We start from the raw sequence: 113713 nt of genomic DNA on the forward strand, positions 1-113713 counted from the left end.
TCCACCGCTCAGCAGGACGACGCGCAGATAGGCCTGGGCGCCGCAGCGGTCGCATCGGTCAGCGGCCGTCAGCGGGGTCGCGGGGGTCAGAACAGTAGTCACGTCGCCTCTTCTCTAGCTCGACGAGCTGTCGTACCAGGGTCAACATCCAACCAGGCCGAAAACGTTCCCGCTCGCGGCTTTTCCTCGAAAAAATCTTTCCAGGCCGGCTGTCTGTTGCCGGTTGGCGGCGAATGAGCCGTAGTGCGTGTCTTCGTGTCGTACGGGTTCGCGCTGTCTGTCGGTGGTTCTGGCGGTTGCTCTCTTGGTTGTACGGTCCTCCCGGCTGGGTTGCCGGTTGTTCATGAGGACGTGCCCGGAGCCTAAATGGTTCATGCCTCGAAGGGAACGTGATATGTACTTCACCCCATCGAGGGATCGAACACGCATGCGAGCCTGGACTACCCTGAGTTTCCAGCGAGGGTGGCGTTACAACGGCTCTACCAGGGCTCGGTACCCTCGGACCGGCAACCGAGCCGGGCCCCTTACCCAAAAGGGCCTCACCTGAAATTCAGCGAGGAGCGAACCGCGTGACCGCCGAGACGTCCGTGCCGTCCACAGCGCTGCTGACCGGAGCAGACCGGGACGGTTCCAACTACACCGCGCGGCACCTGCTCGTCCTCGAGGGGCTCGAGGCCGTGCGGAAGCGCCCCGGAATGTACATCGGCTCGACCGACAGTCGAGGTCTGATGCACTGCCTCTGGGAGATCATCGACAACTCCGTGGACGAGGCCCTCGGAGGCTATTGCGACCACATCGAGGTGATCCTCCACGACGACGCCTCCGTGGAGGTCCGGGACAACGGCCGCGGCATCCCCGTGGACGTCGAGCCCAAGACCGGCCTGTCCGGCGTCGAGGTCGTCATGACCAAGCTGCACGCCGGCGGCAAGTTCGGCGGTGGCTCCTACGCGGCCTCCGGCGGTCTGCACGGCGTGGGCGCCTCCGTGGTGAACGCGCTCTCCGCCCGTCTGGACGTCGAGGTGGACCGCAACGGCGGCACCCACGCCATCAGCTTCCGGCGCGGTGTGCCCGGCGCCTTCGCGGGCAACGGCCCTGACGCGAAGTTCGAGGCCGCGGGCGGGCTGCGCAAGACCAAGCGGATCCCCAAGACGCGCACCGGCACGCGCGTGCGCTACTGGGCCGATCGCCAGATCTTCCTCAAGGACGCCAAGCTCTCGCTGGAGAACCTCCACCAGCGCGCCCGCCAGACCGCGTTCCTGGTGCCCGGCCTGACCATCGTCGTCCGTGACGAGTACGGGCTCGGCGAGGGCGGGAGCAAGGGTGAGGAGTCCTTCCGCTTCGACGGCGGCATCAGCGAGTTCTGCGAGTACCTGGCCACTGACAAGGCCGTCTGCGACATCCTCCGCTTCACCGGTGAGGGCACCTTCAGGGAGACCGTCCCCGTGCTGGACGAGCACGGCCAGATGACCCCCACCCAGGTCACCCGGGAACTCGGCGTCGATGTCGCGCTGCGCTGGGGCACCGGCTACGACTCGACCCTCAAGTCGTTCGTGAACATCATCGCCACCCCCAAGGGCGGCACCCATGTCGCCGGCTTCGAGCAGGCCGTGGCGAGCACGATGAACGAGGTGCTGCGCGCCAAGAAGATGCTCCGGGTCGCCGAGGACGACGTCGTCAAGGACGACGCCCTGGAGGGTCTGACCGCCGTCGTCACCGTGCGTCTGGCCGAGCCGCAGTTCGAGGGCCAGACCAAGGAGGTCCTCGGTACGTCCGCGGCCCGCCGGATCGTCGCGCAGGTGATCTCCAAGGAGCTCAAGGCGTTCCTCACCTCCACCAAGCGGGACGCCGCGGCGCAGGCGCGGGTCGTCATGGAGAAGGTCGTCGCGGCCGCGCGCACGCGTATCGCCGCGCGCCAGCACAAGGACGCGCAGCGGCGGAAGACCGCCCTGGAGTCGTCGTCGCTGCCCGCCAAGCTCGCCGACTGCCGCAGCGACGACGTCGACCGCAGCGAGCTGTTCATCGTCGAGGGCGACTCGGCGCTCGGCACGGCGAAGCTCGCCCGTAACTCCGAGTTCCAGGCGCTGCTGCCGATCCGCGGCAAGATCCTCAACGTCCAGAAGTCGTCCGTGACGGACATGCTCAAGAACGCCGAGTGCGGTGCGATCATCCAGGTCATAGGGGCCGGATCCGGGCGTACGTTCGATATCGATGCGGCACGGTACGGCAAGATCATCATGATGACCGACGCCGACGTGGACGGGTCCCACATCCGGTGCCTGCTGCTGACGCTGTTCCAGCGGTACATGCGGCCGATGGTCGAGGCGGGCCGCGTCTTCGCCGCGGTGCCGCCGCTGCACCGGATCGAGCTGGTCCAGCCGAAGAAGGGCCAGGACAAGTACGTCTACACGTACTCCGACCGGGAGCTGCGGGACAAGCTGCTGGAGTTCCAGAGCAAGGGCGTCCGCTACAAGGACTCCATCCAGCGGTACAAGGGCCTCGGCGAGATGGACGCGGACCAACTGGCGGAGACGACGATGGACCCGCGGCACCGGACGCTGCGGCGGATCAACCTGTCGGACCTGGAAGCGGCGGAACAGGTCTTCGACCTGCTGATGGGGAACGACGTCGCGCCGCGCAAGGAGTTCATCTCCAGCTCCGCGGCCACGCTGGACCGGTCCCGTATCGACGCGTGAACGCCGCGCCCGGCCGCCGGCGGTCGGTCGGGCGCCCCGTCTCAGTCGCGAAGTCGACCCGCGCTTCACCTGATGGGGTGAACAATCGTGAAGAGGATCGGCGGGGGTCCGTGCGGTCTGTCCATGCTTGGGCATGCAGTCAAGTACCGGCCGGTCCCGCCGTCGCGCGGGTGGTTCCGAGAGCGCGGTCGAGGGGCGAGGGGCGGCCTCGGCGGACGTGCGGTTCGATGATCCCTGGTATGACGCGCTGGCCTCCGGCTGGGGAGAGGTGGACGGCACGGGAGGGGTGCCGCCCGTCGTGCCGACCGCTCGGGAGGAGGGGCGGGCCGCGGGCGACGTGTATGTGGAGGTGCAGCGCAGCGCCGCCTTCCAGGAGGTCCGCCGCCGGTACCGGAGATTCGTGATCCCGGGAGTCGCGGTCTTCTTCAGCTGGTACGTCGGATACGTGGTCGCGGCCACCACCGCGCCGGGGCTGATGGCGCGTCCCGTGGCGGGCGCGGTCAACGTGGCGATGCTGGCGGGGCTCGGGCAGTTCCTCACGACGTTCCTGTTCACCTGGGCCTACGCGCGCCACGCGCGGCTGCGGCGGGACCGGGCGGCCCTCGATCTGCGGTGGGACACACAGGAGTTGACGCGCGGCATCGCAGGGGGCGAGCGGTGACCGGGAACCATCAGACACTGGCCCTGCTGCTGTTCAGCGTGTTCATCGCGATCACCCTGGGCATCACGACCTGGGTCAGTCGCAACCGACATGGTTCGGCGGAGGAGTTCTACGCCGGCGGCCGGCTGTTCTCGCCGATGGAGAATGGTTTTGCCATCGCGGGCGACTACATGTCCGCCGCGTCCTTCCTCGGTATCTCCGGTCTCATCGCGCTCTTCGGGTACGACGGACTGCTGTACTCGGTGGGCTTCCTGGTGGCCTGGCTCGTGGTGCTGTTCCTGGTGGCGGAACTGGTGCGCAACTGCGGGCGGTTCACGCTCGCCGACGTGGTCGCGGCACGGATGAGCGAGCGGCCGGTGAGGATCGCGGCGGGAACCTCCTCGGTCACCGTGTCCGTTCTGTACCTGGTGGCGCAGATGGTGGGCGCGGGCACCCTCGTCGCACTGCTGCTGGGCGGCGAGGGCGAGGCGGCGCGGGCCTGGACGGTCATCGGCGTCGGCGCGCTCATGGTCGTCTACGTGTCGCTGGGAGGGATGCGGGCCACCACCTGGATTCAGATCGTGAAGGCGGTCCTGCTGATGGGCGGGGCGATCGCGCTGACCGTGCTCGTCCTGATGCGGTTCCACGGCGACTTCGACCAGCTGCTGCGGACGGCCGCGGAGCGCAGCGGGCACGGGTCGGCCTTCCTCGCGCCAGGGTTGAAGTACGGCGGCGACTGGACCGCCCGCCTCGACTTCATCAGCCTCGGGCTCGCCCTGGTCCTGGGCACGGCCGGGCTGCCACACATCCTGTCCCGCTTCTACACGGTGCCGACCGCCCGTGCCGCGCGCCGCTCGGTCGTATGGTCGATCGGCCTCATCGGCGGCTTCTACCTGATGACGATCGTGCTGGGCTTCGGCGCGGCCGCGATCGTCGGCCCCGCGGCCGTTCGAGCCTCGAACGCGGCCGGCAACACGGCCGTTCCGCTCCTCGCGCTCGATCTGGGCGGCGGAGCGGGCTCGACCGGTGGCACGGTTCTGTTCGCGATCGTCGCCGCCGTCGCCTTCGCGACGATCCTCGCGGTCGTCGCCGGTATCACCCTCGCCTCGTCGGCGTCGGTCGCCCACGACCTGTACGCGTCACTGCGGCGCCGACGCTCGAAGCCGTACAGCGAGGTGGCCGTGGCGCGTACCTCCGCCGTCGGGATCGGGGCCGTCGCCATCGCGCTCGGGCTGCTCGCCCGCGACCTCAATGTGGCCTTCCTCGTCGGGCTGGCCTTCGCCGTCGCCGCCTCGGCCAATCTGCCCGTACTGCTGTACTCCCTGTTCTGGCGCGGCTTCACCACCCGCGGCGCCGTGTGGTCCGTGTACGGCGGACTCGTCCCGGCGGTGCTTCTGGTGCTGCTGTCGCCGGTGGTGTCCGGCAGCCCCGAATCCCTGTTCCCCGGCGTCGACTTCCAGTACTTCCCGTTGCAGAACCCGGGCCTCGTCTCGGTGCCCCTGGGCTTCCTCGCCGGCTGGCTGGGCACGGTCACCTCCGCCGAACCGGCCGACGAGGCGAAGCACGCGGAGACCGAGGTGCGGTCGCTGACGGGCGCCGGGGCGGTCTGACGGCCTTCCGGGGGCGCCCGACGGCGGCGCGCACCGCGCGCGTCCCCGGGTGAGGCCAGCGGAGGGTGACGTCAGGGGCGGGTCGCCCACTCGTAGCGGTGCTCAGGGCGGCCCGCGTCGCCGTACTTGAGGGTCAGGCGGGCACGTCCGGTGCGCTCCAGGAGCTTCAGATAGCGCTGGGCGGTCTGGCGGCTCAGACCGGTCCGATCGGCGATCTCCTGGGCGGACAGCGGGCCCTCGGCGGTCATCAGGGCCCGGCGCACGACCTCGGTGGTGGTGGCGGAGTGCCCCTTGGGCAGGTCCGGCTCGCCGCCCGCCGAGAGCGCGCCGAAGATCCGGTCCACCTCCGCCTGCTCGGCCTCGCCACCGCCGTCCAGGGTGCGCCGCAGCTCCGCGTACGCCTCCAGCTTGGCCCGGAGTCCCGCGAACGCGAACGGCTTCACCAGGTACTGCAGGGCGCCCTGCCGCATCGCCGCCTGGACCGTCGAGACGTCACGCGCCGCCGTCACCATGATCACATCGGTCTGGTGGCCGCGTCGGCGCATCTCCTGGACGACCATGAGGCCCGTGTCGTCCGGAAGGTAGTGGTCCAGCAGGACGAGGTCCACCCGGGGCAGCCTCTCCAACTGCTCCAGCGCTTCGGCCGCGTTGTGCGCCACGCCCGCCACCCGGAAGCCGGCGACCTTTTCGACGTAGGCGGCGTTCACCCGGGCGACCCGCAGGTCGTCGTCCACCACCAGGACCTCGATCATCGCGACTCCTTGTCGGCGGCTGGGACGGCGTCCTCCGGCTCGTGCGCCGTGCCCGGTCGCGCGTCACGGCCCGCCGTCGGCTCGTCGTGCGGGCGGGCTCCCTCGTCGGGTGCCGTAGACGTCAGCGCCGCCGCCGACGATTGCGTCACCAGTCCCGGCTCCGCCAGCGCCTCCGGCAGGACGACCGTGAACTCCGCGCCGCCGCCCTCCGCCTCGGTGACCCGGGCGCTGCCTCCCTGCCGTTCGGCGAGCCGACGCACCAGGGAGAGCCCGATGCCGCGCTCGCGGTGGGCCGGGGGCGTCTTGGTGGACCAGCCCTCCGTGAAGATCAACTCACGTTGTTCGGGCGGGACTCCGGGCCCCGTGTCACGGACCCGGAGGATCGCCGTGCGTCCCTCGGCCCGCAACTCGACCTCCACGCGCGCGTGCGCGGTGCCCGCGACGGCGTCGAGGGCGTTGTCGACGAGGTTGCCGACGATGGTGACCAGTCCACGCGGATCGATCAACCTGTCCGGCAGCGGGGTCCCGCCGGTGACCGTCAGGGCCACGCCGCGCTCGGCCGCGACGGTCGCCTTGCCCACCAGCACCGCGGCGAGCAGCGGATCGTGGATCTTCTCGGTGACCTGCTCGGCGGTCGCGCGATGGTCGCCGACCACCTCACCGACGAAGTCCACGGCCTCGTCGTACATCTCCAGTTCGAGCAGGCCGAGGAGGGTGTGCATCCGGTTGGCGTGCTCGTGGTCCTGGGCGCGCAGGGCGTCGATCAGACCGCGGGTGGAGTCGAGTTCGCGGCCCAGTTGCTCCAGCTCGGTGCGGTCCCGCAGGGTGGCCACGGCGCCCCCGTCGTCGGTGGGCATGCGGTTGGCGACCAGGACGCGCCGGCCGCGGACGGTGAGCAGATCGGTGCCGGTGACCCGGCCGGCCAGCACATCGGTCGTACGGCCCGCGCCGAGCGCCTCGTCGAGCGACCGGCCGACCACCTCGTCGCCGAGGCCCAGGAGGCGCTGCGCCTCGTCGTTGAGGAGGCGCACGCGGCCCGCGCGGTCCAGGGCGATCACACCCTCCCGGATGCCGTGCAGCATCGCCTCGCGCTCCGCGAGGAGCCCCGCGATGTCGGAGAACGCCAGGTCGCGGGTCTGCCGATGGACCCGCCGGGAGATCAGATACGCCGCCAGTGCGCCGACCGCCATCGCCCCGCCCGCGTACGCGAGGAGCCCGGGAATCGCGTGGATCAACCGGGCGCGCACATTGTCGTACTCGATACCGACCGAGACGGCCCCGACGATCCTCCCGTCGGCGTCGCGCAGCGGCACCTTGCCCCGGGCGGACCGCCCCAGGGTGCCCGAGTCGATCTCCATGACCTCGTTCCCCGCGAGGGCGCGGCGCGGGTCGGTCGAGACGAGGCCGCCGATCTCGGTGGGGTCCGGGTGGGACCAGCGCACTCCGCGGTCGTCCATGACCACGACGTACTCGGCGCCGCTGGCCCTGCGGATCCGCTCCGCCTCCACCTGCACCGGCCCCTTCACGGACGGCTTGGTCGTGACCAGGTCCTCGGCGATCTGCGGCTGGGCCGCCGTGGTCTGGGCGATCGCGAGGGCGCGGCGCATCGCCTGGTCGTCCAGCTGGTCGCTGAGCGGTGCGAGGAACAGCCCGGTCGCGAGGACGGCGACACCGGCGGCGATCGCCACCTGCATCAGCAGGACCTGCGAGAACACCCGCCGCGGCATCCCGAGACGCAGGCGACGTGCGGGGGGAGTGGGGCTCATACCCCTGACGGTACGTGGACGGCGCGCGCCGGACGTAGAGGGGTGTGGGGGGTATCTCAAGAGGCGCGGGGCGTGGCAGGGGCGCGAAGGGCCGACGTGGCGCGGACCGGGCTCTAACCGGCGAGCGCCGTCGGTACCAGTTCGCGTACGGCCGTCACGTCCATCCGGGCCGGTGAGCCCAGGGGAGAGCCGCAGCTCTCGGGGCGGGGCGGCTGGGCCGCGCCCCGGGAGACGGTGACGTTCCAGCGGCGGCCGTCGACGTGGGCGACGGTGACCTCCCAGAGCGGGGCGGCGCCGTCCGTGCGCAGGACGGTGAGGGCGTCGGCCGCGTCCTCGCCCGTCGCCGCGCGCACCGCCAGCTCCGCCGCCTGCCCGGGGCGCTCCCATGCGGAGTTCCCGCGGCAGCCCTCGGTGATGATCCGCCCCTCACTCACGGCGTGCAGGACCTCTTTGACGTGGTGGGCCTCGGCGCGGCCGTAGACGTAGCCGGAGGGGAGGACGAGGAGCGTGGGCGAGAAGCGATGCCCACCCAGATGGGTGACCTCCCAGGTGCCCTCGACGCCGGAGGCGGCCAGCTCGGCGGCGAGCGGTCGGCCGAGGAGGGCACAGCAGCGGTCGCGTTTGCCGTTGGTGCACACGAGCGCGAGGGGTCGGCCGGTGTGGGGCCGGCCCTGAAGGGCCGCCTCGAAGGAGCGGGGGTCGCCGTCGCCGAGCGCGGCGAAGTCGAGGTCGAGCAGGCGCTCCGGGGCGGTCGTGGTGGAGTGGTGCAGCCAGACGTTCCCAGGGACCGTGTGCGCCACGTACACCTGACGTTCCTGGACCTCGCGGCTGTCGGCGTGACGGCCCGGCCGCCGGATGAGTGCGACGCGGACGCCGGTGCCCTCGGTGGCGGCTTCGAGGGCGCGGCCGAGCGCGGGGTCCAGGTGGCTCGATGTGAGCGCCTGGGCGCCCCAGGGGCCCGGCTGTTCCAGCAGCAGCCATGTCCTCGCCGTGGCGGCGGTCCCCGCGAGAGGCTCCGCGAGGTGTCGGGACGCGGATGTGCACGTACTCACAGAGGTGAGCCTAACCTGACTTCGGCCCGCGCGACCTCCGGGCGGGCCGAAGAGGGAGAACCGGCGTGGCGAGCGGTGCGTTCGGCGCGCCTCGGCGGTGGTCACTCCGGCCGTCACCCCGACAGGTCACTCCGGCAGTGGTTGCGGCGGTCGCACCCCCACGTACTGGCCGCTGGGGCGCATCCGCAGGGGGCGTTCGCCGTACTCCTCCAGCGCGTGGGCGATCCAGCCCGCCGTGCGGGCGACGGCGAAGATCGTCTCGCCGGCGGTCGGGGGCATGCCGCAGGAGGCCGTGAGGACCGCCAGGGCAAGGTCGACGTTGGCGTGCAGGGGGGTGTGCCGGGCGGCGGTCGACACGATGTCGCGGGCGGCCGCGAGGGCGGGGGCCGCGCGGGGCATGTCGGCCAGGAGCGCGAACAGGGTACGCGCGCGGGGGTCCTCGCCCGTGTAGAGACGGTGGCCGAGGCCGGGGATGCCGCGCCCGGAGCGCAGTTCCTCCGCGATCACCGGGACGGCGCTGCCGTGGTCCAGCACATCCGTGAGCAGCCGGTGGGCGAGGGCGCTGGCCGAACCGTGCAGCGGGCCCTCCAGGGCGCCCAGCCCCGCGGAGACGGCCGCGTACGCGTGCGCGCGGGCCGAGGCGGCGACGCGGACCGCCAAGGTGGAGGCGGCGAGGTCGTGGTCGGCGAGCAGCCCGAGCGCGGTGTCCAGCGCCCGCAGGGCGGCTTCGTCGGGCGCGCGTCCGCTGAGCCGCGCCCAGAAGCGGTGGGCGAGCGGACCGGTGTCGCGATGGCCGCGCGAGGACAGGGGGAGGGCGGCGACGAGCGTGGGGATGAGGGTGCGCGCGGTGCCGAGCACCGCCTCCTCGGAGAGGTCGAAGCGCAGGGGGTCGGCGGCCGCCGCCGCGACCGCCGCGACCCGCAGCCGGTCGACGGGGCCGCTGTGCTCCGGCAGCGCGTCGACCGCGCGGCGGGCGGCGGTCACGGACGTCTTCGGGGCGACGAAGGTCGCGCCGGGGCGCGGTTCACCGGTCCACAGCCACTCGGCGACCTCTTCGTAGGAGTGGCGCGCGGCCAGTTCCGTCGCGTCGACGCCGCGGAAGTAGTAGTGGTCGTGCTCGATGAGGGTCAGCCGGGTGCGGACGGACAGCTCGCCCCCGCCGGACGAGGCCGTGCCGCTCTCCCGCCGGTTGCGGCGCGCGAGTGCCGCGACCTCCTCGGCGTCGAAGGTGCTGCCCCGGCCCGCCGCGTCCCGGCGGCTGCTGAGCTGCCCGCGGCTCACATAGGCGTACACGGTCTCCGGCTTCACGCCGAGCAGTTCGGCGGTCTCCCTCGTGGTGAGCCGCCGCCCGGGGCGGGCGGAGGTGTTCGCCGGGTTCGTCGATGGGCGCGCGCCTTGCTCCGTCATGGGCGTCACCGTACCCGTTGAGCTAGACATTGATTCAATCAATATTGACAGAGATTGAGTCAAGCATGGACAGTCGAATCAAGTTCAAGGAGGAGACATGCAGATCAACAGGGCCGCGACCGCCTCCGTCGACGTGCCGCGAGGACTCGCGGGCGTCGTCGTCACCGACACCGAATTGGGTGACGTCAGAGGACAGGAGGGCTTCTACCACTACCGCCAGTACTCCGCCGTCGAACTCGCGCAGACCCGCGGCTTCGAGGACGTCTGGCACCTGATGGTCCACGGCGAGCTGCCGGACGCCGCGCGGCGGGCCTCGTTCGCCGCGGAGGTCGGCCCCTTGCGTCGGCTGCCCGACGACGTGCGGGTCGCCCTCCCCGCGATCGCGGCGGCGAGCGCGCACTCGGGGCCGCTCTCCGGCCTGCGCACCGCGCTGTCGCTGCTCGGCGCCTCCAAGGGCTTCCGCCCGGTGTACGACCTGGACGAGGACCGACGCCGCGCGGACGCCCTCGCCGCCTCGGCGGCCGTACCGACGCTGCTCACCGCGCTGTACCGGCTCGGGCAGGGGCTCGACCCGGTCGAGCCCCGCGATGATCTGCCGTACGCCGCGAACTACTTGTACATGTTGACGGGCACGGACCCCGATCCCCGGGCTGCGCGGGGGATCGAGCAATACTTGATCTCAACCATTGACCACGGATTCAATGCATCAACGTTCACCGCCCGCGTGATCACCTCGACGGGCGCCGACGTCGCCGCGTGTCTGGTGGGCGCGGTGGGCGCGCTCTCGGGGCCCCTCCACGGGGGCGCCCCCAGCCGCGCACTGGACACGCTCGACGCGATCGGCACCCCGGACCGCATCGACGCGTGGATCCGGGAGCGTGTCCTCGCCGGCGACCGCATCATGGGCTTCGGCCACCCCGTGTACCGCACCGAGGACCCCCGCTCCCGCATGCTGCGCGGCATCGCGGAACAGTTCGGCGGACCGCGCGTCGCCTTCGCGGCGGAGGTCGAGCGCCAGGTGGAGGCCATCCTCGCCGAGCTGAAGCCGGGCCGTGAGCTGCACACCAATGTCGAGTTCTACGCGGGCGTCGTCATGGAGCTGTGCGGGTTGCCCCGCGAGATGTTCACCCCGACCTTCGCCGCCGCCCGCGTCGTCGGCTGGAGCGCCAACATCCTCGAACAGGCCCGGGACTCGAAGATCATCCGTCCGGCGGCACGTTATGTGGGACCGGTGCCCCCGGCGGCCGTACCGCTGGTGGCCTGATGTCCCTGGTGGCCTGACGCCCCTGGTCGCCGTACCGCTGATGATCTGACGACGTTCACCGGCACCACCCCATGGACGGAGCCCGGCACCACGGGGGAGGTGCCGGACTCGTGCGGCGCGCTCCGTCAGGTGAGCGCGGCCGTCTCACGCATCGGGGATGTCGGCTTTGGCGCGAACCAGGGTCTCGCGCGAGATGATCACGATGCGTTCGTAGGGAGCGCGCGCCGCGTCGGGCGGCAGCTCACCGTCGAGGGCGGCGGTGGCTTCGGTTCCGATGACAGCGAAGTTGCCGTCGCTGAGTTCGAAGATGTCGGGGCAGGTCTGGCCCGAGGCGCTGCCGCGCTCCCTGGGCGAGGCGCCGACGCGACGCACGATCTTCAAGTCCGGTCCTAGAGGCATTGAGCGAGAAGGGCCTCAGCCGGGGCGCTGCGCGAGTTGATGACCCATGGTGCGTCCGGTCGGTTCATGAGCGGGCCCACGGATGCTCATGAACGGGCTGCTGCCTCGGGTGGGGATCTGCAGCCCTACACCGCACATGCAAGGACCTGAGCAGGAGGTTCTTCCCGAGCAGGATGCGGAGAGATTACCGGTCCGGATGTCCCAACGTCTCGCCGCTCCACGGGACTTGAGAGTGAATCACTCGTCCGGCGGTTGCCCTATGACCCACCACTCGTCTCCGTCGTCCCGGTCCTCGACCAGATGGTTCATCTCCTCGACGAGACCGTCCATCATGTCACCCAGTGCCGCCTCCTCCGACGCGTCGGGCAGGCTGTCGCGGTGGTGACGCGTGGCGGCCCAGTACTCCCGGAATATCGTGTTGCGCGCCATCACCCGCAGGTGCCCGTACAGCTCGCCCAGGCTGAGCGCACCGATGCGGTGGTAGTAGAGCGCGTTGACGTACAGGGCGTTCGCGAAGAGGTACTGGCGCTGCCGCTCCGGCGGGACATCGGTCTCGTAGGTGTCGAGCACGGCCGCCAGGGCCGGGTCCTCCATGGCCTTGCAGAGCAGGTCGAAGTGGAGTCGGTGCTGTTCGGCGAGCGCGGCGTGCCTGCGCTGTCGGGAGACTCTCTCGGTCAGGGTCTGCGCGGCCGAGGCGAGCCGGCCCCGGGCGGCGGAGCCCAGCCTCCGTATCCCAAAGTTCTGTGTGGCCATGTCAACCCCCGGTTCAGGCGTCCATCCGCCGGTCGTCGGACACGGGTCGACAGGATGGGGACCGGCGAGCGGTGGGCGGCGCGCTTGCCGTCTCCCAGTGTCGCCGAGCGGCCCTGGTCGCCTGGGAGGCGGAGAGGAGGCGCACGGAAGGATGTGCGGGTGTCAGAAACCGGCGCCATGCACACCGTGTGCCCCGTGGGCGCCGCTGACAATCGTTCTCCTCGTGTGGGCCGTGTGCCCACTCGTATCCTGGGGCAGCAGTACAAGGCCGTACGGAGCTGCGGTGTTCCGGCGAACGCCGGTCCGTGAGCCGTCCCGGTACGGCGGCCGGCCGCGAGCCGGCGCACGCAACGGTGTGAGAGAGGGCGCGCGTTGAGCCAGTCGTCGAGTCCGGGCCCCGGGGGGCCGCAGCAGATCCCGGTCGTGGTCCTCGCCGGATTCCTGGGCTCCGGCAAGACCACCCTGCTCAACCATCTCCTGCACCGCAGCGGCGGCACCCGCATCGGTGCCGTCGTCAACGACTTCGGGGCCATCGAGATCGACGCGATGGCGGTGGCCGGCGCGCTCGGCGACTCCACGGTGTCGCTGGGCAACGGGTGTCTGTGCTGTGCCGTCGACGCCAGTGAGCTGGACGTGTACCTGGAGCGGCTCGCCGACCCCGCCACCGGCATCGACGTCATCGTCATCGAGGCCAGCGGGCTCGCCGAGCCGCAGGAACTCGTGCGGATGGTGCTCGCCAGCGAGAACCCCCGGGTCGTGTACGGCGGGCTTGTCGAGGTCGTCGACGCGGCCGAGTTCCTCGACACCAGGCAGCGGCACCCCGAGATCGACCGGCATCTCGCCATCGCCGATCTCGTCGTCGTCAACAAGGTCGACCGGGCCGAGGACGGTGAGCGCGTCCTCGGACTCGTCCGGTCGCTCAGTGAGGGCGCCGCCGTCGTGGCCGCGACGTACGGGCGCGTCGACCCCGCGTTCCTCTTCGACTGCCGCCCCAGTGAGGAACGCATCGGGCAGCTCTCCTTCGACGACCTGCACCGGCACGACGAGGACGCCGACCCGCACGACGGCACCCACGGTGAGCGCGACCACGCCCACGAGGATCACCTGGGGCATCTGCACACCGCGTACGACAGCGTCGCCTTCGCCTCCGACCTGCCGATGAACCCCCGGCGGCTGCTGGACTTCCTCGACAGCAGGTCGGACGGGCTGTACCGCATCAAGGGGTACGTCGACTTCGGGCCCCACGACACCCGCAACCGGTATTCCGTGCACGCGGTCGGGCGGTTCCTGCGGTTCTACCCCGAGCCCTGGGCGCCGGGTGACGAGCCGAGGCTCACCCAGCTCGTCCTCATCGGCACCGGTATCGACGCCGCCGCCCTCACCAAGGAGCTGGAGGCGTGCAAGGACGACGCCCCCCGCGCCGACGAGCACAGCATGTGGGGTGTCCTGCGCTACGTACCGGACAAGGAGGAGCCGGAGGCCGGCGAACCGGAACCCTCCTACGACACCCTCTGAACCGGACCTTGGGCCGCCACATTCTCTGAAGCGACCACCGGGCCGCGACCCCCTCTCACGTCTTCCGTCCGAGGGAGCCGCGGCCCGCAGTCCGCCTCGATCAGACGGGGCCCGCCACCGAGGCCACCGGCTTGCCCAGCGAGACGCCCGAGCCGTCACGGCGCGGATCCATCTCCGGGAGGTCGGCCGGGGTGCCGTTCTTCTGGGCGGCGCGGGCCGGCGTCGGGCCCGCCCAGGCGAAGGACAGGCAGTCCTCGCCCTTCAGATACCGCTGGCAGCGGACACCGCCCGTGGCGCGGCCCTTGCGCGGGTACTGGTCGAACGGGGTGAGCTTGGCCGTGGTCTGGACGGAGTCGTCCAGCGTGCCGCGCGAGCCCGCCACCGTGAACACCACCGCGTCCACGGCCGGGTCGACCGCCGTGAACGAGATGACCTTCGCGCCCTCGGTGAGCTTGATGCCCGCCATACCGCCGGCCGGGCGGCCCTGCGGGCGGACCTGCGAGGCCTGGTAGCGCAGCAGCTGGGCGTCGTCCGTGATGAAGACCAGGTCCTCCTCGCCCGTGCGTAGCTCGACCGCGCCGACGATCCGGTCGCCCTCCTTGAGGGTGATGACCTCCAACTCCTCCTTGTTGGACGGGTAGTCGGGCACCACCCGCTTGACCACACCCTGTTCGGTGCCGATGGCGAGGCCCGGCGACGACTCGTCGAGCGTCGTCAGACAGACCACCGTCTCGCCGTCCTGGAGGGAGAGGAACTCCGCGAGCGGGGCGCCGCCCGCGAGGTTCGGGGCGGCCGCCGTGTCGGGCAGCTGGGGCAGGTCGATCACGTTCAGCCGGAGCAGACGGCCCGTGGACGTCACCGCGCCGATCTCGCCGCGGGCCGTCGCCGGGACCGCCGACACGATCACGTCGTGCTTGGTGCGCTTGGCGTCCGCGTCCGCCGCGAAGGGCTCGGCGTCGGCCGTACGGGCGAGCAGCCCCGTCGAGGACAGCAGCACCCGGCACGGGTCGTCCGCGACCTGGAGCGGAACCGCGGCCACCGGGGCGCCCGAGGACTCCAGCAGCACCGTACGGCGCTCGGTGCCGAACTTCTTCGCCACCGCGGCCAGTTCCCCGGAGACCAGCTTGCGCAGCTCGGCGTCCGACTCCAGGATGCGCGTCAGCTCCGCGATCTCAGCGTTGAGCCGGTCCTTCTCCGCCTCCAGCTCGATGCGGTCGTACTTGGTGAGACGTCGCAGCGGGGTGTCGAGGATGTACTGCGTCTGGACGTCCGACAGGGAGAAGTGCTCCATCAGGCGCTCCTTGGCCTGCGCGGAGTTCTCGCTGGAGCGGATCAGCCGGATGACCTCGTCGATGTCCAGCAGCGCCGTGAGCAGACCCTCGACCAGGTGCAGCCGGTCGCGCTTCTTGCCGCGGCGGAACTCCGAGCGGCGGCGCACGACGTCGAAGCGGTGGTCGAGGTAGACCTCCAGGAGCTCCTTGAGGCCCAGGGTGAGGGGCTGGCCGTCGACCAGCGCCACGTTGTTGATGCCGAAGGACTCCTCCATCGGCGTCAGCTTGTAGAGCTGCTCCAGCACCGCCTCCGGCACGAAGCCGTTCTTGATCTCGATGACGAGCCGCAGGCCGTGCTGGCGGTCGGTGAGGTCCTTGACGTCGGCGATGCCCTGGAGCTTCTTCGAGCCGACCAGGTCCTTGATCTTGGCGATCACCTTCTCGGGGCCGACGGTGAACGGCAGCTCCGTGACGACGAGGCCCTTGCGGCGCGCCGTCACGTTGTCCACGGCCACCGTGGCGCGGATCTTGAAGGTGCCGCGGCCCGTCTCGTACGCGTCCCTGACGCCGGTGAGTCCGACGATCCGCCCGCCCGTGGGCAGGTCGGGGCCCGGGACGTGCTTCATCAGGGCGTCCAGGTCCGCGTTCGGGTATCTGATCAGGTGGCGGGCGGCCGCGATGACCTCGCCCAGGTTGTGCGGCGGCATGTTGGTGGCCATACCGACGGCGATGCCCGAGGCGCCGTTGACCAGCAGGTTCGGGAAGGCGGCGGGCAGCGCGACCGGCTCCTGCTCCTGGCCGTCGTAGTTCGGGGCGAAGTCGACCGTGTTCTCCTCGATCGACTCCGTCATCAGGCTCGTCGCGGCGGCCTGACGGCACTCCGTGTACCGCATGGCCGCGGGCGGGTCGTCGTTGCCGAGGGAGCCGAAGTTGCCGTGGCCGTCGACCAGGGGGACCCGCATCGAGAAGGGCTGGGCCATGCGCACCAGGGCGTCGTAGATCGACGAGTCGCCGTGCGGGTGCAGCTTGCCCATGACCTCGCCGACGACGCGGGCGCACTTCACATAACCGCGGTCGGGACGCAGACCCATCTCGTTCATCTGGTAGACGATGCGGCGGTGCACCGGCTTCAGGCCGTCACGGGCGTCGGGCAGGGCTCGGGAGTAGATGACCGAGTACGCGTACTCCAGGAAGGAGCCCTGCATCTCGTCGACGACGTCGATGTCGAGGATCCGCTCCTCGAACGCGTCGTCGGGCGGCGGGGTCTTCGTGCTGCGGCGGGCCATCGCTGCCGGCTCCTTGCTGCAAGTGAACGGACTCTGACGCGGACCATTGTGGACTGCCGCACTGACAACCCGGACTCGACCCGGCATTCCCCGCCGGGGCGGGTGCCCGGCGCCACCGCGTCAACCGCGTGCGCCGACCTTAACCACTGCCCGTCGGCGACCACCGGCGGTCCCGCTCCCGGCATACGGGGTTTCTCGCTCTCGGCGTAAGGCGTTCTCGCCGTCGGCGTACGGGCTCCGGGAACTTCGCCGGGCGTCCGCACGCTTGCATACAGTGGCAGGACCGGCAGGACAACCGCGGTTCCAGTGACCGCGCTCGCCATCGAAGGGACGTACATGCCCATGGGTCACACGGCCACAGCCGAGGCAGGCTCCGAAGGCCTGACAGTGAAGGAGCACCGCCTGGACAACGGCCTGCGCGTGGTGCTCTCCGAGGACCACCTGACCCCGGTCGCCGCGGTGTGCCTCTGGTACGACGTCGGTTCCCGCCACGAGGTCGAGGGCCGCACCGGCCTCGCCCACCTCTTCGAGCACCTGATGTTCCAGGGCTCCAAGCAGGTCTCGGGCAACGGCCACTTCGAGCTGGTCCAGGGCGCCGGCGGCTCGCTCAACGGCACCACCAGCTGGGAGCGCACCAACTACTTCGAGACGATGCCCGCCCATCAGCTGGAGCTCGCGCTGTGGCTGGAGGCCGACCGCATGGGCAGCCTGCTGTTCGCGCTGGACCAGAAGAACCTGGACAACCAGCGGGACGTCGTCAAGAACGAGCGTCGGCAGCGCTACGACAACGTGCCGTACGGCACCGCGTTCGAGCGGATCTTCCGGCTCGCCTACCCGGAGGGCCACCCCTACCGGCACACCCCGATCGGCTCCATGGAGGACCTGGAGGCGGCCAGCCTGGAGGACGCCCGCCAGTTCTTCCGGACGTACTACGCCCCGAACAACGCCGTCCTCTCGGTCGTCGGCGACATCGACCCGGAGCAGACCCTCGCCTGGATCGAGAAGTACTTCGGCTCCATCCCGTCCTACGACGGCAAGCCGCAGCCGCGTGACGGCGGCCTGCCCGACGTCATCGGCGAGCAGCACCGCGAGGTCGTCGAGGAGAAGGTGCCCGCGCGTGCGCTGATGGCCGCCTACCGCCTCCCGGAGGACGGCACACGCGCGTGCGACGCGGCCGACCTGGCCCTCGCCATCCTCGGCGGCGGCGAGTCCTCCCGCCTCTACAACCGGCTCGTGCGCCGCGACCGCACGGCGGTGACGGCCGGGTTCGGTCTGCTGCGCCTGGCCGGCGCCCCGTCCCTGGCCTGGATGGACGTCAAGACCTCCGGCGACGTCGAGGTGCCCGTCATCGAGGCCGCCGTCGACGAGGAGCTCGCCCGGTTCGCCGCGGAGGGCCCCACGGCCGAGGAGATGGAGCGCGCCCACGCCCAGTTGGAGCGCGAGTGGCTGGACCGGCTCGGCACGGTCGCGGGCCGCGCCGACGAACTGTGCCGCTTCGCGGTCCTGTTCGGTGACCCCAAGCTCGCCCTCACCGCCGTCGACCGGGTACTCGACGTGACCGCCGAGGAGGTCCAGGAGGTCGCCAAGGCCCGCCTGCGGCCCGACAACCGCGCGGTGCTCGTCTACGAACCCGTCGACGACGCCGACGACGAGGCCGAGAGCGCGGCGACGGACGCCGACGCGACCACCGACGAGAACGAGGAGTCGGCGAAGTGACCGAGCTCGCGACCATGGACTTCCACCCGCAGCCCCAGGCCGGCGAGGCCAGGCCCTGGGCGTTCCCGGCGCCCGAGCGCGGCACCCTGGACAACGGCCTGACGGTGCTCCGCTGTCACCGCCCCGGCCAGCAGGTCGTCGCCGTCGAGGTTCTCCTCGACGCCCCCCTCGACGCCGAGCCCGCCGGACTCGACGGCGTCGCCACGATCATGACGAGGGCCTTCTCCGAGGGCACCGACAAGCACTCCGCCGAGGAGTTCGCCGCCGAGCTGGAGCGCTGCGGCGCCACCCTCGACTCGCACGCCGACCACCCCGGCGTCCGCCTCTCCCTCGAAGTGCCCGTGTCGCGGCTGGGCAAGGCGCTCGGTCTGCTCGCCGACGCCCTGCGGGCCCCCGCGTTCGCGGACAGTGAGATCGAGCGGCTCGTGGCCAACCGGCTCGACGAGATCCCGCACGAGACCGCGAACCCGGGCCGCCGGGCCGCGAAGGAGCTCTCCAAGCAGCTGTTCCCGGCGGACTCCCGCATGTCCCGCCCCCGCCAGGGCACCGAGGAGACCGTGGCGAGCATCGACTCCGCCGCCGTACGCGCCTTCTACGAGCGGCACGTCCGCCCGGCGACGGCCACCGCCGTGATCGTCGGCGACCTCACCGGCGTCGACCTCGACGCGGTGCTCGGCGACACCCTGGGCGCCTGGACGGGCTCCCCGGCCAAGCCCCGCACCATGCCGGCGGTGAGCGCCGACGACACCGGGCGCGTGGTCATCGTGGACCGTCCCGGCGCCGTCCAGACGCAGCTGCTCATCGGCCGCGTGGGCGTCGACCGGCACGACCGGGTGTGGCCGGCCCAGGTGCTCGGCACCTACTGCCTCGGCGGCACCCTCACCTCCCGCCTGGACCGCGTCCTGCGCGAGGAGAAGGGCTACACCTACGGCGTGCGCGCGTTCGGCCAGGTGCTGCGCTCCGCGCCCGACGGCTCCGGTGTCTCGATGCTCGCCATCAGCGGTTCCGTGGACACACCGAACACCGGTCCGGCGCTCGACGACCTGTGGACGGTGCTGCGCACCCTCGCCGCCGAGGGCCTGACCGACGCCGAGCGGGACGTCGCCGTGCAGAACCTCGTCGGGGTCGCCCCTCTCAAGTTCGAGACGGCAGCCGCCGTGGCGAGCACCCTGGCCGACCAGGTCGAGCAACACCTGCCGGACGACTACCAGTCGACGCTGTACCGACAGCTCGCCGCCACCGGCACCGTGGAGGCCACCGCGGCCGTCGTGAGCGCCTTCCCGGTGGACCGTCTGGTGACCGTCCTCGTCGGTGACGCCGCGCAGATCGAGGAGCCGGTCAGGGCCCTCGGGATCGGCGAAGTCACCGTCGTACCCGCCGAGTAGAAGCCGAGGGCAACCGGCTCGCGGGCGGGCAGGCCGACGAGGGGCCCCGGTGACGGAAGTGTCACCGGGGCCCCTGTTTGCCCGTATTGCTCGCATTGATGGGGGAGGTTGCACGTCTGACCTGTGGCGTATGCCTCAAAACCCGTGATGCGTTTGTTATTTCGGAGGCGGCCCGCTTAGCGTCGGTCCGGCTGTTCGCCAGCAGTTCGCCGCACCCGCGGCACCGGACAGTCATCGCCGAGTCCCCCACGGCGCGAGCCAGGGGAGCCGGGGACCCACCGCAGTCCCTGGGGTGAATCGGGTGCCCTTCGCGAGCTTCGCGAAACGAGGGGTGTCCGTAGGAGACCTTCCTGCTCCGAACCCGTCAGCTAACCCGGTAGGCGAGAGGGAAGGAAAGGATCAGCCACTCCATGGCGTTCACCCGCGCTCCCGGGAAGCACCGCCGTCCCGGCCGCGTGAAGCGCACGACCACGAGGACCGTGGGCGTCGCCGCTCTCACCACCACCGGTGTCGTCGGCACCGTCGCCGTCCCGGCGCTCGCAGCGGAGCCCGCCCCCGAGCAGACGGGGCTGAACCAGATCATCGTCCTCGGTGACACGGTCGCCGAGCAGGTCGACGCCCAGGCGGCCGCTCAGCAGCAGGCCGCCGAGGTGGCCGCCGTCAAGCAGAAGGCGCAGGAGGAGGCCCGCAAGGCCGCCGCCGAGAAGGCGAAGCAGGAGCGCGCCGCCGCCGAGGAGCGCGAGGAGATCAAGGCACGTGCCGCCCGCGCCGCCGAGCGCGAGCGCCTGAACGCGTACGTCTCTCCCATCACCGGCTCCTACATCTCCACCGGCTACAAGTCGGGCGGCGCCGTCTGGTCCTCCGGCAGCCACACCGGTGTCGACTTCCACGCCGCCTCCGGCACGCCCGTCCACGCCGTGGGCGCCGGCACCGTCGTCGAGGCCGGCTGGGGCGGCGCGTACGGCAACAACGTCGTGATCAAGATGAACGACGGCACGTTCACCCAGTACGGCCACCTGTCGTCCATCAGCGTCTCCGTCGGCCAGACGGTCACCCCCGGCCAGCAGATCGGCCTCTCCGGGGCGACCGGCAACGTCACCGGCCCGCACCTGCACTTCGAGGCCCGCACGACGGCCGAGTACGGCTCGGACATCGACCCTGTCGCGTACCTGCGCTCGCACGGCGTGAACGTCTGACGAAAGCCTCACCGCTTCAGGAGGCCCCGGCTCACCGAGCCGGGGCTTTCCTTGTTGCGGCGTACCCGCTGTCCAAAAAATATCCATGGATTCCGGCCCGCCATCGGAAATTCCGGCCCGCTGCAATAGAGTCAGCTGAACACACGTCAATCAATGACGTTTCACGGGGATTAAGGCGGAGGTCGGTCATGCGTATTCCGGCGCACTCGGTATGCACGGCGATCCGTGATGACATCGTCGCGGGTGTCTACGAGCGCGGCAGCCGCCTCACCGAGGAACTGCTCGCCCGCCGCTACGGCGTGAGCCGCGTCCCCGTGCGCGAGGCACTGCGCACGCTGGAGGCCGAGGGCTTCGTGGTGACCCGCAGGCACGCGGGCGCGTGCGTCGCCGAGCCGACCGAGCAGGAGGCATCCGACCTGCTGGAGATGCGCATGCTGCTCGAGCCCCTCGGCGCCGCCCGCGCCGCCCAGCGCCGCACGGAGGCGCACCTGAAGGTCCTGCGCGGCCTGGTCAGGCTGGGCCAGGAGCGGGCCAGGCGGGGCAACAGCGAGGATCTGCGCTCCCTGGGCGGCTGGTTCCACGAGACGCTCGCCCAGGCCTCCGGGAGCCCTGCCCTGACCTCGACGCTCGCCCAGCTACGGCACAAGATCGCCTGGATGTACGCGGTCGAGGCGCCGGCCAACCCCGTGGAGTCCTGGGCCGAGCACGGCGGCATCGTGGACGCCGTGGCCCGCGGTGACAGCGAGCGCGCGCGGACGATCACCGCTCTGCACACCGAGCGGGCCACCTCGGCGCACCGGCTGCGCTTTCCCGGCCGGCCCGCGACGCCGGAGCGTCCCGACCGACCGGACCGTGTGAGGACTTCGCAACACCCCGTAAACACGCCGAGTCTGCGGCATTAACACGAGGGCCGTATACAAAGAAGGTATGAATTCGAGGGGCGTAATTTCTGCTGCCCGCGGACGGATTTAACGACGTCGCGGACAGATTTATCCGACCCCTCTGCCCAGGGAAATGCGAAGGGCTCGCCCGATAAATCGGACGAGCCCTTCAGTGCTGCCGCGAGTGGCCTTCCGGCCGCTGCCGCGTGGGTCAGACCGTCTCGGGGAGCTCCTCGAGGCCCTCGGCGACGAGCTTCGCCAGACGGTCGAGCGCGGCGTCCGCGCCCTCGGCGTCGGAGGCGAGGACGACCTCCTCGCCGCCCTGGGCGCCCAGGCCCAGGACCGCCAGCATGGAACCGGCGTTGACGGGGTTGCCGTCGGCCTTGGCGATCGTCACGGGGATACCGGAGGCCGTGGCGGCCCGGACGAAGATGGAAGCGGGGCGGGCGTGGAGGCCCTCGGCCCAGCCGACGTTGACGCGGCGCTCAGCCATGTGATGCTGCCCTTCAGGTGTGTCTCGGGTACCTCGAAGAGGTCTAGACCGGGTTGTCTAGACCAGTTTCCCATATCGTGAAGCGTCACCGGAACGGGCCCACGGCCTGACCGCGCACCGGCTGTCGTGATTCCCCAGACTGCCCCGCGCCGTCGTCGGACGCGAGCCGTACTCTGGGGCCCATGCAGACCTCGTCGGACCGGCACGAGTACCCCGCCCACTGGGAGGCCGACGTGGTGCTGCGCGACGGCGGCACCGCACGCGTCCGGCCCATCACCGTTGATGACGCCGAGCGTCTGGTCAGCTTCTACGAGCAGGTCTCCGACGAGTCGAAGTACTACCGCTTCTTCGCGCCGTACCCTCGCCTGTCCGCCAAGGACGTCCACCGCTTCACGCACCACGACTTCGTGGATCGGGTGGGTCTCGCCGCCACCGTCGGCGGCGAGTTCATCGCCACCGTACGCTATGACCGGATCGGCCCCGACGGAATGCCCGCCTCGGCCCCCGCCGACGAGGCCGAGGTCGCCTTCCTCGTCCAGGACGCCCACCAGGGCCGCGGCGTCGCCTCCGCCCTCCTCGAACACATCGCCGCCGTCGCCCGCGAGCGCGGCATCCGGCGCTTCGCCGCCGAGGTGCTGCCCGCCAACACCAAGATGATCAAGGTGTTCACCGACGCCGGGTACCAGCAGAAGCGCAGCTTCGAGGACGGCGTCGTACGCCTGGAGTTCGGCCTGGAGCCCACCGACCGCTCCCTCGCCGTGCAGCGCGCCCGGGAGCAGCGGGCCGAGGCCAGATCGGTGCAGCGGCTCCTCGCCCCCGGCTCGGTCGCCGTCATCGGCGCCGGGCGCACACCGGGCGGAGTGGGCCGCAGCGTGCTCGCCAACCTCCGGAACGCCGGCTTCGCGGGCCGGCTCCACGCGGTGAACAGGGCCGTCCGGGAGAAGGAGCTGGACGGCGTTCCGGCCTACCCCTCCGTCCGTGACATCGAGGGCCCCGTCGACCTCGCCGTCGTGGCCGTCCCCGCCGCGCAGGTCCCCGAGGTCGTCGCCGAGTGCGGTGAACACGGTGTGCAGGGCCTCGTGGTGGTCTCCGCCGGGTACGCCGAGAGCGGTCCCGAGGGACACGACCGCCAGCGCGACCTCGTCCGCCAGGCGCGCGCGTACGGCATGCGCATCATCGGACCGAACGCGTTCGGCGTCATCAACACCGCCCCCGACGTACGGCTCAACGCCTCGCTCGCCCCGGAGATGCCGCGCTCCGGGCGCATCGGCCTCTTCGCCCAGTCCGGCGCCATCGGCATCGCGCTGCTGTCCCGGCTGCACCGGCGCGGGGGAGGGGTGACCGGCGTGACGGGCGTGTCCACGTTCGTGTCGTCCGGCAACCGGGCGGACGTCTCCGGCAACGACGTCATCCAGTACTGGTACGAGGACCCCGACACCGATGTCGTGCTGATGTACCTGGAGTCCATCGGCAACCCGCGCAAGTTCACCCGTCTCGCCCGGCGGACCGCCGCGGTCAAACCGCTCGTCGTCGTCCAGGGAGCACGCCATGGGGCGGCCCCGCAGGGGCACGCGGTGCGCGCCACGCGGCTGCCGCACGCCACCGTGTCCGCGGTGCTGCGCCAGGCGGGGGTGATCCGGGTCGACACGATCACGGAGCTGGTGGACGCGGGTCTGCTGCTGGCCCGGCAGCCGCTCCCGGCGGGCCCGCGGGTGGCGATCCTCGGCAACTCCGAGTCGTTGGGGCTGCTCACCTATGACGCGTGCCTCGCGGAGGGGCTCCGTCCGCTGCCGCCGGTCGATCTGACGACCGCCGCCTCGGCGGACGACTTCCACCGGGTGCTGTCGGACGCCCTGGCAGACGACGCCTGCGACGCCGTGGTCGTGACGGCCATACCGGCACTGGGGGAGACGTCCCCCGGCGACGCGGCCCTCGCCGAGGCGCTCCGCTCCGCGGCGGCGGCGACCCCCGCGAAGCCGGTGCTCGTCGTGCACGTCGAGCTGGGCGGCCTCGCCGAGGCGCTGTCGGCCGCGGCGAGCACCGCACCCCAGGCCGGCGACCGGACCCCGGCTGCCGCGAGCGGTGCCACACAGCCCCCGGCAGCCCGGCCCCAGGGGGACACCCGGCACCCCGTGGAACGACCGCCCACCGAGGCGACGGCCACCCCGGCGGCGCCCCCCTCCGCCCCCGCCCGGCCCCTCCGGGCGGAAGCCGCCGCGCCTGCCCGGCCCGCCGACTCCCCACCCACCCCTGCCCGGCCCGCCGACTCCCGGCTCATCCCCGCCTATCCCGCCGCCGAGCGGGCCGTCCGCGCCCTCGCCGAAGCCGTGAAGTACGCGCAGTGGCGGCGCGAGGCGGCGGAGCCGGGCAAGGTGCCCGAGTACGAGGACATCGACGAGAAGGGCGCCGCGCGGCAGATCGACGAGCTGCTCGCGCGGGGCGAGGGGCTCGACCTCGGAGCGGAGGACACCTGCGCCCTGCTCGCCCGGTACGGCATCCAGGTCCGGGAGGCACGGCCCGCGCCCACGCCCCACGAGGCGGTGGCGGCGGCCGAGGCGCTCGGCTATCCCGTCGCGCTGAAGACGACCGCCCCGCACCTGAGGCACCGGGCGGACCTGGGCGGTGTACGGCTCGACCTTGCGGACGAGGAGCAACTGCGGCGGGCGTACACGGAGTTGACGGAGCTGTTCGGCGGGCCGGAGGAGCTGCGTCCGGTCGTCCAGGCCATGGCCCCGCGCGGTGTCGACACGATCGTACGGACGGTGGTCGACCCGGCGGCCGGAGCGGTGCTCTCCTTCGGGCTGGCCGGACCGGCGTCGCAGCTGCTCGGGGACATGGCGCACCGGCTGATTCCGGCCACCGAACGGGACGCCGCCTCCCTGGTCCGGTCGATCAGGACCGCCCCCCTCCTCTTCGGCTGGAGAGGTTCGGCCCCCGTCGACACCGGCGCCCTGGAAGAACTGCTGCTGCGGGTCTCCCGGCTGGTGGACGACCACCCCGAGGTCGTGGCCGTCTCCCTGGAGCCGGTCGTCGTCGCCCCGCAGGGGCTCAGCGTGCTCGGCGCCACCGTACGGCTCGCCCGCCCGCCCGCTCGCGACGACCTCGGCCCGAGGACGCTCCCGGTCTACTGACGGCGACGACCGGTGACCGGCGATCTGCGCCTGGTGACCGACCGCCAGTGAGCGATACATGGTCACCTCGGCTGCGTACGCCGTCTTCGAGGCCCGCGCCCGCCTACGATCACGGCGGTCCCGAACCTTCCCCGGCCCGATCACGGCAGTCCCGAGCTTTCTCCCGCCCTCCCCGAGTCCGCGCGGTGCCGTGGCCGCACACCCCTCCGCCTGCCCGTTCACAGGGCTGTCCCGGGCGCCGGACGCGAGAGGGGCATGACGGCCTGCTGTTCGAACGCCCCGGGATGCCCTTGACTGAGCCGGACCGCTCTTGCCCACGGACTAGGATGGACGTCATGGCCAAGACCAGTACGACGACCCAGGGGCTGCGTGCGGCGATCGAGCGCAGCGGCTACTACCCGGCTCTCGTGGCCGAGGCGGTGGAGGCCGCTGTCGGCGGCGAGGCCATCAAGTCGTACCTGGTCCACCAGGAGACGACGTTCGACGCGAACGAGGTGCGGCGCCATGTGACCGTGCTCGTCCTCACGGCCAACCGGTTCATCGTCAGCCACACCGACGAGCAGGCCGCCGACAGCACGTCGCCGACGCCCTACGCCACCACGTCCACCGAGTCGGTGAAGCTCGGCCGGATCTCCTCGGTCGTGGTCAGCCGGGTCGTCGCCAACCCCGAGTCGTACACCCCCGGCACCCTGCCGCGCGAGGTCGTCCTGACCATCGGCTGGGGCGCCGTCTCCCGTATCGACCTGGAGCCCGCCGCCTGCGGCGACCCCAACTGCGAGGCCGACCACGGCTACACGGGCAGCTCCACGGCGGACGACCTCAGCCTGCGCGTCAGCGAGGCCGGCGACGGCCCGGAGACCGTTCGCCAGGCCCTCGCCTTCGCGCAGTCGCTCTCCGAGGCGACCGCGGACCTCGCCCGCTGATGGCACTGCCCACCTGGGACCACCCGGAACCCCTCGCCGTCGGTTCCGCGCCCGTCCCCGAGTACGGCGCCGGCTCGCTCGCCGACCTCCTGCCCACCCTCGCGGCGGGCATGGAGGTCCCCGGTACGACCGCCGCCATACAGGAACTGGCGCCGGCCGACCGTGCCTGCGTCTTCCTGATCGACGGGCTCGGCTGGGAGCAGCTGCGGGCGCACCCCGACGAGGCGCCGTTCATGACCTCCCTGCTGGCGTCCTCGCGCGGCGGCACCGGCCGCCCCATCACCGCCGGCTACCCCGCCACCACGGCGACCTCCCTGGCCTCCGTGGGCACGGGACTGCCACCGGGCGCGCACGGGCTCCCCGGCTACACGGTCCGCGACCCCGAGACCCGGGAGCTGATGAACCAGCTCCGCTGGCAGCCCTGGACGGCACCGCACGTGTGGCAGCCGTACCCGACGGTCTTCCAGCTCGCCCACGAGGCCGGTGTGCACACCGCGCAGGTCTCGTCCCCCGCCTTCGAACACACCCCCCTGACCAAGGTCGCGCTGAGCGGCGGTACCTTCCACGGCCGCCTCTCCGGCGAGGACCGCATGGACCTGGCCGCCGCGCAACTGGGCGCCGGTGACCGGTCCCTGGTCTACACGTACTACTCCGAGGTCGACGGCGCCGGGCACCGCTACGGCCTCGACTCGGACACCTGGCGTGGCCAGCTCATGCACGTCGACCGCCTCGTCCAGAGACTCGCGGAGCAACTCCCGCCGCGCAGCGCCCTGTACGTCACCGCCGACCACGGCATGATCGACGTCCCCTTCGACGAGCAGCACCGCATCGACTTCGACGAGGACTGGGAACTGCGCGCCGGGGTCGCCCTGCTGGGCGGCGAGGGCCGCGCCCGCCATGTGTACGCGGTACCGGGCGCAGAGTCGGACGTCCTGACCTGCTGGCGTGAGGTGCTCGGCGAACAGTTCTGGATCGCCTCGCGGGACGAGGCCATAGCCGCGGGCTGGTTCGGGCCGACGGTGGACGAACGGGTGTACGGCCGCATCGGTGACGTGGTCGCGGCCGCCCGCGACGACGTCCTGATCATCGCCTCCGAGCGGGAGCCCAAGGAGTCGGCGATGGTCGGCAACCACGGCTCGATGACCCCGGCGGAACAACTGATCCCGCTCCTCGAAGTACGCTCCTGACGCCCGCCGCACACCCTGCGCACCACCCGCCGTCCCCGACCGTTCCGCTGCCCTCCTTGCCGAAAGGTGCTCCCTCACCATGTCCGAGCTGGTGTTCTTCTCCGGAACCATGGACTGCGGGAAGTCGACGCTGGCCCTCCAGATAGAGCACAACCGCTCGGCGCGGGGCCTCCAGGGCATGATCTTCACGCGCGACGACCGCGCGGGCCAGGGCAAGCTCTCCTCCCGCCTCGGCCTGGTCACCGACGCCGTCGAGGTCGAGGACGGCCAGGACCTCTACGCGTACCTCGTCGACCACCTCTCCAAGGGACGCCGCGCGGACTACGTCATCGCCGACGAGGCCCAGTTCCTCGCCCCGGAGCAGATCGACCAACTCGCCCGCGTCGTGGACGACCTGGGCCTCGACGTGTACGCCTTCGGCATCACCACCGACTTCCGCTCCAAGCTCTTCCCCGGCTCCCAGCGGCTGGTCGAACTGGCCGACCGGGTAGAGGTCCTCCAGGTCGAGGCCCTCTGCTGGTGCGGCGCCCGCGCCACCCACAACGCCCGCACCATAGGCGGCCACATGGTCGTCGAGGGCGCCCAGGTCGTCGTGGGCGACGTCAACCAGCCCGACGACATCGGCTACGAGGTGCTCTGCCGTCGCCACCACCGCCGGCGCATGACCGCCGCGACGGCCCACGCGGGAGCCCTCGCCCCGGACGTCCTCCCGGTCGAGACGGCCTGACCCCCCGGGAGGCTGATCACGCGCGGAAGGCCACCTTCGGGCCGCCCGCAGCGCCCCCGCACGCCCGTCCCGGCGCTCCCGCGTCCGGAACCTCAGCGCTCCATGTGCACCAGCGCGAAGACGGCCCCCTCCAGGTCCGCCACGGTGGCCACACGGCCCTGCGGGGTGTCATGGGGCGGGGTCAGGACATGGCCGCCGAGGGCGACGACCCGCTGGGCCGCCTCGTCGGTGTCGGTGACCTCGAAGTACGTCAGCCAGTGCGGGCCCCGATCACGGGGGAGCGCGGCGCCCACGCCGTGGATTCCGGCGACGGGGCGACCCTTGATGTGGAGGGTGACATGGTCGGTGTCGGGGTCGGGGGACGCCACCGGTCTCTCCTCGTAGCCGAACGCCACCTCGTAGAACTTGGCGACGCTCTCCGTGTCATAGGTGAGCAGTTCGTCCCAGGCGGGGGTGCCCGGCACACCGGTGATGTCCGTGCCGAGGTGCGCCGCCGCCTGCCAGATGCCGAAGACGGCACCCGTGGGGTCCGAGCCGATCGCGAGGCGCCCCGCGTCGCCGGCGTCCAGCGGCCCCACCCCGACGGTCCCGCCGCAGTGCCGCACGGTCGCCGCCGTCAGATCCACGTCGTCGGAGGCGAAGTACGGCGTCCAGGCGATCGGAAGGTGCCGGTCCGGCGGCAGTTGCCCGATCCCCGCCACCTCACGCCCGTCGAGCAGCGCCCGCACATACGGGCCGAGCTGCTGCGGACCGGGCTGGAACTCCCAGCCGAACAGCGCTGCGTAGAACTCCTGGGTCGCGGCCATCCCGTGCACCATCAGGCTCACCCAGCAGGGCGTGCCCGGCGGGTACGCCCCACCGTTCGGTCCGGTCGACCCCCGTGCGTCGGTCATCGTCACTCTCTCCTCGGCCCCTCGGGGCCGCGTCCGTCCGCCCCGCCGTACCCGTGTACCGCGTCCACCCGCGATCACGCCCCGTGCCGATGCTCGCACCACCCGTGGTGCCAGGCGCCCGCGCCGCACCGCCGCGTCCTGGCGCACGTACGTACGCGAACGGGGCGCGGTCGATCGCGACGCGCCGCTTCGACGCGGGGGCAGACGTGTGGTGGCCGTCGGCTGTACGGCATGTGTCCGATCCCGTACGCGCGGTGATCGGAACCGTCCGGCGGGCAGAGTAGCCGGACCTGGGCGAAGGGGCCACCCCGTGCGCGAGGATGGGGCCATGAACGCCATCATCACCGCATCCGAGCTCGCCGAGGAGCTGGCCGGACCCCGCCCGCCGGTCCTGCTGGACGTGCGCTGGCAGTTGGGCGGCCCGAACCTGCGGCCCGAGTACGACAAGGCGCACCTCCCAGGGGCCGTCTTCGTCGACCTGGACGCCGAACTCGCCGGTCCGGCGGGTCCGGCCGGCCGCCACCCGCTGCCGGACCCCGAGGACTTCGGCGCGGCGATGCGGGCGGCCGGGGTGTCCGCCGACCGTCCGGTCGTCGTCTACGACGGCGGCCTCAACTGGGCCGCCGCGCGCGCCTGGTGGCTGCTCAGCTGGTCGGGCCACCCCTCGGTGCGGGTCCTCGACGGCGGTCTCGCGGCCTGGGACGGCCCGGTGACGGCCGAACTCCCCGATCCCGAGCCGGGAACCTTCACCCCCGCCCCGGGCGCCCTCCCGTTGCTCGACGCGGACGGCGCCGCGGCGCTCGCCCGCGGCGGTCTGCTCCTCGACGCGCGGGCCGCCGAGCGCTACCGCGGCGATGTGGAGCCCATCGACCCGGTCGGCGGCCACATCCCGGGCGCCGTGTCCGCGCCCACCACCGAGAACGTGACCGCATCCGGTCACTTCCGTCCCGCCGCCGAACTCGCCGACCGTTTCAAGGCGCTCGGCGCGACCGGGGACACGGAGGTCGGCGTGTACTGCGGCTCGGGCGTCTCCGGCGCCCACCAGGTGCTCGCCCTGGCCGTGGCGGGCATCCCGGCCGCCCTGTACGTCGGTTCATGGTCGGAGTGGTCCCGCGACGGCGGCCGCCCGGTCGCCACCGGGCCCGACCCCCAGTGACCCACCGCTGACAGGCATACACCGTGGGGCCCGCGTCTGAACGACACGGGCCCCACACACGTATGAGAGACCGAACCCCCACCACTGAAGAAGGACTCGGAGAACGACCCGGAAACAAAAGAAAGCAGAAACGGATCGGCATGCACGACCGTTCCTGCTCGCAGCCGCCGCCCCCCCTCCTTACCGCTGTTTCCCGCTACTCCTGTTTCTTGCGGCGTGTGCCGAACACGATCTCGTCCCAGCTGGGCACCGCCGCGCGCCGCCCCGGCCGTACGCCGTCGGCCTCGGCCTGCCGGTCCGTGGAGCCGATGAGCCGGTCGCGGTGGCCGTTGACCGACCGCGGCGGCATGAGGACGTCCGCGTAGGCGGAACCGGCCGAGGCCGCGGGGGCCGCGGACTCCTCGTCCACCTCCTCGACGGAATCGTCCTGCGGTTCGGCGGCGGGCAGTTCGGGCACCACCAGGTCGCCCCGGTAGCTGGGGACGGCCTCCAGGATGCTCGTGAGCGAGTCGCGCTCGCTCACGCTCTCCTCGTCGGACTCCGGTGTCACGGCCGGCAGGACGGGACGTTCCGCCTGGCGGTCGCGGGGCAGCCGGGCGATCCGCGGCACGAACGGGAAGCTCGGTTCGGGCGCGCCCAGATCGTCGGACTCGCCGATCAGGGAGCGCGCCTCGTCGTCGACGGCCTGGACCAGTCGCCGGGGCGGGTCGTACGTCCAGCTCGCCGAGTGCGGTTCGCCCGCGACCCGGTACACCAGCAGGACCTCCCAGGTGCCGTCGTCGCGGCGCCACGAGTCCCACTGGACGGTGTCCTTCTCGGCGCCGCGGATCAACAGCCGTTCCTGGACGGCCTCGCCGAGCTGCGGGCCTGCGGCGTTCTCGCCGGGGCGGCGGACCGGGGTCTTGCGTGCCCGCTCGGCCATGAAGGCGCGCTCGGCCAGTACCGGGCCCTCGAACCGGCGCACCCGGTCCACGGGGATGCCGGCGAGCTGCGCGACCTCCTCGGCCGTGGCACCCGCACGTATACGCGCCTGGATGTCACGGGGACGGAGATGGCTCTCGACCTCGATCTCGATCTGGCCGAGACGGGGACGGTCGCCGCGCACGGCGGCACGCAGGCGTTCGTCGATAGGAAGCGTGTACTCCGTGGAATCGGCAGCCTTCAGCACCAGCCGTGTGCCGTCATTGGAGACGGCCACGACACGCAGTTCGGGCATGGGGACCTCCCGGGTGGTGCCTGCCGACGTCACGTGCGTCGCTGCTTCCGCTAGTCGAGTGTGGCCTGCCCGGGTGCAGCCTGCCACAACCTTGCCGAGTTGCCCGGCGTGTCGGGCGTGGGCCCGAGGCCGCCGTTATGGCACGGTTACCTATTCGCAACGCTAAGTGACGAACCTCATCACCCTGTGCAACGATCCCCCTCCCGGCGGTCCTCGTGGGGCCCCGGACACCCTGGCGGGAGTCCGGACCCAGGGCTCGCAACAGTACTCCATTCGGGCCACTTGCGTGGATCGGCACGCCGCTCGACTTCTGGTGAGAGACGGCAATCGGCCGCAGGGGAGGGCCCTTTCGTCACGCCGGGTAGGGGGAGCGCGTCAAGTGATCACCGGTACCGCCGCCCGGCTACGCCCCGAGGACGCGGCGCAAGTAGTCGTTCTGGAAACGCCGTTGGGGGTCGAGCCGGTCGCGCAGCGCGGTGAACTCGCCGAAGCGGGGGTAGACCTTGGCGAAGTAGTCCGTGTCCCGTGTGTGCACCTTGCCCCAGTGCGGACGTCCCTCGTGCGCCGTGAAGATCCGCTCGGCGGCCGTGAAGTACGCCTGATAGGGCGTACCCCTGAACATGTGGACGGCGATGTAGGCGCTGTCCCGGCCGGAGGCGGTGGAGAGGGTGATGTCGTCGGCCGGCGCGGTGCGGACCTCCACCGGGAAGCTGACGCGGAGGTTGGAGCGGTCGACCATCGCCTTGAGTTCACGCAGTGTGTCCACCAGGGCCTCACGCGGAACGGCGTATTCCATCTCCACGAAGCGCACCCGGCGCGGGGAGGTGAAGACCTTGTAGGGGATGTCGGTGTAGCTGCGCGCGGACAGGGCGCGGCTGGAGATCTGGGCGATCGTCGGGATGGTGGCGGGCACGGCCTGCCCGACCAGGTTGGCCACCTGGAAGACGCCGTTGGAGAGGAACTCGTCCTCGAACCAGCTGTTCAACTGGGGGACGGGCTTCTCCGGGCCGGCGCTGCGGTTGTTGCGCTTGGTGTTGGTGTTGCCCGTGTGCGGGAACCAGTAGAACTCGAAGTGCTCGTTCTCGGCGTGCAGTTCGTCGAACTCGGCCAGCACCTTCTCGAACGGCATCGGCTCCTCGCGGGCCGTGAGCAGAAAGATCGGCTCCACCGCGAAGGTGATCGCGGTGACGATGCCGAGCGCGCCGATGCCGACGCGGGCGGCCGCGAAGACGTCCGCGTTCTCGGTGGCGGAACAGGTGAGGACCGAGCCGTCCGCGGTGACCAGCTCAAGCCCCTTGATCTGCGCGGCGATCGAGGCCGAGTCGCGGCCCGTGCCGTGGGTGCCGGTGCTGGTGGCCCCGGAGACCGTCTGCTCCATGATGTCGCCCATGTTCGTGAGCGACAGGCCCTCGCGCGCGAGGGCCACATTGAGTCTCTTGAGCGGAGTGCCCGCGCCCACCGTGACGGTCATGGCGTCACGATCGATGTTGCGTATGCCCGTCAACAGTTGAGGGCGGATCATGACGCCGTCGGTCGCGGCGGCGGCCGTGAACGAGTGCCCCGTGCCGACGGCCTTCACCCTGAGGTCGTCCTCGGCGGCCCGGCGCACCGCCGCGGCGAGTTCCTCGACGGTGGCAGGGGTGACCTCCCGTACGGGCCGGGTGGTCACGTTCCCCGCCCAGTTACGCCACGTGCCGCTCTTGCCGATCACTGTGGTGCTCAAGGGGCCCTCCCCGCTCCGGTGCCGGCCTGCGCAGCCGGCGGTACCCAAGGAAACCGACCGCGACCGCGACGGCACCGGACACCGCCGGAACCCCGTACCCGGCGTCCGCCCCGGCTGCGTCGATCACCCAGCCGGACACGGAGGAGCCGAGCGCGACGCCGACCGCGAGTCCGGTGCTCACCCAGGTCATGCCCTCGGTCAGTTGCGCGCGTGGTACGTGCTCTTCGATCAGGGACATCGTCGTGATCATCGTGGGTGCGATGGACAGCCCCGCGACGAAGAGCGCCACAGCCAGAAACGGCAAGTTTCCGACCAGTAGGAGGGGGATCATACTCACGGCCATGCCGCAGACGCCCAGTAGCCAGCGAAGCTCGGCCGCCCCGGAGAACCGCATCAGTCCGAACACGACCCCGGCGAGGCAGGACCCGGCCGCGTAGACGGCCAGGACGACGCTCGCGGCGGCCTTGTGGCCCTGCTCCTCGGCGAAGGCCACGGTGACCACGTCGACGGCCCCGAAGATCGCCCCGGTCGCCACGAACGTGAAGACCAGCACCTGCAGTCCGGGCGAGCGCAGTGCCGAACGGCCGCGCCCCTTCTGCTCGCGCGGGTGCGGGGCGGGCTCGGTGGCCCGCTGGGAGGTCAGCCAGAACACGCCGACCGCGAGGAAGCAGGCGGCGAGCAGCGGCCCGGCCTCCGGGAACCACGCCGTCGACAGACCGATGGAGATGATCGGTCCGAAGATGAAGCAGACCTCGTCCACCACGGACTCGAACGAATAGGCGGTGTGCAGCCGCGGAGTGCCCCGGTACAGGGCCGCCCAGCGCGCCCGGGTCATCGCGCCGAGGCTCGGCACACAGCCGATGCCGGCCGAGCACACGTACAGCACCCAGTCCGGCCAGCCGAAGTGCGCGGCGCACAGCAGCCCCGCGGCCGCGGTCAGCGCGACGAGCGTCGCCGGGCGCAGCACCCGCCGCTGCCCGTACTGGTCCACCATGCGGGAGATCTGCGGGCCGAGCACGGCGGCGGACAGCGCGATGGTCGCCGACAGGGCGCCGGCGAGGCCGTACCGCCCCGTGAGCTGCGAGATCATCGTGACCACGCCGATGCCCATCATCGACAGCGGCATACGGCCGATGAACCCCGCGGCGGTGAAGCCCTTGGTGCCGGGCGTGGCGAACAGAGCGGTGTACGGGCTGGGCACGGCGGATCTCCGAAAGGTGCGGGAAGCGGAGGGAACCGTTCCCTGGCCGGTGCTGTAAGGCGTGAAGGCAGCCGATACAGCTTACGGGTCAGGCACACCCAAGTCATCTGTGAAAACGGGCCGGGATCCCGCCCGTCGGTGCCGGGTGGCAGGATCGACCCATGCCACACGCGCACGACGCCACCCCCTACGACGCCCTGCTCCTGCTCTCGTTCGGCGGCCCTGAGGGCCCGGACGACGTGATCCCCTTCCTGGAGAACGTGACGCGGGGGCGCGGCATCCCCAAGGAACGTCTCAAGGAAGTCGGTGAGCACTACTTCCGCTTCGGCGGGGTCAGCCCCATCAACGACCAGAACCGCGCCCTCCTCGACGCCCTCCGCAAGGACTTCGCCGAGCACGGCCTGGACCTGCCCCTCTACTGGGGCAACCGCAACTGGGCGCCCTACCTCACCGACACCCTGCGCGAGATGGTCGCCGACGGCCGCCGACGCATCCTGGTCCTCGCCACCAGCGCCTACGCCTCCTACTCGGGCTGCCGCCAGTACCGCGAGAACCTCGCCGACTCGCTCGCCGCCCTGGAGGCCGAGGGCCTGGAGCTGCCGAGGATCGACAAGATCCGGCACTACTTCAACCACCCGGGCTTCCTGGAGCCCATGATCGACGGAGTGATCGAGTCCCTCGCCGACCTCCCCGAGGACGTCCGCGACGGCGCGCACATCGCCTTCTGCACGCACTCCATCCCGAACGCGTCGGCGGACACCTCCGGCCCGGTCGAGGGGCACGGCGAGGGCGGTGCCTACGTCGAGGAGCACCTGGACGTCTCCCGGCTCATCGTGGAGGCCGTGCGCGAGCGGACCGGCGTGGAGCACCCCTGGAAGCTCGTCTACCAGTCCCGTTCGGGAGCGCCCCACATCCCGTGGCTGGAGCCCGACATCTGCGACCACCTGGAGGAGCTGAGCGGGTCCGGCGCCCCGGCCGTCGTGATGGCGCCCATCGGGTTCGTCTCGGACCACATGGAGGTCCTGTACGACCTCGACACCGAAGCCATGGCCAAGGGCGAGGAGCTGGGACTGCCGGTGCGCCGCTCGGCCACCGTGGGCGCGGACCCGCGCTTCGCCGCCGCGATCCGCGACCTGGTCCTGGAGCGCGCCGCCGTCGAGCGGGGCCAGGACGTGACGCCCTGCGCACTCGGCGCCCTCGGCGCGAGCCATCAACTCTGCCCGGTCGGCTGCTGCCCGGCCCGCGCCCCGAAGCCCGCCGCCGCGGGCGCCGACAGCCCGTACGCGTGAGGAGCACCGTGAACGACCAGCCGAACCACCCGGACGGGCTCAAGGCCGAACTGCTGGAGATCGCCCTGGAGGCGGCCCACCGCGCGGGCGCCTTCCTCCACGACGGCCGGCCCGAGGACCTCGGGGTGGCCGCCACCAAGTCCAGCGCGGTCGACGTCGTCACCGAGATGGACATCGCCTCCGAGAAGCTGATCACCGGCCTGCTGGCCGAGCGCAGGCCGCACGACGGCGTGCTCGGCGAGGAGGGCGCCAGCGTCGAGGGCACCAGCGGTGTCCAATGGGTGATCGACCCGATCGACGGCACCGTCAACTACCTGTACGGCCTGCCGAGCTGGGCCGTGTCCATAGCCGCCCGCGTGGACGGTGAGACCGTCGTCGGCGTGGTCCACGCCCCCGTGCGCGGCGAGACCTACCGCGCGGTCCTCGGCGAGGGCGCGTACGTGAACGACCGCCCCGCGCGCGTGCGGCCCGCCCCCGCCCCGGCGCTGGCCCTGGTCGGCACGGGCTTCGGCTACCGCGCCGAGCGCCGGGCCAGGCAGGCCGACGTGCTGCGCGCGCTGATCCCCGAGGTCCGCGACATCCGCCGCGGCGGCTCGGCCGCGATCGACCTGTGCGACGTCGCCGTGGGCCGCCTGGACGCGTACTACGAGCGCGGCCTGAACGAGTGGGACTACGCGGCGGGCGACCTCATCGCCCGGGAGGCGGGCGCCCTGACCGGTGGCCGCCCCGGACAGCCCCTCTCACCCGACCTGACCATCGCCGCCCCACCCGGCCTCTTCGAGGCCCTCCAGGCCCGCCTGGAGGAGCTCGGCGCCTGGCACGACTGAGCGGGCCGGCTGCGGCACGCGAAAGCGGCACAACAAAGAGCGGGACCCCAGGCCGGCTGCCTGGGGTCCCGCTCTCGAGCGCGTGGGTCCGGATCAGACGCTGAACGCGCCGACCTCCACACCGTGGTCGGCGGCGAGGCGGTGCAGGTCGTCGAGCTCGGCCTGCTCCACTTCGACGAGGAAGTCGTCGCCCTCGTCACGAGCCCTGGTCAGGTCGGACTCGGTCGCCCTTATGCGCTGCAGAAGTCCTGCGGTGAATGCGTCCATGCTGCGCCCCCTCGTCCTGGTCGTGGGTCGATGGCACGGGGGTGTGCCGGTTCGGAAGGGACGATCACGCTTCTTGTGGATGCCCAGCGCCACCCGTGCCGGGCGGCGTCGGTGCCGGACACCCACGCCCGCTCTGCGGAAAGCGGATCGCCGTGTACCGCATGGTGCTGCGGCACAAGCAGAGCGTGATCGCGGGGTGTAAAGCCTGTCCTCCCCTCGCCGTCTTCGACGGAAACCTCAACCGGACGAAAAAAACCCGCATTCCCGGGTGGCTCCGGGCAGGAGATCGCCTTACCGCCGACTTACGGCCGAAAAAGGCAGGATGGAGGTCACACACCCACGAACACCCTGCCCGTGTGCGCCTTCGGCGCGCTACGCGGGTGGACACAGGAAGGACAAGCGACGTGCGCGTACTCGTCGTCGAGGACGAGCAGCTGCTCGCCGATGCGGTGGCCACCGGACTGCGCCGGGAGGCCATGGCCGTCGACGTCGTGTACGACGGTGCGGCCGCCCTGGAGCGCATCGGCGTCAACGACTACGACGTGGTCGTCCTCGACCGCGACCTCCCCGTCGTCCATGGCGACGACGTCTGCCGCAAGCTCGTCGAGCTGGGCCTGCCCACGCGCGTGCTGATGCTCACCGCGTCCGGTGACGTCAGCGACCGTGTCGAGGGCCTGGAGATCGGCGCCGACGACTATCTGCCCAAGCCGTTCGCCTTCAGTGAGCTGATCGCGCGTGTGCGGGCCCTCGGCCGGCGGACCAGCGTGCCCCTCCCGCCTGTCCTGGAGCGCGCCGGGATCAAGCTCGACCCCAACCGCCGCGAGGTCTTCCGCGACGGCAAGGAGGTCCAGCTCGCGCCCAAGGAGTTCGCCGTCCTGGAGGTGCTGATGCGCAGCGAGGGCGCCGTCGTCTCCGCGGAGCAGCTCCTGGAGAAGGCCTGGGACGAGAACACCGACCCGTTCACCAATGTCGTCCGCGTCACCGTCATGACGCTGCGGCGCAAGCTCGGCGAGCCACCGGTGATCGTCACCGTGCCCGGCTCCGGCTACCGGATCTGATCGCCATGGCCACCACCCCGGCACCCCCCGCAGCTCCCCCCAAGCCCACCTGGGACCCCCAGCGACCGCAGGCGCCGTTCCCGTGGCTGCGCCCGACCATCCGCATACGGCTCACGCTGCTGTACGGCGGCATGTTCCTGATCGCCGGCATCCTGCTGCTGTCGATCATCTATCTGCTGGCCGCCCAGGCGATCAACACCGGGAACCAGCCACTGTTCAAGATCGTGGGCGGCGATCGCATCAGCGTCTCCAGCGAGCAGTGCCCCGCCGTGGACGCCGACTCGACGGTCAACGTCCCGCTCAGCGACTTCAACGCCGCGATCGCCAACTGCATCGACGACCAGCGCGGGGCCGCCCTGGACGCCTTCCTCAGCCGTTCACTGCTGGCGCTGCTGGGGCTCGCCGTGATCGCGTTCGCCTTCGGCTACGCGATGGCGGGCCGGGTGCTCGCGCCGCTCGGCCGCATCACGCGTACCGCGCGCGCGGTGGCCGGGTCGGACCTCTCCCGCCGTATCGAGCTGGACGGGCCGGACGACGAGCTGAAGGAGCTGGCGGACACCTTCGACGACATGCTGGAGCGGCTCCAACGGGCCTTCACGGCCCAGCAGCGCTTCGTCGGCAACGCCTCGCACGAGCTGCGCACCCCCCTGGCGATCAACCGCACGCTGCTGGAGGTGCACCTCTCCGATCCGAACGCGCCCGCGGAGCTGCAACAGCTGGGCAAGACCCTGCTGGCCACCAACGAGCGCAGCGAGCAGCTCGTCGAGGGGCTGCTGCTGCTGGCCCGCAGCGACAACCAGATCGTCGAGCGCAAGCCCGTGGACCTCGCCGAGGTGGCCTCCCAGGCCGTCGACCAGGTGCACGCCGAGGCGGACGCCAAGAAGGTGGAGATCCGCGGCGAGCGGGCCCCCGCGGTCGTCCAGGGCAACGGCGTCCTGCTGGAGCGGATCGCGCTGAACCTCGTCCAGAACGCCGTCCGGTACAACGTGCCGGGGCCGGGCGGCTGGGTCGAGGTGACGACGGAGCTCCAGCAGGGCCAGGCGGTCCTCGTGGTCACGAACACCGGCCCCGTGGTGCCGGCGTACGAGATCGACAACATCTTCGAACCGTTCCGGCGGCTGCGGACGGAGCGCACGGGAAGCGACAAGGGCGTGGGCCTCGGCCTGTCGATCGTCCGGTCGGTGGCCCGCGCGCACGGCGGCCACATCGCCGCCCAGCCGCGTGAGGGGGGCGGGCTGGTGATGCGCGTGACCCTGCCCGTCTGAGAAAATGTGCCGGCTTCCGGGACATGTTCGCTTCACGCGGAATTTCCCGGAGGGCCCATGAGTTCTGATCAGAACAGTCGCGCACGACCAATGTGTGATCGATCACATGGGCGAATATTCAGCCATCTACTGAGCGTGATCATGTGCCTGTCGGAAAGCCGGGAACATCCGGGTTTTCGGGGGTTGGGATCACGGGAAGTACATGCTGAGGCGCCTTTGAAATGCAGCCTGAGGACCGTGTACGGTCCCGTTCGCCATCCAAGCCGATCACTCTTGAGGGGTCCGGTTGGGTGTCGATTGAGTAACAGACCTTGATGTGAGGCAAAATCTCCGCCTCAGGTCGGGCACAAGTCCGGCCTCTCACGCGTTACGTGCGCTGGAGACACCGCAGACACCCAGAGGGGGAGAGCGACATGGCAACGGATTACGACACCCCACGCAAGACCGACGACGACGTCGATTCGGACAGCCTGGAGGAACTCAAGGCGCGCCGGAACGACAAGTCGACCTCCTCGGTGGACGTCGACGAGTTCGAGGCCGCCGAGGGCCTGGAGCTGCCGGGCGCCGACCTCTCGAACGAGGAACTGGCCGTCCGCGTCCTGCCCAAGCAGCAGGACGAGTTCACCTGCATGAGCTGCTTCCTGGTGCATCACCGCAGCCAGCTGGCCCGCGAGAAGAACGGTCAGCCGATCTGCCGCGACTGCGACTGAGGCAGGGTCGGCCGTGACTGGCTCGACCCCTCCTTGGAAGCGCCGCTTCCGCAAGGGGGCGGACCATGGGCCGTACAGCGGCTCTGACGGCGTGCGTGACGACGAGCGGGGCTCCTCCGATCCCGGAGCGGCCTCGCTCGAACGTACGTCGGACACGGCGTCGGGGGGCGCCGCGGATGAGCAGGGGCGCCTGCCCGTACCGGTGGACACTCCGGCGCCGGTCGCCGGAAGGCGCGCGGCGGTCGTCCGGGCGGGCATGAGACAGGGCCTGAGCATCGGGGCCCGCAAGAGCGGTGACCGCGCGCGGGCAGGGCTCGCGTACCTCACCGACCGGATCATCGACATGGCCCCGAGGATCCCCGTACGGGACCTCGCGACCCTGCGCGCCCAGTTCCCGGGCCTCGGGCCCGAACAGCTCGCCGACAAGCTCGTGGCGGGCGCCGCGAACGCGTCCTCCACCGTGGGCGCCGGGGTCGGGGCCGCCGCCATGCTGCCCACACCGCCGGCCATGCCCGCGGAGCTGGCCGCCGAGATCACCGGCGTCGCCGCGATCGAGCTGAAGCTCATCGCCGAGCTGCACGAGGTGTACGGGCTACGACCGCCCGGCAACCTCCGGCAGCGCAGCACCGCCTACCTCGACTCCTGGTCCGGTGAGCGCGGGATCGACGTGACCAGGCCCACGACGATCGACGCGGCGCTCGGCGGACAGCTGAAGCGGCAGCTGCGCCAGCAGATCATGAAGCGCATGGTGCGCAACCTGCCGAACCTCATGCCGTTCCTGGTCGGGGCCGCCGTCGGCGCCGTCATGAACCGCCGGGACACCAAGCACCTCGCCCAGCGCGTCCGCAAGGACCTGCGGCGCACCCAGGTGCCCTGGGAGGCGCTGCCGGACCTCCCGGCGCTGGAGAAGCCGACGGACCCCGTGACGGTGGCCGAGCTGCCGCGGAACCTCGACGAGGACTGACCACGGCCCGGCCCGTCGAGGCGTGGGAAGCAGCCGACCCCGGGAACAGGTCCGCGGACCCGTCAGCCCCGGCGACCGTCGCCGACCGTAAGAATCAGGCGAGAAACGGACGAGAGACCGGCGGTGGCGGGGAAGCCGACGCCGCGGCTACGCCGCTGCCCTGGCCGCCTCCAGGGCGGCGATCAGCCGCTGCGGCTGCCGCGTCGACAGATACAGGTAGGGCGTCGGGTCGGCCGGGTCCGTGACCGGGATGCGCAGGGCGCCCGGGATGTAGGCGCGCAGCAGCATGAACGCCCGGGTGTCGGCCTTGTACGTGCGCCAGGCCCGCGCCTCCTCGGCGTCGAGGACCTCCGGCTCACCGAGCGCGCTCACCGGGATCTTCGCCTCGCCCGCGATCAGGGCGTCCCCGACCACGCGGATGCGGACCGAGCCGTAGGAACTGGCCACGACCGCCGCGGCGGCGGTGCCGCCCGCCAGGCCGCCGAGGAGCGGCAGGGTGCCGAAGGGCAGCAGGATCAGGGCCATGGAGACGCCGACCAGGAGGCAGACCAGCCACCACGAACGGGGCGCGGTGAGGCGTTCTTCGTACGGCGAGGCGGAGAGCTGCATGGCGTCAAGCTTGGCACGGGGAGCGCCGGCCCCAAGAAATGGGGGCACCCGAGGGGAAACCCTGTCCGCCGGGACGATGGCCGGAGGCTGACGGACGGGTAAGGTCTGCGGCTGTGAGAGGTACTTCCGCGGCCCTGCAGCCCCCGGCGGACGCCACGGCGCCCGTCCGGCACCCCGAGGCACCCGCTCCGGGCGAGCTGCTGGGCGCGCACTACGGGCAGTGTTTCGGCTGCGGCGACGAGCAGCCCCACGGGCTGCACCTTCAGGCCCGGGCCGGCGAGGGCGTCTCCCTCACCGCCGAGTTCACGGTCAAGGCCGCCCACCAGGGCGCGCCCGGCCTGGCGCACGGCGGGGTCCTGGCCACCGCCCTCGACGAGACGCTCGGCTCGCTCACCTGGCTGCTGCGCACCATCGCGGTGACCGGGCGGCTGGAGACCGACTTCGTACGGCCCGTGCCCGTCGGCGCCGTACTGCACCTCCAGGCGGAGGTGACGGCCGTGGCCGGGCGGAAGATCTACGCGAGCGCCACCGGGCGCGTGGGCGGCCCCGACGGCCCGCTCGCCGTCCGCGCCGACGCGCTCTTCGTCGAGGTGAAGGTCGACCACTTCATCGACAACGGCCGTCAGGAGGAGATCCAGGCGGCCATGAACGACCCGGACCAGGTCCGGCGGGCCCGCGCCTTCGAGGTGAACCCGTGAGCGGCGGCCGCGACCCCGTCGACGTGCTGATCCGGCGCGTGGACCCGGACGTTCCGCTGCCGGAGTGCGAGCACCCCGGTGACGCGGGCGCCGATCTGCGCACCACGGAGCGCCGTGAACTGAAGCCGGGCGAACGGGCCGTCCTGCCCACGGGAGTGTCCATCGCGCTCCCGGAGGGGTACGCGGCCTTCGTGCACCCTCGGTCCGGTCTCGCCGCCCGCTGCGGCGTCGCCCTGGTGAATGCCCCAGGGACGGTTGATGCCGGGTACCGTGGGGAGATCAAGGTCATTGTGGTGAACCTCGACCCGCGGGAGGCCGTGGTGTTCGAGCGCTTCGACCGGATTGCCCAACTGGTCGTCCAGCAGGTCGAGAAGGTGCGCTTCCAGGAGGTGGCGGAGCTTCCCGACTCGGCGCGGGCCGAGGGGGGCTTCGGGTCCACCGGCGGTCATGCCGCGGTGGACGGCACAACGGGTGGGAATCGATACGCTTCGGTCGTATCCGACCGGGAAGGACAGTGACGTGTTCGGACGTCGCAAGAAGAAGGGCTCCGCTGAGGACGCGGCGGACGCGGCGAGCGAGGCCGAGCAGGTCGTCGACGCAGTCGGCACTGAGACGGACGAGGTCGAGCGGGAGCGGGTGCGGCTGGAGCCGGAGCCGCGGCCCGACGGACCCTGGGACAGCTCCGAGGTATCCAACCCCGGCGAGGGCCGGGTCGACCTCGGCGGTCTCTTCGTGCCCGGCGTCGAGGGCATGGAGCTGCGGGTCGAGGTCGCGGGCGACGCGATCGTCGCGGCCACCGTCGTCCTGCGCGACAGCGCGGTCCAGCTGCAGGCCTTCGCCGCGCCCAAGCGCGAGGGCATCTGGGGCGAGGTCCGCGAGGAGATCGCCACCGGCATCACCCAGCAGGGCGGTGTCATCGACGAGGTCGAAGGCCCGCTGGGCTGGGAGCTGCGGGCCCAGGTGCCCGTGCAGCTGCCGGACGGCACGGGCGGCTTCCAGGTCGTCCGCTTCGTGGGTGTGGACGGGCCGCGCTGGTTCCTGCGCGGTGTGATCTCCGGCCGGGGCGCGGTCGAGCCGCAGACCGCCGGGCTGCTGGAGCAGATCTTCCGGGACACCGTCGTCGTCCGCGGCGAGGGCCCCATGGCCCCGCGCGACCCGATCGTCCTGAAGCTCCCGAACGACGCGCAGATGGTGCCGGAAGGCGTCCAGCAGGAGGAGCAGAGCGGCTCCCGCTTCTCCGGCGGCATGGGGCAGCTGCAGCGGGGCCCGGAGATCACCGAGGTCCGCTGACCCACCGCACAGGCGCACGGGCCGTACCCCCTCGGGGTGCGGCCCTTCGTCGTACCGGGAACGCGGAACGGGGGTCCGCGGGGCCCTGGCGAACAGAGGTGGCTCGTACGGGGGGTGCGGCTCTGTCGGCGCTCCCCGGTAGGCTTTTTGCCATGAGTGCTGTTCCTCGTTCAGAGAAGCCGGCGGGCCGGTTCCGGCGCATGCTCGACCGGCTGTCCTCGTCCCAGGAGGACCTGGAGAGCGAGGAGCTGCGGGAGGACACGGACACCGCGGGCTGTACACGGATCTGTGACTGCCATGACCGACAGATAGTGACGGTTACTGGTACCTTGCGCACGGTCACGCTGCGCCCGCGGGCCGGTGTGCCGGCCCTGGAGGCCGAGCTGTTCGACGGTTCGGCCGCCCTGGACGTGGTGTGGCTCGGCAGGCGCTCCATCGTCGGGATAGAGCCGGGGCGCAAGCTGATCGCATCCGGTCGGGTCTCGATGAGCCGGGGCCGTAGGGTGCTCTTCAACCCGAAGTACGAACTCAGACCGCTCGGACGGGAGTAGCCGGTGACGTCGCTCGACAAGCCGACGGAGGACGCCGCCCGCGGCGCCGGGGACACGACCGGTGTCCAGGACGACCCCCAGGACTCCAGGGCGGTGACCGAGGCCGCGCTGTTCGAGGCCTTCGGCGGGGTGCGGGGCATGGTCGAGACCGTGCTGCCCGGCCTCCTCTTCGTCACCATCTACACGATCAACAAGGACCTGCACTCGTCGGCCCTCGCGGCCCTCGGTGTCTCCCTGCTGCTGGTCGTGGTGCGGCTGGTCAGGAAGGACACCGTGAAGCACGCCTTCAGCGGTGTCTTCGGCGTCGCCTTCGGCGTGGTCTTCGCGATGATGACCGGCAACGCGAAGGACTTCTACCTGCCGGGCATGCTCTACACGCTCGGCATGGGCCTCACCTACATCATCACCACGCTCGCGGGCGTGCCGCTGATGGGGCTGATGCTCGGGCCGGTGTTCAAGGAGAACCTCTCCTGGCGGACCCGCAACCCCGGCCGCAAGAAGGCGTACGCGAAGGCGAGCTACGCCTGGGGCGCGATCCTGCTCGGCAAGTGCGCCATCCTCTTCCCGCTGTACTGGTGGGCCGACACCGAGCAGCTCGGCTGGGTGCTCGTCGCGCTGAAGATCCCGCCGTTCCTGCTGGCCGTCTGGCTGACCTGGGTGTTCCTGGCCAAGGCGCCGGCGCCGATCGACGTGTTCGCGGAGATGGAGGCGGCCGAGCAGGCCGAGAAGGAGCGCAAGGCCGCCGAGCGGGCGGCCCACACGGGCGACTGAACCACGAAACGAGGCACCGGCGGCCGGTCCTCGGCCGAAGGCACCGCCCGACCGAACCACGCGCGAAGGGGCGCCCGGAGACCTCCGGGCGCCCCTTCGCCGTGTCCGGCGGTCAGCTCGTCGCGTCCTCGCGGCGGACCGACAGCAGATCCTCCAGCTGTTCCTCGCGGGCCTGGGCGGCGACGAAGAGGAGCTCGTCGCCGGCTTCGAGGGAGTCCTCCTGGGTCGGGGTGAGGACCCGGGTGCCGCGGATGATCGTCACCAGGGACGTGTCCTCCGGCCACTCGACCTCGCCCACCTGCGTGCCGGCCAGCGCCGACTCCGGCGGGAGGGTCAGCTCCACCAGGTTGGCGTCACCGTGGCTGAAGCGGAGCAGACGCACCAGGTCGCCGACGCTCACCGCCTCCTCGACCAGGGCCGACATCAGCCGGGGCGTCGACACGGCGACGTCCACGCCCCACGACTCGTTGAACAGCCACTCGTTCTTCGGGTTGTTGACGCGGGCGACCACACGCGGGACGCCGTACTCCGTCTTCGCCAGCAACGAGACGACCAGGTTGACCTTGTCGTCGCCCGTCGCGGCGATCACCACGTTGCAGCGTTGCAGCGCTGCCTCGTCCAGCGAGGTGATCTCGCAGGCGTCGGCCAGCAGCCACTCCGCCATGGGCACGCGCTCGACCGAGATGGCGGTCGGCGCCTTGTCGATGAGCAGGATCTCGTGGCCGTTCTCCAGCAGTTCGCCCGCGATCGAGCGGCCCACCGCACCGGCTCCGGCAATGGCGACCCTCATCAGTGACCGCCCTCCTCGTCGGGACCCTCGGCGAAGGACGCCTCGACCTTCTCGACGTCGTCCGTACGCATCATCACGTGCACCAGGTCGCCCTCCTGCAGCACCGTCTGCGAGGTGGGCAGGATGGCCTCACCCAGGCGGGTGAGGAACGCGACGCGGACGCCCGTCTCCTCCTGCATCTTGCTGATCTTGTGGCCCACCCAGGCCGAGGAGGCGTGCACCTCGGCGAGCTGGACGCCCCCGGTGGGGTCGCGCCACAGCGGTTCGGACCCGGCGGGCAGCAGCCGGCGCAGCATCTGGTCGGCCGTCCAGCGGACCGTGGCGACCGTGGGGATGCCCAGACGCTGGTAGACCTCGGCGCGGCGGGGGTCGTAGATCCTCGCCGCCACGTTCTCGATGCCGAACATCTCGCGGGCGACGCGGGCGGCGATGATGTTCGAGTTGTCGCCGCTGGAGACGGCCGCGAACGCGCCCGCCTCCTCGATGCCCGCCTCACGCAGGGTGTCGCGGTCGAAGCCGACACCGGTGACACGGCGGCCACCGAATCCCGAGCCCAGACGACGGAAGGCAGTGGGGTCCTGGTCGATCACGGCGACCGTGTGCCCCTGTTGCTCCAGGGTCTGGGCGAGGGTCGACCCCACTCGCCCGCAGCCCATGATGACGATGTGCACGACCGTCCTTCCGGTGTCAATAGCTGGTGTTCAGCCGAAACGGCAAAAACAGGGTCTCAGACCGTGGCCCAAGCTACACACGCGCGGTCCGCCAAGGGCACCCCCGTGCAGCACCCGTCAGGTGGGCGAGCGCCGACGGCTGATCCGGCGGACGCTGATCATCGTCAGGACACCGAGGCCGACGAGGGACACGAGTGCGCCGATCAGCTCCGCGGTCGCCGCCTGCATGGGGCCTCCAGAGATGGGGGAAGGGGATTCGTCATATAGACATCAGGACGCCCTCATTAGGCCTGAGGATGCGTCACGTGACGCACCTCGCAGTGACGCCCGGGGAGATTTCACCCAGGGGCCCGCCGGGATTTCACCCGGATGTGCCCAGAACCAGTCGGGGCGCTTACGATCCTCTGCGTGTCCAAACTGACCGACCTGCCCAAACGGATTCTGATCGGGCGCGCTCTGCGCAGCGACCGGCTCGGCGAAACGCTCCTGCCGAAGCGCATCGCACTCCCCGTCTTCGCCTCCGACCCGCTCTCGTCCGTGGCGTACGCACCCGGCGAGGTCCTGCTGGTCCTCTCCATCACGGGCGTGTCGGCCTACCACTTCAGCCCCTGGATCGCCGTCGCCGTCGTCGTTTTGATGTTCACCGTGGTGGCGTCCTACCGGCAGAACGTGCACGCCTATCCGAGCGGCGGCGGCGACTACGAGGTGGCGAACACCAACCTCGGTCCCAAGGCCGGTCTCACCGTCGCCAGCGCGCTCCTCGTCGACTACGTCCTCACCGTCGCCGTGTCGATCTCCTCCGGCGTGGAGAACCTCGGCTCGGCCATCCCCTTCTTCGTCGAGCACAAGGTGCTGTGCGCGGTCGGCATCATCGTGCTGCTCACGCTGATGAACCTGCGCGGGGTGAAGGAGTCCGGCAAGCTGTTCGCGATCCCGACGTACGTCTTCGTCGTCGGCGTCTTCGCGATGATCGCCTGGGGTGCCTTCCGCGGGCTGGTCCTCGACGAGACGATGCGGGCACCCACCTCGGACCTGGAGATCAAGCCCGAGCACGAGGGACTCGCCGGCTTCGCGCTGGTCTTCCTGCTGCTGCGCGCGTTCTCCTCCGGCTGCGCCGCGCTGACCGGCGTCGAGGCCATCTCCAACGGCGTCCCCGCCTTCCGCAAGCCCAAGTCGAAGAACGCGGCCACCACCCTCGCCGCGATGGGCCTGCTCGCCGTCACCATGTTCTGCGGCATCATCGGCCTCGCCATGGCCACCAACGTACGGATGGCCGAGAACCCGGCGGTCGACCTCGTGCGCGACGGCACCCCGGTCGGCGAGTCCTACGTCCAGAACCCGGTGATCTCGCAGGTCGCGGCAGCCGTCTTCGGCGACGGAACGTTCTTCTTCATCATGCTGGCCGCCGCCACCGCCCTGGTCCTCTTCCTGGCCGCCAACACCGCGTACAACGGCTTCCCGCTGCTCGGCTCGATCCTCGCCCAGGACCGTTACCTGCCGCGCCAGCTGCACACCCGAGGTGATCGCCTCGCCTTCTCGAACGGCATCGTGCTCCTCGCGGGCGCCGCCGGACTGCTGGTGTGGATCTACGGCGCCGACTCGACCCGGCTGATCCAGCTGTACATCGTCGGTGTGTTCGTCTCCTTCACCCTCAGCCAGACGGGCATGGTCCGACATTGGAACCGCCATCTGCGCACCGAGAAGGACCAGGCCAAGCGGCGCCACATGGTCCGCTCGCGGGCCATCAACGCCTTCGGCGCCTTCTTCACCGGGCTCGTCCTGATCGTCGTCCTCGTCACCAAGTTCACGCACGGCGCCTGGGTCGCCCTGCTCGGCATGGTGATCTTCTACGCGACGATGACCGCGATCCGTAAGCACTACGACCGCGTCGCGGCCGAGATCGCCGCCCCCGACGGCCCCAGCGACGACGTCGTACGGCCGTCCCGGGTCCACTCCGTGGTGCTGATCTCCAAGATCCACCGCCCGACCCTGCGCGCCCTCGCCTACGCCAAGCTGCTGCGCTCGCACACCCTGGAGGCGCTCAGCGTCAACGTCGACGCGGCCGAGACCAAGGCGCTCCAGGAGGAGTGGAACCGGCGCGGCATCGACGTACCGCTGAAGGTCCTCGACTCGCCGTACCGGGAGGTCACCCGGCCGGTCATCGAGTACGTCAAGGGGCTGCGCAAGGAGTCCCCGCGCGACGCGGTGTCGGTCATCATCCCCGAGTACGTGGTCGGCCACTGGTACGAGCATCTGCTGCACAACCAGAGCGCGCTCCGGCTCAAGGGACGCCTTCTGTTCACGCCGGGTGTCATGGTGACCTCCGTGCCGTACCAGCTGGAGTCCTCCGAGGTCGCCAAGCGGCGCGAACGCAAGCGGCAGGAGTGGAACGCGCCGGGTTCGGTACGGCGTGGTCCGGCGTACGACCGGTCCAAGACCCCGGCGAAGGAGTCCTCGGCCAACCAGAGCTGAGTCTCCGGTGGTCGGCGGCCGGACGGCACCCACGTAGACTGGTGGGCTGTTGTCCGGCCGTTGTCGCTTCCCTCTCTCCTGGAGTCACCCCGCCATGCAGGCAGAACCGAAGAAATCGCTGGTGGGGGAGGAGTACGAGGTCGAGGTCGGCCCCGTCGCCCATGGTGGTCACTGCATCGCCCGTACGGCGGAGGGCCAGGTCCTCTTCGTCCGGCACACGCTGCCCGGTGAGCGGGTCGTGGCCCGGGTGACCGAGGGCGAGGAGGGCGCGCGCTTCCTGCGGGCCGACGCCGTCGAGGTGCTCGACGCGGCCAAGGACCGCATCGAGGCGCCCTGCCCCTACGCCGGCCCCGGCCGATGCGGTGGCTGTGACTGGCAGCACGTCAAGCCGGGCGCGCAGCGCCGCTTCAAGGGCGAGGTCCTCGCCGAGCAGCTGCGGCGGCTCGCGGGCCTCACGCCCGAGGAGGCGGGCTGGGACGGCACGGTGATGCCGGCCGAGGGCGACAAGGTCCCGGCGGGCGAGGTCCCGGCGTGGCGCACGCGTGTGCAGTACGCGGTGGACGCCTCGGGGCGCGCGGGGCTGCGCCGCCACCGCTCCCACGAGGTCGAGCCGATCGACCACTGTCTGATCGCGGCGCCGGGCGTGAGCGAGCTGGGCATCGAGAAGCGGGACTGGTCCGGCATGGAGTCGGTCGACGCGATCGCGGCGACGGGTTCTCAGGACCGCCAGGTGATCCTCACGCCGAAGCCGGGGGCGCGGCTGCCGATCGTGGAGCTGGACAAGCCGGTGTCGGTGATGCGGGTCGGGGAGAAGGACCGGGGTGTGCACCGCGTCCACGGGCGCCCCTTCGTCCGTGAGCGCGCCGACGACCGCACGTACCGCGTCGGGAGCGGCGGTTTCTGGCAGGTCCACCCCAAGGCCGCGGACACCCTCGTGAAGGCCGTCATGCAGGGCCTGCTGCCCCGCAAGGGGGACACCGCGCTCGACCTGTACTGCGGGGTCGGGCTGTTCGCGGGCGCCCTCGCCGACCGGGTCGGCGAGAAGGGGGCCGTCCTCGGCATCGAGTCCGGCAAGCGGGCGGTCGAGGACGCGCGGCACAACCTCGCGGAGTTCGACCGCGTACGGATCGAGCTGGGCAAGGTCGAGGCGGTGCTGCCGCGCACCGGGATCACCGAGGTCGACCTCGTCGTCCTGGACCCGCCCCGCGCGGGCGCGGGCCGCAAGACGGTGGAGCACCTGTCGACGCTGGGCGCGCGCCGCATCGCGTACGTCGCCTGCGACCCCGCTGCGCTCGCTCGCGACCTGGGGTACTTCCGCGAGGGGGGTTATCGGGTGCGGATGCTGAGGGCGTTCGATCTGTTTCCGATGACGCATCACGTGGAGTGCGTCGCGATCCTTGAGCCGGCCGGAAAGGGATCCTGACCGCCGAGATCAACCGGGGGGCGCCGGGGCGATCAAGCCGGGTCCTGATCGCCATTTCGAGTACCGCACAGCGTCAGGACGGTGGAATCGACGCTCCGGCCCGCCGCCCCAGTCATCTGCTTGGACGCTGCCCATCGCCTGCTTACCGGCACGGTTCGGACGGCGGCGCCGCCGGGCGAGAAGCCGGTGGCGCCGGCTTGTCCCTGCCAGACGCCTCTGGCCGCCGTCCGCACCTTGCGCATCTCGAACTCCGTCGGACCCCTTGAACCGGGGTTGCGACGGTTCCTGGAACCCAAGGTGCGGGGCCTCGATGCGTGCCGTGCGTCGGTGGGTCAGTGGTCGGAGTAGCTGAAGTCGCCCGCGGTCCAGGCACTGACGTCCTCGATCGCGACGCGGTACATCCCGCCTGTTTCCGGGATTCCCACCATGCCCTGCAGGATCCGGGCGACGTGGAAATGCAGATGTGTGGGCGGCCCGTCCTTCCTCGCGGGGGCGTCGAAGACGGCGGAGAACTCGCCCAGGGCTGCGGAGTTCGTCAGCACCTCAGACACCCTCTGCCTCCACATGGCTTCCGGAGCCAGTCGACCGGTGATGACGGCACCACTGGTGACCACGGTCAGGGACATCTGATTGCTCTGCCCGGACTCCACGAGGGCGGCTATCGCAACGAGCAGCTCGTCAGACTTCGGCATGGGACCGGATTCTACGCACCAGCCCACCCGGGTGGCTTGGACGGTGGCGCAACAGAGCGAGATGGGCGCATACGGCTTCGCTGGTGCCGCGATACAGGTCAGGGGGTGTACATGTGCGGCATCGGGTCACTCTCGTCTGCGGTCGTTCATGCCAGGTTCGTGCCCCCCTGTGCCCCGCCTGCCCCTGTGCCCCGCCCGCCGACCCACCCGAGCCACCGCGCTCGCCGGAGGCGCTGGGAAACGCGGTCGACGCCCCGGTCCGCAGCGCCACGGGAAGCTCTGCGGGCGGCTCTGGATCTCATCCGTGCGTCGGGCCCCGCGCCGCCGACGGGCCCCCAGCAGTTCGCAGATCGGCTCGGCGGGGTACGTGTCCTCGAAGGCCAGCTCGAAGAAGCCCAGCGCATCAACGCCGGACACCGCCGCACCGGCACATCGTCCAGTTCGTCGGGCGCCCGCCTGAGGGTGAGCGGGCCGTCGGCCTCGGCGGCTGTCACGTCGGCGCGTTGCCGGGCTGTGGCGCGCAGGGACGGTGTCGTGTCCGAACGGCTTCATCGGCACCTCGCTCGTTGATCAGGCCGCGTGTGCGGCGACAGCACCGTGACGCGGTAGTGAACGCATCTGCTCCGGTGGTCAGTAGACGGCGAGGGAGATGGCGATGTAGTGCGCGGTGAAGGCCGCCACGGTCAAGGCGTGGAACACCTCGTGGAAGCCGAACCAACGGGGCGAAGGGTCGGGGCGCTGGACGGCGTAGACCACCGCTCCCGCGCTGTAGAGAAGACCGCCGGTCACTGTCAGGGTAACCACGGCCGTACCGCCGGCGTGCATGAAGTCGGGCAGGTAACGCACAGGTGCCCACCCCAGGGCCAGGTAGCAGGGGGTGTACAGCCAGCGGGGAGCGTTGACCCACAGCACGCGGAAGGCGATACCGGTCAGCGCGCCCGTCCATACGATCCACAGCAGCAGGTCTCGCCGCTCAGGAGGGAGCAGGAGCACAGCCATAGGGGTGCAGGTCCCGGCGATGATCAGGAAGATGTTGGCGTGGTCGAGGCGGCGCAGGACGGCCTCGCCCATCGGCCCCCAGTTGCCCAGATGGTAGACGGCGCTCGTCCCGAACAGCAGCCAGGCGGTGAGGGAGTACACGGTGCAGGCCAGGGTCGCCTGCCGGGTCGGGGCCAGGCAGACGAGGACGATGCCGGCGCTCGCCGAGGCAGGGACCATCGCGGCATGGAGCCAGCCCCGCAGCTTCGGCTTGACCGGCTCGACCAGGTCGGCCGCCCACTCGACGAGGTCGGCAACCGGGTGAGACGCCTCCCCGGCATTGCCATGATGTGGTCCGTCGGGGAAACCGGCTACGGCGTCCCCAGACACACCTTTCCGTCCTGTCTCGTTCCTCTGGGCATCATCGTCAACCATCCGATCATGCTAGGAACCTGCCGGGGGCGGCGTCCGCCGAGGTCCGTCTCGCCACCGACTGGGCCTGCGGAATCGGGGATGGTCCCTGGGCGCACGGCTCGCCGCACCGTCCTCGTTCCTGAGCCCGACGGTGCCACTGTGCTGACGCACAAGGGGCCGGTGACGCCGCCTACGACCCGCACCTGCGGGGCAGCGGCTCGACGCCGCCCTCATCGGGCCGTTTCGATACCTCCGGTACCTCGGTCTCGCCGTAGCCGACGGGGTTCGCACGCCCGGCTGCCTGGTCACCGCGGCCTTCGACGTCATCAGTCGAGTGGCAGCGCGCCTTCGCGGAGCCGTGATCGCCGCCCGGCCCAGGGAGGACGGGGACCCGGGGCAGGAGCGGGCCCCCTTCCGGCACGGCGTCGACGGCGGCCGCTGCGGGTGCCCCGCTCCGTCGGCAGGACGAGATCACACAGGCAAGGATCATCACGTCCCACTCTCCGGGTACCGTCAGGGTATGAGCCATCCGCACCCCGAGTTGAAAGCCGCCCCGCCCCTTGCCGAAGGAGGGCTGCGGGTCATCGCCCTGGGTGGCCTGGGTGAGATCGGCCGCAACATGACCGTCTTCGAGCACGCGGGCAAGCTGCTCATCGTCGACTGCGGCGTGCTGTTCCCCGAGGAGACCCAGCCCGGCGTGGACGTGATCCTGCCGGACTTCACCTCGATCCGGGACCGGCTGGACGACATCGTGGCCGTGGTCCTCACCCACGGCCACGAGGACCACATCGGCGGTGTGCCGTATCTGCTGCGGGAGCGGTCCGACATTCCCGTCGTCGGCTCCAAGCTGACGCTGGCGTTCTTGGAAGCAAAGCTCAAGGAGCACGGCATCCGGCCGCGCACGGTGCGGGTGCGGGAGGGCGACCGGCGTGGCTTCGGGCCCTTCGACTGCGAGTTCGTGGCGGTCAATCACTCCATCCCGGACAGCCTCGCCGTCGCGATCCGCACCGGCGCCGGGATGGTGCTGCACACCGGCGACTTCAAGATGGACCAGTTCCCTCTCGACGACCGCATCACCGATCTGCGCGCCTTCGCACGCCTCGGCGAGGAGGGCGTGGACCTGTTCCTCACCGACTCCACCAACGCCGAAGTGCCCGGTTTCACCACCTCCGAGCGTGATCTGAACCCGGCGATCGAGCAGGTGATGCGCACCGCGCCGCGCCGGGTCATCGTCTCCAGCTTCGCCAGCCATGTGCACCGCATCCAGCAGGTCCTGGACGCCGCCCACCAGCACGGCCGCAAGGTCGCCTTCGTCGGGCGGTCGATGGTCCGCAACATGGGCATCGCCCGTGACCTGGGCTATCTGAAGGTCCCCTCCGGTCTGGTCGTGAGCACCAAGGAGTTGGAGAAGCTTCCGGACCACAAGATCACTCTGGTGTGCACCGGCTCCCAGGGCGAACCGATGGCCGCGCTGTCACGGATGGCCACCCGCGACCACCAGATCCGCATCGGCAAGGGCGACACCGTCCTGCTCGCCAGCTCCCTCATCCCCGGCAACGAGAACGCCATCTACCGGGTGATCAACGGGCTCACCCGGTGGGGGGCCCACGTCGTCCACAAGGGCAACGCCAAGGTGCACGTCTCCGGACACGCCAGCGCCGGCGAACTGGTCTACTGCTACAACATCGTCAAACCCCGCAACGTCATGCCCGTGCACGGCGAATGGCGCCACCTGCGGGCCAACGCCGACCTCGCCATCCGTACCGGCGTCGACCCCGAACGGGTCGTCATCGCCGAGGACGGCGTCGTCGTCGACCTCGTCGACGGGCGCGCCTCCATCACCGGCAAGGTCCCCGCCGGCAACGTCTACGTGGATGGCATGGAGGTCGGCGGCGCCACCGAGGCGTCCCTGAAGGACCGCCTCACCCTCGCGGAGGAAGGCGTGGTCACGGTGGTGGCGATCGTCGACGCGGACACCGGCGCCCTCACCGAGGCCCCCGACTTCCTGGCCCGCGGCTTCGTCCACGACGACACCACCTTCGAGCCGGTCATCCCCGTCATCGAGAAGACCCTGGCCACCGCGGCCGAGGAAGGCGTCGGGGACGCGCGCCAACTCGAACAGCTCCTCGCCCGAGCCGTGGCGAACTGGGCGTTCCGCACCCACCGTCGCAAGCCCCTCATCATTCCCGTCATCATCGACGCCTGAGTGGCGGCCCGGCAGGCGTCCGGGGCACATGAGCGTCATGGCTGACGGGATTTCTCTCCTCCTCCCGGCCGGGGCACCGGGCTGTCCGCGCTTCTGATCCCCCAGGGCCGTCATGTGCTGCTCGGGCGGCATGATCAGCTGCCGCAGGGCTGTGGTGTCCGGCGCAGTTCTGCCGCCCGGGCCGCCCCGGGCGAGCGGCTACGCCCGCCGGGCTGGACCGAGATCAGCGCTGTCTGCACCTCTCCCGAGGCCCGCGGGCGAGGTCACGCGGGCCGTCTCGTCGGCGCGCTCGTCGCCCGCATCGTGGCCCGCGGCGACGTCCCTTCCTGCACGTGGCCGAGGCGAACACCAGCGCGATCGCACTTCTACGAGCGGCTTGGTTTCCACACGCGCAAGCACGTGACCTTCCGGAGGTTCGCTGCACCTTGACAGCTCCTCGGGGCCTGAGGGATGAGGGCTGGGGCCGGCGGCGACGTAGTTGGTGATCGGCATGAACCGACATCACCGGGCGGTTCGCCCAGCCAGTCCGCCCGGCCCCCCGTCTCGGCCTGCCATGCGGACAGGTCTTTGAGATGTGGCTCACTTGATCTTGTCTAGTGACTCGCTTGAGTGACATTGTCAGTTGACAAGGTCAATCGATTGAGGCATTGGAAGGATCGAGGTCCCTATGAAGACCATGCTTGCCGGGCGGCTCCGCCTGGACACCCGTACGTTCGCCGTCGAAGAGGTTCGCGTGCCCACACCGGGGCCGGGCGAGGTGCTGGTCGAGGTGCGGGCGGCCGGGGTGTGTCTGTCCGACGTTCATCTGATCGACGGCAGTATCAGTCCGGCGTTCCCCGTCGACTCCGTCGCCGCGGCCCGTGCCGTGACGCTCGGCCACGAGGTCGCCGGTGTCATCCATGCCGTGGGACCGGGGGTGGCCGGTGAGTGGGTGCCCGGTACTCGGGTCGTGCTGCAGGCCGGGCAGGCGTGCGGCGGGTGCGGTGGCTGTCTGCGCCGCACCTCGTGCCGGCAGCCGCTCACCCGCGGCGTGGACTACGACGGCGGCTGGGCCCAGTACGCCGTGGCTCGCGAGGACACCCTGCTCGCCATCCCCGACGGCCTTCCCTTCGATCAGGCCGCCATCATTCCCGACGCCGTCTCCACTCCGTACGCCGCGATCGTCGAGACGGGTGCGGTGCGTCCCGCGCAGGCCGTCGGCATCTGGGGCGCGGGCGGTCTCGGCGCGCACGGCATCCGGCTTGCCCGCATGGTCGGCGCGGCTCCGATCATCGCCGTCGACCCCCTGCCCACCGCCCGGGACCGGGCCCTCGCCTTCGGCGCCGACTTCGCTCTCGACCCGACGGCGGACGGCTTCGCCGAAGCGGTGGCAGAGGCCACGGCGGGCCGGGGGATCGACGTGGCGTTCGACTTCGCGGGCGTTCCCGCCGCTCGCGCTCAGGCGGTCGCCGCGCTCGGGGCCGGCGGTGTCCTGGTGCTCGCGGGGCTCACGCCCGAGCCGATCGTCGTCGGCGACAGCACCGGGTTCTGCTTCCGGGGCAGCCAGATCCGCGGCCACTACGGCTCCGGCTTCGAGCATGTGGAGCAGCTCATCGGCCTGACCTCCGCCGGGCGGATCGATCTGGCCCCTTCCATCACCGCGCACGTCCCGCTGGCCGACGCCGCGGACGCCGTCCACCGGCTGGAGAAGAAGATCGGCGACCCGATTCGGTTCGTCCTCACCCCCTGATTCCTCTGAGATCCCGGACCGGTTCTCCGAAGTCCCTGGTCGGTTCTCCGAACTCCCTGGCCGGTTCTCCGAAGTCCCTGCCCGGTCCTTCGAAGTGCCTGGCCGGTCCCGTGAGCACCCCGCCGAGTCCCGTCCCGCGAACCTCCTGTCGGGTCCCGCCGACCCTTCAGGGAGAGAAGCCCCTCCCGCAACAGCGTGTCGCGGGAGGGGCTTTGCCTGTCTGTGCGTGTTCGCGGTGCTCCCGCGAGAGGGTCCCGACGGCTAATCGATCGACTGTGTCAGACGCCACAATCAAGCGACATTGTCACTCGACAATGTCGCTTGTATGGTTCTAGCCAGCGGACAGCCTGTGCGGCAACGAAAGGCAAGCTCATGACCCACGAGACCCTGCGCGGAACCGAACCGATCCCTCAGCGCCCGGCCCTGCCTCTGGTGGGCCACGCGTTCGACATCCCCAGTGGGGCCGACGGTCTGCTCTATGTGATGAAGGAGGCGAAGGAGCTGGGGCCGTTGTTCAAGCTCCGCGTCTTCGGCAACGAGATCAACTTCGCCTCCGGTCTCGACCTGGTCACCGAGCTGGCGGACGAGAGCCGGTTCCGCAAGAACGTCCACCCCGACCTGGTGATCCTCCGGGGAATCGGCGGCGACGGGCTGTTCACCGCGTACAACGACGAGCCCAACTGGCGCAAGGCGCACGACGTCCTGATGCCGGCGTTCTCACTCGGCGCGATGCGCGGCTACCACGCGACGATGCTCCGGGTCGCCCGGGAGCTGATCGAGAAGTGGGACCGGGCGGCGGGCACGGAGTCCGTGGACGTGGCCGACGACATGACGCGCCTGACGCTCGACACGATCGGCCTGTGCGGCTTCGGCTACGACTTCGAGTCGTTCGAGCGCGACGAGCCGCACCCCTTCGTCTCCGCGCTGTCCAGGGCGCTGGCCTTCGCTCAGGACAAGGGCGAGTCGATCCCGGGCACGGAGCTGTTCAAGTGGAAGCAGGCGGAGCAGTTCCGTGAGGACGTGGCCCTGATGGAGGGCCTGGTGGACGACGTGATCCGGCAGCGCCGGGCGTCCGGGGACCTGAGCACCGACGACCTGCTCGGGCGGATGCTGCACACCCGTGACGCGGTGACGGGCGAGCCGTTGGACGACGTCAACATCCGCTACCAGGCGATCACGTTCCTCATCGCCGGCCACGAGACCACCAGCGGGGCGCTGTCGTTCGCCCTCTACTACCTGACCAAGCACCCCGAGGTCCTCGCCCGCGCCCAGGCCGAGGTCGACGCCCTGTGGGGCGACACGGACGCCCCGGAGCCGGATTACGGGGACATCGGGAAGCTGACGTACATCCGTCAGGTGCTCAACGAGAGTCTGCGGCTGTGGCCGACGGCGCCCGCCTTCGCGGTGGAGCCGATCGAGGACACGGTCATCGGCGGGAAGTACGCCGTGCGCAAGGGCGAGTCGATCCAGATCCTCATCCCGCAGCTGCACCGCGACCCCGCCTGGGGCGAGAACGTCGAGCTGTTCGACCCCGACCGGTTCCTGCCGGAGCGGGAGGAGGAGCGGCCGGTCCATCTGTTCAAGCCGTTCGGCAGCGGTGAACGCGCCTGCATCGGGCGGCAGTTCGCGCTGCACGAGGCCACACTGGTCCTCGCGCTGGTGATCCACCGTTACCGCCTGATCGACCACACCAACTACCAGCTGAAGATCAAGCAGTCGCTCACCCTCAAGCCGGACGAGTTCACCCTGAACCTGGCCCGGCGCACCAGCGGGGAGCGGCGCTCGCCCGCCGCCGCGGCCCTTGTGGCGGGCGGCGCTCCCGCGGGCCAGGACCGCCCCGTCGTCCGGCGTGCCACCGGCACCTCACTCATGCTCCTGCACGGCTCCAACCTGGGCACCTGCGCAGGCATCGCCCGCGACCTGGCCGAAGACGGCGACGAGCGAGGCTTCGCCCCGTCCGTCGCTCCCCTCAACGACGCCGTGGGCAAGCTCTCCCCCGATGGCGGACCGGTCGTGATCGTCGCCGCCTCCTACAACGGCAGGCCCACCGACGACGCCACCGAGTTCGTCACCTGGCTGGAGGGGCTGGAGCCCGGCGCGCTCGACGGCCTGCGGTACGCCGTACTCGGCGTCGGCGACCGCAACTGGGCCGCCACCTACCAGCGCGTCCCCACCCTCATCGACGAGAGGCTCACCGCGGCGGGCGCCACCTCACTGCTGGAGCGCGGCGCCGCCGACGCCGCCGGTGACTTCGCCGGCACCGTGGACCGCTGGACCGGCGACCTGTGGACCACGCTCCTGGAGCGCTACGGGACCGCCGGGGAAGCGGCCGCCACCGAACCGGAGGACGACCAGGACGCGGGGCTGTACGTACTGGAGGACGCGACCGACTCGGTCATCGGCGGGCTCGCCGCACGACACGGCGTCCAGCCGATGGAGGTGCTCGACGCCGGAGAACTCGTCGACATGAACCACGGGCTGGGCCGCTCCAAGCGCTTCCTCAAGCTGCGGCTGCCCGAGGGCGTCACCTATCGCACCGGCGACCACCTCGCCGTTCTCCCGAGCAACCCGGCCGACCTGGTGCGGCGGGTGGCCGACCGTTTCGCCCTCGACCTGGACCGCACCGTCCGGCTCCAGACCCGCCGCCGCAGCCGGGGCGCCCTGCCCGTCGACCGCCCGCTGACCCTGCGCCGTCTGCTCACCGACTTCGTCGAGCTTCAGGACCCCGCCACCCGGGAGCAGGTCGCCGTGCTCGCCGAGCACACCGCCTGCCCGCCCGAGAAGCGCCCCCTGGCCGAACTCGCCGCGGCGGACGAGGAGACCTTCCGCGAGCAGGTGACCGCCGCCGGACGCAGTCTCCTGGACCTGCTGGAGCGCTACCGGGCCTGCGAGCTGCCGTTCGAGGTCTTCCTCGAGCTGCTGCCGGTGCTGCGCCCGCGTCACTACTCGATCTCCTCGTCCGCCGCAGCCTCTCCCGGTGAGGTCGACCTGATGGTGTCGCTGCTCGCCGCGCCCCACCGCTGCGGCGAGGGCACGTTCCGCGGCATCGGCTCGCACTACCTCCAGACGGTGAGCGCCGGCGACACGGTCCAGGCCCGGGTGCTGCCCTGCAGCGAGGCGTTCCGGCTGCCCGAGGACGACTCGGTGCCGGTGATCCTGGTCAGCGCGGGCACCGGTCTCGCCCCCTTCCGCGGGGCCGTGCTCGACCGGCACCACACCGGGTCGAAGGGCACCCTGCTGTGCTACTTCGGCTGCGACCACCCCGACGTCGACTACCTGCACCGCGCGGAGTTCGAGGCGGCCGAGGCCGCCGGAGCCGTCAGCATGCGGCCCACCTTCTCCTGCGCCCCCGAGGACGGGGCCCGCTACGTCCAGGACCGCATCGCCAAGGAGAGCGACGAGGTGTGGGCGGCCCTGGAGGCGGGCGGCCGAGTGTATGTCTGCGGCGACGGCCGCCGGATGGCCCCCGCGGTGCGGGAGGCGTTCATGGCGATCTACCGCACGCACACCGGCGCCGGGGACGTCGAGGCGAGCGCCTGGCTGAACGCGCTGATCGAGTCCGGAATCTACGTCGAGGACGTCTGGGCCGGCTGACCGGCCACGGTGCGGTGGCGGCGCCGGCCGCACACCGCACCACCCCACTGACCGACAGGGCCACGGACACTCCCCCCTCCGTGGCCCTGTCTCCTTCACACCGTCTCCCGCCCCCTCCTGAACTCGTGAGGTTCGCATGCCCGTCACCCGCTCGGCGTTCCGCCGAGGACCCTTGACCACCCCCAACCACCCACAGAGGAGCGGTCGGTGAACGCACGAACGGGTTCCGCACTCACCTTCGGCGTGGCGGTCGCCCTCGTCGCCGGAGTGACCCTGGGCAACGGCGGAGCGAACGTGATGCCCGTCTTCGTCGACGACTTCGCGACGCGCTTCGCGCTGTCGGACTCCGCCGCCGGGCTCGTGGCCGCGACCCAGCTGATGGCGACCGCCGTCGTCACGCTGCTGCTGGCCGGGCGGGCGGCGCGGCCGGGCCGGGTGCGGATGGCCCGGCTGGGCCTGGCCGTCTCCTGCGTCGGCTTCCTGGGCGCGGCGGTGGTCACCGACCCGGTCACCCTGGTCCTCGCCAACCTGGTCCTCGGCGCGGGGCTCGGCGCCGTCTACGCGGCGGCCACGGCCGCCCTCGCCGCCACCGACGACGCCGACAAGGCCTCCGCGGTCACCATCTGCGGTGTCGTCGGCGTGACGGCGCTGCTGATCATGGGCGTCCCCATGGCCAACCACGACCTGGGGGAGGGCACCGGCTTCCTGCTCATGGCGGTGTGCTGCCTCCTTGCCTGGCCGCTGCTGCGCCGACTCCCCGACGGCCCCGCCGGTCCCACCGCGCCGGGCACCGGTCCCACGCCACCGGCCGCCGGGGCCGCCGATGCGCGAGGGGCGGCGGCGTCGAGGCCGTCGGTCGTGCTGCTCGTCGGTACCGGGCTCCTGTGGGCCGTCACCCAGGGCGCGTGGTCGTACGCCTCGGTCCTTGGCCGTCAGCACACCGGTATGTCGCACTCGGCGGTGTCGGCCGTCCTGGCCGTCTCCAGTGTCGTGGCACTCGTCGGCGCGGTGGTGGGGCCCGTCACCGCGCGGCACCTGGGGCGCATGCGGTCGATGGCCGCCTTCGTCATGGGGCAGGCCGTCGCGATGGCGATCCTGATCTTCACTGATGACCCCGTGTTCTTCACCGTCGCGGCCGTCCTCTGGCAGGGCTGCCAACTGGCCGTCCTGGTGCAGATGCTCGCCGCCGCGGCGCTCCTCGACCCGACCGGCCGACTCGTCGCCTCCCTCAGCGGCGCGGGTGCGCTGGGCACCGGCGTGGGACCGTTGGCCGTCGGCGCCGTGCTCGACGGGGCCGGGGCCGGCGTGCTGAGCGTCGTCCTGGCGAGCGGCACCTGCCTCGCCTCGCTGCCCTTGCTGAGGATGACGGTGGCCAGCGGGGAGACCGCCGGCGCGGCACAGCCCGGACGGGTGCCGGCGGCCTGAGGAGGCCGCACGGGACGCGTGGGCCTACAGACCGCCGACCAACCGCCGAAGGGCCGGCGCGGACGGAACACCGTCCGCGCCGGCCCTTTCCCGGCTCGCCGTCGGCTCGTCAGACCCTCGGCAGGGTCACGAACTCCATGCGGCCGTCCGCGAGTGCGACGACGGCGGAGACCAGGGCCTGGAGGCAGGCGAGTTCGGCCTCCTCGTCGGGCAGGGAGAGGCGCTGCGACGAGAGGCCGTCGAAGCCGGCCAGGAAGAACCGGGCGAGGGTCTCCGGCGGCTGGGCCAGCTGGTGACCGGTACGCTCGGCGGCCTCGGCCACCAGTTTCGTCGTCACGGCCGTCACCTCACGGTAGTGGCCCTCCAGGGCCTCCTTCAGCCGTGGGGTCCGGAGCGCGAACATCGACAGCTCGGTGAGCAGCAGATGCGTGGTCGGCTGCTCGCGCACGGTCCGCCACAGGGCGGTGGCGAGTGCCGCGACCGTGTCCTCGAAGCCGGCGTCCGAGGGCGCCGACCGTCCGACCTGGGTGATCAGACCGTGGGTGAGCTGCTCCATGACGGCGCGGTAGAGGTCTTCCTTGGTGCCGAAGGTGTAGTGCACCGTGGCCTGGGCGACGCCCAGCTCGGCCGCGATGGCACGGGTGCTGCCGGCGGCCACGCCTTCCCTCGTCATGAGGTCGATGGCGGCCTTGATCAGCTGAGGACGGCGCTCGGCCGCGGAAACGTGAGCCATGAAGCCATTATATCGACTTAGTCCCGCGAACAAGTCGATCGATCAGGTCGGATTTCCGGAGACCGGTGCGCCACAGCCGGCCGTGGCCGCGGCCGGTGGCGCAAAAGGTCCCCTCCCACACTCCGCCGGGTGGGAGGGGACCTCGGTCATTCCACGATTCTCAGGGAACCGCATGGGGGGTCGGCGTCCACCCGAGGCGCCCCGTGCTCAGCAGGTCGGGCAGGGGGTTGGTGAGGCCGCCGCTCGGGGACTGGCCCTGCGCCGAGGGGGCGGCCGGCCAGATCGCGGGGCAGTGGGTGTTCTTGCGGGGGGCCTTCAGAGTGAGCAGGTACGTGTCGATGGCCTTGCGGGCGCACGGGCTCAGCCAGTAGTCGCCGTGGCCGACGCCGTCGTAGGTGAGGAGGACGGCCTCGCGGCCGATCTGCCGGGCCGCGTTGGAGCCCCAGGAGTACGGTGTCGCCACGTCGTAGCGGCTGTTGGTCACGAGGATCGGCGGAGTGCCGTCGACGCGGAGCCGGTGCGGCGGGTTGGTCACCTCGGTCGGCCAGTTCTGGCAGCCGGTCAGGTCGGTCCAGGCCAGGGAGCTCAGTCGGGTGACCGGGGCGAGACGGGCCAGCTCGCGTTCGTAGCGGGCTAGCGTGCCGTACGAGGTTACGTCGAAGTCGTAGTCCTGGCACGTCACCGGGAGGTACGGGAACGGCGTCGGCTCACCGCGCTGCCCGAGGGCCCGTGCCGCGGCGGGCGCGGCGGCGTCCACATCGGCGAGGAACCGGGCGAACTCGAACCAGGAGGCCGGGTCGTACATGTTGCCGAACGCCGCGTCCTGGAGTTCCTGGGTGGTCACGGTGTGCGGCGGGTCGCCGGGCAGGACCAGCTCACCGGCGGCCGCGCGCCGGTAGAGCGAGTCGAACAGGGCGCGGGCGTCCCGGCCGTGCAGCGCGCAGGTGGACGTACGGGCGCACCAGTCGGCGAACTGGCCGTACGACTCCTCCATCGCGATCGTCTCGGTCCTCTGGTAGTCCCACCTGCCCAGGCTGTGGTCCATGTTGGAGTCGAGGGTCATCGCGCGGACGCGGCGGGGGTAGCGCTCGGCATACTGCTGGCCGATGCCGGTGCCGTAGGAGACGCCGTAGTAGCTGATCCGCTTCTCGCCGAGGCCGGCGCGGATCGCGTCCATGTCGCGGATGACGCTCCCCGTGTCCATGTGGTCGACGAGGGAACCGGTGAGGGCGCGGCAGCTCTTGCCGAGTGCGCGGTTCGCCCGGCGCAGGGAGGTGAAGGACGCGGCGCTGTCCGGGTAGAGCAGTCCCGACTGCGCCGTCACCAGGTCGCCGTCGCACCGCACCGGGTTGCTGCGGGCGACACCGCGCGGGTCGAAGCCCACGATGTCGAAGCGCTCCAGGAGCGCGGGCGAGAAGCTCTCGGGCGCGCTGAACGCGAAGTCCACGCCGGAGCCGCCGGGGCCGCCGGGGTTGATCAGGAGCGAACCGATCCTGCGCGCGGGGTTCGTCGCCACGTGGCGGTTGAGCGCCAGGTCGATGGTGGCGCCACGCGGCTTCTTCCAGTTCACCGGCACGGTGAGGGTGGCGCACTCGAAGGTGCCCTGACCGGAGGGGGACTCACAGGGTTCCCAGGCTATGCGTCCGGGCGACGGAGTCTCGACCGTGGGAGCGGCGACCGCGGTTCCGGCGAGCAACTGCCCGAACAGGGCGGTGACCAGGGTGCCGACGGCGAGTCGCCCGCGCCGTCTGTGACGAGCGGCGGGCCGGGCCAGTGGGGGGTGGGATGTCACGGATGTTCCTCCAAGGAACAGGAGTTCACAGGCGCGACACAGGATGATCCCAACTGGCCTTCCGCGCAAGGAAGATGATGTTCCCTCGGGCGAGGTTGGCCGGATCGGCTTGACGATGTCCCCGGCGGGTCGTGCACCTGCGCCGGGGGTGTTCCAGGACGTGCTCCTCGTCCCGGTGGCGGGCGGTGCTCCTCGTCCCGGTGGCGGGCGTTCCGGAGCGGGCACCGGCGCTGAGCGTCAGTTTCGCGTGACGCCGGTGTCGCCCCCGCTGACCAGGGGGCGACACACGCGGTGCGGGACTACGCGGTGCGGGGCCGCGGTCGAGGGGCGGGCTGTTCGCCCGAGCCCCGGACGATCAGACGGGTGGGGACGGTGAGGGTGCGGGCACGGCCGCGGTCTCCGTCGAGGCGGGCCAGGGCGGTGGTCGCGGCCACCCGGCCGAGTTCCTCGGCGTCCTGGGCGACGACGGTCAGGGCCGGCTCCAGTGCCTCGGCGAGCGCCACGTCGTCGAAGGCGACGACCGCGACCTCCTTGCGCTTGCTGCGGGCGAGTTCGGCCACTATGCCCAGCGCCATGATGTTGTTGCCCGCGAACAGGGCGGTGGGGGGATCGGCCAGACCGAGGAGCCCGGCGGTCGCGGCCTCGGCACCCGACTGGTCGTGGGCGTTGGCGACGAGGGCGCGGTCGTAGGGGATGCCGGCCTCCAGCAGCGCCGAGCGGTAGCCCGCCTGGCGCTCACGGCGGGTGTACAGCTTCGGGGGCAGGTCGCCGACGAAGCCGATCCTGCGGTGCCCGTGGGCGATGAGGTGGGCGACGCCCTCCTGGGCCCCGGCCCGGTTGGAGCTGACGATGCTGTCGGTGACCAGGCCGACTCCGGGCCGGTCGAGGAAGACCACGGGCAGTCCCGCCGTGCGCTGGGACTTGAGGTGGGAGTGATCGGCGCCCACGGACGGGACGACGATCAGGATGCTGACGCGGCGGGCGAGGAACTTGTCCGTGAGGGCGCGTTCCCGCTCGGGGTCGTCCGCGGAGGAACCCATGAGCAGGGTCAGTCCGCGGTCGCCGACGGTGTCCTCGATGGCCCGGGCCACCGCCCCGAAGAAGGGGTTGGCCAGGTCGGGGATGACCAGACCGATGGTGGTGTCCGGGCCGCCGACGCGGATGTTGCGGGCCATGAGGTTCGGCTGGAAGCCGAGCTTCGCCACTGCGGCCAGTACCTGTTCCCTGGTCCGCGCGGAGACGGGGCCGTCCTCGTTGAGGACCCGGGAGACCGTCTTGGCGCTGACCCCCACCTCTCGGGCGACATCGGCCAGGGTGGGGCGGCGGTTCGCTGCCATGGAGAAAACCGTCTCCTGAAGGGCTCTCCTCTCCGACCGCGGCCTTCGGCCGGAGACGGGAGAGCGGGGTCGAGCTGTCAGGTGGCCCGGACGCCGGCGGCCTTCGCGGCCTCCGAATCCGCAACGACAGTATCTCCGGCCGCGTCGACGGTGAGTGCGCCGGTCATGATGGCGACGACCTCGGCCATGGAGTAGTCGGAGGGCTTGATCACGGCGGCCCGCCGGCCCAGCCGGTGGACGTGGATGCGGTCCGCGATCTCGAAGACATGGGGCATGTTGTGGCTGATGAGGACCACGGGCATGCCCTTGTCGCGGACCCTGCGGATCAGATCGAGGACCTGGCCCGACTCCTTGACGCCGAGGGCGGCGGTGGGTTCGTCCATGACGACCACCGAGCGGGCCCAGGCCACGGCGCGGGCGACCGCGACCGCCTGGCGCTGTCCGCCGGAGAGGGTCTCCACCGACTGGGTCAGCGAGCGCAGACCGATCTTGAGGTCGGCCATGTGCTCGGCGGCCTCCTGGCGCATGCGCTTCTTGTCGAGCATGCGGAAGGCGGTGCCGAGGACACCGGGGCGGCGCAGCTCACGACCGAGGAACATGTTCGAGGCGATGTCCATCGACGCGGCGACCGCGAGGTCCTGATAGACCGTCTCGATGCCGTGGGCGCGTGCGCTCTGTGGGCCGGAGAAGGTGATGGGCTCGCCGTTCAGCCGTATCTCGCCCGCGTCCGGGACGACGGCGCCGGTCAGCGCCTTGATGAGGCTGGTCTTGCCGGCGCCGTTGTCGCCGATGACGGCGAGGACCTCACCGGGCAGCAGATCGAAGTCGGCGCCGTCGATGGCGGTGACGTGTCCGTACCGCTTGACGAGGCCGCGGGCCTGGAGCACGGGCGTGGGGGCGGGGGTCGCGGTCATCGTGCCTTCTTCCGGGAGATCTGGTCGACGGTCACCGCGAGGATCACCAGGACGCCCGTGATCAGGGTCTGGTAGATCGAGGCGACGCCCATCAGCTGGAGACCGTTGCGGAACACACCGACGATGAGGACGCCGATGAAGGTGCCGAGCACCGAACCGCGGCCGCCGAAGAGGCTGGTGCCGCCGAGGACCACGGCGGTGATGCTGTCGAGGTTGTCGGTCTGCCCGGCCTGCGGATCGCCGACACCGGTCCGGGAGATGAGCAGCAGGGCGGCGACGCCGTACAGCAGACCGGCCACGGTGTAGACGCCGACGGTGAGGCGGGAGGTGCGGATGCCGTTCAGTCGCGCGGCCTCGGCGCTGTTGCCCAGGGCGTAGACGTGCCGGCCCCAGCCGGTGCTGCTCAGCGCGTAGGCGAACAGCAGGAACAGGGCGATGGTGACCAGGGAGCCGTAGGTGATGTCCGTGTGGCCGAGGGGGAAGGTCTCGCCGAGGGCGGTGAGCGGGCCGGGCAGATTGCTGACCGTCTGCTCCTCGGAGTAGATGTGCGTCAGCGCGAACGCCACGTTGAGCATGCCGAGGGTGACGATGAACGGCGGCAGCGGGATCTTCTGCACCAGCAGGCCGTTGAGCAGCCCGAAACCGCCGCAGACGACCAGGCCCAGCGCGATCGCGACCAGCGGCGGGACGGAGCCCTCGGCCGCCATCTTGGCGATCACGATGCTGCCGAACGCCATCACCGCCCCGCACGACAGGTCGATCCCGGCCGTGAGGATGATCAGGGTCTGCCCGATGGCGAGGGTGCCCACGACCATGACCTGCTGCACGATCAGCGAGAAGTTGCCGCCGGTGAGGAACTGGTCGGTCGAGAACGAGAAGAAGGCACAGGCCAGGAGAAGGGCGGCCAGGGGGCCGGTGGTCGGCGCCGTGAGCAGTCTGCGGACCGTGGTCGGCGCTTTGAGCTCCGAGTACGGCGATGTCGTCGCTGTCATGCGAAGTCCTTGTCGGAAGACAGAAGTCCTGGTCGGAGGACGAGGGGAGAGGCTCCCGCCACCGGGGGAGGGGGCGGCCGTCCCCGGTCAGGGAAGGGACGGCCGCCCGGCTGAGGGCAGTGGCGGGGTCGTACGGTCCCGGGGGCTCAGCCCCAGCAGTTCTCCAGGCCGTAGGCGGTGTCCTTCGAGCTGACCCCGTCCTGCGCCTTGTCGGTGATCAGCGTGACGCCGGTGTCGGTGTAACCGGACGCCTTCTTTCCGTCCTTGGCGAACGACACGACGGCCTTCACGCCCTCGGCGGCCATCTTCAGCGGGTACTGCTGCGAGGTCGCGGCGATCTTGCCGTCCTTGACCGCCTGGGTGCCGGTGCAGCCGCCGTCGACGGAGACGATCAGGACGTCCTTCTCCCGGCCCTTGGCCTTCAGCGCGGTGTAGGCGCCGAGGGCCGCCGGCTCGTTGATGGTGTAGACGACGTTGATGTCGGGGGCCTTCTGCAGGCAGTTCTCCATCGCGGTCTGGCCCTTGGCCTGGTCGCCGCCCGTGTCCTGGGCGCAGACGACGTCCTTGTCCGAGGCGCCGAAGCCCTTCAGGAACCCGTCGTGCCGCTGGACGCCGACCGAGACGCCCGGCGCCAGGTCGAGGGTGGCTATCTTCGCCTTCTTGCCCTTCATCGCGGCCTTGGCGTACTCGCCGATCAGCTCGCCCGCCTTGAGGTTGTCGGTGGCGAAGAGGGCGTCGACCGCGCTCTCCGGGTCGGTCGGGGTGTCCAGCGCGATGACCAGGACGCCCTTGGCGCGGGCCTTCTCGATCGCGGGCACGATCGCCTTGGAGTCGCTCGGGGTGATCAGGATGCCCTTCACGCCGGCGGCGACCATGTTCTCCAGAGCGGTGACCTGCCCGGCGTTGTCGCCGTCGAACTTGCCGGCCGCGGTGGACAGTTCGGCGCCGTTCTCCTTGGCCGCCTTCTCCGCGCCCTCCTTCATCTTCACGAAGAACGGGTTGGTGTCGGTCTTGGTGATCAGGCCGACCTTGACGGCGCCGGACCCGGATCCCGAGGAGGAGTCCGAACCGGAGCCGGAACCGCAGGCCGTCAGGGTGAGGGCCGCGACGCCCGTGACCGCGGCCGCTCGGAGGAGGGAGGAGGACAGACGAGTGGTGCGAGACATGTTCGACTCCTGTGGGATGGCGAGCGGCACGGAGCTGGGCCGCCCTGGGTGTCATCGTTGACTTATGTCATCGTTGACACTGCATGGCGAGGATGATGGACTCCGGATCCGGGCAACGTCAATGCCTTCCACCCGTCACAAATCGGCAACGTACGCGGCCGTCGTCCCCGAGCGGCCGGTGAGCCCCCTGTCGTCGTTCCGGCCCCCTTCGCCCGGTCCTGCCGGGCCTTCTTTCGAGAGAGAGCAGCCATGAGTCCGAGTCGGATCACTGTTCTGGGAGAGTGCGTCGCGGACGCCTTCACCGAGCCGGCCCCCGCCGCCGACGAACTCGCGCTGCGGGTACTGCCCGGCGGCGGACCCGCGAACACGGCGGTGGCCCTGGCCCGGCTCGGCACCCCGGCTCGCTTCCTCGCCCGGCTGTCGGGGGACGTGTTCGGCCGGCTGTTCCGGTCTCATCTGGAGGCATCGGGCGTCGACCTGTCGCACGCCGTCGCCGCCGCCGAGCCCAGCACGCTGGCGGTGGCGGAACTGGACGCCACCGGGCAGGCCACGTACTCGTTCCACGCCCAGAACACCGCCGACTGGCAGTGGACCCCGGAGGAACTGGCCCGGGTGGACCTGTCCGGGACGTCCTGTGTGCACACCGGCTCGCTGGCACTGGTCCGCGAGCCCGGCGGTGAAGTGGTGGAACACTTCCTGGAGGCGGCGGCGGCCCGGGCCACCGTCAGCGTCGACCCCAACGTGCGGCCGCTTCTGGTGCGCCCCGAGGTGTACCGCGCCCGCCTGACGCGCTGGTGCGGTCTCGCCGACATCCTGCGGCTGAGCTCGGACGACCTGGACCTGCTGCTGCCGGGCACGTCGCCCGAGCGGGCCTGCGACATCTGGCACGCCGCCGGGGTACGGCTCGTCGTGATCACCCTCGGTGCCGACGGCGCCCTCGCCTCCCTCGACGGCGAGCGGGTGCGGGTGCCCGCGGTGGCCACGAAGGTCGTCGACACGGTCGGCGCGGGCGACTCCTTCACGGCCGGCCTCCTGCACCACCTCGGCACCCTCGGCCTGCTCGGCGGCCGGCTGGACCGGCTCGGTCTCGACGAAGTCGCCGAGGCGTGCGGGTTCGGGGCCCGGGTGGCGGCCCTGACCTGCTCGGTGGCGGGCCCCAACCCGCCGTGGCAGGAGCAGTTGACCCAGCTCACGCCCGTCGCGGGCGTCTGAGCCGCGACCCCGCTACCCGCTGCCCACTACCGGCGACCCGCGCATACGCATCCACTCCCCCCGACCGACAAGGACACGAGACCGTGAAGAAGACCCTGCTCGCCGAGTTCACCGCCTGTGAGGGGGCGCGCGACGAGGTGGCCCGCCTGATCGGGGAGTACGCCCTGAAGGTGCGCCAGGAGGAAGGCAACCTCGCCTTCGACGTCTACACGAGGGCGGCCGAGCCGCGCGCCTTCTGGATCTTCGAGGTGTACCGGGACGAGGACGCCTTCCGGGCCCACCTCGACGCCCCCTACGGCAAACCCTTCAACGCCGCCCTTGTGCCGCTGATCGAGGAGGACGCCTCCGTCCTGACGTTCCTCGATCCGCTGGCGGTCGCCGATCCCTCGGCGTGACCGTGCCGCGGCCGGTCGGCCGGCGAGCGTCCCGGGCGGGTCGTCCCCGGCGGGTCCGGTCGACCGGCCGGGGACGAGGTGCGCTGCCGGTCGGCCGGGTCAGCGCCGGGTGTAGAGGAAGCCGATCTTGTCCACCTCGGCGCCCGCGCGGCCGTGGAAGCCGGCGATCTGCCAGCCGGACGGGGCGGTGCGGGTCACGCACGTGGAGGTCGTGGTGCCGCCGGCCAGGGTGCGGCCCAGGTTGGTGGTGAACCTGGCGGAGAAGATCCTGGTGCGGCCGTCCTTCTGGCCCTGGCACAGGGTGGCCGCGGTGAGGTACTCGCCGCTGCCCAGCGTGAGGGAGGACGCGGTGCCCCCGGTGCCGCCGTGGGCGAGCGTGGTGCCGTTCGCGAGGGTGAGGCTCAACTGGTCGACGCGGGTACCGGCGCGCAGTCCGACGGTGGTGGCGCGGGCCCCGGCCGGGACGCTGCCGATGTCGTTGAAGTAGTCGCCGTGCGGGCCGCCGAACTGGTCGCTGAGTTGGAAGGCGGCGTTGCGCGACCAGGAGAGGTCCACCGTGAGCGGGTCGTGGTCGGAGAGCATCAGACCGCCGTCGGTGAGGAACTTGGCGTGCTCGTTGTTGTAGCGCGTGGCGTTCAGCGAGACGAGCTTGCTGCCCCGGTAGAGGATCTTGTCGACGACCTCGCAGGTGTTGGGCACGGTGGTCCCGGTCTGGTCGCAGACCAGGGCGTCACTGCCCTTCGCGGGGGCCACGCCGCCGCGGATCAGCTGGACCCAGGCGTCGGTGAGGCCGTTGGCGGCGGCGAACTCGGCGATGGTGTCGCCGGAGCGGGTGTACCGGGTGTTGGTGTCGCCCGCGACGACGACGGCGTTGCCCGCGGAGTGGGTGGCGATGAAGTCGGTGAGCTGGCTGAGGTTGGCCCTGCGGGCGGCGAGGTCGTCGTCGTTGGTGCCCGCGTTGGTGTGCAGGTTGTAGAAGTCGACGTAGACGCCCTCGGCGAGGCGCTCACGCATGAACGTGAAGCCCTTGGGGGTCAGGCAGTCGCCCGAGCCCAGGGTGCAGTTGTTCCAGCGCACCCGCTCGAAGTCGTCCTCGTCGTAGGGGAGTTTCGAGAGCGTGTTGAGTCCGCTGCCGATGGCGGCGCCGCCGCTGGTGGGGGTGCGGTACGGGTGCGCGGTGTCGGCGGCGTAGAGGAGGGCGTGGTAGTTGAAGTCCTCCTGCGCGTGGACGACGTCGTACGACGCGATGCGTTGGCCGATCGCCGTGGTGCTGGGCTCGCGGGGCGTCGGCGCGCTGGATATCGCCTCCGGGAGACCGGCGATGTTGTAGGTGAGGACGTTGAAGGTGCCGGAGTCGGCGGTCGCGGCGGAAGGGGCTGCCGCGGCGGAGGGGGCGGCGGCGGTGAGCCCGCCGAGGACGGCGGCCGCCGTCGTCAGACAGGCGAGGAGTCTGCGCATGGGGAGTTCTCCTGGAGCTGAAGTGGAGCCGTGGAGGTCGGGGGAAAGCGGTTGCCGTGTGAATCGTTGCTGAGGTTACCCACGGTTACTCGGGTTGTGTCGAGAGTTTGGGCAGCCTTCAAAGGGAGTTGCTCTCGTGTACGCCCGGGCTCGAGGCCGGCTCGGGGCGTGTGATGCTGGCGGCATGACTGAGGAGCGCGAGGTCGTGGTGGTCCGCTGGCCGGGGCGTGCCCCCGGCGACGAGGAAGGGCCCGCCCTGTTGCTGGCGGACTACCACTTGCGGACCGAGGCGGAGAAGGGCCGCACCGTCGCCGGTGTGGACGAACTGCCCGAGCGCTACCGGGCGGAGGTGACGGATCCGCGGGTCGCGTTCGCCGCCGACACCGTGCTGCTGGCGATGAGCGAACGGACCGCGGTGGGCTGCCTCGTGGTGACCGCGCCCGTCGACGGATGCTCCGAGATCAAGCGACTCTGGACGGACCCCGCCCACCGGGGCAGGGGCGTCGCCTCCGGCCTGGTCGGCGCCGCGCTGGCGCACGCCGCGGAGAACGGTGTGACCGCCCTGCGGCTGTCGGTGTGGGGGTGGCGCACCGGAGCCATCGCCCTCTACGAACGGCTCGGCTTCACCGTCACCGAGTCGTGGGACCCGAGGGATCAGCTGGTGTGCATGCGGCGGGGGGTCTGAGGCGGCCGGGCTCGCGTGGGTCGCACCGGTGACCCGTATGCGGACACTGCCCGGCCCGTCGCCACATGAGAAAGCGGTCAGGTCCTTCATGGGACCTGACCGCTCCGCTGTGCAGGGGCGGCAGGATTTGAACCTGCGGCGTGCGGGTTTGGAATCCGCTGCTCTGGCCGGGCTGAGCTACACCCCTTCGCTGATCAGAGCCTGACATCGCGGCGGTTCCGTCCGCCACCGGATTTCGGGCCGAGCGCCCGCGCTCGATCAGGTGCGGGGCGGACCAGGCCGGGTGAGGCGCACCGGTATGAAGATCGCCACCGAGTAAGAACTCCGGTCGGAGGCGTCTCACCCCACGACGGCAGAGGACCCCAGCACCGCATGGGCCGTGAATGGCACAGGCCGGTCAGTGCACGCGTTCACCGCACTCAGCTGGGAACAGGACGGCGCCGGGCGGCAGTTCGGCCGGACACCGTCCCGTCACCCGCAGACACGCTTCACCGGAGCCGTCCACGGGTGGGTATTCGAGGGCAACCTCGTCCAGCACAGCGATCTCGCCGTCGAAGTGAACTTCCGCCGCGTGCACGCCGCCCGGAAAACAGCCGACCAGAGCCCCGAAGGCTGCCGTGTCATTGCTCTCGGCGACACACTCTCGGATCTCGAAACGCCAGTGCTCGGCCGCATCGGCGAGCAGTGCCCTGCCCCGCTTGCCCAGTCCAGCGAGGAACGCTGTGCGAGCTAGCAGCTCATGGGCGATGGCGCAGCAGATGGGGACTGCCGTGCCGTAGGACGTCGTCACCCGTGTGTACTCGACGTGGGGATAGGACGATAGGGCCTCATCGACCAGCCCCAACGCGGCGTCCCGCGCCACCGGGTGACTCTGCTGAGCGATGTCCAGGAGCAGAGGGGTCGCGACCGCGGCCGCCGGAAACACCGCGGCGCTGTGGCCATGGACGATTCCGCCGCCGCCGAGCAGCGAGCCAGCCTCCGCCGCCTCCACCAGGTTCGCCGCTTCCGCCAGCGCGCGCAGACCACGGGCCGCGCGAGCCGGGTCATACCAGTCGGGATGGCCCGGAACAGCACCCCAGTCCACCGCGTCGATCGCATCCAACACGACAGCATCCTCGCACCCGGCTGCCACCCGCCGCCCAGGCCCCGACGATGTCTTGCGAGTCATTCCGCCAGGAGTTCAAAGCCCTGTGGCGGGGCCAACTCGTCTTCCCGCCCAGGGGTGAGGGCAGATCACAACGGGCAGGTGTGAGCGAGTCATCGGCTTCCGGGCGTCGGGTCCGGGGCGTCGCGCGACGGGCGTGGGGGCGTGAGACGTGAGGGGTGGGGCGTGGCGTGCATCGTGAACAGTTGTCCTCCAGGCGCCGCGCCCAGAGTCACCCTCCCGCGAGGCAGGGCAACCCTCACCCGGATGCGGTGGGTGACGCCGGGGTCTGGGGCGGGCAGAACTCGGCTGAGACGACCTTCTTGCCGCCGCCCACCCAGTCGCCGTTGAAGTTCAGGGTGATCATGTGGCGGCCGTCCCGGGTGCCGAAGGACTGGGTGGAGGAGCCGTGGATGCCGCCCGAATGGCCCCAGACCTTGATGCCGCAGGTCGTCTCGTACTCGATGAGGCCGAGACCGTAGCGCTGGCTCGGGAGGTTGCCCTCGGTCGGGACCGTGGTGGTCATCTGCCGCAGCTGGGCCGGGTGCAGCAGCCGGCCGGTGAACAGGGCGGTGTAGAAGCGGTTGAGGTCGGACGCGGTGGTGATCATCTCGCCCGCCGCCCAGGCCCACGACGGATTGAGCTCGGTGACGTCGTAGGTCGTGCCGGGGTCCTCCGTGAAGGTGGAGTAGTGGCGGGTGGGCGCCGGCACGTGCGGGTCCGTGCCGGGGAAGTACGTGGCGCGCATCCCCAGGGGCCGGGTGACACGCCGTTCGATCTCGTCGGCGTAGGGCCTGCCGGTCAGCTTCTCGATGATCAGGCCGAGCAGGAGGTAGTTGGTGTTGGAGTACCTCCAGGAGGTGCCCGGTTCGAACTGGGGAGGGTTCCGCAGGGCGAGGGCGATGACCTGCTCCGGGGTCCAGTCGTCGTAGCGCGTCTTCAGGAACTCGATGCCGAGCACCTGCTTCACGAAGGTGGCGTCCTCGGTGAAGTTGAAGATGCCGCTGGTGTGGTTCATCAGCTGACGCACGGTGATCTTCGTACCGTCGTGGCCGTTGCCCCGGACGAGGCCGGGCAGATAGCGGTCGACGGCCGCGTCGAGGTCGAGTCTCCCCTCCGCCTGGAGCTGGAGCAGGACGGTGGCCACGAGCGACTTGGTGACGCTTCCGGTACGGAACGCGTCCCCGGTTCCCCGCGGTTGCCGCGTGGTCAGGTCGGCGACGCCCGAGGCCGCCTTCCACACCCCGTGGGCGTCGCGCACCTCCGCGACGACGCCCGGCACGCCGGCGGCGACGGCGGCGTCCATGGCTGTCCGGGTGGCGGCGTGGTCGGAACGGGCGGGCGGGGTGGACCGGGTGGCGAAGTGGTCGGACCAGGCGGACCGGGCGGACTGGGCGGTGGGCGTCGGGGGGCCGGCCGCGGACGCGGAGGTGGCCGACAGGGCCGTTCCCACCGCCGCGATCGCTGTCACGCCGGCCAGCGTCGTCCGTATCAGGCGTGTGGACATGGGCATCGGCCTCTCTCTCGTCTCTCGGCTCGGTGACTCGCCGCATGGTGCCGACCGCCCTCAACGGGCCACCAACGGGCCGCTAACGGCGGCGACATGAACGCCCTTTGAGGACGGGCCCGCAGTGCACGAGGATGGGGGTGCTGTTCGATCGACGTCGTACGCCGGGCGCCCGCTGTTCCGCGTCCGGCGCGGGGGGGTACAGGTGAGGTTCGGAGTACTGGGAGCGGTGACGGTCGTCGGGGACGACGGTGGGGCCGTCGTCCTGCGAGGGGCCAAATCCCGGGCGTTGCTGGCCGCCCTGTTGCTGGAGCCCGACCGGACCGTGCCGCTGGAATCGGTGAGGGAGGTGCTGTGGGGCGAGGAGCCGCCGCCCACGGCCACCGCCTCGCTGCACAACCATGTCGCCCGGTTGCGGCGCGGCCTCCGCGACCGCGACGGCACCCGACTGCGCACCATGAGCCACGGTCTGCGACTGCGCGTCGGGGACGGCGAGTTGGACCGGCAGGTGTTCGAGGGGCTGGTACGGCGGGCTCAGCGGGCCCGTGACCGGGGGGAGTGGGGGGCGGCGGTGCGGGACGCGGGCGCCGCGCTCGCGCTGTGGCGGGGCGCGCCCTTCGCCGATGTGCCCGCCCTCGCCGGTCACCCCGTCGTCTCGTATCTCCAGGAGCAGCGGGTGGAGGCGCTGGAGTGCCGCTTCGAGGCCCTGCTGCGCCTCGACCGCCTCGACGGGCTCGCCGCGGAACTGGGCGCCCTGGTCGAGGAGCATCCGTTCCGGGAGACGCTCCACCGCCGGCTGATGCTCGTCCTCGGCCGCACGGGCCGTCAGGCCGAGGCACTGGCCCACTTCCGCTCCCTGCGCCGCACCCTGGTCGAGGAACTGGGCGTCGAGCCGGGCCCGGCGCTCCAGGAGGCCCACCGCGAAGTGCTCGCCGGCACGGCCGCCCGCCCGCACGAACCGCCGACGCCGTCGGCCGGGACGACGGCCACGCCCACCGCCGGGTCCACTCCGGCCACCGGGTCTACTCCCGCCACCGTGGCTCCGTTCACTGCCGCATCCACGTCCACCGCCGCGTCCACGGCTGCGTCCGCCACGGCAGTCACGTCCACTGCCGGGTCCGAATCTCGGCTCACCGCGTCTACCGCTCCGTCCTCCACGCCCGCCCTTCCCCTCCCCACCCCCACCGCCCCGGCCGGGGCCTTCCCACGGCCGGAGCAACTGCCCGTGCCGCCCGTCGGATTCGTCGGGCGTGACGGGGCCCTCGCCACCATCCGGGCCGTGTTGGAAGCGGAGCGCGACCGGGCCGCGGTCGTCGTGGTCAGCGGGATGCCGGGGGTCGGGAAGACAGGCCTCGCCCTGCACGTCGCGGCCCAGCTCCGTGACGCGTTCCCGGACGGCCGGCTCTACCTCGATCTGCACGGAGCCACCCCCGGCCGGACCCCCCTCGCTCCCGCCGAGGCCATCGCCGCCCTCCTGCACGGACTGGGGGTGGACGCCCGCCGCGTCCCCGGCGACGTGGCGGCCGGTTCCGCGCTGCTGCGCTCCGCGCTCGCCCCGACCCGGACGCTGCTCGTCCTCGACGACGCGGCCTCGGTCAGCCAGATCCGCCCGCTGCTGCCGGCCGGGGCCGACTGCGCCGTCCTGGTGACCAGCCGTCAGCCGCTCGCCACGCTGGACGCCGCCGCCCAGGTCCGCCTCGACCCGCTTTCCCCGCGCGAGGGCGCCCTGCTGCTGGAGCGGGTCTCGGGCCGGTCCTGGGGCGCGGCCGACGCCGAACCGGTCGCCCGGCTGGCGGCGCTGTGCGGCCACCTGCCGCTCGCGCTCCGGATCTGCGCGGCCCGGCTGAGGAACCGGCGGGCCCTTCCGGTGGCCCGGCTGACGGAACGCCTCGCCCGGCAGGAGGACCGCCTGGACCACCTCGAACTCGAGGACCTCAGCGTGCGCCGCTCCCTGCTGGCGGCCCACGAGGCGCTCCTCGGGTCGGGCGACCCGGGTGACGCCCACGCCGCCGCGGCCCTGGTCCTCATCGGCGCGCTGGACCTGCCCGAGTACGGGGCCCCGCTGATGGCCGTCGCGATGGAGCGCACCGAGCGGAGCGCCGAGCGTGCCCTGGACCGGCTCACGGAGGTGGCGCTGCTCCAGGAGACGGGCTGGGGCCGCTACGTTCCACACGACCTGGTCCGCGACTTCGCCCGGGAACTGGCCGCCCGGCCGGACGCGCGGGCGGCGCACGCCGACGCCGTCGAACACTCCCTGCGCTGGTACCGGCACCGGCTCGCACGATGCGCCGCCGCGCTGCGGCCGGGACGCGGGGGAGCGCCCGAGCCGTCCGGCGGCGGTCCGGCCTTCGCCGACGCCGCCGAGGCACTCGCCTGGGGCGACCTGGAGGCGGCGAACCTGCTCTTCCTGGCCGGTTCGGGCGCGCCCGGCCCACCCGCCCCGACCAGCACCCACGACCGGCTGGACCCGACCCGCACCCACGGCCCGCTGGACCGGGCCCTGGCTCATGCCTCGTCGGACTCGGCCCGCACCCACAGCCCGCTGGACCCGGCCCGGACCCTGGAGCTGATCCACGCCCTTTTCCCCTATCTGCACGATCGCGGCCGGGCAGGGGATCTCGAACGCCTGACGCGGCACGCCGTCACCCTCGCCCGGTCCGGCGGGGACGCGGCGGCCGAGGGACGGGCCCTGGGCCACCTCGCGTCCGCGCACTACTCGGCCGGCCGCATCCGGCAGGCGCTGCGTCTCCTCGACGAGGCCGTGCGGCTGAGCGAGCGGCTCGCCGACGACCGGGCCAGGATGCGCCACCTCGGCAACCGGGCCGCCCTGTTGCGGGAACTCGGCCGGGGCGCGGACGCCCGGGCCACGCTGGCACGATGTCTCGCCCTGCGCCCCGACACCCTCGCCCCCGCCGAGGAGGCGCTCCTCGCCGGACATCAGGGGTACGTCGCCGAACTCACCGACCCCCGCTCGGCCGTCCCCCTCCACCGGCGCAGCCGGGAACTGGCCCGACGGGCGGGGAGCACCGTGATCGAGCAGGTCGCCCTCTGCAACACGGGCCGCGCCCAACTCGCCCTCGGCGAACCCGCCCGAGCGCTGCGGAGCTTCGACGACGCGCTGCGCGTCATGGCGTCCGGCGCGGCCCACTGGAACGCCGAGCGGGAGACCCGGCTGGGCCGGGCGCAGGCGCTGCGGGCCCTCGGCCGCCTCGACCCGGCGCGGGAGGCGTGCGGGGCGCTGCTGCGGGATGCCGCCGAGCGCGGCGACGCGTACGGGCGGGGCCTCGCCGAGTACGAGTACGGGCATGTCCTGCGGGCCCTCGGGGAGGACGGGGCGGCCCAGCGTCACTGGCGCGGCGCGCTGACCGCCCTGGAGGGCACGGACGCGCCGGTGCTCCGCGAACTCCGTTCGCTGACGCGGGAGTTCAGCCCCGACGGCCGTTCGGTACGAGGGTGAGACGACCGTTGCCACGCAGCGGCCGGCGGCCTTCACTGTGAATCGGTCGCCGACGGGGCCGTGGACGGGGTCGGCACCGCCGAGGGCTCCTCGGTCGGGGAGGACGCGCCCGGCGCCGCGGACGGGCCGGTGGAGGAGTCCTCGGCGGGAACAGGGGTGACGGGCGTGGGCGATTTGGCGCGGGGGTGCGTGGGAGCGGGACTGCTCGCCGGCGGCGGGGCGAGCGGCGGCGACGGGGGCGTGCGCGTCCCGGACGTGGAGAACAGCGTGGGGACGGTGATGAGGGCGGCCACCGCGCAGGTCACAGCGGTTCCGGCGGCGGCACGCAGCAGACGGCGGCGGGCCGCGGTGCGGCGGATCGCCTCGTAGCGGCCGGACGGCGGGCCGAGGAGCTCGGCGGGCGGGCGCAGGACGACGGCCAGCGGATCGTCGGGCTCGAACTCCGGGCCGTCGTCAGCGTGTGTGATCAAGGCTTCTCCTCAGATGGGCGCGGAGCAGTTCGCGGGCCGCGTGGAGATCGGCCTTGACGGTTCCTTCCTTGCGTCCGGTCAGGACGGACACCTCCCGGATCGGCATGTCAGCGTAGTAGTGCAGCAGGATCGGGACGCGCAGTCGCTCCGGCAGCGACTGCACCAGCAGCCGCACCGAGGGGTCGGCCTGCTCGGCGTGATCGCCCTGCGGGCGCACCGCCGCCTCGGCCGTGGCCCGGTGCATCGCCCGGCGTTCCCGTTCGAGCTTGCGCCAGTGGTCCCGTACGAGGTTCGCCGCGGTGACGTAGAGGAAGCCGTGGGGTTCGGCGACGGAGGTCCAGCGGGCCCAGAGCCGGGTGAACGCCTCCGACGCGATCTCGTGGGCCGTCTCGTCGTCGTCGACCAGCCTGCGGCACCAGCCGGCGAGGCGGGGGTAGAGGGCGGCGAACAGTTCGGACGCGGCCTTCTCGCGGGACCGTTTCAACGCTCTCCAGGGTCGTGGGCTCGTCATGCCGTGCGGGCGGTCGTACGGGCGGGGATGAGGCCCGCCTCCTGGGTGGCCGTACGGGCGGGCGACGGGTGAGGGGTGACCGGTCACGGCACCGGCTCGCCCGTACGGCCGGTGGCGCTCAGCGTGGCGAAGACGATGACGTTGTCCCGGTACTCCTCGCCGGAGCGGGGGCCACCGCAGGTGATGAGACGGAGTTCGGGGCGGTCCACGTTCCCGTAGACCTCCGCCGCCGGGAAGTCGGCCTTGGCGACGGTCCGTACGCGGTCGACGGTGAACTCCGCCGTCGAGCCGTCGGCCCGGCGCGCGGTGATCCGCGCGCCGGGCCGCAGCCGCGCGAGCCGGCGGAAGACACCGTCGCCGTAGGCCCCGACCGTGACGTGCCCCAGGATCACCGAGGGGCCGGTCTGACCCGGTGTCGGCGAGTGCCGGTACCACCCCGCCCGGTCGTGCTCCGCCACCGGCGGCACCTCCACGCTCCCGTCCGCCGCCAGCCCCAGCCCCATGACCGGCGTGTCCACCCCGATGGCCGGGATCAGCAGCCTGACCGGCACGGAGCGCGCCAGCGGCGACGGCGACCCGCCCGAGGAGGAAGACCGACGGGACGCGTCCGACGACGGGGGAGACGGGGCCGTGTCGGCCGGGGGCGCGCCCGCGTCCCGGCCCCCGGCCCCGCCGCTCCCCCGACACCCGACGAGCAGCGAGGCCGCCGCCACGGCGACGAGGGAGCGCCGGGAGAGCGCCGCGGTGGGCGATGTCATGCCGCGTCGCCCCGGCGGCGCCGGACGAGGACGATCGCGCCGGCCCCGCCGACGAGGGCCGCGACGGCGCCCGATCCGATGAGCAGTGCGCCGGTCCCGGAGCCGTCCGATCCTGCCGTCTCCCCGGTGTCGGGCGCCCCGCTCGGCACCACGGAGACCTGGCTGGGCACCGGAGACGTATCGGTGGCGTCCTCGGTCGGCTCGGGGGTGGACGAATCCTCGGCGGGCCCGGGCGTCGGCGAATCCTCGGCGGGCCCGGCGGTGGACGGCACGGGCGTGGGGGTGGAGGTCGCCGAGCGGGGCGCGGCGGACGGGGCGGTGTCGTCGGCGAACGCGGGCAGCGCGCCCGCCAGGACGGCGGTGCAGGCCAGGGCCGCGGCACTGAGGACGGTACGGCGCATGAGTCGCTCTCTCTCGTCGGGCCGCCCGAACGGTGACCCGGCGGGGCGGCGTTGCGGATCGAGCGGAGAGACGAGACAGCGGCCGACCCCGTTGTAAAGAGATGGCAAAGCCGTTGTCGCGGGCCGGAGTCGGCACGGCGACCGCGGCACCCGCACTGGTCACGCATGAACACCGGTCACGGTCACACGGATCACACGGGTCACGCCGGTTACACGAGGAACAGCAGCTCCACGGCGACCACCACGTCCACGACCCCGCACCACTCGGCGAAGGTGGGCGCGACGACACCGTCGAGCCGGCGCATCCGCAGATGGGCGAAGTCCCAGACGCCGTGGAGGAACCAGCCGGCGGCCACCAGGTACCGGCCCACGTCGGGGTCCAGCACCAGACCGGTGAGCGCGAGCGCGCCGAACACGACCGCGCCGGCCGCCTGGACGCCAAGGAGGGGCCGCCCGTGGGGAGTTCCGCGCACGGCGCCCCACACCAGTACGGCCAGCGCGACGCCCACCATGACACCGGCCGGTGAGACGACGTCCAGGAGTTGCAGGGCGAACGCGAACACCACGCCCGCCCCCAGCACGGGCCAGGTCGCCTTCGCCCTCCCCGCCTGATGGACGACCACGTACAGCAGCGGGAGGAGGGGCAGGAACTCCCCGTATCCGCGGACAACACCGGCCGCCTCCTCCGAGCCGCCCAGCACGAGCCCGGGCACGGTCAGGGCGAGCGCGAGGGCCGTGGGCCAGCGCCGCAGCAGCGCCCGGCCCGGCCGCCGCCCCTCGGACACGTCGCTGGAGCTGGAGGAGGTCGTGGCACACATGGAGGTCTCCTGAGACACGAGGGAACGGGCATGAGAAGGCGTCAAGCCAGGGCAAGGGGGCGGGGTTCTTCCCCCGGCCCTCAGACTGCTCCCGCGCGGCCGTCGCCAGTAGTGCCGTATCCGCACGCCCGCGCATGGCGTTGTCACGTCTCCGCGTGACATCTGTCATGCGGGGGCACAGCCGTACGACAATGACCGGGTGCGGGACGGGGAGAGCGAGCGCGGGGCGGGGCTGACGGGCTTCCGCCGTTTCACCTGGTGGACGGTGCCGGGGACCACCGTGTGCCTTCTGGTGCTGTTCTACGGCGAGTGGGTCCTGGACCCGGACGTCCCCGCCTGGGCGCGCCTCCCGGTCGCCGTCGCCCTCGTGGTCGACACGGTCGCCGGAGCGGTCCTGCTCGGCCGGCCGCTGAGCCCGTCGACGGCCGCCGACGGTCCTCACCCTCCGCGTCCACCACGGCATCTACTGGTCGCCCTCGTCGCCGCAACCGTCGTGCTCGCGGCGCTGCCGCTGGCCCGGCGCGCCTACGAGCTCTGGGCGGTCGCCCCGGCCGTCACCACGGCCGTCTGCGCGACCTTCCTCCGCCCCCGCCACCGCCGGCCCCTGCTCGCCGGCGCGGTGCTCCTCGCCACGCTGCCGGGCGCCGCCGTCAGCCTGGCCGCCGGTGACGGGGAGCTGCCGTACGCCGCGCTCTTCCCGGCCGGGCTCGTCGCCTTCACCGCGTGGACGGTGCTCGGCCCCCTGTGGGCCTGGAACATCGCCGGACGCCTCGACCGGGCGCGACGCCTGGAGGCCGAGCTGGCCGTGCGGGACGAAAGGCTCCGCTTCGCCGCCGACCTGCACGACATCCAGGGCCACCACCTCCAGGTCATCGCCCTGAAGGGCGAGTTGGCGGCGCGACTCGTGGAACGGGACCCCGCGCGGGCCGCCGCCGAGATGCGCGAGGTACGGCAGCTGGCCGCCGACGCCCTCCGGGACACCCGGGCCGTGGTGCGGGGCTACCGCAGGACCACCCTCGACGACGAGATCGCCAACGCCGGGAAGGTGCTGGCCGCGGCCGGCATCGACACCCGCACGTCCCTCGAACCCGCCGCTCCCGCCCGCGACATGGCCGACACCACCCGTCATCTGCTCGGCCTGGTCATGCGGGAGGCCACCACCAACGTCCTGCGCCACAGCCGGGCCCGGTACACCGAGATCCACCACCGGATCACCGGCGACCGCGCCCGGCTGCGCGTGGCCAACGACGGCGCCGACGAGCGCCCCGGTGCCGGGGACGGCACCGGCCTGACCGCCCTCGCCGAGCGACTGCGGGCCGCCGGTGGCGAGTTGACGTGGCACCGCGACGGCGACCGCTTCGAGGTCACGGCCGTACTACCGCTCGGCCGGGCCGACGCGACCCCCGAACCCCTGAAGGAAGTGGCCCGATGATCCGGCTCCTCATCGCCGACGACGAGGACCTCCTGCGCGGCGCCCTCGCCGCGCTGCTCGCCCTGGAGGACGACCTGCGGGTGGTCGCGGAGGCCGCCACCTCCACCGACGCGGTCCGGCTCGCCCGTGAACACCGCCCGGACATCGCCGTGCTCGACCTGGAGATGCCGCCGACCGACGGGCTGCGCGCCGCCGAGGAGATCGGCGCCGAACTGCCCACCCGCACCGTCATCGTCACCCGGCACGCCCGGCCCGCCGTGCTGCGCCGGGCCCTCGCCGCGGGCGTGCGGGGCTTCGTCCCCAAGACGACCCCGGCCGCCCGGCTGGCGGAGATCCTCCGCGAAGTCGCCGCCGGACGCCGCTATGTCGACCCCGACATCGCCGCGTCCGCGCTCACCGAGGACGACTGCCCCCTCAGCGACCGCGAACTCCAGGTCCTGCGCGCCGCCCGCACCGGAGCCTCCGTCGCCGAGATCGCCACCGAGGTCCACCTGGCCCAGGGCACCGTCCGCAACTACCTCTCCGCCGCGATGTCCAAACTGGGCGCCCCCACCCGCCACGCGGCGGCCCACCACGCGTGGCAGCAGGGCTGGATCTGACGGGGAGGGGGCGGGCAGGCCCGTCAGCGCAGACGGTCAGTACACGTCCCGCACGTACCGCTTCTCGCCGGCCAGCTGCTTCACGTACGCGGCGGCCTCCTCCTCGCTCAGCCCGCCGTGGGCGACCGCGATGTCCCGCAGCGCCCGGTCGACGTCCTTCGCCATGCGGGAGGCGTCGCCGCAGACGTAGAAGCGGGCGCCGTCCTGCAGCCAGTGCCACAGCTCCGGACCGTGTTCACGCATCCGGTCCTGGACGTACACCTTCGCCCGCTGGTCCCGCGAGAACGCGGTGTCCAGCCGGTCCAGCACCCCCGCCCGCCGCAGCTCCGTCAGCTCGTCCTCGTAGTAATGGTCCGTGGCCCGGTGCTGCTCGCCGAAGAACAGCCAGTTGGGCGCCCGGTGGCCGAGGGCCCGCCGCTCCTGGAGGAAGCCGATGAAGGGGGCGACCCCGGTGCCGGGGCCTACCATGACCATCGGGGTCGTGGCGTCCGCCGGCGGCCGGAAGTGCGGTGACCGCTGCACGAACACCGGCACCTCCATGCCCGCCTCGCCGTCCGCGAGGAACGGCGAGCAGACCCCGCCGCGCGGCTGCCCGCGCAGGTTCTCGTACCGCACGACCGACACGGTCAGCGACACCTCGTGCGGGTCGACGAGCGGGCTCGACGAGATGGAGTACAGCCGGGGCTGGAGCCGCTTGAACACCCCTGCCCACTCGGTCGCGGAGGCCCGCACCGCGAACTCGGCGACCACGTCCACGGCCTGCCTGCCCCACGACCACCGGGCGAGCCCGTCCTTGTTGTCGGGTCGCATCAGCTTCTTCAACTCCCGGTTGTCCCGCGTCCGTTCGGAGACGAAGCGGAGCAGGTCCGGGGTGATCCGGGTGATGTCGAGATGCCGGTGCAGCGCCTCGGCGAAGGGCACCTCGCCGACACCGGCGACCTCCACGGCGGCCGAGCCGTCCAGACCGGTCACCGCCAGCCATTCCGCGACCAGGCCGGGGGAGTTGACCGGCCGCACCCCGAGCGCGTCACCGGCCTCGTACGTGAGCCCCGTCCCCTTCGTGTCGAAGGTGAACCGGCGTACTTCCTTGCCCGCCCCCGGCAGGCTGAGCAGCCGGTTGCCGACCAGCCGGGCGTGCGCGGGCGCGGGCCGGGCGGACCGGGGGGCGACGGGCTCGGTGAGGGGTGTGGTGACGGGGGCCGCGCCGGGCGCGGCCTGCGGGCCCGCCTCCGTGAGCCCCTGCGGAGAGGGGGTCCCCGTCCCGGTGCCGAGCGCGGTGAGCACCTGGCCGAGCCAGGCGTCCGCCGACGGCTCGTAGTCCGGCTCGCAGTCCGTACGGGGCGCCAGCCGCACCGCGCCCAGCTCGTCGAGCCGGGCGTCCAGCCGCCGGCCGTGCCCGCAGAAGTCGTCGTACGACGAGTCCCCGAACGCCAGCACCGCGTACCGCACACCGTCCAGCCGCGGCGCCTCCCGGTCCGTGAGCGCCTCCCAGAAACCGGAGCCGTTGTCGGGCGCGTCCCCGTCGCCGAAGGTGCTCGTGATCAGCAACAGGTCCGCTCCGCGCGGCAGTTCGGCCGGGGCGGCCTCGTCCATGCCGACCAGCGTCGCGCGGTGCCCGGCCGCGCCCAGATGCTCGGCGGCGGCCATGGCGAACTCCTCCGCGGTGCCGGTCTGCGAGGCCCACAGCACCACGACGTCCCGCCCGGTCGCCCCGGCCGCGGGGACGGCCTCGGGCGCCGCGGACCGCGAGTACATCCCGGCGAGCACCCCGTTCACCCACAGCGCGTGCTCGGGGCTGAACGGCGCGTCCGGCGGCAGTACGGGCACCCCGGTGACCCCGGACCCGAGCCCGGCGAGGAAACCGGTGAGGTACTGGCGCTCCTGGGCGGAGAGCACGGGCGGGGGAGCGGGTGCGAGACCGAAGGGATTGGCGCCGGGGGCGACCGCGGTCGGGACGAGCGCCTCGACAGCGTGAGCCCCGTCCGTCCGGGAGCCGACCGCACCGGCCGCGACCGGCTGGGTCCCGGCCGGCGCCTGCGCGGGCGCCGCCACCTTCGTCAGGCCCACCGCGCACACCTTCAACTCCGGCTGGAACGACAGCGGGTCCACCGCGTCGCTGGTCACCGCGTTGATGCTCAGGTACTCCCCGAACAGGTCGTTCCAGTGGAACGGCGCGAACAGACATCCCGGCCGCACCCTGTCCGTCACGACCACCGGCAGCACGGCTCGCCCCCGCCGCGAGGCGACCTCGACGAAGTCGCCGTCGGCGAGCTCCAGGGCCTTGGCGTCCTGCGGATGCACCTCCACGAACGGACCGGGGTTCAGCTTGTTGAGCTTGGCGACCTTGCCCGTCTTCGTCAGCGTGTGCCACTGGTGCTGCAGCCGCCCGGTGTTGAGCACGAACGGGAAGTCGTCGTCCGGGAGCTCGGCGGGCTCCATGTGCGGCCGCGCGTGGAACACGGCACGCCCGCTCGCGGTGGGGAACGTCAGCCCGCCGTCCGCGTCCACGTACCGGATCGGATTCCGCGCGGGGCCGGTCTCCTGCGCGGCCGGCCACTGCACCGTCGTCGACCGCAGCCGCTCGTACGTCACTCCCCGCAGATCCCACCCGGTCTTCGGGTTCCACGCCTGCTTGATCTCCTCGAAGACCTCCTCGGCGCTGTCGTACGAGAAGCCCTTCTCGAAGCCCATCCCCCGCGCGACGGCGGCGATGATCCGCCAGTCCGCCATCGCCTCGCCCGGCGGGTCGGCGGCGGCGGAGGCCAGCGTCAGATTCCGCTCGCTGTTGACGAGCACGCCCTCGGACTCGGTCCACAGGGCCCCGGGCAGCACGACATCGGCGTACGCGTTGGTCTCGGTGTCGGCGAACACGTCCTGTGTGACGACGAACTCCGCGGCCTCCAGCCCCTCGATCACGGTCTTCCGGTTGGCGACGGAGGCGACGGGGTTGGTGCAGATGATCCAGCACGCCTTGATCTCGCCGTCGGCCATCCTCCGGAACATCTCGACGGTGCCCTTGCCGAAACCGTCCGGGCGCAGCGTGTCCGGCGCCAGCCCCCACAGTTCCTCGACGAACGCCCGCTCCTCGTCCACGAGCACCGACCGCTGGCCCGGCAGCCCCGGCCCCATGTAGCCCATCTCGCGCCCGCCCATGGCGTTGGGCTGCCCGGTCAGGGAGAACGGCCCGCTGCCCGGCCGGCAGATGGCGCCGGTCGCCAGATGCAGATTGACGAGGGCGTTGGTGTTCCAGGTGCCGTGCGTGGACTGGTTCAGCCCCATGGTCCAGCAGCTCGTCCACTCGGCGGCCTCGCCGATCAGCCGCGCGGCCTCGCGTATGTCGTCGGCCGCGAGCCCGGTGACGGAGGCGACGGCGTCCGGCGCGTAGTCGGCGAGGAAATCGGGCATCGCCTCCCAGCCCTCGGTGTGGGCGGCGATGAACTCCGGGTCGGTGTGCCCGTTCTCGTGCAGCAGACGCAGCAGCCCGTTGAGCAGGGCGAGGTCAGTACCGGGACGGATCTGGAGGAACAGGTCGGCCTTCTCGGCGGTCGCCGTCCGCCGCGGATCGACGACGATCAGCTTCGCGCCCGCCTTCACCCGGTCCATCATCCGCAGGAAGAGAATGGGGTGGCAGTCGGCCATGTTCGAGCCGATCACGAGGAAGACGTCCGCCTTGTCGAGGTCCTCGTACGAGCCGGGCGGCCCGTCGGCGCCCAGCGACAGCTTGTAGCCGGTGCCGGCGCTCGCCATGCACAGCCGGGAGTTCGACTCGATCTGGTTGGTGCGGATGAAGCCCTTGGCCAGCTTGTTCGCCAGGTACTGCGCCTCAAGGCTCATCTGGCCGGACACATAGAACGCGAACGCGTCGGGCCCGTGCTCGTCGATGATCGCGCGTAGCCGCCGGGCCGTCTCGGAGAGGGCGTCCGCGACCGGCACGGGCACCGGCTCGTCACCCCGGTCGTCCCGCACGAGGGCCGTGGTGAGCCGGCCGGGCGCGGACAGCATGTCGGCGGTGGTCGCGCCCTTGGTGCAGAGCCGGCCGAAGTTCGCCGGGTGGGACTTGTCGCCGGTCGCCCTCAGGACCGTACGCCGCCCGTCGGGGCCCATCCCGACGTCCAGGAGCATGCCGCAGCCGACACCGCAGTACGAGCACACGGTCCGCACCTGGGTGGTGGTGCTCTGCGGGCCCTGCGCGACCACGGGCGGCCCCTCTCTGTCGGCGTGCGGGTGTCCGGTCCCCCTCCGGTACGGCGGCCGGACTGCTTCCGCTCAGCGTCCTGGTGGCCGCCGGGCAGGCTCGATCGTACGAATCGCCCGTTACGCCGATGTCACATGACCTGATCATGAGGGGTTACACCCACCACACACCGCCTGGCGCGGGGTTGTGAGGGCGAGGTCCGGCCGACGCGCTGGGCGGGGGTCTCTCGGCTGGCCTCGCGGTCCGTGTCGCTGTTGGGCCGAACGGGTGACCATGCGTAAGAATTGGTCGATGCAGTCAATCAGTGCGAGCCAGGGGGAAGGCCGGTGAACAGGGTGAACAGCCACGATGTCACCGACGAACAGTGGGAGGGGCTCGCACAGGTCGTGCCGCTGCGGGGCCGGGACGCCTGGCCGTCCGCGGTCGACCACCGGACCATACCGGAGGCCGAGACGGAGGCCCGGCGCCGTTTCGTCGTCCTCCGCGTCAATGTCTTCGCCGACGCCCGTGACGTCGCGGAGACGCTGATGGCGGGCATTCCGGTCCTCCTCGACCTCTCCGGCGCGGAGACCGAGGTGGCCAAACGCGTCCTCGACTTCAGCACCGGCGTCGTCTTCGGCCTCGCCAGCGGAATGCACCGGGTCGACCGCAACGTGTTCCTCCTCACACCCCACGGGACCGAGGTCCGGGGCCTGATGGAGGACGCGGGCGTCCCCGGGGTCTGACCGACCGGCCCGGACCGCTCGAACCACGGCAGACCGCCCGAACCGGGGCGGCGGACCCGAAGGCCGTCGGAGGCTTCACTCCGACGGCGCCGCGGTGATCCGCTTCTCGAACCAGTGATGGGCGTACGGCTCGTCGTTGAAGGCGGTGACCTCCTCGAAGCCGTAGGAGTGGTACAGGCCGATCGCGGCGCTGAGCGCTTTGTTGGTGTCCAGGCGCAGGACGTCATGGCCGTGCCGGGCGGCCCGGGACTCCAGTTCGGCCAGGAGCCGGCGGCCGAGGCCGAGGCCACGGGTGTGGGGCGCGACCCACATGCGCTTGACCTCGGCCGGGGCGCCGGGCGGCAGCTTCAGACCCGCACAGCCCACCGGCTCGCCGTGCAGCCGGGCGACCAGGAACAGCCCGTGCGGCGGCCGGAGTTCGCCCGCGTCGGGCAGCAGGCTCCGCGCGGGGTCGAATCCGGCTTCGAAGCGCTCCCGCAGTTCGGTGAAGTAGGACCGCAGACAGTGCTGGGCGTCGGGGTGGTCCGGGTCGACACCGTCCAACGCGACCGTCGCGGCGGTCAGCAGGCGGTCGACCTCGGCCATGGCGGCCACCAGCCGGACGCGCTGGGCCGCGTTGAGCGGTTCCAGAAGGGAGTCGGCGAGCTCGTCGCTGCGGCGATCAAGCGCGGCGCGCTCCGCGCGGCCCGCGTCGGTGAGCCGGACCGTACGCACCCGCCGGTCCCGGGGCTGCGGCTCCACCGTCACCAGGCCGTCGGTCTCCAGGGAACGCAACAACCGGCTGACGTACCCCGAGTCGAGCCCCAGGCGCTCGCGAAGCCGCCGTACGTCCTGGCCCTGCTCACCGATCTCCCACAGCAGCCGCGCCTCACCGACGGGCCGATCGCGGCCCAGGTACTGGTCGTGGAGCACGCCCACGCGTTCGGTGACGGTGCGGTTGAACCGCCGCACCTGATCGATCTCCGCCCGATCCATTCTCTGACTCTAGTCAGAGAACCGCCTGCGCGGCCAGCGACTCTGGTCAGAGAACCGCCTGCGCGGCCAGCGGCCGGCGCTCCCCGGCCCTCCCAGGCGCATCTCTGTGTGGGAGCGCTCCCTCGTAGGTAGGAAGATCCACGTGGTGGAACGATTCGTCTGGCGCTGGGCCCTCTACGGTCCGCATATGACCGTGTCACCCTCGTCGCCGGTGCGGCCCGGCGCCGACTCCGGTGTCCGCCCCGAGCGGCCGAGCGTCACCGAACTGCGGCTCTCGGCCTTCGCGGGCCACCGCGGCGCCGCCTTCCCGCTCGGACCGCTCACCCTCCTCGCCGGGCCCAGCGGCAGCGGCAAGACGACGGCGCTCAGAGCGTACGAGGCGCTCGCCCGGCTCGGCGGCGGCGCCCGTCTCGACGAGGCGTTCCCCGACCCGCACGGCTGCGTGCCCGAGCGGGCCCGCCCGGACGCCCAGCACCGCCGCGGCTTCCGACTCGGCTGCACCGCCGACGGCCCCGAGGGCCCCGTCCGGCTCGACATCGCCGTCCAGGCCGACCCCGAACTCCGTATCGTGGGCGAGCGGTTGACCTCCGGCGGGCTGATCCTCCTGGAGACCGCGCTGGTCGACCCGAGCCGCCCCGTGGTCCAAGCCGCCTGGCACACCGCGGGCGCGTCCCCCGTCACCCGCGGCCCCCTGCCCGACGACCGCCTCGGCACCGCCCTGCTTCCCCTGCGCGTCGCCGGCAAGACCGACGGTCAGCGTCGGGTCCTCGCCGCCGCCGAACAGATGGTGGTCGCCCTCCGCTCGGTCTTCGCCTGCGACCCCCGCCCCCGCCGTATGCGCGCCGCCGTACCGCTCGGATCCGGCCGCCTCCTGCGCGGCTGCGACAACCTCGCCGACGTGCTGTGGCGCACACGCACGGAGTGCGGCCGACGCCACGCGCAGCTTGTCGCGGCGGTCCGGGAGGGCTGCGCGGGACCGGTCGCCGACCTCCTCTCCGAACCGGCACCGGGCGGGAACGGCCAGGAGGACGCACGCAACGGACCCCGTCTCGGGAACGGGGCAGCTCACGGGACCGGGGCAGGCCACGGGTTCGCGACCGGCCCCGGCCTGGTGCGGGCGGTGCTCGACCGCGGTGACGGCGTACGGACACCCCTCGCCCTCCTCGGCGACGGTGAGCTGCGGTATCTCGCCCTGGCCCTGGTGCTGTTCACCGGCCCCGGCGTACTGGAGGTCGACCCGGTCGCCGAGGTCCCGGCGGCGCTCCAGACCCTGACCGTCCTGGCCGACGGCCTCGACCACTGCCTCGACCCCCGCCAGCGCGCCCAACTCCTGTGCGTGGCGGCCCGCATGGGCGAACGCGGCCACATCCGGCTGGTGGGCGCGGTGAGTGACGCGTCATGGGCCGCCGGGGTCCCCGGGGCGACGGTGGTACACCTGAACCGTGAAAGATCCTGAAGCCCCGGACGGACTCGACGTCCCCACCCTCCAGCGCCGCCTCGCCGACTTCGCGGCCGCCCGGAACTGGGCGCCGTACCACACCCCGAAGAACCTGGCCTCCGCCCTCAGCGTCGAGGCGTCCGAACTCGTCGAGATCTTCCAGTGGTTGACGCCCGAGGAGTCGGCCCGGGTGATGTCGGACCCCGACACCGCCCACCGGGTCACCGACGAAGTCGCCGACGTCCTCGCCTACTTGCTCCAGCTGTGCGAGGTGCTGGACATCGATCCGCTGGCCGCACTGGACGCGAAGATCGACCGCAACGAACGGAGGTTCCCGGCGCCGGAAGGCCCGTGATGCCGAGCCAACTCACCCGAATGTCACTCTACGTAGTCGGATTGCGGTGCTCTGCCGACTTGTTATCCACAGATTTCAGGCTTCCTCTGGCTTTCTGTCTCAGTCGCCCTCACTGTGGGTAATGAACAGACAAGAGGTCGGGCGGGACGTGTGAGAGCGCGTCGGGACAGTCGGGAGCAGCGCATGGACGCGGTGCGGCTCATCTTGGCGAGCAGGCGCGCTCTGGCGGGCAGCGTCGAGGAACCTCAACTGATGGCGGAGGCATGGCAGGCGTACGCCCTCGCGCAGGCGATCGGCAGCCGCCTCGCCGTCTCCGGACCACCTGAACTGCGCGGTGAGGCACTGGGGTTGACCGAGCTGGCCGGCAGCGGCTGCGGCATACTCGGTGCCCCTCCGCTCGGGGTGGGTGATTTACGCGCCGCCCAGCTCACCGAGTTGGGTGACGCCCATGACTCCCTCACCCGCCTCGGCGGTCTCCTGGGCGAGGTCGGCATCGCCCTCGTCGGCCTCGCCAGCGCCGCCGACGAGGAGTCGAGGTACTGGCAGTGCATGGAGGCGATCGACGCCGCCGACGAGGCCCGCGACAGAGTCCTCGAAATGCTCCGCCGTCTGGCGGTGCGGGACCAGGTCCTCGCGGAGCGGGACGCGGCAGCCAGCTGAACCGTTTCCCGCCGGGGAGAAGGGGCGCGCGGAGCCGCGAGAGGAACGACGACGACGCCGCCCCGCCCCCGCCGCACCCCCGGGTGCACCCGCGTCGGACGGCGAGGGCGGTCGGACGGCGAGGTCGGTCGCGGCGGCGAGGGCAGTCGGGGTGGCGAGGGCAGTCGGGGCGGCGAGGGCAGTCGGGCCTCGCGGGGGCGGTCAGACGGAGTCCGCGCCCTCCGCCGGAGCGGGACGAGGCGCTGACAGATCGGCGTCGAGCTGGGACAGGTCCGCGTTCAGGGCAGCCATCAACTCCTCCATCTGCTGGAGCAGACCCTTGGGCTGCGCAGGCGCTACGGCCTGCTCCGGCACGGATTCCTGGGACATGTGACGGCCTCCTCGGCCCTCGCCCCCCGAGGGGGCACGTGTGCGAGCGCCCCGGCAGCGACCGCCGGCGACGGGTGCCGGGCGGTCCGGCTCCTCCCGAGCAACGATCACCGTTGCCGCCGGTCACTGGCGTCGCTCGTCCCACGCACCGGATTGGCGCGTTTTCACCCGACGGAGCACCACGATCGGGGCCAGGACCGGTGGAGTTGACCGACGTCCGAGCGTGCAGGATGGAGGGCATGGATCTTCGCATCTTCACCGAGCCCCAGCAGGGGGCGACCTACGACACGCTGCTCACCGTCGCCAAGGCCACGGAGGACCTCGGCTTCGACGCCTTCTTCCGCTCGGACCACTACCTCCGCATGGGCTCCGTGGACGGCCTGCCCGGCCCCACCGACGCCTGGATCACCCTGGCCGGCCTCGCGAGGGAGACCAAGCGCATCCGGCTCGGCACCCTGATGACCGCGGGAACCTTCCGCCTGCCCGGTGTGCTCGCCATCCAGGTCGCCCAGGTCGACCAGATGTCCGGCGGCCGCGTCGAACTCGGGCTGGGCGCGGGCTGGTTCGAGGAGGAGCACAAGGCGTACGGCATCCCCTTCCCGAAGGAGAAGTTCGCGCGCCTGGAGGAGCAGCTGGCCATCGTCACGGGGCTGTGGGCCACCGAGGTCGGCAAGACCTTCTCGTACGAGGGCACCCACTACCAGCTGACCGACTCGCCCGCGCTGCCCAAGCCCGCGCAGGCCAAGGTGCCCGTCCTGATCGGCGGGCACGGCGCGAGCCGCACCCCGCGCCTCGCCGCGCGCTACGCCGACGAGTTCAACATGCCGTTCGCCTCGCTGGAGGACAGCGAGCGGCAGTTCGGGCGGGTCCGTGCGGCAGCGGAGGAGGCCGGTCGCAAGGGCGACGACCTCGTCTACTCGAACGCGCTGGTCGTCTGCGTCGGCAAGGACGACGCCGAGGTCGCCCGCCGTGCCGCCGCGATCGGCCGCGAGGTCGACGAGCTCAAGACCAACGGGCTCGCCGGCACCCCCGCCGAGGTCGTCGAGAAGATCGGCCGCTACCGGGCCATCGGCTCGCAGCGCCTCTACCTCCAGGTCCTCGACCTCGACGACCTGGACCACCTGGAGCTGATCTCCTCGCAGGTGCAGTCGCAGCTGTCCTAGGGCTCGCCAGAGCCGGCCCAGGGCCGTCCCCAGTCTCGCCCGGAGCGGTCGGGAACAGGCCCCGCGTCCCTGAGGGAGGGAGGCGGGGCCACGGTCGGCGGCGGCGACGACATCACCGCCCTCACCGACTACCTCACGGCCCACAGCCCGGTCTCCCCGCCTGGGCACGGACCGGGTGACGGAACTGCCCTGACCCCGGCGGACGAGGTCAGGCGGCGGCGTCGCGCACGTGCACGCTGACGGCGTACCCGCCGCCCTCCTCGTAGGGGGCGCCGTCCCAGGTGGCGTAGCGCTCCCGCAGGGTCAGCCCGGCCCGCGCGCACCAGTCGTCGAAGTCCGTCAGCGTCACGGTCGCCTCCGGCAGCGGCAGGTGAGCCGCGTCCAGGCCCATGCCGGTGACCAGCAGCCCGCCGGGGCGCAGTACGGCGGCCAGCTGCCGGACCACGGTCGGCTCGGTGCCGGGGGCGAGCAGCGGGATGACGTTGCCGGCGGCGACCACCAGGTCGAAGTCCGGCCCCAGACCGAGGGTGTCCAGGCGGGCGAGGTCCCCGTGGAGCCAGCGCGAGGCGGGTGCCTCGCGCTGGGCCACGGCCAGCATGGAGCGGTCGACGTCCACCCCCGTGCAGTGGTGCCCCAGCTCGGCGAGCCGGATCGCGACCCGTCCGGTGCCGCAGCCGGCGTCGAGGATCCGGGCGCCGGGTTCCAGCAGCGCGGCGCAGAAGGTGGCCTCTCCGTGGACGTCATGGCCGGAGGCGGCGAGCCGCGCGAACCGCCGGGCGTACTCCTCCCCGCCCTGCCCGCCCGTCAGCTCCGCCCAACGATCCCGCTGCGTTCCCATGTCCCGCGTGCCCTCCGCTCAGCCCTCGTCCCAGGACCGGGACGCCGCGCCGGCACCCCCACCGATCGTCGCACGCGAACCCCGCCCCCACGCGCGCCGCCCGACGTGACGCCCTCCGGTGTGGGCGAGGCGCGCGGAGTCACTGACCCACCCACCGGCCGCCGCCCGGCCCGGGCCGAAAATACTCATTGCCCACAGCACGTTCTCTGTAGGTTGTACGGACACTTCCCACCCGACTCGAGGCCAACCCAAGTGTTCCTGACGATCAGTACCACCGGCACCCCAGAGCGCCCCGCGACCGACCTCGGTTACCTGCTGCACAAGCATCCCGACAAGGCGCAGGCGTTCTCCACGTCCTACGGCAAGGCGCACGTCCTCTACCCGGAGGCGGGCGTCGAGCGGTGCACGGCCGCGCTGCTGCTGGAGGTGGACGCGGTGGCCCTGGTCCGGCGGGGCAAGGGCAAGGGTCGCGGCGGCGCCCCGGACGCGGCGCTCGCCCAGTACGTCAACGACCGCCCGTACGCGGCCTCCTCCCTGCTCGCCGTCGCGCTGAGCAGCGTCTTCTCCAGCGCGATGAGCGGTCGCTGCACCGCCCGGCCCGACGCCCCGGGCGAGGCCCGCCCCCTGCGCGTCGAGATACCCGCGGTGCCCGCGCGCGGCGGCCCGGACCTCGTCGCCAAGCTGTTCGAGCCGCTCGGCTGGACGGTCACCGTCGAGGCGGTGCCGCTCGACACGCGGTTCCCGGAGTGGGGCGCCTCCCGTTACGTCCACCTGGTCCTGGAGTCGGAGTCCCTGACCCTGGCCGAGGCACTGCGCCATCTGTACGTCCTGCTGCCGGTCCTCGACGACGCCAAGCACTACTGGGTTTCGTCCGACGAGGTCGACAAGCTGCTGCGGGCCGGTGAGGGCTGGCTGCCCGACCACCCGGAGCAGAAGCTGATCACCAGCCGCTATCTCTCCCGCCGCTGGTCGCTGACCCGCCAGGCCATGGAGCGCCTGGAACTCGTACGGCTGGCCGAGGCCGACGACAGCGAGGTCGAGGAGATCGACAACGCCGTCGAGGAGCCGGAGGAGACGGAGGAGACGGCGGCGACCGATGCCTCCGGTGCCTCCGATGCCGCCGGGACGGCCGGGGGAACGGAGGGCGCCACCCCCGTCACCACGGACGGCCCGACCGAGACCGCCCTGCCCACCGAGGACAGGCCCACGCCCCTCGCCGTGCTCCGCCGCGACGCGATCGTCGCCGCTCTGAAGGACTCCGGTGCCACCCGGGTGCTCGACCTCGGCTGCGGGCAGGGCCAGCTCGTGCAGGCGCTGCTCAAGGACCCGCGGTTCACCGAGATCGTCGGCACCGACGTGTCGATGCGCGCGCTCACCATCGCCTCCCGCCGTCTCAAGCTCGACCGGATGGGGGAGCGGCAGGCCTCGCGCGTGCAGCTCTTCCAGAGTTCCCTCGCCTACACCGACAACCGGCTCAAGGGCTACGACGCCGCCGTGCTGTCCGAGGTCATCGAGCACCTCGACCTGCCCCGGCTGCCCGCCCTGGAGTACGCCGTGTTCGGCTCGGCCCGCCCCCGGACCGTCGTCGTGACCACCCCGAACGTCGAGTACAACGTCCGCTGGGAGACCCTCCCGGCCGGCCACGTCCGCCACGGCGACCACCGCTTCGAGTGGACGCGCGAGGAGTTCCGCGCCTGGGCGGCCACGGTGGCCGAACGGCACGGCTACGACGTCGCGTTCGTGCCCGTCGGACCCGACGACCCGGAGGTGGGGCCACCCACCCAGATGGCCGTGTTCAGCATCAGCGACATGAACGAGAAGGAGGCGAAGGCGGCATGAGCGACACCACCGTGGAGACCGGCGTGCGGAAGGCCGGGGGGCGCACCCTGCCCGTCACCGACCTCTCCCTCGTCGTCCTGATCGGCGCCTCCGGCTCCGGCAAGTCGACCTTCGCCCGCAAGCACTTCAAGCCCACCGAGATCATCTCCTCCGACTTCTGCCGGGGCCTCGTCTCCGACGACGAGAACGACCAGAGCGCGACGAAGGACGCCTTCGACGTGCTGCACTACATCGCCGGCAAGCGGCTCGCCGCCGGCCGCCGCACCGTCGTCGACGCGACCAGCGTGCAGTCGGAGTCCCGCAAGCAGCTCATCGACCTGGCCCGCAAGCACGACGTGCTGCCGATCGCCATCGTCCTGGACGTGCCCGAGGAGGTGTGCGCCGAGCGCAACGCGGCCCGCACCGACCGCGCCGACATGCCGCGCCGCGTCATCCAGCGCCATACCCGCGAACTCCGCCGCTCCCTGCGCCACCTGGAGCGCGAGGGCTTCCGCAAGGTGCACGTCCTGCGAGGCGTGGCCGACGTCGAGAACGCCACGATCGTCACCGAGAAGCGCTACAACGACCTCACCCACCTCACCGGCCCGTTCGACATCATCGGCGACATCCACGGCTGCGCCCACGAGCTGGAGGCACTCCTCGGCAAGCTCGGCTACGTCGACGGCGTCCACCCCGAGGGCCGTACGGCCGTCTTCGTCGGCGACCTCGTCGACCGCGGACCCGACAGCCCGGGCGTGCTGCGCCGCGTGATGTCGATGGTCGGCTCGGGCAACGCGCTGTGCGTCCCCGGCAACCACGAGAACAAGTACGGCCGCTACCTCAAGGGCCGCAACGTCCAGCACACGCACGGCCTCGCCGAGACCATCGAGCAGATGGAGGGCGAGAGCGAGGAGTTCAAGAAGCAGGTCCGGGAGTTCATCGACGGACTCGTCAGCCACTACGTCCTCGACGGCGGGAAGCTGGTCGTCTGCCACGCGGGCCTGCCGGAGAAGTACCACGGCCGCACCTCCGGCCGGGTGCGCAGCCACGCCCTGTACGGCGACACCACGGGGGAGACCGACGAGTTCGGGCTGCCCGTGCGCTACCCGTGGGCGGAGGACTACCGGGGCCGCGCGGCCGTCGTCTACGGCCACACCCCGGTGCCGCAGGCCACCTGGCTGAACAACACCATCTGCCTCGACACGGGAGCCGTGTTCGGCGGGAAGCTGACCGCGCTGCGCTGGCCGGAGCGCGAACTGGTCGACGTACCGGCGGAGCAGGTCTGGTACGAGCCGACGCGGCCGCTGGCCTCCGAGGCGCCCGGCGGCCACGAGGGCCGGCCGCTGGCCCTGACGGACGTGCACGGCCGCCGTATCGTCGAGACCCGCTACGACGGCCAGGCCCGCGTCTCGATCCGTGAGGAGAACGCGGCCGCCGCCCTGGAGGTCATGAGCCGCTTCGCCGTCGACCCGCGGCTGCTGCCGTACCTCCCGCCGACCATGGCGCCGACGGCCACCTCGCACGTCGAGGGCTATCTGGAGCACCCGGCGGAGGCGTTCGCGCAGTACCAGGAGGACGGGGTCGCGCGGGTCGTGTGCGAGGAGAAGCACATGGGCTCGCGGGCCGTCGCCCTGGTCTGCCGTGACGCGGACGCGGCCCGCCGCCGCTTCGGTGTGGACGGTCCCACCGGCTCCCTCTACACCCGTACCGGCCGCCCGTTCTTCGACGACGAGGCCCGCACCGAGCTGGTCCTCGCCCGGGTGCGCGAGGCCCTGACGGCGGCCGGGCTGTGGGAGGAGCTGGACACCGACTGGGTGCTGCTCGACGCCGAGCTGATGCCGTGGTCGCTGAAGGCGTCCGGCCTGCTGCGCACCCAGTACGCGGCGGTCGGCGCCGCGTCCGGCGCGGTGTTCCCCGGAGCGCTGGCCGCCCTGGAGGGCGCGGCGGCGCGGGGTGTCGACGTGGGCGGGCTGCTGGACAAGCAGCGGGAGCGGGCCGCCGACGCGGCCGCGTTCACCGAGGCGTACCGGCGTTACTGCTGGCCCACCGAGGGCCTGGACGGGGTGCGGCTCGCCCCGTTCCAGATCCTCGCCGTCCAGGGCCGCAGCCTCGCGGCGCTGCCGCACGACGAACAGCTCGCCCTCATCGACCGGCTCGTCGAGTTCGACGCCAGCGGACTGCTGCAGACCACCCGGCGGCTGTTCGTGGACACCGGCGACGAGGACTCGGTCCGCGCGGGCGTCGACTGGTGGCTGGAGATGACGGGCCGCGGCGGCGAGGGCATGGTCGTGAAGCCCGTCGGCGCCGTCGTCCGCACGGAGCAGGGGCGGCTGGTGCAGCCCGGCATCAAGTGCCGGGGCCGGGAGTACCTGCGCATCATCTACGGCCCGGAGTACACCCGCCCGGACAACCTGGCCCGGCTGCGCGGCCGTTTCCTCAACCACAAGAGGTCCCTCGCCATCCGCGAGTACGTCCTCGGTCTGGAGGCCCTCGACCGGCTCGCCGAGGGGGAGCCGCTGTGGCGGGTGCACGAGGCCGTGTTCGGGGTACTGGCCCTGGAGTCGGAGCCGGTCGACCCCCGGCTGTGACCGCCGGGCCCGCGCCTGTGCGGCGACTTTGCGGCTGATAATGTCGCAGACAGGCGTGGCCGTGCTCCGCGTTCGAATGGTTTCAGCGGTTCCGGCACTGCTCGGGGGCAGCGATCGCAGCCAATCGCAGGCGATAGCTGTCACCCGGGTCGGTCCCATCGGTTCCATTCGAAGGTATGCGGGGTACCCCATGCGTCGCAGCACAGCGCAGTCCGGGCGACAGCGGTCGGCACTCGACGCCGCCTACGACGAGTGCCGCCGCCTGGTCCGCACGACGCGGCCCACCGAGTACGCCCTGATGGGTCTGATGCCCCCGGCGGCCCGGCCCGCCTGCTGGGCCCTGTACGCGGCGTTCGCCCACGCGGACGACCTGCTCGACTCCACCGACGGCACCCCCGAGGAGCGCGCCGCCCGGCTCCACCAGTGGCGGACGGCGCTGGAGGCCGACCTGACGAGCGGCACCAGCGACGACCCGATCCGGCTCGCGCTGACCGACGCGGTCTGGCACTGGGGGCTCGACCTCGGCGACCTGCTGGGCGCGCTGGAGGCGGTCCAGCGGGACGGCGACCGGCAGTCCGTCGCCACCTGGCAGGAGTGGCGGGAACGGTCCCACGCCCAGAACATCAGCTGGCCCGAGCAGTTCATGCGGCTGCTGGTGCGCTGCGGCCTGCCCGTCCCCGTACGGCTGCGGGACGTGCCGGGCTTCACCCGTTTCGTGGAGGGCTTGTTCCTCGCGGACATGCTCCGCGACCTGCCCGAGGATCTTGACGGGGGGCACGTCTGGTTCCCGACCGAGGTGCTCGACCGGTTCCAGGTCGCCCCGGCCGATCTGATCGCCCGCCGGTGGACCCCCGCCGTCCGGCGGCTCATCGCCCACCTCACGGGTGAGGCCCGTGCCTGGCTGGAGGGCGCCCGCCGGGTCCTGCGCGGCAGCCTGCCGCTGGGGCCGGCGATCGTCCTGGACACCACCGTCGACCTGTTCACCGCGGAGCTGGACGCGATCACAGGCGCGGGCCCCGCCGCGCTGAGCCGGCCCGTACGCGTCCCCCGGCACAAGCAGTGGCGCGTCCTCGGCCCGGCCCGCGCCCGCGCCGCCGCGATCTGGCGGCTGACCCTGCCGCCCACCACGCCCACCCCGGGTGGCCGCCCGGTCGCGGGCCCCGGCACCGACACCGGGCAGCACCCCACCCCCGAATGGCAGCCGGTGCCGGTCGCCGAGCCGCCCCTGCCACCGCGCCCCCACGTCGACGGCGTACGCCCGCCCGAGATCGCCCCCGCCCAACTCCCGAACCACGTGGCCATCGTCATGGACGGCAACGGCCGCTGGGCCACCGGCCTCGGCCTGCCCCGCGACGAGGGGCACCGCGCCGGGGCGGTCGCCCTGCGCGACGTCGTCCAGGGCGCCCTGGAGATCGGCCTGCGCCATCTGACGGTGTACGCGTTCTCCACGGAGAACTGGAAGCGCTCACCCGACGAGGTCTCCAAGCTGTTCGCCATCATGCGTGCCGAACTCCTCGACGGGGAACTGCTCCAGCACGACGTACGCCTGCGCTGGATCGGCTCCCCCGACGGCCTCCCGGACGACGTCGTCGAGGTCCTGCGGTCCCAGGAACGCGCCACCCGCCACCGCACGGGCCTGACCCTCAACGTCTGCGTCAACTACGGCGGCCGCGCCGAACTGACCCAGGCGGGCGCGGCGCTCGCTCGCGCCGCCCTCGCCGGCGACATCGACCCCTCCCGCGTCACCGAGCAGCTGTTCGCCGCGCACCTCCCGCACCACGCCATGCCCGACGTGGACCTCCTGTGGCGCACCAGCGGTGAACTCCGCATCTCCAACTTCCTCCCCTGGCACGCCCACTACGCCGAACTCCACTTCACCGACACCCCCTGGCCGGAGGCCGACCGCCGAGACCTCTGGCAGGCCCTGGAGACCTACACCCACAGAAAACGCCGCAAGGGAGCGGCGACGGAAACGAAGTAGCGGGCCCGAGGGGAGACAAGGAGGGCAGGGGGCGCAGCCCCCGCCCTCCAGGGGCGCGGGGAACTGCGCGACCAGCCCCCACGAACCCGCAGACACCCACGCGTGCATCCCCCGGCGGGGGCGGCGGGGGCGACACCCTCACCCCAGAAGCCGCAACCGCACCCCCGCCACCCCCACCTCCACCGTCTGCCCCCACGTCAACTCCAACGCGTCCCCCTCCATCCCGTCCCCGAACACGATCAACCGATCCGACTCCACGGTCACCCGCAACCGCGCCCCCGCCCCCAGCGCCCCCGCCACCATCGACGTACCGGTCACCGGCGACGGCCACGCCTCCCGCACGAACCACAGCAGCCGCGCCTCACCCGGCCCCGGCAGCTCCAGCCGGCTCGCCCGCTCCTGCCACACCGACCGGATCCACCCGGTCGCCCCCGTCCCCGTCCCCACCAGCACCCCCGACGAGGCCTGGGACTCGACGGCACCCCTGTCGCCGTCGAGCCCCAGGCGGTACCGCGCGGTCTGGTGCCCCGCCGCGCCCAGATAGACCTCGTTGAGCGCCACCAGCCGCTGCGTGTCGTCGGCGACGGCCTCCACCATGGTCAGCTCGTCCACCGCCGCCCCCCGCCCCACCGCCGAGCCGAGCAGCTTCCCCACGTCCCCGACCCCGTGCCGGACCAGCACCCCAGGGTTCCGCCGGGGGTCGGCGTTGACCCCGAGCACCGGCTGCCCCGCGAGGTACTTCGCGACGTTGGCCACCAGACCGTCCTGCCCGACGACGACCACGACGTCCTCGGGGGCGAACAGGAACCGGTCCAGGTCGGCCCGCTCCACACGGGCCTGACGCCAGGTCAGCGGCACCGAGGACGTGACATCGGCCAGCGCCCGCCGCTCCCGGCGGTGCCGCTCGGCCACGTCCTCGATGTCCCGCCCACGTGACCTCAGGAAGAAGGCGGCCTGGCCGTGCGTGCCGTGCCGGGCCACCAACTCCTCGTACTCGGTGGTGCGGTGCACCAGCACCACCCGTGGCGCGAGACTCACGCGCTCTCCCCGGAACCGCCCGCCCCACCCAGCCTCGCCAGCAGTCCGGTCAGCACGTCCGGCGAGACGGTCACGCTCTCGATCCGCGGCAGGTTCTCCGCGAGGCGCGTCCCGGTCAGCGCGTGCAGCGTCGCCGCGTCCACCTCGCCGTGCACCCGCAACCACGCCGACTGTGCCTCGGCCCGCGCCGCGCCGACGGCCCGCGCGGCCGTCGCCTCCGCCTCCGCGAGCTTGACCTGCCGGGCCGCCTCCGCCTCGGCGAGCCGGACGTTCCGCGTGGCCTCCGCCTCGGCGAGCTGCACGGTGCGCGCGGCCTCCGCCTCGGTGAGCCGCAGCGTCCGGGCCGCCTCCGCTCCGGCCTTCACGGCGTCCGCGGCGGCCTTCTCCTCGGCCTCCCGGCGCGCGTTCGTCCCGCGCTGTTCGACCAACTGCTCCTCGCGCCGGGCGAGTTCGATCTGGCTGGCCAGTTCGTTCTCCGCGATGGCCCGTTCCCGTTCGACGGCCACGGCCCGCCGTTCGTAGGTCGCCCGGTCCGCCTCCTGCTGGATCTGCTCCCGCGCGGGCGTCCGCAGGGCCCGCTCCACCTCCGGCTCGGGCCGCAGCGCCACCACGCGTACGGCCACGATCTCGATGCCGGTGGCCGGCAGCCGGGGCTCGGCCGCGAGGCCGCTCGCCACCCGCTCCCGTACCGCCGCGACCCCGTCGACCAGCGCGGACGACAGCGACGTACGGGCGAGGACGTCCAGGGCGTGCTGCTGGGCCGTCTCCGTCAGCAGCGTCGACAGCTGCTCCAGGGGAGCGCCCCGCCAGACACCCGTGTCGGGGTCGATGGAGAAGTCGAGCCGCGCGGCGGCGATCGCCGGGTCGCTGACCCGGTAGGTCACCGTCGCCTGCACCGCCACGTCCTGGAAGTCGGACGTACGGGCGTGGAAGGTCATGGCCAGCTCTCGGTCGTCGACCGGGACCTCGGACAGCGCGGCGGTCAGCGACCGGTACCAGAAGCTCAGCCCCGGTCCGTCGTGCACGAGTCGTCCGGAGCGGTGGTGACGGATGTGCGCGGTGGGCGCACCGCGCAGATGCCGCCAGCCGAACCGTCTGGTGATGTCGGCCATGAATGATCCCCCTCGTCGTCCCCATGGACTCGTTCGCGTCAGGTAGACGATAATGGCTCGGGCTGATTATCGTCAAGGAGACGAGATCGAGGAATCGTTTCGGCCGACCTGTGGGTGAACGCACGCCCGAATGGTCAGGATGGAGGCATGGGATTCCATGTCGACTCCGAGGCCGGGCGGCTGCGCCGCGTCATCCTGCACCGACCGGATCTGGAGCTCAAAAGGCTCACCCCCAGCAACAAGGACCTGCTCCTCTTCGACGACGTGCTGTGGGTGCGCCGGGCGCGCGCGGAGCACGACGGCTTCGCGGACGTGCTGCGCGATCGGGGAGTCGCCGTCCATCTCTTCGGCGACCTGCTGACAGACGTCATGCGAGTCCCCGAGGCCCGCGAGCTCGTCCTCGACCGGGTCTTCGACGAGAAGGAGTACGGCCCGCTCGCCACGGACCACCTCCGGGCCGCCTTCGAGTCCCTGCCCCTCGGTGAACTGGTCGAGGCGCTGATCGGCGGGATGACCAAGCGGGAGTTCCTCGACGCGCACATGGAGCCGACGAGTGTCCGCTTCCATGTCATGGAGCTGGACGACTTCCTCATCGACCCGCTCCCCAACCACCTCTTCACCCGCGACACCTCCGCCTGGATCTACGACGGGGTCTCCATCAACGCCATGCGCTGGCCGGCCCGTCAGCGCGAGACCGTCCACTTCGAGGCGATCTACCGGCACCACCCCCTCTTCCGCGGTGAGGGGTTCCATGTCTGGTCCGAGGGGCAGGCCGACTACCCCTCCACCATCGAGGGCGGCGACGTCCTCGTCATCGGCAACGGCGCCGTCCTCATCGGCATGAGCGAGCGGACCACGCCGCAGGCCGTCGAGATGCTCGCCCACAAACTGTTCGCCGCCGGTTCCGCGCGGACCATCGTCGCCCTGGACATGCCGAAGCGCCGTGCCTTCATGCACCTCGACACGGTCATGACGATGGTCGACGGCGACACCTTCACCCAGTACGCCGGACTCGGCATGCTCCGCTCGTACACCATCGAGCCCGGCGTCGGTGAGAAGGAGTTGAAGGTCACCGACCACCCGCCGGAGCACATGCACCGCGCGATCGCGGCCGCCCTGGGGCTGAACGAGATCCGCGTGCTCACCGCCACCCAGGACGTCCACGCCGCCGAGCGCGAGCAGTGGGACGACGGATGCAACGTCCTGGCCGTGGAGCCGGGGGTGGTGGTGGCCTACGAGCGGAACGTGACGACCAACACGCATCTGCGCAAGCGGGGCATCGAGGTGATCGAGATCCCCGGGAGCGAACTGGGGCGGGGGAGAGGCGGTCCGCGCTGCATGAGCTGCCCGGTGGAGAGGGCGCCCGTCTGAGCGGCCCACGTGGAGGCCGACGGGCCTGTATAGAAATGTGGAACATCGTATAGACTTCCATCCGTTCCGCAGTCCTCCCGTTCCCGACCGACCCTGGAGCGTCCCCATGGCGACCGCCCTCCCCGCCCTCGCCGGGCGCCACTTCCTCAAGGAGCTCGACTTCACCGCCGAGGAGTTCCGCGGGCTGATCGAGCTGGCCGTGGAGCTGAAGGCGGCGAAGAAGGCGGGGACGGAGACCCGGAGCCTGACGGGCCGGAACATCGCGCTGATTTTCGAGAAGACCTCGACGCGCACCCGCTGCGCGTTCGAGGTCGCCGCGGCCGACCAGGGCGCCTCGACCACCTACCTCGACCCCTCCGGCTCGCAGATGGGGCACAAGGAGTCCGTCCGGGACACCGCCCGGGTGCTCGGCCGGATGTTCGACGCGATCGAGTACCGCGGGGACAGCCAGGCCAACGTCGAGGAGCTCGCCGCGTACGCCGGGGTGCCCGTCTACAACGGCCTCACCGACGACTGGCACCCCACGCAGATGCTCGCCGACGTGATGACCATGACCGAGCACAGCGACAAGCCGCTGACCGACATCGCCTTCGCCTACCTCGGGGACGCCCGCTTCAACATGGGCAACTCCTACCTGGTCACCGGCGCGCTGCTCGGCATGGACGTCCGCGTCGTCGCCCCCCGCTCCTACTGGCCCGCCGAGGAGATCGTCGCCCACGCCCGCAAGCTCGCCGAGATCAGCGGGGCGCGGATCACGCTCACCGAGCAGGTCGAGGAGGGGGTGCGCGGCGCCGACTTCGTGGCCACGGACGTATGGGTGTCGATGGGTGAGCCGAAGTCCGTCTGGGACGAGCGGATCGCCGCGCTCTCCCCGTACGCGGTGACCATGGACGTGCTGCGCGCCACCGGCAACCCCGATGTCAAGTTCCTCCACTGCCTGCCGGCCTTCCACGACCTGGGCACGAAGGTCGGCCGGGAGATCCACGAGAGCCACGGCCTGGACTCGCTGGAGGTGACCGACGAGGTCTTCGAGTCCGAGCACTCGGTCGTCTTCGACGAGGCGGAGAACCGACTCCACACGATCAAGGCGGTCCTGGTGGCGACCCTGGCCTGAGCAGGGCCTGAGCGGGACCTGAGCAGGGCCTGAGTGGGGCCTGCGGGGGTCTGCGGTGCGACCGCTCGTCCGCCAGGGCGCTCTAGACCATCCCCGGCCGCTGCTGGCGCGGCACCGACGGGAGGCGGAACCAGACCGCCTTGCCCGAGCTGGTGGGGCGGTGACCGCAGGCCGAGCTGAGGGCTCGGATCAGCAGCAGGCCCCGGCCGTGTTCCTGCCAGGGGTCCGGCTCGTCGTACCCGGGCGCCGTGAGGTCACCCGGCGGCGCCGGGTCCGGGTCGTGCACCTCGACCGTGCAGCCGGACGGCAGCAGCTCCACGACCAGCTCTATCGGGCCGTCCCCCGCCGCGTGCTCCACCGCGTTCGCCACCAGCTCCGCCGTGAGCAGCTCCGCCGTGTCGCAGTCCGTCCCGTGCTTCAGGTCCGTCAGAGCCGTCCGGACCAGCGCGCGGGCCACGGGCACGGCCGCGGCCGTGTGCGGCAGCGCGATGCGCCAGGAGGAGGGGGTGGAGGGCTCGTGCAAGGTGGCGGGTCCGTTCATGGAGCAGGTCATGGCTCGTCCTGCTTTCAGCGTTACGAATGGTACGGCGCGCCCCTACGCGATCACTCGCCGGGCGCCGTGCGGGACCTTCGGCCCCGCTGTCGGGCGATGTACCCCTACCGACGCCGCGCCGCTCACGGCGGAGCCCGCCGTTACGTGCTTGTGGAACGTCCGTGACCGAGTCACGGGACCGATCGGACCGGGCGCCCCACCCGCCTCCGCCCATCCGGCTATCGCGCACTCGTGACGACAGTCAGATATCAGTGATAACTTCGTAGGAGCAGGTAAGCAGCCGCAGCGTCGCGGTAGCCCCCCGAGGAGGCCGCCCGTCATGAGTCCCTTCACCGGCTCCGCCGCCCGCACCTCCGACTGGCGACATCTGCGGTGCTCGCTCGCCGGCGGCGTCGCCACGGTCACCCTCGCCCGCCCCGACAAGCTCAACGCGCTCACCTTCGGCGCCTACGCCGACCTGCGCGACCTGCTCGCCGAGCTGTCCCGGGAGAGGTCCGTGCGCGCCCTGGTGCTGGCCGGCGAGGGCCGCGGCTTCTGCTCGGGCGGCGACGTCGACGAGATCATCGGCGCCACCCTCGGCATGGACACCGCCCAGCTCCTCGATTTCAACCGCATGACCGGGCAGGTCGTCCGGGCCGTCCGCGAATGCCCGTTCCCGGTGATCGCCGCCGTGCACGGGGTGGCGGCCGGCGCCGGCGCGGTCCTCGCCCTGGCCGCCGACTTCCGCGTCGCGGACCCGACCGCCCGCTTCTCGTTCCTCTTCACCCGCGTCGGCCTCTCCGGCGGCGACATGGGCGCCGCCTATCTCCTGCCGCGCGTCGTCGGCCTCGGTCACGCCACCCGCCTGCTGATGCTCGGCGACCCCGTCCACGCCGCCGAGGCCGAACGCATCGGCCTCGTCAGCCGGCTCACCGGCGAGGGCGAGGCCGACACGGCCGCCCACGCCCTGGCCCGCCGCCTTGCCGAGGGCCCCGCCCTCGCCCAGGCCCAGACCAAGGCCCTCCTCACCGCCGAGCTGGACATGCCGCTCGCGGCGGCCGTCGAACTGGACGCCGCCACCCAGGCCCTGCTGATGAACGGTGAGGACTACGCGGAGTTCCACGCGGCGTTCACCCAGAAGCGCCCACCGAAATGGCGAGGCCGCTGAATGCCCGCCGACGGGGCGAGGGAGCCACGGGCGCGGGACGCCGTCGACCAGCGGGCCCGCCCCGAGGCGCGGCCGGCCCCCACCCACCCGCGGACGCCCGCGCACCGCGGCCACCCCCACCGCATCGCGATCATCGGCGGAGGCCCCGGCGGCCTCTACGCCGCAGCCCTCCTCAAACGCCTCGACCCCACCCGCGACATCACCGTCTGGGAACGCAACGCCCCCGACGACACCTTCGGCTTCGGCGTGGTCCTCTCCGACGAGACCCTCGGCGGCATCGAACACGCCGACCCGGTGGTGTACGAGGCCCTGCGAGGCGACTTCGTGCGCTGGGACGACATCGACATCGTCCACCGGGGCACCCGCCACACCTCCTCGGGCCACGGCTTCGCCGCCCTCGGCCGCCACAGACTCCTCCAGATCCTCCAGGACCGCTGCCGCGCCCTCGGCGTCACCCTCCGCTTCGGCACGGAAGCCCCCTACCCGGACTGGCTCTGCCAGACGAACGACCTGGTCATCGCGGCCGACGGCGTGCACAGCGCGACACGCGAGGCGTACGCGGCGATGTTCCGGCCGACCATCGAGACCCACCGCTGCCGCTACATCTGGCTGGCCGCCGACTTCGCCTTCGACGCGTTCCGCTTCGAGATCCTGGAGACGGAACACGGGTTCATGCAGCTCCACGGCTACCCCTACTCCCGCCCGTCCCCCGACCGCCGTCCCTCGACGAAGCCCTCCGGGCCGCGGGATCACCTCGGCGCCTCCACGGTCATCGTCGAGATGCGCGAGGAGGTCTGGCGGGCCGCCGGCTTCGAGGAACTGGACACCGCCGAGTCGGTCGAGCGCTGCGCGAAGCGGTTCTCGGACGCGCTCGGCGGACGTCCGCTGCGCGCCGACAACTCCACGTGGACGACGTTCCGCACGGTCGTCAACGACCGCTGGTCCCACGGCAACCTGGTCCTCCTCGGCGACGCCGCGCACACCGCGCACTTCTCGATCGGCTCCGGCACGAAACTGGCCGTCGAGGACGCCCTCGCGCTGGCCGCCTGCCTGGAGGAACAGCCCGACCTGGACCGGGCGCTGGCCGCCTACGAGGAGGAGCGGCGCCCCGTGGTCGCCTCGACGCAGCGTGCGGCGCGGGCCAGCCTGGAGTGGTTCGAGAACATCGGCCTGTACCGGCGCCAGCCGCCTCGCCAGTTCGCGTTCAACCTGCTCACCCGCAGCCGCCGCGTCACCCACGACAACCTCCGGCTGCGCGACGCGCACTTCACGGGCGCCGTGGAGCGGGAGTTCGGCTGCCCGCCGGGCACGCCCCCGATGTTCACCCCGTTCCGGCTGCGCGGCCTGACCCTGCGCAACCGGGTCGTCGTGTCCCCCATGGACATGTACTCGGCGACCGACGGCCTCCCCGGCGATTTCCACCTCGTCCACCTGGGCGCGCGGGCGCTCGGCGGCGCCGGGCTCGTGATGACCGAGATGGTGTGCGTGAGCCCCGAGGGGCGCATCACCCCCGGCTGCGCCGGACTCTGGAACGCCCGGCAGGCCGAGGCATGGCGCCGCGTCGTCACGTTCGTGCACGACAAGGCCCCCGGCACGGCCATCGGCGTCCAGCTCGGCCACTCCGGACGCAAGGGCTCCACCAAACGCATGTGGGAAGGCATCGACGAGCCGCTGGACGACGGCAACTGGCCCCTCGTCGCCGCCTCCCCGCTCCCGTACACACCGGCGAACCCCACCCCGCGCGAACTCTCCCGCGCCCGACTCACCGACATACGCGAGCAGTTCACCTCGGCCGCCTGCCGTGCCGCCCGCAGCGGTTTCGACCTCCTCGAACTCCACTGCGCGCACGGCTATCTGCTCTCCGGGTTCCTCTCCCCGCTGACGAACCGCCGCACCGACCGGTACGGCGGCCCACTGGACCGCCGGCTGCGCTTCCCCCTCGAAGTGTTCGACGCGGTGCGGGCCGTCTGGCCCGAGGAACGGCCGATGACGGTCCGGATCTCCGCCACGGACTGGGCGCGCGGCGGTACGACCGCCGCCGAGGCCGTGGAGATCGCCCGGGCCTTCGCCGCGCACGGGGCGGACGCCGTCGACGTCTCCACCGGACAGGTCGTGGCCGACGAGCGCCCCGCGTACGGCCGCTCGTACCAGACCCCGTACGCGGACCGGATCCGCCAAGAGACGGGGACACCGGTGATCGCCGTGGGCGCGATCTCCTCCTGGGACGACGTCAACTCCCTGATCCTCGCCGGCCGCGCCGACCTCTGCGCCCTCGGCCGCCCCCACCTCTACGACCCGCACTGGACGCTGCACGCCGCGGCCGAACAGGGCTACGAGGGCCCGGCTGTGACCTGGCCCGACCCCTACCGGGCGGGAAGCCGCCGCCCGAACACCGGCCGCACCGACGCCCCCAAGCCGAGGCTCACCCTGGACGGCGCCCCCTGACCCCGACCGTCACCCGACGGCAGCGCCCTACGCTTCGAGCCCCGCGAACGCCGCCCCGGCGTCCCGCAGCCGCTCGTGCAGGGCCCGGAACACGGCCGCCGAGCGCGCCCCCGGCCAGTCCCCCGGCAGCAGGGCGGCCGGCAGTCCGGGGTCGACGTACGGCAGATGGCGCCAGGAGTCCAGGACCAGCAGGTAGTCGCGGTACGCCGCCTCCGGCGGCGTGTCGGCGCGGCCCTCCCAGTCGTGCAGCACGGGTGCGTGCCGGTCGAGGAACGCCTCGTGCTGCTTGGCGATCCCGGCCAGATCCCACCACCGCGACACCGCCTCGGCCGTCGCCGCGAACCCCAGGTGCTCGCCCCGGAACAGCTCCACGTACGGGTCGAGCCGCAGGCGTACGAGGGTGTGCCGGGTCTCCTCGTACAGCCGTGCGGGCGCGATCCACACGCCCGGCGCCGCCGTGCCGAAGCCGAGGCCGGCCAGCCGGGAGCGCAGCACGTGCCGCTTCTGCCGCTCGGACTCCGGCACCGAGAACACGGCGAGCACCCAGCCCTCGTCCTGCTCCGGAGCCGTCGCGTAGATCCGCCGGTCGCCGTCCTCCAGGAGCTGCCGCGCGTCGTCCGACAGCGCGTACCCGGCGGCGCCCGCCGCGGTCCGGGCGGGCAGCAGCAGTCCCCTGCGCTTCAGCCGGGACACCGAGGAACGGACGGAGGGCGCGTCGACACCCACCGCGGCGAGCAGCCGGATCAGCTCGGAGACGGGCACGGGACCCGGCACCGAACGGCCGTACGCGCCGTAGAAGGTGACGATGAGCGAACGCGGTGCATGCTGTTCGGACACGTTGATCATTTTAGGTCTTCGGTATCAGTGCTGGTCACCTGTGGTGCGCAGACGGAACCGCTGGAGTTTGCCGGTCGCCGTGCGCGGCAGGGCGTCCAGGAACACGATCTCGCGCGGACACTTGTACGGCGCCAGCTCGGCCCTGAGGAACGCGCGCAGCGCCTCGGCGTCCCGGTCCGCCCCCGCCGCGACGACCACATACGCCACGGCGACCTGCCCGCGCGCCTCGTCGGGCCGCCCCACGACCGCAGCCTCCAGCACCTCCGGATGGCGCAGCAGGGCGTCCTCGACCTCGGGGCCCGCGATGTTGTACCCGGCGGAGATGATCATGTCGTCGGCGCGGGCGACATAGCGGAAGTACCCGTCCGGCTCACGGACATAGGTGTCACCGGTGACGTTCCAGCCGCCGCGCACGTACTCCCGCTGCCGCTCGTCCGCGAGATAACGGCACCCCACGGGCCCGCGCACCGCGAGCAGCCCCTGCTCCCCGTCCGGCACCGGCTCCCCGTCCGCGTCCTGCACGCGCGCGTGCCACCCCGGTACGGGAAGGCCGGTCGTGCCGGGCCGTATGGCGTCGTCGGCCGCGGAGATGAAGATGTGCAGCAGTTCGGTCGCCCCGATGCCGTTGATGATCCGCAGCCCGGTCCGCTCGTGCCAGGCCCGCCAGGTGGCGGCCGGAAGGTTCTCGCCCGCCGACACGCACCGCCGCAGCGCCGACAGGTCGTGCCCGTCCAGCTCGCCGAGCATCGCCCGATACGCCGTCGGCGCGGTGAACAGCACCGACACCCGGTGCTCCGCGAGCGCGGGCAGCAGCTGCTTCGGGCCCGCCTGTTCGAGCAGCAGGGCGCTGGCCCCGGCCCGCATCGGGAAGACGACGAGCCCGCCGAGGCCGAAGGTGAAGCCGAGCGGCGGAGACCCGGCGAACACGTCGTCGGCCCGGGGCCGCAGCACATGCCGGGAGAAGGTGTCCGCGATGGCCAGGACGTCCCGGTGGAAGTGCACGCATCCCTTGGGCCGCCCGGTGGTGCCGGAGGTGAAGGCGATCAGCGCCACGTCCTCGGCCGCCGTGCCGACCGCCGGGAACGGCCCGTCCGGCGCGGGCAGACGGAGCAGGTCCTCCGGCCCGTCCCCGCCGTACGTCGTGATCCTCAGCCCGGGGACCTCGGCCTTCACCAGGTCGTCCACGGACCGGGTGTCGCACAGCGCGTGCGTCACCCGCGCCAGCTCACAGACCGTCACCAGCTCGTACGGCCGTTGCTGCGCGAGCACCGTCACCGCGACCGCACCCGCCTTGAGCACCGCCAGCCAGCAGGCGGCGAGCCAGGGCGTGGTGGGCCCCCGCAGCAGAACCCGGTTGCCCGGGACGACCCCGAGGACGGAGGTCAGGAGGTGGGCGACGCGGTCGACGCGGGCGGAGAGCTCGCCGTACGTCCAGGTCTCCCCGGCGGGCGTGTGGAAGACGGGCCGGCCGGGGTCGGTGCCGCCGAGCAGCTCGGCGGCGGCGTTGAGCCGGTCGGGATAGCGCAGTTCGGGAAGGTCGAAGACCAGCTCGGGCCACTGGTCCGGGGGCGGCAGCCGGTCACGGGCGAAGGTGTCGACATGGGCGGTGACCCTGGAGTTCATGACGTTCGCCCCCTGCTCGGTCCCTGCGGTGGTGGACTCGCATGTGGTGGTGGACTCGCACGTCGTGGCGGGCTCGCATCTGGAGCGTATCGCCTTGGTGACGACAGTCAACAGATCGCGATAACCTGAAGCGGTCCGATGGGGGAGAGGGGACGGCAATGACCGCATTCTCGCTCGAACCGGAACAACTCGCCCGGTGCGCCGACCTGCGCGCCCTCGCCGCCGACCGGCTGCGCCCCCTCGCCGAGAAGGGCGAGCCCGGCCGCGTCAACCGCCCCCTCGTCGCCGAGTTGGGCCGCCTCGGCCTGCTGCGCCGCCTGTTCACCTCCGGCGCCCTCGACCTCTGCCTGATGCGTGAGTCCCTGGCCTACGCCTGCACCGAGGCCGAGACCGCGCTCGCTCTCCAGGGCCTGGGCGCCCACCCCGTCCACGCCCACGGCACCGAGGCCCAGCGCGTCCGCTGGCTCCCCCGGGTGAGTGACGGCGACGCGGTCGCGGCCTTCGCGCTCAGCGAGCCCGGCGCCGGTTCGGACGCGGCGGCGCTGGAGCTGCGGGCCGAGCCCGACGGCACCGGCCGCTGGCGGCTCACCGGTGAGAAGTGCTGGATCTCCAACGCCCCCGAGGCCGACCTCTACACCGTCTTCGCCCGCACCACCCCCGGCGCGGGCGCCCGTGGCGTCACCGCCTTCCTGCTCCCGGCCGACCGCTCCGGCCTCACCGGCACCCCGCTCGACATGCTGTCCCCGCACCCCATCGGCACCCTCGCCCTCGACGCCGTCCCGGTCACCGCCGACGACGTCCTCGGGGCACCCGACCGGGGTTTCAGCGTCGCCATGGGCACCCTCAACCTGTTCCGCCCCAGCGTGGGCGCCTTCGCGGTCGGCATGGCCCAGGCCGCCCTCGACGCCACCCTCGTCCACACCGCCCGGCGCGAGGCCTTCGGCGGGAAGCTGCGCGACCTCCAGACCGTCGCCCACCAGGTCGCCGAGATGGCGCTGCGCACGGAGGCCGCCCGACTCATGGTCTACGCGGCGGCCACGGCGTACGACTCCGGTGCCCCGGACGTCCCCGGCCGCGCGGCGATGGCGAAGCTGCTCGCCACGGAGACCGCCCAGTACGTCGTCGACGCGGCCGTCCAACTGCACGGCGCCCGGGCACTGCGACGCGGCCATCTTCTCGAACACCTCTACCGGGAGGTACGGGCGCCACGGATCTACGAAGGGGCGAGCGAAGTGCAACGGGCCGTCATCGCCAAGGAGTTGTACGCCCGGACCGGGGAACAGGAGCCGTCCTCATGAGCATCGAACGGGTGAACCCGGCGGAGCTGTCGCCGCCCACCGGTTTCTCGCACGCGGTGGTGGCCACGGGGGGACGGGTGGTCTTCCTGGCGGGCCAGACCGCGCTCGACGCGGACGGCAAGGTCGTGGGGGAGACGCTGGTCGAGCAGTTCGAGCGGGCGCTCGGCAATCTGCTGACCGCGCTGGAGGCCGCCGGCGGCACACCGGCCGACCTGGCCCGCGTCACCGTCTACGCCACGGACGTCGCCGACTACCGCGCCCATGTGTCGCGGCTCGGCCAGGTGTGGCGGAGGCTGGCGGGGCGGGACTATCCCGCCATGGCGGTCGTCGGTGTCGTCAGGCTCTGGGACGAGCGGGCCCTGGTGGAACTGGACGGTTTCGCGGTCCTGCCGCAGCCCGAGAAGCATCGGACGTAGGGCGTGGCGCGTAAGTCATTCGGCGTCTCAGGCGGCGACGGCGAGACGGCTCGGGGCGACGACACGGCCGTCGGGGAGGATCTCACCGGTGTCGTCGAAGACGATCGCTCCGTTGCACAGCAGGTTCCAGCCCTGCTCGGGGTGGAAGGCCACGATGTGCGCGGCGTCGGCGTTCGTGCTGTCGGCCGCGGGGCACTGGGGCTGGTGTGAACACATGGCGCACCTCCACGTCATTGTGAGTGCCGGCGGCGAGTCACCGCCTCGCAGTACTGACGATGCACGCCCTCGGAACTTCTCGACAAGGCGTCGCGGCGAGACGTGACAACACCCGGACGTCCTGTGACACGACGCGGACACAACGCGGCGGTGTACGGGCAACGGTGGAGGCGACGCGCCGACGGAGGGGTGACGATCGCCGGTGCCGCACGGCCTGGCCGGTACCTCTGTAAGCCCAGCCAAGGAGGTCATCCCATGCCCGCTTCCCGCGTCCGCCGGGTGCTCGGCCCGGCCGCCGGCGCCGCGCTGCTGCTGTGCGCCGCCGCACCGTCCGCCGACGCCACGGCCGAACCGTTCGAGACGGTGACGGTCGACGCCATCGGAAAGGTCGCCCCCGACGGCACCCTCACCCTGTCGGGCACCTACCGCTGCCTCGGCGGCGGCGGGCCCGTCTTCGTCTCGTCGTCACTGCAGCAGGGCGACAGCCCGGTCCGCGAAGGGGTCGGCGGATCCGTGGCGATCTGCGACGGCGCCGACCACGCGTGGACCAACACCGACAAGGCCGCGCCGGGCCGCTTCCGGCCGGGGCCGGCCCGGGTGGAGGCGACCGTCATGGAAGTGTCCGGCGAAGGACTGCCGCTGCCCCGTTTCCATGCCGCCCGTCAGCAGGACATCACCCTCGTCAAGGGCTGAGCCCCAGCACGCCGAAGGGGCCCCGGCGGAATCTG

The 113713-nt window shown here is 72.0% G+C and carries 96 protein-coding genes, 1 tRNA gene and 1 riboswitch (1 of these 98 running past the window's edge); of the genes, 53 read left to right on the top strand and 44 right to left on the bottom strand.

The features are described from left to right. Positions 1-102 carry the start of a DUF7455 domain-containing protein gene (locus ACZ4Z3_RS18720; protein ID WP_055512778.1) on the bottom strand. Its footprint begins 129 nt before the window's first position, so only the first 102 of its 231 coding nucleotides appear in the window; the start codon lies at positions 100-102; its stop codon lies off the left edge, out of view. A gap of 467 nt (positions 103-569) precedes the next feature. On the opposite strand from ACZ4Z3_RS18720, the gene ACZ4Z3_RS18725 reads away from it, so the two are divergent. The 3 genes from ACZ4Z3_RS18725 to ACZ4Z3_RS18735 all read left to right on the top strand — a co-directional run bounded on the left by ACZ4Z3_RS18725 (position 570) and on the right by ACZ4Z3_RS18735 (position 4943). Further along, positions 570-2693, top strand: a complete 2124-nt coding sequence (locus ACZ4Z3_RS18725) for a DNA gyrase/topoisomerase IV subunit B (RefSeq protein WP_468502017.1) — start codon at positions 570-572, stop codon at positions 2691-2693. A gap of 133 nt (positions 2694-2826) precedes the next feature. Next, positions 2827-3354, top strand: a complete 528-nt coding sequence (locus tag ACZ4Z3_RS18730) for a DUF485 domain-containing protein (RefSeq protein WP_468502018.1) — start codon at positions 2827-2829, stop codon at positions 3352-3354. After that, on the top strand, positions 3351-4943 hold the full coding sequence (locus tag ACZ4Z3_RS18735) for a solute symporter family protein (RefSeq protein ID WP_468502019.1): 1593 nt from the start codon (positions 3351-3353) through the stop codon (positions 4941-4943). Before ACZ4Z3_RS18730 ends, ACZ4Z3_RS18735 begins: the two co-directional genes overlap by 4 nt. 71 nt (positions 4944-5014) lie before the next feature. Here ACZ4Z3_RS18735 and ACZ4Z3_RS18740 read toward each other — a convergent pair whose 3' ends face one another. The 4 genes from ACZ4Z3_RS18740 to ACZ4Z3_RS18755 all read right to left on the bottom strand — a co-directional run bounded on the left by ACZ4Z3_RS18740 (position 5015) and on the right by ACZ4Z3_RS18755 (position 9920). Further along, on the bottom strand, positions 5015-5695 hold the full coding sequence (locus ACZ4Z3_RS18740; RefSeq protein WP_468502020.1) for a response regulator: 681 nt from the start codon (positions 5693-5695) through the stop codon (positions 5015-5017). Continuing rightward, positions 5692-7461, bottom strand: a complete 1770-nt coding sequence (locus ACZ4Z3_RS18745; protein ID WP_468502021.1) for an ATP-binding protein — start codon at positions 7459-7461, stop codon at positions 5692-5694. Before ACZ4Z3_RS18745 ends, ACZ4Z3_RS18740 begins: the two co-directional genes overlap by 4 nt. Positions 7462-7574: 113 nt before the next feature. Beyond that, entirely contained in the window at positions 7575-8513 is a 939-nt protein-coding gene (locus ACZ4Z3_RS18750) for a sucrase ferredoxin (protein ID WP_468502022.1), read from the bottom strand. Positions 8514-8639: 126 nt separating this feature from the next. Further along, positions 8640-9920 (bottom strand): citrate synthase, encoded by a 1281-nt coding sequence (locus ACZ4Z3_RS18755; RefSeq protein WP_468502023.1) that lies wholly within the window; start codon positions 9918-9920, stop codon positions 8640-8642. 97 nt (positions 9921-10017) lie between these two features. On the opposite strand from ACZ4Z3_RS18755, the gene ACZ4Z3_RS18760 reads away from it, so the two are divergent. Next, positions 10018-11184, top strand: a complete 1167-nt coding sequence (locus tag ACZ4Z3_RS18760; RefSeq protein ID WP_468502024.1) for a citrate synthase/methylcitrate synthase — start codon at positions 10018-10020, stop codon at positions 11182-11184. Positions 11185-11328: 144 nt separating this feature from the next. Here ACZ4Z3_RS18760 and ACZ4Z3_RS18765 read toward each other — a convergent pair whose 3' ends face one another. After that, positions 11329-11565, bottom strand: a complete 237-nt coding sequence (locus ACZ4Z3_RS18765; protein WP_055541664.1) for a hypothetical protein — start codon at positions 11563-11565, stop codon at positions 11329-11331. A 255-nt stretch (positions 11566-11820) separates the two neighbouring features. After that, positions 11821-12336, bottom strand: coding sequence for a DUF6082 family protein (locus ACZ4Z3_RS18770; RefSeq protein WP_468502025.1), 516 nt, complete (start codon positions 12334-12336; stop codon positions 11821-11823). A gap of 372 nt (positions 12337-12708) precedes the next feature. Here ACZ4Z3_RS18770 and ACZ4Z3_RS18775 point away from each other — a divergent pair, with 372 nt between their 5' ends. After that, positions 12709-13851, top strand: a complete 1143-nt coding sequence (locus ACZ4Z3_RS18775; protein WP_468502026.1) for a CobW family GTP-binding protein — start codon at positions 12709-12711, stop codon at positions 13849-13851. 100 nt (positions 13852-13951) lie between these two features. Here ACZ4Z3_RS18775 and ACZ4Z3_RS18780 read toward each other — a convergent pair whose 3' ends face one another. Then, entirely contained in the window at positions 13952-16408 is a 2457-nt protein-coding gene (locus ACZ4Z3_RS18780; RefSeq protein ID WP_468502027.1) for a DNA gyrase/topoisomerase IV subunit A, read from the bottom strand. Between the two features lie 342 nt (positions 16409-16750). Here ACZ4Z3_RS18780 and ACZ4Z3_RS18785 point away from each other — a divergent pair, with 342 nt between their 5' ends. From ACZ4Z3_RS18785 to ACZ4Z3_RS18800, 4 genes are all read left to right on the top strand, one after another. Beyond that, complete coding sequence (locus tag ACZ4Z3_RS18785; protein WP_468502346.1) at positions 16751-18124, top strand: M16 family metallopeptidase; 1374 nt, start codon at positions 16751-16753, stop codon at positions 18122-18124. Further along, positions 18121-19509: a M16 family metallopeptidase gene (locus ACZ4Z3_RS18790; protein WP_468502028.1), complete on the top strand. Its 1389-nt coding sequence runs from the start codon at positions 18121-18123 to the stop codon at positions 19507-19509. Before ACZ4Z3_RS18785 ends, ACZ4Z3_RS18790 begins: the two co-directional genes overlap by 4 nt. Positions 19510-19734: 225 nt before the next feature. Then, positions 19735-19907, top strand: a riboswitch (cyclic di-AMP (ydaO/yuaA leader). A gap of 12 nt (positions 19908-19919) precedes the next feature. Next, positions 19920-20705 carry a M23 family metallopeptidase gene (locus ACZ4Z3_RS18795; RefSeq protein ID WP_468502029.1) on the top strand — a complete coding sequence of 262 codons (786 nt, stop codon included), beginning with the start codon at positions 19920-19922 and terminating at the stop codon, positions 20703-20705. A gap of 188 nt (positions 20706-20893) precedes the next feature. Continuing rightward, complete coding sequence (locus tag ACZ4Z3_RS18800; RefSeq protein ID WP_468502030.1) at positions 20894-21607, top strand: GntR family transcriptional regulator; 714 nt, start codon at positions 20894-20896, stop codon at positions 21605-21607. 190 nt (positions 21608-21797) lie between these two features. On the opposite strand, the gene ACZ4Z3_RS18805 is transcribed toward ACZ4Z3_RS18800, so the two are convergent. Next, positions 21798-22079, bottom strand: a complete 282-nt coding sequence (locus ACZ4Z3_RS18805; RefSeq protein WP_468502031.1) for an HPr family phosphocarrier protein — start codon at positions 22077-22079, stop codon at positions 21798-21800. Positions 22080-22261: 182 nt separating this feature from the next. Here ACZ4Z3_RS18805 and ACZ4Z3_RS18810 point away from each other — a divergent pair, with 182 nt between their 5' ends. The 4 genes from ACZ4Z3_RS18810 (at position 22262) to ACZ4Z3_RS18825 (ending at position 28047) form a co-directional block, all read left to right on the top strand. Next, positions 22262-25210: a bifunctional acetate--CoA ligase family protein/GNAT family N-acetyltransferase gene (locus ACZ4Z3_RS18810; protein WP_468502032.1), complete on the top strand. Its 2949-nt coding sequence runs from the start codon at positions 22262-22264 to the stop codon at positions 25208-25210. Positions 25211-25545: 335 nt separating this feature from the next. Beyond that, positions 25546-26133: a DUF5998 family protein gene (locus tag ACZ4Z3_RS18815; protein WP_099968251.1), complete on the top strand. Its 588-nt coding sequence runs from the start codon at positions 25546-25548 to the stop codon at positions 26131-26133. Next, on the top strand, positions 26133-27320 hold the full coding sequence (locus ACZ4Z3_RS18820; protein ID WP_468502033.1) for an alkaline phosphatase family protein: 1188 nt from the start codon (positions 26133-26135) through the stop codon (positions 27318-27320). The genes ACZ4Z3_RS18815 and ACZ4Z3_RS18820 overlap by 1 nt, the downstream gene beginning before the upstream one ends. A gap of 79 nt (positions 27321-27399) precedes the next feature. Then, positions 27400-28047 (top strand): thymidine kinase, encoded by a 648-nt coding sequence (locus ACZ4Z3_RS18825; protein WP_468502034.1) that lies wholly within the window; start codon positions 27400-27402, stop codon positions 28045-28047. 92 nt (positions 28048-28139) lie between these two features. Here ACZ4Z3_RS18825 and ACZ4Z3_RS18830 read toward each other — a convergent pair whose 3' ends face one another. Beyond that, positions 28140-28940, bottom strand: a complete 801-nt coding sequence (locus tag ACZ4Z3_RS18830) for a VOC family protein (protein ID WP_468502035.1) — start codon at positions 28938-28940, stop codon at positions 28140-28142. 328 nt (positions 28941-29268) lie between these two features. Here ACZ4Z3_RS18830 and ACZ4Z3_RS18835 point away from each other — a divergent pair, with 328 nt between their 5' ends. Then, positions 29269-30096 carry a sulfurtransferase gene (locus ACZ4Z3_RS18835; RefSeq protein ID WP_468502036.1) on the top strand — a complete coding sequence of 276 codons (828 nt, stop codon included), beginning with the start codon at positions 29269-29271 and terminating at the stop codon, positions 30094-30096. A 196-nt stretch (positions 30097-30292) separates the two neighbouring features. Here the strand turns inward: ACZ4Z3_RS18835 and sepH are convergent, their stop codons facing one another. The 3 genes from sepH to ACZ4Z3_RS18850 form a co-directional block, all read right to left on the bottom strand. Beyond that, on the bottom strand, positions 30293-31312 hold the full coding sequence (gene sepH, locus ACZ4Z3_RS18840) for a septation protein SepH (protein WP_468502037.1): 1020 nt from the start codon (positions 31310-31312) through the stop codon (positions 30293-30295). 403 nt (positions 31313-31715) lie between these two features. Next, entirely contained in the window at positions 31716-33035 is a 1320-nt protein-coding gene (locus tag ACZ4Z3_RS18845) for a D-arabinono-1,4-lactone oxidase (protein WP_468502038.1), read from the bottom strand. Then, positions 32995-34236 (bottom strand): MFS transporter, encoded by a 1242-nt coding sequence (locus tag ACZ4Z3_RS18850; RefSeq protein WP_468502039.1) that lies wholly within the window; start codon positions 34234-34236, stop codon positions 32995-32997. The genes ACZ4Z3_RS18845 and ACZ4Z3_RS18850 overlap by 41 nt, the downstream gene beginning before the upstream one ends. Positions 34237-34397: 161 nt before the next feature. On the opposite strand from ACZ4Z3_RS18850, the gene ACZ4Z3_RS18855 reads away from it, so the two are divergent. Both ACZ4Z3_RS18855 and ACZ4Z3_RS18860 read left to right on the top strand, forming a co-directional pair. After that, complete coding sequence (locus ACZ4Z3_RS18855) at positions 34398-35525, top strand: ferrochelatase (RefSeq protein WP_468502040.1); 1128 nt, start codon at positions 34398-34400, stop codon at positions 35523-35525. Between the two features lie 8 nt (positions 35526-35533). Further along, positions 35534-36352 (top strand): inositol monophosphatase family protein, encoded by an 819-nt coding sequence (locus tag ACZ4Z3_RS18860; protein WP_468502041.1) that lies wholly within the window; start codon positions 35534-35536, stop codon positions 36350-36352. Between the two features lie 93 nt (positions 36353-36445). Here the strand turns inward: ACZ4Z3_RS18860 and ACZ4Z3_RS18865 are convergent, their stop codons facing one another. After that, a complete protein-coding gene (locus tag ACZ4Z3_RS18865) occupies positions 36446-36619 on the bottom strand; it encodes a hypothetical protein (protein ID WP_167738856.1) in 174 nt (57 codons plus the stop codon). 404 nt (positions 36620-37023) lie between these two features. Here ACZ4Z3_RS18865 and ACZ4Z3_RS18870 point away from each other — a divergent pair, with 404 nt between their 5' ends. From ACZ4Z3_RS18870 to ACZ4Z3_RS18885, 4 genes are all read left to right on the top strand, one after another. Beyond that, positions 37024-37677 (top strand): response regulator transcription factor, encoded by a 654-nt coding sequence (locus tag ACZ4Z3_RS18870; RefSeq protein ID WP_468502042.1) that lies wholly within the window; start codon positions 37024-37026, stop codon positions 37675-37677. 5 nt (positions 37678-37682) lie between these two features. Further along, positions 37683-38942 (top strand): sensor histidine kinase, encoded by a 1260-nt coding sequence (locus tag ACZ4Z3_RS18875; RefSeq protein ID WP_404162610.1) that lies wholly within the window; start codon positions 37683-37685, stop codon positions 38940-38942. A 413-nt stretch (positions 38943-39355) separates the two neighbouring features. Next, on the top strand, positions 39356-39652 hold the full coding sequence (locus ACZ4Z3_RS18880) for a DUF4193 domain-containing protein (protein WP_003997302.1): 297 nt from the start codon (positions 39356-39358) through the stop codon (positions 39650-39652). A 13-nt stretch (positions 39653-39665) separates the two neighbouring features. Beyond that, a complete protein-coding gene (locus tag ACZ4Z3_RS18885; RefSeq protein WP_468502043.1) occupies positions 39666-40616 on the top strand; it encodes a hypothetical protein in 951 nt (316 codons plus the stop codon). 147 nt (positions 40617-40763) lie between these two features. Here ACZ4Z3_RS18885 and ACZ4Z3_RS18890 read toward each other — a convergent pair whose 3' ends face one another. Further along, positions 40764-41225, bottom strand: coding sequence for a DUF3093 domain-containing protein (locus tag ACZ4Z3_RS18890; protein WP_055520740.1), 462 nt, complete (start codon positions 41223-41225; stop codon positions 40764-40766). A gap of 113 nt (positions 41226-41338) precedes the next feature. Between ACZ4Z3_RS18890 and ACZ4Z3_RS18895 the strand changes: the two genes are divergently transcribed. The 5 genes from ACZ4Z3_RS18895 to ACZ4Z3_RS18915 all read left to right on the top strand — a co-directional run bounded on the left by ACZ4Z3_RS18895 (position 41339) and on the right by ACZ4Z3_RS18915 (position 44535). After that, entirely contained in the window at positions 41339-41923 is a 585-nt protein-coding gene (locus ACZ4Z3_RS18895) for a PaaI family thioesterase (protein ID WP_055538643.1), read from the top strand. Continuing rightward, complete coding sequence (dut, locus tag ACZ4Z3_RS18900; RefSeq protein WP_468502044.1) at positions 41920-42441, top strand: dUTP diphosphatase; 522 nt, start codon at positions 41920-41922, stop codon at positions 42439-42441. The genes ACZ4Z3_RS18895 and dut overlap by 4 nt, the downstream gene beginning before the upstream one ends. 1 nt (position 42442) lies before the next feature. Further along, positions 42443-43213 (top strand): DUF3710 domain-containing protein, encoded by a 771-nt coding sequence (locus tag ACZ4Z3_RS18905; RefSeq protein ID WP_468502045.1) that lies wholly within the window; start codon positions 42443-42445, stop codon positions 43211-43213. Positions 43214-43365: 152 nt separating this feature from the next. Then, positions 43366-43764 (top strand): OB-fold nucleic acid binding domain-containing protein, encoded by a 399-nt coding sequence (locus tag ACZ4Z3_RS18910; RefSeq protein ID WP_079049391.1) that lies wholly within the window; start codon positions 43366-43368, stop codon positions 43762-43764. Positions 43765-43767: 3 nt separating this feature from the next. After that, entirely contained in the window at positions 43768-44535 is a 768-nt protein-coding gene (locus tag ACZ4Z3_RS18915) for a DUF3159 domain-containing protein (RefSeq protein ID WP_468502046.1), read from the top strand. Positions 44536-44647: 112 nt separating this feature from the next. Here the strand turns inward: ACZ4Z3_RS18915 and ACZ4Z3_RS18920 are convergent, their stop codons facing one another. Further along, positions 44648-45325 (bottom strand): potassium channel family protein, encoded by a 678-nt coding sequence (locus tag ACZ4Z3_RS18920; RefSeq protein WP_055538640.1) that lies wholly within the window; start codon positions 45323-45325, stop codon positions 44648-44650. Next, positions 45325-45996 (bottom strand): potassium channel family protein, encoded by a 672-nt coding sequence (locus tag ACZ4Z3_RS18925; protein ID WP_055520747.1) that lies wholly within the window; start codon positions 45994-45996, stop codon positions 45325-45327. The genes ACZ4Z3_RS18920 and ACZ4Z3_RS18925 overlap by 1 nt, the downstream gene beginning before the upstream one ends. Positions 45997-46404: 408 nt before the next feature. Between ACZ4Z3_RS18925 and ACZ4Z3_RS18930 the strand changes: the two genes are divergently transcribed. Beyond that, positions 46405-48468 carry an APC family permease gene (locus ACZ4Z3_RS18930; protein WP_468502047.1) on the top strand — a complete coding sequence of 688 codons (2064 nt, stop codon included), beginning with the start codon at positions 46405-46407 and terminating at the stop codon, positions 48466-48468. A 94-nt stretch (positions 48469-48562) separates the two neighbouring features. Beyond that, positions 48563-49891 (top strand): class I SAM-dependent RNA methyltransferase, encoded by a 1329-nt coding sequence (locus ACZ4Z3_RS18935; protein WP_468502048.1) that lies wholly within the window; start codon positions 48563-48565, stop codon positions 49889-49891. Positions 49892-50223: 332 nt separating this feature from the next. Here the strand turns inward: ACZ4Z3_RS18935 and ACZ4Z3_RS18940 are convergent, their stop codons facing one another. Further along, positions 50224-50583, bottom strand: a complete 360-nt coding sequence (locus tag ACZ4Z3_RS18940) for a hypothetical protein (protein ID WP_468502049.1) — start codon at positions 50581-50583, stop codon at positions 50224-50226. Between the two features lie 630 nt (positions 50584-51213). Then, the gene (gene trhA, locus ACZ4Z3_RS18945; protein ID WP_468502050.1) at positions 51214-51996 is read right to left on the bottom strand and encodes a PAQR family membrane homeostasis protein TrhA; all 783 of its coding nucleotides are present in this window, start codon (positions 51994-51996) and stop codon (positions 51214-51216) included. Positions 51997-52495: 499 nt separating this feature from the next. On the opposite strand from trhA, the gene ACZ4Z3_RS18950 reads away from it, so the two are divergent. From ACZ4Z3_RS18950 to ACZ4Z3_RS18970, 5 genes are all read left to right on the top strand, one after another. Further along, positions 52496-54181: a ribonuclease J gene (locus ACZ4Z3_RS18950; RefSeq protein WP_468502051.1), complete on the top strand. Its 1686-nt coding sequence runs from the start codon at positions 52496-52498 to the stop codon at positions 54179-54181. Between the two features lie 114 nt (positions 54182-54295). Further along, positions 54296-54610 (top strand): GNAT family N-acetyltransferase, encoded by a 315-nt coding sequence (locus tag ACZ4Z3_RS18955; RefSeq protein WP_468502052.1) that lies wholly within the window; start codon positions 54296-54298, stop codon positions 54608-54610. Positions 54611-54848: 238 nt separating this feature from the next. Further along, entirely contained in the window at positions 54849-55910 is a 1062-nt protein-coding gene (locus tag ACZ4Z3_RS18960; RefSeq protein WP_468502053.1) for a zinc-binding dehydrogenase, read from the top strand. A 372-nt stretch (positions 55911-56282) separates the two neighbouring features. Continuing rightward, positions 56283-59504, top strand: coding sequence for a bifunctional cytochrome P450/NADPH--P450 reductase (locus ACZ4Z3_RS18965; protein WP_468502054.1), 3222 nt, complete (start codon positions 56283-56285; stop codon positions 59502-59504). A gap of 207 nt (positions 59505-59711) precedes the next feature. Next, the gene (locus ACZ4Z3_RS18970) at positions 59712-60929 is read left to right on the top strand and encodes an MFS transporter (protein WP_468502055.1); all 1218 of its coding nucleotides are present in this window, start codon (positions 59712-59714) and stop codon (positions 60927-60929) included. Positions 60930-61038: 109 nt separating this feature from the next. On the opposite strand, the gene ACZ4Z3_RS18975 is transcribed toward ACZ4Z3_RS18970, so the two are convergent. The 6 genes from ACZ4Z3_RS18975 to ACZ4Z3_RS19000 form a co-directional block, all read right to left on the bottom strand. After that, the gene (locus tag ACZ4Z3_RS18975) at positions 61039-61662 is read right to left on the bottom strand and encodes a TetR/AcrR family transcriptional regulator (RefSeq protein WP_468502056.1); all 624 of its coding nucleotides are present in this window, start codon (positions 61660-61662) and stop codon (positions 61039-61041) included. A 160-nt stretch (positions 61663-61822) separates the two neighbouring features. Continuing rightward, positions 61823-63454, bottom strand: a complete 1632-nt coding sequence (locus tag ACZ4Z3_RS18980) for an alpha/beta hydrolase (protein WP_468502057.1) — start codon at positions 63452-63454, stop codon at positions 61823-61825. Between the two features lie 299 nt (positions 63455-63753). Continuing rightward, positions 63754-64791 carry a LacI family DNA-binding transcriptional regulator gene (locus ACZ4Z3_RS18985; RefSeq protein ID WP_468502058.1) on the bottom strand — a complete coding sequence of 346 codons (1038 nt, stop codon included), beginning with the start codon at positions 64789-64791 and terminating at the stop codon, positions 63754-63756. Between the two features lie 77 nt (positions 64792-64868). Next, positions 64869-65705 (bottom strand): ATP-binding cassette domain-containing protein, encoded by an 837-nt coding sequence (locus ACZ4Z3_RS18990; RefSeq protein WP_055712371.1) that lies wholly within the window; start codon positions 65703-65705, stop codon positions 64869-64871. Next, a complete protein-coding gene (locus ACZ4Z3_RS18995) occupies positions 65702-66697 on the bottom strand; it encodes an ABC transporter permease (RefSeq protein ID WP_107460849.1) in 996 nt (331 codons plus the stop codon). Before ACZ4Z3_RS18995 ends, ACZ4Z3_RS18990 begins: the two co-directional genes overlap by 4 nt. Positions 66698-66843: 146 nt before the next feature. Beyond that, positions 66844-67863: a substrate-binding domain-containing protein gene (locus ACZ4Z3_RS19000; protein ID WP_468502059.1), complete on the bottom strand. Its 1020-nt coding sequence runs from the start codon at positions 67861-67863 to the stop codon at positions 66844-66846. Positions 67864-68112: 249 nt separating this feature from the next. On the opposite strand from ACZ4Z3_RS19000, the gene ACZ4Z3_RS19005 reads away from it, so the two are divergent. Beyond that, positions 68113-69075 carry a carbohydrate kinase family protein gene (locus tag ACZ4Z3_RS19005; RefSeq protein WP_468502060.1) on the top strand — a complete coding sequence of 321 codons (963 nt, stop codon included), beginning with the start codon at positions 68113-68115 and terminating at the stop codon, positions 69073-69075. Positions 69076-69158: 83 nt separating this feature from the next. After that, entirely contained in the window at positions 69159-69470 is a 312-nt protein-coding gene (locus tag ACZ4Z3_RS19010; RefSeq protein WP_468502061.1) for a putative quinol monooxygenase, read from the top strand. A 99-nt stretch (positions 69471-69569) separates the two neighbouring features. Here the strand turns inward: ACZ4Z3_RS19010 and ACZ4Z3_RS19015 are convergent, their stop codons facing one another. Further along, entirely contained in the window at positions 69570-70928 is a 1359-nt protein-coding gene (locus ACZ4Z3_RS19015) for a jacalin-like lectin (RefSeq protein WP_468502062.1), read from the bottom strand. Between the two features lie 184 nt (positions 70929-71112). Between ACZ4Z3_RS19015 and ACZ4Z3_RS19020 the strand changes: the two genes are divergently transcribed. Then, entirely contained in the window at positions 71113-71613 is a 501-nt protein-coding gene (locus ACZ4Z3_RS19020; RefSeq protein ID WP_468502063.1) for a GNAT family N-acetyltransferase, read from the top strand. A 112-nt stretch (positions 71614-71725) separates the two neighbouring features. On the opposite strand, the gene ACZ4Z3_RS19025 is transcribed toward ACZ4Z3_RS19020, so the two are convergent. The 3 genes from ACZ4Z3_RS19025 to ACZ4Z3_RS19035 form a co-directional block, all read right to left on the bottom strand. Beyond that, a tRNA-Trp gene (locus tag ACZ4Z3_RS19025) sits at positions 71726-71800 on the bottom strand. A 210-nt stretch (positions 71801-72010) separates the two neighbouring features. Continuing rightward, the gene (locus tag ACZ4Z3_RS19030) at positions 72011-72718 is read right to left on the bottom strand and encodes a hypothetical protein (protein ID WP_468502064.1); all 708 of its coding nucleotides are present in this window, start codon (positions 72716-72718) and stop codon (positions 72011-72013) included. 298 nt (positions 72719-73016) lie between these two features. Continuing rightward, positions 73017-74228 (bottom strand): serine hydrolase domain-containing protein, encoded by a 1212-nt coding sequence (locus ACZ4Z3_RS19035; RefSeq protein ID WP_468502065.1) that lies wholly within the window; start codon positions 74226-74228, stop codon positions 73017-73019. Between the two features lie 241 nt (positions 74229-74469). Between ACZ4Z3_RS19035 and ACZ4Z3_RS19040 the strand changes: the two genes are divergently transcribed. Beyond that, the gene (locus tag ACZ4Z3_RS19040) at positions 74470-77721 is read left to right on the top strand and encodes an AfsR/SARP family transcriptional regulator (RefSeq protein WP_468502066.1); all 3252 of its coding nucleotides are present in this window, start codon (positions 74470-74472) and stop codon (positions 77719-77721) included. A 32-nt stretch (positions 77722-77753) separates the two neighbouring features. Here ACZ4Z3_RS19040 and ACZ4Z3_RS19045 read toward each other — a convergent pair whose 3' ends face one another. From ACZ4Z3_RS19045 to ACZ4Z3_RS19065, 5 genes are all read right to left on the bottom strand, one after another. After that, positions 77754-78191 (bottom strand): hypothetical protein, encoded by a 438-nt coding sequence (locus ACZ4Z3_RS19045; protein WP_468502067.1) that lies wholly within the window; start codon positions 78189-78191, stop codon positions 77754-77756. Then, positions 78175-78675 (bottom strand): RNA polymerase sigma factor, encoded by a 501-nt coding sequence (locus ACZ4Z3_RS19050; RefSeq protein WP_107460856.1) that lies wholly within the window; start codon positions 78673-78675, stop codon positions 78175-78177. The genes ACZ4Z3_RS19045 and ACZ4Z3_RS19050 overlap by 17 nt, the downstream gene beginning before the upstream one ends. A gap of 110 nt (positions 78676-78785) precedes the next feature. Next, positions 78786-79460 (bottom strand): class F sortase, encoded by a 675-nt coding sequence (locus ACZ4Z3_RS19055; protein WP_468502068.1) that lies wholly within the window; start codon positions 79458-79460, stop codon positions 78786-78788. Beyond that, the gene (locus tag ACZ4Z3_RS19060) at positions 79457-79861 is read right to left on the bottom strand and encodes a sortase-dependent protein (RefSeq protein ID WP_468502069.1); all 405 of its coding nucleotides are present in this window, start codon (positions 79859-79861) and stop codon (positions 79457-79459) included. Before ACZ4Z3_RS19060 ends, ACZ4Z3_RS19055 begins: the two co-directional genes overlap by 4 nt. Before the next feature lie 209 nt (positions 79862-80070). Further along, positions 80071-80679 (bottom strand): hypothetical protein, encoded by a 609-nt coding sequence (locus ACZ4Z3_RS19065; RefSeq protein ID WP_468502070.1) that lies wholly within the window; start codon positions 80677-80679, stop codon positions 80071-80073. 199 nt (positions 80680-80878) lie between these two features. On the opposite strand from ACZ4Z3_RS19065, the gene ACZ4Z3_RS19070 reads away from it, so the two are divergent. Together ACZ4Z3_RS19070 and ACZ4Z3_RS19075 are read left to right on the top strand one after the other, a co-directional pair. Continuing rightward, a complete protein-coding gene (locus tag ACZ4Z3_RS19070; protein WP_468502071.1) occupies positions 80879-82111 on the top strand; it encodes a sensor histidine kinase in 1233 nt (410 codons plus the stop codon). Then, positions 82108-82710: a response regulator transcription factor gene (locus tag ACZ4Z3_RS19075; RefSeq protein ID WP_055716860.1), complete on the top strand. Its 603-nt coding sequence runs from the start codon at positions 82108-82110 to the stop codon at positions 82708-82710. Before ACZ4Z3_RS19070 ends, ACZ4Z3_RS19075 begins: the two co-directional genes overlap by 4 nt. Positions 82711-82746: 36 nt before the next feature. On the opposite strand, the gene ACZ4Z3_RS19080 is transcribed toward ACZ4Z3_RS19075, so the two are convergent. After that, the gene (locus ACZ4Z3_RS19080; RefSeq protein ID WP_468502072.1) at positions 82747-86907 is read right to left on the bottom strand and encodes a molybdopterin-dependent oxidoreductase; all 4161 of its coding nucleotides are present in this window, start codon (positions 86905-86907) and stop codon (positions 82747-82749) included. 333 nt (positions 86908-87240) lie between these two features. On the opposite strand from ACZ4Z3_RS19080, the gene ACZ4Z3_RS19085 reads away from it, so the two are divergent. Next, positions 87241-87630, top strand: coding sequence for a cell division protein SepF (locus tag ACZ4Z3_RS19085; RefSeq protein ID WP_468502347.1), 390 nt, complete (start codon positions 87241-87243; stop codon positions 87628-87630). A 75-nt stretch (positions 87631-87705) separates the two neighbouring features. Here the strand turns inward: ACZ4Z3_RS19085 and ACZ4Z3_RS19090 are convergent, their stop codons facing one another. Continuing rightward, positions 87706-88605 (bottom strand): bifunctional helix-turn-helix transcriptional regulator/GNAT family N-acetyltransferase, encoded by a 900-nt coding sequence (locus ACZ4Z3_RS19090; protein ID WP_468502073.1) that lies wholly within the window; start codon positions 88603-88605, stop codon positions 87706-87708. 187 nt (positions 88606-88792) lie between these two features. Between ACZ4Z3_RS19090 and ACZ4Z3_RS19095 the strand changes: the two genes are divergently transcribed. The 3 genes from ACZ4Z3_RS19095 to ACZ4Z3_RS19105 all read left to right on the top strand — a co-directional run bounded on the left by ACZ4Z3_RS19095 (position 88793) and on the right by ACZ4Z3_RS19105 (position 91058). Further along, on the top strand, positions 88793-90061 hold the full coding sequence (locus ACZ4Z3_RS19095) for an AAA family ATPase (protein ID WP_468502074.1): 1269 nt from the start codon (positions 88793-88795) through the stop codon (positions 90059-90061). Continuing rightward, the gene (locus ACZ4Z3_RS19100; protein ID WP_468502075.1) at positions 90048-90398 is read left to right on the top strand and encodes a nucleotide pyrophosphohydrolase; all 351 of its coding nucleotides are present in this window, start codon (positions 90048-90050) and stop codon (positions 90396-90398) included. Before ACZ4Z3_RS19095 ends, ACZ4Z3_RS19100 begins: the two co-directional genes overlap by 14 nt. A gap of 183 nt (positions 90399-90581) precedes the next feature. Beyond that, the gene (locus tag ACZ4Z3_RS19105; RefSeq protein WP_468502076.1) at positions 90582-91058 is read left to right on the top strand and encodes a DUF6099 family protein; all 477 of its coding nucleotides are present in this window, start codon (positions 90582-90584) and stop codon (positions 91056-91058) included. Positions 91059-91259: 201 nt separating this feature from the next. Here ACZ4Z3_RS19105 and ACZ4Z3_RS19110 read toward each other — a convergent pair whose 3' ends face one another. Further along, positions 91260-91427: a hypothetical protein gene (locus tag ACZ4Z3_RS19110; RefSeq protein WP_468502077.1), complete on the bottom strand. Its 168-nt coding sequence runs from the start codon at positions 91425-91427 to the stop codon at positions 91260-91262. A gap of 239 nt (positions 91428-91666) precedes the next feature. Between ACZ4Z3_RS19110 and ACZ4Z3_RS19115 the strand changes: the two genes are divergently transcribed. Then, entirely contained in the window at positions 91667-92590 is a 924-nt protein-coding gene (locus ACZ4Z3_RS19115) for an LLM class F420-dependent oxidoreductase (RefSeq protein WP_468502078.1), read from the top strand. A gap of 208 nt (positions 92591-92798) precedes the next feature. Here ACZ4Z3_RS19115 and ACZ4Z3_RS19120 read toward each other — a convergent pair whose 3' ends face one another. Further along, entirely contained in the window at positions 92799-93428 is a 630-nt protein-coding gene (locus ACZ4Z3_RS19120) for a class I SAM-dependent methyltransferase (protein ID WP_468502079.1), read from the bottom strand. 252 nt (positions 93429-93680) lie between these two features. On the opposite strand from ACZ4Z3_RS19120, the gene ACZ4Z3_RS19125 reads away from it, so the two are divergent. The 3 genes from ACZ4Z3_RS19125 (at position 93681) to uppS (ending at position 99815) form a co-directional block, all read left to right on the top strand. After that, positions 93681-95267: a 3' terminal RNA ribose 2'-O-methyltransferase Hen1 gene (locus ACZ4Z3_RS19125; protein WP_468502080.1), complete on the top strand. Its 1587-nt coding sequence runs from the start codon at positions 93681-93683 to the stop codon at positions 95265-95267. After that, entirely contained in the window at positions 95264-97834 is a 2571-nt protein-coding gene (locus ACZ4Z3_RS19130; protein ID WP_468502081.1) for a polynucleotide kinase-phosphatase, read from the top strand. The genes ACZ4Z3_RS19125 and ACZ4Z3_RS19130 overlap by 4 nt, the downstream gene beginning before the upstream one ends. A gap of 190 nt (positions 97835-98024) precedes the next feature. Next, positions 98025-99815, top strand: a complete 1791-nt coding sequence (gene uppS, locus ACZ4Z3_RS19135; RefSeq protein ID WP_468502082.1) for a polyprenyl diphosphate synthase — start codon at positions 98025-98027, stop codon at positions 99813-99815. A gap of 138 nt (positions 99816-99953) precedes the next feature. On the opposite strand, the gene ACZ4Z3_RS19140 is transcribed toward uppS, so the two are convergent. Both ACZ4Z3_RS19140 and ACZ4Z3_RS19145 read right to left on the bottom strand, forming a co-directional pair. After that, positions 99954-100853: an NAD(+)/NADH kinase gene (locus ACZ4Z3_RS19140; protein ID WP_468502083.1), complete on the bottom strand. Its 900-nt coding sequence runs from the start codon at positions 100851-100853 to the stop codon at positions 99954-99956. Further along, a complete protein-coding gene (locus tag ACZ4Z3_RS19145; RefSeq protein ID WP_468502084.1) occupies positions 100850-101965 on the bottom strand; it encodes an SPFH domain-containing protein in 1116 nt (371 codons plus the stop codon). The genes ACZ4Z3_RS19140 and ACZ4Z3_RS19145 overlap by 4 nt, the downstream gene beginning before the upstream one ends. 147 nt (positions 101966-102112) lie before the next feature. Between ACZ4Z3_RS19145 and ACZ4Z3_RS19150 the strand changes: the two genes are divergently transcribed. Further along, the gene (locus ACZ4Z3_RS19150; RefSeq protein ID WP_468502085.1) at positions 102113-103336 is read left to right on the top strand and encodes an arginine deiminase; all 1224 of its coding nucleotides are present in this window, start codon (positions 102113-102115) and stop codon (positions 103334-103336) included. A gap of 106 nt (positions 103337-103442) precedes the next feature. Further along, on the top strand, positions 103443-104450 hold the full coding sequence (gene argF, locus ACZ4Z3_RS19155; RefSeq protein ID WP_468502086.1) for an ornithine carbamoyltransferase: 1008 nt from the start codon (positions 103443-103445) through the stop codon (positions 104448-104450). A gap of 82 nt (positions 104451-104532) precedes the next feature. On the opposite strand, the gene ACZ4Z3_RS19160 is transcribed toward argF, so the two are convergent. Further along, positions 104533-104991 (bottom strand): ATP-binding protein, encoded by a 459-nt coding sequence (locus ACZ4Z3_RS19160; protein ID WP_468502087.1) that lies wholly within the window; start codon positions 104989-104991, stop codon positions 104533-104535. A 331-nt stretch (positions 104992-105322) separates the two neighbouring features. Between ACZ4Z3_RS19160 and ACZ4Z3_RS19165 the strand changes: the two genes are divergently transcribed. Both ACZ4Z3_RS19165 and ACZ4Z3_RS19170 read left to right on the top strand, forming a co-directional pair. After that, complete coding sequence (locus tag ACZ4Z3_RS19165) at positions 105323-106150, top strand: enoyl-CoA hydratase family protein (RefSeq protein WP_468502088.1); 828 nt, start codon at positions 105323-105325, stop codon at positions 106148-106150. Beyond that, on the top strand, positions 106151-108595 hold the full coding sequence (locus ACZ4Z3_RS19170) for a bifunctional salicylyl-CoA 5-hydroxylase/oxidoreductase (protein ID WP_468502089.1): 2445 nt from the start codon (positions 106151-106153) through the stop codon (positions 108593-108595). It begins immediately after the preceding gene. A gap of 27 nt (positions 108596-108622) precedes the next feature. On the opposite strand, the gene ACZ4Z3_RS19175 is transcribed toward ACZ4Z3_RS19170, so the two are convergent. Together ACZ4Z3_RS19175 and ACZ4Z3_RS19180 are read right to left on the bottom strand one after the other, a co-directional pair. Next, positions 108623-109441, bottom strand: coding sequence for a PaaX family transcriptional regulator (locus ACZ4Z3_RS19175; protein ID WP_468502090.1), 819 nt, complete (start codon positions 109439-109441; stop codon positions 108623-108625). 15 nt (positions 109442-109456) lie between these two features. After that, positions 109457-111055, bottom strand: a complete 1599-nt coding sequence (locus ACZ4Z3_RS19180; RefSeq protein ID WP_468502091.1) for an AMP-binding protein — start codon at positions 111053-111055, stop codon at positions 109457-109459. Between the two features lie 158 nt (positions 111056-111213). Between ACZ4Z3_RS19180 and ACZ4Z3_RS19185 the strand changes: the two genes are divergently transcribed. Then, the gene (locus ACZ4Z3_RS19185) at positions 111214-112353 is read left to right on the top strand and encodes an acyl-CoA dehydrogenase family protein (RefSeq protein ID WP_468502092.1); all 1140 of its coding nucleotides are present in this window, start codon (positions 111214-111216) and stop codon (positions 112351-112353) included. Then, a complete protein-coding gene (locus ACZ4Z3_RS19190) occupies positions 112350-112769 on the top strand; it encodes a RidA family protein (protein ID WP_468502093.1) in 420 nt (139 codons plus the stop codon). Before ACZ4Z3_RS19185 ends, ACZ4Z3_RS19190 begins: the two co-directional genes overlap by 4 nt. 27 nt (positions 112770-112796) lie before the next feature. Here the strand turns inward: ACZ4Z3_RS19190 and ACZ4Z3_RS19195 are convergent, their stop codons facing one another. Further along, entirely contained in the window at positions 112797-112985 is a 189-nt protein-coding gene (locus tag ACZ4Z3_RS19195; RefSeq protein ID WP_468094203.1) for a DUF5999 family protein, read from the bottom strand. Positions 112986-113240: 255 nt separating this feature from the next. Here ACZ4Z3_RS19195 and ACZ4Z3_RS19200 point away from each other — a divergent pair, with 255 nt between their 5' ends. Continuing rightward, positions 113241-113678, top strand: a complete 438-nt coding sequence (locus tag ACZ4Z3_RS19200) for a DUF6299 family protein (protein WP_468502094.1) — start codon at positions 113241-113243, stop codon at positions 113676-113678. Positions 113679-113713: the final 35 nt, after the last annotated feature.

The organism is Streptomyces sp. NPDC030296 (assembly GCF_055572815.1).

What these genes read in the sequence shown, in the direction of transcription:
- ACZ4Z3_RS18730 (WP_468502018.1), top strand. Translation starts at nt 2,827, where the DNA reads ATGCAGTCAAGTACCGGCCGGTCCCGCCGTCGCGCGGGTGGTTCCGAG.
- ACZ4Z3_RS19020 (WP_468502063.1), top strand. Translation starts at nt 71,113, where the DNA reads ATGACTGAGGAGCGCGAGGTCGTGGTGGTCCGCTGGCCGGGGCGTGCC.
- ACZ4Z3_RS18795 (WP_468502029.1), top strand. Translation starts at nt 19,920, where the DNA reads ATGGCGTTCACCCGCGCTCCCGGGAAGCACCGCCGTCCCGGCCGCGTG.
- ACZ4Z3_RS19105 (WP_468502076.1), top strand. Translation starts at nt 90,582, where the DNA reads ATGGACGCGGTGCGGCTCATCTTGGCGAGCAGGCGCGCTCTGGCGGGC.
- ACZ4Z3_RS19075 (WP_055716860.1), top strand. Translation starts at nt 82,108, where the DNA reads ATGATCCGGCTCCTCATCGCCGACGACGAGGACCTCCTGCGCGGCGCC.
- ACZ4Z3_RS18875 (WP_404162610.1), top strand. Translation starts at nt 37,683, where the DNA reads ATGGCCACCACCCCGGCACCCCCCGCAGCTCCCCCCAAGCCCACCTGG.
- ACZ4Z3_RS18760 (WP_468502024.1), top strand. Translation starts at nt 10,018, where the DNA reads ATGCAGATCAACAGGGCCGCGACCGCCTCCGTCGACGTGCCGCGAGGA.
- ACZ4Z3_RS18935 (WP_468502048.1), top strand. Translation starts at nt 48,563, where the DNA reads ATGCAGGCAGAACCGAAGAAATCGCTGGTGGGGGAGGAGTACGAGGTC.
- ACZ4Z3_RS18825 (WP_468502034.1), top strand. Translation starts at nt 27,400, where the DNA reads ATGTCCGAGCTGGTGTTCTTCTCCGGAACCATGGACTGCGGGAAGTCG.
- ACZ4Z3_RS19145 (WP_468502084.1), bottom strand. Translation starts at nt 101,965, where the DNA reads ATGGCCGACATCACCAGACGGTTCGGCTGGCGGCATCTGCGCGGTGCG.
- ACZ4Z3_RS19160 (WP_468502087.1), bottom strand. Translation starts at nt 104,991, where the DNA reads ATGAACGGACCCGCCACCTTGCACGAGCCCTCCACCCCCTCCTCCTGG.
- ACZ4Z3_RS18815 (WP_099968251.1), top strand. Translation starts at nt 25,546, where the DNA reads ATGGCCAAGACCAGTACGACGACCCAGGGGCTGCGTGCGGCGATCGAG.
- uppS (WP_468502082.1), top strand. Translation starts at nt 98,025, where the DNA reads ATGCGTCGCAGCACAGCGCAGTCCGGGCGACAGCGGTCGGCACTCGAC.
- ACZ4Z3_RS19130 (WP_468502081.1), top strand. Translation starts at nt 95,264, where the DNA reads ATGAGCGACACCACCGTGGAGACCGGCGTGCGGAAGGCCGGGGGGCGC.
- ACZ4Z3_RS18830 (WP_468502035.1), bottom strand. Translation starts at nt 28,940, where the DNA reads ATGACCGACGCACGGGGGTCGACCGGACCGAACGGTGGGGCGTACCCG.
- ACZ4Z3_RS18770 (WP_468502025.1), bottom strand. Translation starts at nt 12,336, where the DNA reads ATGGCCACACAGAACTTTGGGATACGGAGGCTGGGCTCCGCCGCCCGG.
- ACZ4Z3_RS18920 (WP_055538640.1), bottom strand. Translation starts at nt 45,325, where the DNA reads ATGAGGGTCGCCATTGCCGGAGCCGGTGCGGTGGGCCGCTCGATCGCG.
- ACZ4Z3_RS19200 (WP_468502094.1), top strand. Translation starts at nt 113,241, where the DNA reads ATGCCCGCTTCCCGCGTCCGCCGGGTGCTCGGCCCGGCCGCCGGCGCC.
- ACZ4Z3_RS18890 (WP_055520740.1), bottom strand. Translation starts at nt 41,225, where the DNA reads ATGCAGCTCTCCGCCTCGCCGTACGAAGAACGCCTCACCGCGCCCCGT.
- ACZ4Z3_RS19000 (WP_468502059.1), bottom strand. Translation starts at nt 67,863, where the DNA reads ATGTCTCGCACCACTCGTCTGTCCTCCTCCCTCCTCCGAGCGGCCGCG.
- ACZ4Z3_RS19175 (WP_468502090.1), bottom strand. Translation starts at nt 109,441, where the DNA reads ATGATCAACGTGTCCGAACAGCATGCACCGCGTTCGCTCATCGTCACC.
- ACZ4Z3_RS18995 (WP_107460849.1), bottom strand. Translation starts at nt 66,697, where the DNA reads ATGACAGCGACGACATCGCCGTACTCGGAGCTCAAAGCGCCGACCACG.
- ACZ4Z3_RS19015 (WP_468502062.1), bottom strand. Translation starts at nt 70,928, where the DNA reads ATGCGCAGACTCCTCGCCTGTCTGACGACGGCGGCCGCCGTCCTCGGC.
- trhA (WP_468502050.1), bottom strand. Translation starts at nt 51,996, where the DNA reads ATGGTTGACGATGATGCCCAGAGGAACGAGACAGGACGGAAAGGTGTG.
- ACZ4Z3_RS18950 (WP_468502051.1), top strand. Translation starts at nt 52,496, where the DNA reads ATGAGCCATCCGCACCCCGAGTTGAAAGCCGCCCCGCCCCTTGCCGAA.
- ACZ4Z3_RS19150 (WP_468502085.1), top strand. Translation starts at nt 102,113, where the DNA reads ATGGGATTCCATGTCGACTCCGAGGCCGGGCGGCTGCGCCGCGTCATC.
- ACZ4Z3_RS19170 (WP_468502089.1), top strand. Translation starts at nt 106,151, where the DNA reads ATGCCCGCCGACGGGGCGAGGGAGCCACGGGCGCGGGACGCCGTCGAC.
- ACZ4Z3_RS18780 (WP_468502027.1), bottom strand. Translation starts at nt 16,408, where the DNA reads ATGGCCCGCCGCAGCACGAAGACCCCGCCGCCCGACGACGCGTTCGAG.
- argF (WP_468502086.1), top strand. Translation starts at nt 103,443, where the DNA reads ATGGCGACCGCCCTCCCCGCCCTCGCCGGGCGCCACTTCCTCAAGGAG.
- ACZ4Z3_RS18785 (WP_468502346.1), top strand. Translation starts at nt 16,751, where the DNA reads ATGGGTCACACGGCCACAGCCGAGGCAGGCTCCGAAGGCCTGACAGTG.
- ACZ4Z3_RS18745 (WP_468502021.1), bottom strand. Translation starts at nt 7,461, where the DNA reads ATGAGCCCCACTCCCCCCGCACGTCGCCTGCGTCTCGGGATGCCGCGG.
- ACZ4Z3_RS18820 (WP_468502033.1), top strand. Translation starts at nt 26,133, where the DNA reads ATGGCACTGCCCACCTGGGACCACCCGGAACCCCTCGCCGTCGGTTCC.
- ACZ4Z3_RS19120 (WP_468502079.1), bottom strand. Translation starts at nt 93,428, where the DNA reads ATGGGAACGCAGCGGGATCGTTGGGCGGAGCTGACGGGCGGGCAGGGC.
- ACZ4Z3_RS19065 (WP_468502070.1), bottom strand. Translation starts at nt 80,679, where the DNA reads ATGTGTGCCACGACCTCCTCCAGCTCCAGCGACGTGTCCGAGGGGCGG.
- ACZ4Z3_RS18865 (WP_167738856.1), bottom strand. Translation starts at nt 36,619, where the DNA reads ATGGACGCATTCACCGCAGGACTTCTGCAGCGCATAAGGGCGACCGAG.
- ACZ4Z3_RS19090 (WP_468502073.1), bottom strand. Translation starts at nt 88,605, where the DNA reads ATGGATCGGGCGGAGATCGATCAGGTGCGGCGGTTCAACCGCACCGTC.
- ACZ4Z3_RS18740 (WP_468502020.1), bottom strand. Translation starts at nt 5,695, where the DNA reads ATGATCGAGGTCCTGGTGGTGGACGACGACCTGCGGGTCGCCCGGGTG.
- ACZ4Z3_RS19180 (WP_468502091.1), bottom strand. Translation starts at nt 111,055, where the DNA reads ATGAACTCCAGGGTCACCGCCCATGTCGACACCTTCGCCCGTGACCGG.
- ACZ4Z3_RS18835 (WP_468502036.1), top strand. Translation starts at nt 29,269, where the DNA reads ATGAACGCCATCATCACCGCATCCGAGCTCGCCGAGGAGCTGGCCGGA.
- ACZ4Z3_RS18755 (WP_468502023.1), bottom strand. Translation starts at nt 9,920, where the DNA reads ATGACGGAGCAAGGCGCGCGCCCATCGACGAACCCGGCGAACACCTCC.
- ACZ4Z3_RS19165 (WP_468502088.1), top strand. Translation starts at nt 105,323, where the DNA reads ATGAGTCCCTTCACCGGCTCCGCCGCCCGCACCTCCGACTGGCGACAT.
- ACZ4Z3_RS19095 (WP_468502074.1), top strand. Translation starts at nt 88,793, where the DNA reads ATGACCGTGTCACCCTCGTCGCCGGTGCGGCCCGGCGCCGACTCCGGT.
- ACZ4Z3_RS19110 (WP_468502077.1), bottom strand. Translation starts at nt 91,427, where the DNA reads ATGTCCCAGGAATCCGTGCCGGAGCAGGCCGTAGCGCCTGCGCAGCCC.
- ACZ4Z3_RS19005 (WP_468502060.1), top strand. Translation starts at nt 68,113, where the DNA reads ATGAGTCCGAGTCGGATCACTGTTCTGGGAGAGTGCGTCGCGGACGCC.
- ACZ4Z3_RS18990 (WP_055712371.1), bottom strand. Translation starts at nt 65,705, where the DNA reads ATGACCGCGACCCCCGCCCCCACGCCCGTGCTCCAGGCCCGCGGCCTC.
- ACZ4Z3_RS19055 (WP_468502068.1), bottom strand. Translation starts at nt 79,460, where the DNA reads ATGACATCGCCCACCGCGGCGCTCTCCCGGCGCTCCCTCGTCGCCGTG.
- ACZ4Z3_RS18985 (WP_468502058.1), bottom strand. Translation starts at nt 64,791, where the DNA reads ATGGCAGCGAACCGCCGCCCCACCCTGGCCGATGTCGCCCGAGAGGTG.
- ACZ4Z3_RS19185 (WP_468502092.1), top strand. Translation starts at nt 111,214, where the DNA reads ATGACCGCATTCTCGCTCGAACCGGAACAACTCGCCCGGTGCGCCGAC.
- ACZ4Z3_RS18810 (WP_468502032.1), top strand. Translation starts at nt 22,262, where the DNA reads ATGCAGACCTCGTCGGACCGGCACGAGTACCCCGCCCACTGGGAGGCC.
- ACZ4Z3_RS18805 (WP_468502031.1), bottom strand. Translation starts at nt 22,079, where the DNA reads ATGGCTGAGCGCCGCGTCAACGTCGGCTGGGCCGAGGGCCTCCACGCC.
- ACZ4Z3_RS18975 (WP_468502056.1), bottom strand. Translation starts at nt 61,662, where the DNA reads ATGGCTCACGTTTCCGCGGCCGAGCGCCGTCCTCAGCTGATCAAGGCC.
- ACZ4Z3_RS19115 (WP_468502078.1), top strand. Translation starts at nt 91,667, where the DNA reads ATGGATCTTCGCATCTTCACCGAGCCCCAGCAGGGGGCGACCTACGAC.
- ACZ4Z3_RS18910 (WP_079049391.1), top strand. Translation starts at nt 43,366, where the DNA reads ATGAGTGCTGTTCCTCGTTCAGAGAAGCCGGCGGGCCGGTTCCGGCGC.
- ACZ4Z3_RS18960 (WP_468502053.1), top strand. Translation starts at nt 54,849, where the DNA reads ATGAAGACCATGCTTGCCGGGCGGCTCCGCCTGGACACCCGTACGTTC.
- ACZ4Z3_RS18965 (WP_468502054.1), top strand. Translation starts at nt 56,283, where the DNA reads ATGACCCACGAGACCCTGCGCGGAACCGAACCGATCCCTCAGCGCCCG.
- ACZ4Z3_RS19195 (WP_468094203.1), bottom strand. Translation starts at nt 112,985, where the DNA reads ATGTGTTCACACCAGCCCCAGTGCCCCGCGGCCGACAGCACGAACGCC.
- ACZ4Z3_RS18800 (WP_468502030.1), top strand. Translation starts at nt 20,894, where the DNA reads ATGCGTATTCCGGCGCACTCGGTATGCACGGCGATCCGTGATGACATC.
- ACZ4Z3_RS18855 (WP_468502040.1), top strand. Translation starts at nt 34,398, where the DNA reads ATGCCACACGCGCACGACGCCACCCCCTACGACGCCCTGCTCCTGCTC.
- ACZ4Z3_RS18940 (WP_468502049.1), bottom strand. Translation starts at nt 50,583, where the DNA reads ATGCCGAAGTCTGACGAGCTGCTCGTTGCGATAGCCGCCCTCGTGGAG.
- sepH (WP_468502037.1), bottom strand. Translation starts at nt 31,312, where the DNA reads ATGCCCGAACTGCGTGTCGTGGCCGTCTCCAATGACGGCACACGGCTG.
- ACZ4Z3_RS19190 (WP_468502093.1), top strand. Translation starts at nt 112,350, where the DNA reads ATGAGCATCGAACGGGTGAACCCGGCGGAGCTGTCGCCGCCCACCGGT.
- ACZ4Z3_RS18880 (WP_003997302.1), top strand. Translation starts at nt 39,356, where the DNA reads ATGGCAACGGATTACGACACCCCACGCAAGACCGACGACGACGTCGAT.
- ACZ4Z3_RS19060 (WP_468502069.1), bottom strand. Translation starts at nt 79,861, where the DNA reads ATGCGCCGTACCGTCCTCAGTGCCGCGGCCCTGGCCTGCACCGCCGTC.